This is a genomic window from Mesorhizobium sp. WSM4828, assembly GCF_055811175.1.
Genome location: NZ_JBVVQK010000002.1, coordinates 300919 through 384086, shown reverse-complemented (window position 1 = coordinate 384086; position 83168 = coordinate 300919). Strand labels below are relative to the sequence as shown.

99 protein-coding genes and 2 tRNA genes (1 of these 101 running past the window's edge) are annotated in these 83168 nt (G+C 63.0%); 49 read left to right on the top strand and 52 right to left on the bottom strand.

The window, feature by feature from the left end:
• Positions 1–1284: chaperonin GroEL (gene groL, locus AC0L2X_RS04680; RefSeq protein WP_352468344.1), on the top strand; the 1284-nt coding region annotated here is incomplete at its 5' end.
• A 212-nt stretch (positions 1285–1496) separates the two neighbouring features.
• On the opposite strand, the gene AC0L2X_RS04675 is transcribed toward groL, so the two are convergent.
• Positions 1497–2096, bottom strand: a complete 600-nt coding sequence (locus tag AC0L2X_RS04675) for a TetR/AcrR family transcriptional regulator (protein ID WP_473554796.1) — start codon at positions 2094–2096, stop codon at positions 1497–1499.
• 98 nt (positions 2097–2194) lie between these two features.
• On the opposite strand from AC0L2X_RS04675, the gene AC0L2X_RS04670 reads away from it, so the two are divergent.
• From AC0L2X_RS04670 to AC0L2X_RS04660, 3 genes are read left to right on the top strand one after another with little or no spacing between them, the layout of a single operon-like run.
• Positions 2195–3205 (top strand): zinc-dependent alcohol dehydrogenase family protein, encoded by a 1011-nt coding sequence (locus tag AC0L2X_RS04670; protein WP_473554793.1) that lies wholly within the window; start codon positions 2195–2197, stop codon positions 3203–3205.
• A 48-nt stretch (positions 3206–3253) separates the two neighbouring features.
• Positions 3254–3700 (top strand): OsmC family protein, encoded by a 447-nt coding sequence (locus AC0L2X_RS04665; RefSeq protein ID WP_473554792.1) that lies wholly within the window; start codon positions 3254–3256, stop codon positions 3698–3700.
• A 17-nt stretch (positions 3701–3717) separates the two neighbouring features.
• Entirely contained in the window at positions 3718–4104 is a 387-nt protein-coding gene (locus AC0L2X_RS04660; RefSeq protein WP_352492571.1) for a nuclear transport factor 2 family protein, read from the top strand.
• Positions 4105–4207: 103 nt separating this feature from the next.
• Here the strand turns inward: AC0L2X_RS04660 and AC0L2X_RS04655 are convergent, their stop codons facing one another.
• Entirely contained in the window at positions 4208–4723 is a 516-nt protein-coding gene (locus AC0L2X_RS04655) for an OsmC family protein (RefSeq protein WP_352492572.1), read from the bottom strand.
• Between the two features lie 54 nt (positions 4724–4777).
• The gene (locus AC0L2X_RS04650; protein WP_352492573.1) at positions 4778–5203 is read right to left on the bottom strand and encodes a GFA family protein; all 426 of its coding nucleotides are present in this window, start codon (positions 5201–5203) and stop codon (positions 4778–4780) included.
• A 193-nt stretch (positions 5204–5396) separates the two neighbouring features.
• Here AC0L2X_RS04650 and AC0L2X_RS04645 point away from each other — a divergent pair, with 193 nt between their 5' ends.
• Complete coding sequence (locus AC0L2X_RS04645) at positions 5397–6431, top strand: AraC family transcriptional regulator (RefSeq protein ID WP_473554789.1); 1035 nt, start codon at positions 5397–5399, stop codon at positions 6429–6431.
• A gap of 60 nt (positions 6432–6491) precedes the next feature.
• Here AC0L2X_RS04645 and AC0L2X_RS04640 read toward each other — a convergent pair whose 3' ends face one another.
• Both AC0L2X_RS04640 and AC0L2X_RS04635 read right to left on the bottom strand, forming a co-directional pair.
• Positions 6492–7103 (bottom strand): LysE family translocator, encoded by a 612-nt coding sequence (locus tag AC0L2X_RS04640; protein WP_473554787.1) that lies wholly within the window; start codon positions 7101–7103, stop codon positions 6492–6494.
• 84 nt (positions 7104–7187) lie between these two features.
• Positions 7188–7607 (bottom strand): nuclear transport factor 2 family protein, encoded by a 420-nt coding sequence (locus tag AC0L2X_RS04635; RefSeq protein WP_352492576.1) that lies wholly within the window; start codon positions 7605–7607, stop codon positions 7188–7190.
• A gap of 160 nt (positions 7608–7767) precedes the next feature.
• Here AC0L2X_RS04635 and AC0L2X_RS04630 point away from each other — a divergent pair, with 160 nt between their 5' ends.
• The gene (locus AC0L2X_RS04630; RefSeq protein ID WP_473599286.1) at positions 7768–8697 is read left to right on the top strand and encodes an AraC family transcriptional regulator; all 930 of its coding nucleotides are present in this window, start codon (positions 7768–7770) and stop codon (positions 8695–8697) included.
• A 37-nt stretch (positions 8698–8734) separates the two neighbouring features.
• On the opposite strand, the gene AC0L2X_RS04625 is transcribed toward AC0L2X_RS04630, so the two are convergent.
• The 7 genes from AC0L2X_RS04625 to AC0L2X_RS04595 form a co-directional block, all read right to left on the bottom strand.
• A complete protein-coding gene (locus tag AC0L2X_RS04625) occupies positions 8735–9073 on the bottom strand; it encodes a YkgJ family cysteine cluster protein (protein WP_352492636.1) in 339 nt (112 codons plus the stop codon).
• A 50-nt stretch (positions 9074–9123) separates the two neighbouring features.
• The gene (locus tag AC0L2X_RS04620; protein ID WP_352492578.1) at positions 9124–9288 is read right to left on the bottom strand and encodes a hypothetical protein; all 165 of its coding nucleotides are present in this window, start codon (positions 9286–9288) and stop codon (positions 9124–9126) included.
• 1 nt (position 9289) lies between these two features.
• Positions 9290–9697 carry a hypothetical protein gene (locus AC0L2X_RS04615; protein WP_352492579.1) on the bottom strand — a complete coding sequence of 136 codons (408 nt, stop codon included), beginning with the start codon at positions 9695–9697 and terminating at the stop codon, positions 9290–9292.
• The gene (locus AC0L2X_RS04610) at positions 9697–9924 is read right to left on the bottom strand and encodes a hypothetical protein (protein ID WP_352492637.1); all 228 of its coding nucleotides are present in this window, start codon (positions 9922–9924) and stop codon (positions 9697–9699) included. The genes AC0L2X_RS04615 and AC0L2X_RS04610 overlap by 1 nt, the downstream gene beginning before the upstream one ends.
• A 343-nt stretch (positions 9925–10267) precedes the next feature.
• Complete coding sequence (locus tag AC0L2X_RS04605) at positions 10268–10477, bottom strand: cold-shock protein (protein ID WP_010915421.1); 210 nt, start codon at positions 10475–10477, stop codon at positions 10268–10270.
• A 540-nt stretch (positions 10478–11017) separates the two neighbouring features.
• Positions 11018–11806, bottom strand: coding sequence for an SDR family oxidoreductase (locus AC0L2X_RS04600; RefSeq protein ID WP_352492580.1), 789 nt, complete (start codon positions 11804–11806; stop codon positions 11018–11020).
• A 47-nt stretch (positions 11807–11853) separates the two neighbouring features.
• Positions 11854–12315 (bottom strand): RidA family protein, encoded by a 462-nt coding sequence (locus AC0L2X_RS04595; RefSeq protein WP_473554784.1) that lies wholly within the window; start codon positions 12313–12315, stop codon positions 11854–11856.
• Between the two features lie 96 nt (positions 12316–12411).
• On the opposite strand from AC0L2X_RS04595, the gene AC0L2X_RS04590 reads away from it, so the two are divergent.
• Positions 12412–13263, top strand: a complete 852-nt coding sequence (locus tag AC0L2X_RS04590) for a LysR family transcriptional regulator (RefSeq protein WP_473554783.1) — start codon at positions 12412–12414, stop codon at positions 13261–13263.
• A gap of 18 nt (positions 13264–13281) precedes the next feature.
• Here the strand turns inward: AC0L2X_RS04590 and AC0L2X_RS04585 are convergent, their stop codons facing one another.
• Positions 13282–14037, bottom strand: coding sequence for an SDR family NAD(P)-dependent oxidoreductase (locus AC0L2X_RS04585; protein ID WP_473554781.1), 756 nt, complete (start codon positions 14035–14037; stop codon positions 13282–13284).
• 83 nt (positions 14038–14120) lie between these two features.
• A complete protein-coding gene (locus AC0L2X_RS04580) occupies positions 14121–14789 on the bottom strand; it encodes a glutathione S-transferase family protein (RefSeq protein WP_352492584.1) in 669 nt (222 codons plus the stop codon).
• A 146-nt stretch (positions 14790–14935) separates the two neighbouring features.
• On the opposite strand from AC0L2X_RS04580, the gene AC0L2X_RS04575 reads away from it, so the two are divergent.
• Positions 14936–15115, top strand: a complete 180-nt coding sequence (locus AC0L2X_RS04575; RefSeq protein WP_254820647.1) for a CsbD family protein — start codon at positions 14936–14938, stop codon at positions 15113–15115.
• A 65-nt stretch (positions 15116–15180) separates the two neighbouring features.
• Here AC0L2X_RS04575 and AC0L2X_RS04570 read toward each other — a convergent pair whose 3' ends face one another.
• On the bottom strand, positions 15181–16311 hold the full coding sequence (locus AC0L2X_RS04570) for a metallophosphoesterase (protein ID WP_473554779.1): 1131 nt from the start codon (positions 16309–16311) through the stop codon (positions 15181–15183).
• 119 nt (positions 16312–16430) lie between these two features.
• Here AC0L2X_RS04570 and AC0L2X_RS04565 point away from each other — a divergent pair, with 119 nt between their 5' ends.
• Positions 16431–17024, top strand: coding sequence for a hypothetical protein (locus tag AC0L2X_RS04565; RefSeq protein ID WP_473554778.1), 594 nt, complete (start codon positions 16431–16433; stop codon positions 17022–17024).
• Between the two features lie 49 nt (positions 17025–17073).
• On the opposite strand, the gene AC0L2X_RS04560 is transcribed toward AC0L2X_RS04565, so the two are convergent.
• Positions 17074–17685 (bottom strand): TetR/AcrR family transcriptional regulator, encoded by a 612-nt coding sequence (locus tag AC0L2X_RS04560; RefSeq protein ID WP_473599285.1) that lies wholly within the window; start codon positions 17683–17685, stop codon positions 17074–17076.
• A 150-nt stretch (positions 17686–17835) separates the two neighbouring features.
• Between AC0L2X_RS04560 and AC0L2X_RS04555 the strand changes: the two genes are divergently transcribed.
• Positions 17836–18633: an NIPSNAP family protein gene (locus AC0L2X_RS04555; protein WP_473554773.1), complete on the top strand. Its 798-nt coding sequence runs from the start codon at positions 17836–17838 to the stop codon at positions 18631–18633.
• A gap of 43 nt (positions 18634–18676) precedes the next feature.
• On the opposite strand, the gene AC0L2X_RS04550 is transcribed toward AC0L2X_RS04555, so the two are convergent.
• From AC0L2X_RS04550 to choX, 3 genes are read right to left on the bottom strand one after another with little or no spacing between them, the layout of a single operon-like run.
• Entirely contained in the window at positions 18677–20125 is a 1449-nt protein-coding gene (locus tag AC0L2X_RS04550; protein WP_473554771.1) for an amidase, read from the bottom strand.
• On the bottom strand, positions 20122–20973 hold the full coding sequence (locus AC0L2X_RS04545) for an alpha/beta fold hydrolase (RefSeq protein WP_473554769.1): 852 nt from the start codon (positions 20971–20973) through the stop codon (positions 20122–20124). Before AC0L2X_RS04545 ends, AC0L2X_RS04550 begins: the two co-directional genes overlap by 4 nt.
• A complete protein-coding gene (gene choX, locus AC0L2X_RS04540; RefSeq protein ID WP_473554767.1) occupies positions 20970–21905 on the bottom strand; it encodes a choline ABC transporter substrate-binding protein in 936 nt (311 codons plus the stop codon). The genes AC0L2X_RS04545 and choX overlap by 4 nt, the downstream gene beginning before the upstream one ends.
• A gap of 123 nt (positions 21906–22028) precedes the next feature.
• On the opposite strand from choX, the gene betI reads away from it, so the two are divergent.
• The 5 genes from betI (at position 22029) to AC0L2X_RS04515 (ending at position 26263) form a co-directional block, all read left to right on the top strand.
• Positions 22029–22631, top strand: coding sequence for a choline-binding transcriptional repressor BetI (gene betI, locus AC0L2X_RS04535; protein WP_473554766.1), 603 nt, complete (start codon positions 22029–22031; stop codon positions 22629–22631).
• A gap of 102 nt (positions 22632–22733) precedes the next feature.
• Entirely contained in the window at positions 22734–23492 is a 759-nt protein-coding gene (locus tag AC0L2X_RS04530) for an SDR family NAD(P)-dependent oxidoreductase (protein ID WP_473554764.1), read from the top strand.
• Positions 23493–23758: 266 nt separating this feature from the next.
• Positions 23759–25156 (top strand): class II fumarate hydratase, encoded by a 1398-nt coding sequence (fumC, locus tag AC0L2X_RS04525; protein WP_473554763.1) that lies wholly within the window; start codon positions 23759–23761, stop codon positions 25154–25156.
• A 127-nt stretch (positions 25157–25283) separates the two neighbouring features.
• Positions 25284–25718, top strand: a complete 435-nt coding sequence (locus AC0L2X_RS04520) for a DoxX family protein (RefSeq protein WP_473554762.1) — start codon at positions 25284–25286, stop codon at positions 25716–25718.
• A 119-nt stretch (positions 25719–25837) separates the two neighbouring features.
• Complete coding sequence (locus AC0L2X_RS04515; RefSeq protein WP_473554759.1) at positions 25838–26263, top strand: DoxX family protein; 426 nt, start codon at positions 25838–25840, stop codon at positions 26261–26263.
• Positions 26264–26525: 262 nt separating this feature from the next.
• Here the strand turns inward: AC0L2X_RS04515 and ppx are convergent, their stop codons facing one another.
• Together ppx and AC0L2X_RS04505 are read right to left on the bottom strand one after the other, a co-directional pair.
• The gene (ppx, locus tag AC0L2X_RS04510) at positions 26526–28058 is read right to left on the bottom strand and encodes an exopolyphosphatase (RefSeq protein ID WP_473554757.1); all 1533 of its coding nucleotides are present in this window, start codon (positions 28056–28058) and stop codon (positions 26526–26528) included.
• Positions 28058–30259, bottom strand: a complete 2202-nt coding sequence (locus AC0L2X_RS04505; RefSeq protein ID WP_473554755.1) for an RNA degradosome polyphosphate kinase — start codon at positions 30257–30259, stop codon at positions 28058–28060. The genes ppx and AC0L2X_RS04505 overlap by 1 nt, the downstream gene beginning before the upstream one ends.
• A gap of 149 nt (positions 30260–30408) precedes the next feature.
• Here AC0L2X_RS04505 and AC0L2X_RS04500 point away from each other — a divergent pair, with 149 nt between their 5' ends.
• Together AC0L2X_RS04500 and AC0L2X_RS04495 are read left to right on the top strand one after the other, a co-directional pair.
• Positions 30409–30654 carry a zinc-finger domain-containing protein gene (locus AC0L2X_RS04500; RefSeq protein ID WP_023677627.1) on the top strand — a complete coding sequence of 82 codons (246 nt, stop codon included), beginning with the start codon at positions 30409–30411 and terminating at the stop codon, positions 30652–30654.
• A 19-nt stretch (positions 30655–30673) separates the two neighbouring features.
• Positions 30674–31912: an FAD-dependent monooxygenase gene (locus AC0L2X_RS04495; protein ID WP_473554752.1), complete on the top strand. Its 1239-nt coding sequence runs from the start codon at positions 30674–30676 to the stop codon at positions 31910–31912.
• A gap of 67 nt (positions 31913–31979) precedes the next feature.
• On the opposite strand, the gene AC0L2X_RS04490 is transcribed toward AC0L2X_RS04495, so the two are convergent.
• On the bottom strand, positions 31980–32651 hold the full coding sequence (locus AC0L2X_RS04490) for a TIGR02117 family protein (protein ID WP_473554828.1): 672 nt from the start codon (positions 32649–32651) through the stop codon (positions 31980–31982).
• Positions 32652–32755: 104 nt separating this feature from the next.
• Here AC0L2X_RS04490 and AC0L2X_RS04485 point away from each other — a divergent pair, with 104 nt between their 5' ends.
• The 3 genes from AC0L2X_RS04485 to AC0L2X_RS04475 are packed head-to-tail and all read left to right on the top strand — an operon-like array spanning position 32756 to position 34782.
• Positions 32756–33019 (top strand): metal-sensing transcriptional repressor, encoded by a 264-nt coding sequence (locus AC0L2X_RS04485; protein WP_473599284.1) that lies wholly within the window; start codon positions 32756–32758, stop codon positions 33017–33019.
• Complete coding sequence (locus AC0L2X_RS04480; RefSeq protein ID WP_473554750.1) at positions 33016–34038, top strand: cation diffusion facilitator family transporter; 1023 nt, start codon at positions 33016–33018, stop codon at positions 34036–34038. Before AC0L2X_RS04485 ends, AC0L2X_RS04480 begins: the two co-directional genes overlap by 4 nt.
• Before the next feature lie 30 nt (positions 34039–34068).
• Positions 34069–34782 carry a HoxN/HupN/NixA family nickel/cobalt transporter gene (locus AC0L2X_RS04475; protein ID WP_473554748.1) on the top strand — a complete coding sequence of 238 codons (714 nt, stop codon included), beginning with the start codon at positions 34069–34071 and terminating at the stop codon, positions 34780–34782.
• 74 nt (positions 34783–34856) lie between these two features.
• Here AC0L2X_RS04475 and AC0L2X_RS04470 read toward each other — a convergent pair whose 3' ends face one another.
• Positions 34857–36773 (bottom strand): multicopper oxidase domain-containing protein, encoded by a 1917-nt coding sequence (locus AC0L2X_RS04470; protein ID WP_473554746.1) that lies wholly within the window; start codon positions 36771–36773, stop codon positions 34857–34859.
• Positions 36774–37318: 545 nt separating this feature from the next.
• Between AC0L2X_RS04470 and AC0L2X_RS04465 the strand changes: the two genes are divergently transcribed.
• Together AC0L2X_RS04465 and AC0L2X_RS04460 are read left to right on the top strand one after the other, a co-directional pair.
• Complete coding sequence (locus AC0L2X_RS04465; RefSeq protein ID WP_473599283.1) at positions 37319–38755, top strand: multicopper oxidase family protein; 1437 nt, start codon at positions 37319–37321, stop codon at positions 38753–38755.
• Between the two features lie 13 nt (positions 38756–38768).
• Positions 38769–39209 carry a YqaA family protein gene (locus AC0L2X_RS04460; protein ID WP_473554742.1) on the top strand — a complete coding sequence of 147 codons (441 nt, stop codon included), beginning with the start codon at positions 38769–38771 and terminating at the stop codon, positions 39207–39209.
• A gap of 117 nt (positions 39210–39326) precedes the next feature.
• On the opposite strand, the gene AC0L2X_RS04455 is transcribed toward AC0L2X_RS04460, so the two are convergent.
• From AC0L2X_RS04455 to AC0L2X_RS04440, 4 genes are all read right to left on the bottom strand, one after another.
• Entirely contained in the window at positions 39327–40076 is a 750-nt protein-coding gene (locus tag AC0L2X_RS04455; protein ID WP_473554827.1) for an amino acid ABC transporter ATP-binding protein, read from the bottom strand.
• A 69-nt stretch (positions 40077–40145) separates the two neighbouring features.
• Positions 40146–41303: an amino acid ABC transporter permease gene (locus tag AC0L2X_RS04450; RefSeq protein WP_473554740.1), complete on the bottom strand. Its 1158-nt coding sequence runs from the start codon at positions 41301–41303 to the stop codon at positions 40146–40148.
• A 4-nt stretch (positions 41304–41307) separates the two neighbouring features.
• Complete coding sequence (locus AC0L2X_RS04445; protein WP_473554737.1) at positions 41308–42495, bottom strand: amino acid ABC transporter permease; 1188 nt, start codon at positions 42493–42495, stop codon at positions 41308–41310.
• Between the two features lie 63 nt (positions 42496–42558).
• Positions 42559–43587 carry an amino acid ABC transporter substrate-binding protein gene (locus AC0L2X_RS04440; protein ID WP_352492611.1) on the bottom strand — a complete coding sequence of 343 codons (1029 nt, stop codon included), beginning with the start codon at positions 43585–43587 and terminating at the stop codon, positions 42559–42561.
• Between the two features lie 426 nt (positions 43588–44013).
• On the opposite strand from AC0L2X_RS04440, the gene AC0L2X_RS04435 reads away from it, so the two are divergent.
• From AC0L2X_RS04435 to AC0L2X_RS04420, 4 genes are all read left to right on the top strand, one after another.
• Positions 44014–45183, top strand: coding sequence for a cystathionine beta-lyase (locus tag AC0L2X_RS04435; RefSeq protein ID WP_473554735.1), 1170 nt, complete (start codon positions 44014–44016; stop codon positions 45181–45183).
• A 256-nt stretch (positions 45184–45439) separates the two neighbouring features.
• On the top strand, positions 45440–46111 hold the full coding sequence (locus AC0L2X_RS04430; protein WP_473554733.1) for an RNA polymerase sigma factor: 672 nt from the start codon (positions 45440–45442) through the stop codon (positions 46109–46111).
• A gap of 104 nt (positions 46112–46215) precedes the next feature.
• Positions 46216–46740 (top strand): DUF4142 domain-containing protein, encoded by a 525-nt coding sequence (locus tag AC0L2X_RS04425; protein ID WP_473599282.1) that lies wholly within the window; start codon positions 46216–46218, stop codon positions 46738–46740.
• Positions 46741–46754: 14 nt separating this feature from the next.
• Complete coding sequence (locus AC0L2X_RS04420; protein WP_473554825.1) at positions 46755–47066, top strand: cupredoxin domain-containing protein; 312 nt, start codon at positions 46755–46757, stop codon at positions 47064–47066.
• Between the two features lie 108 nt (positions 47067–47174).
• On the opposite strand, the gene AC0L2X_RS04415 is transcribed toward AC0L2X_RS04420, so the two are convergent.
• The 3 genes from AC0L2X_RS04415 to AC0L2X_RS04405 form a co-directional block, all read right to left on the bottom strand.
• Entirely contained in the window at positions 47175–48389 is a 1215-nt protein-coding gene (locus AC0L2X_RS04415; protein ID WP_473554727.1) for an anion transporter, read from the bottom strand.
• A gap of 59 nt (positions 48390–48448) precedes the next feature.
• Positions 48449–48525 (bottom strand) — tRNA-Arg (locus tag AC0L2X_RS04410).
• A gap of 50 nt (positions 48526–48575) precedes the next feature.
• Positions 48576–48881: an ETC complex I subunit gene (locus AC0L2X_RS04405; RefSeq protein WP_023677641.1), complete on the bottom strand. Its 306-nt coding sequence runs from the start codon at positions 48879–48881 to the stop codon at positions 48576–48578.
• A gap of 160 nt (positions 48882–49041) precedes the next feature.
• Between AC0L2X_RS04405 and AC0L2X_RS04400 the strand changes: the two genes are divergently transcribed.
• A tRNA-Pro gene (locus AC0L2X_RS04400) sits at positions 49042–49118 on the top strand.
• A 123-nt stretch (positions 49119–49241) separates the two neighbouring features.
• Here AC0L2X_RS04400 and AC0L2X_RS04395 read toward each other — a convergent pair.
• Complete coding sequence (locus AC0L2X_RS04395) at positions 49242–50069, bottom strand: alpha/beta fold hydrolase (protein ID WP_473554726.1); 828 nt, start codon at positions 50067–50069, stop codon at positions 49242–49244.
• 129 nt (positions 50070–50198) lie between these two features.
• On the opposite strand from AC0L2X_RS04395, the gene AC0L2X_RS04390 reads away from it, so the two are divergent.
• Positions 50199–51197 (top strand): GlxA family transcriptional regulator, encoded by a 999-nt coding sequence (locus tag AC0L2X_RS04390; protein WP_473554725.1) that lies wholly within the window; start codon positions 50199–50201, stop codon positions 51195–51197.
• A gap of 15 nt (positions 51198–51212) precedes the next feature.
• Here AC0L2X_RS04390 and AC0L2X_RS04385 read toward each other — a convergent pair whose 3' ends face one another.
• The 5 genes from AC0L2X_RS04385 to AC0L2X_RS04365 form a co-directional block, all read right to left on the bottom strand.
• On the bottom strand, positions 51213–51479 hold the full coding sequence (locus AC0L2X_RS04385) for a type II toxin-antitoxin system Phd/YefM family antitoxin (protein ID WP_473554723.1): 267 nt from the start codon (positions 51477–51479) through the stop codon (positions 51213–51215).
• A gap of 209 nt (positions 51480–51688) precedes the next feature.
• On the bottom strand, positions 51689–52024 hold the full coding sequence (locus tag AC0L2X_RS04380; RefSeq protein WP_473554721.1) for a hypothetical protein: 336 nt from the start codon (positions 52022–52024) through the stop codon (positions 51689–51691).
• A 10-nt stretch (positions 52025–52034) separates the two neighbouring features.
• Positions 52035–52736, bottom strand: coding sequence for a DnaA regulatory inactivator HdaA (hdaA, locus tag AC0L2X_RS04375; RefSeq protein ID WP_473599281.1), 702 nt, complete (start codon positions 52734–52736; stop codon positions 52035–52037).
• Between the two features lie 5 nt (positions 52737–52741).
• On the bottom strand, positions 52742–53983 hold the full coding sequence (locus tag AC0L2X_RS04370) for an AI-2E family transporter (RefSeq protein ID WP_473554717.1): 1242 nt from the start codon (positions 53981–53983) through the stop codon (positions 52742–52744).
• A complete protein-coding gene (locus AC0L2X_RS04365) occupies positions 53955–54512 on the bottom strand; it encodes a CDP-alcohol phosphatidyltransferase family protein (protein ID WP_473554823.1) in 558 nt (185 codons plus the stop codon). Before AC0L2X_RS04365 ends, AC0L2X_RS04370 begins: the two co-directional genes overlap by 29 nt.
• 217 nt (positions 54513–54729) lie before the next feature.
• On the opposite strand from AC0L2X_RS04365, the gene AC0L2X_RS04360 reads away from it, so the two are divergent.
• The 8 genes from AC0L2X_RS04360 to AC0L2X_RS04325 all read left to right on the top strand — a co-directional run bounded on the left by AC0L2X_RS04360 (position 54730) and on the right by AC0L2X_RS04325 (position 59679).
• Positions 54730–55374 (top strand): glutathione S-transferase family protein, encoded by a 645-nt coding sequence (locus AC0L2X_RS04360; protein ID WP_473554715.1) that lies wholly within the window; start codon positions 54730–54732, stop codon positions 55372–55374.
• 112 nt (positions 55375–55486) lie between these two features.
• Positions 55487–56152 (top strand): Imm52 family immunity protein, encoded by a 666-nt coding sequence (locus AC0L2X_RS04355; RefSeq protein WP_473554713.1) that lies wholly within the window; start codon positions 55487–55489, stop codon positions 56150–56152.
• An 88-nt stretch (positions 56153–56240) separates the two neighbouring features.
• On the top strand, positions 56241–56648 hold the full coding sequence (locus tag AC0L2X_RS04350; protein WP_473554710.1) for a hypothetical protein: 408 nt from the start codon (positions 56241–56243) through the stop codon (positions 56646–56648).
• A 109-nt stretch (positions 56649–56757) separates the two neighbouring features.
• Entirely contained in the window at positions 56758–57822 is a 1065-nt protein-coding gene (gene purM / locus AC0L2X_RS04345) for a phosphoribosylformylglycinamidine cyclo-ligase (RefSeq protein WP_473554709.1), read from the top strand.
• A complete protein-coding gene (gene purN / locus AC0L2X_RS04340) occupies positions 57819–58526 on the top strand; it encodes a phosphoribosylglycinamide formyltransferase (RefSeq protein ID WP_352492627.1) in 708 nt (235 codons plus the stop codon). Before purM ends, purN begins: the two co-directional genes overlap by 4 nt.
• 59 nt (positions 58527–58585) lie before the next feature.
• The gene (locus AC0L2X_RS04335) at positions 58586–58873 is read left to right on the top strand and encodes a type II toxin-antitoxin system ParD family antitoxin (RefSeq protein ID WP_352492628.1); all 288 of its coding nucleotides are present in this window, start codon (positions 58586–58588) and stop codon (positions 58871–58873) included.
• Positions 58866–59159, top strand: a complete 294-nt coding sequence (locus tag AC0L2X_RS04330) for a type II toxin-antitoxin system RelE/ParE family toxin (RefSeq protein ID WP_473554708.1) — start codon at positions 58866–58868, stop codon at positions 59157–59159. The genes AC0L2X_RS04335 and AC0L2X_RS04330 overlap by 8 nt, the downstream gene beginning before the upstream one ends.
• A 4-nt stretch (positions 59160–59163) precedes the next feature.
• Positions 59164–59679: a SixA phosphatase family protein gene (locus AC0L2X_RS04325; protein ID WP_473554705.1), complete on the top strand. Its 516-nt coding sequence runs from the start codon at positions 59164–59166 to the stop codon at positions 59677–59679.
• A 108-nt stretch (positions 59680–59787) separates the two neighbouring features.
• Here the strand turns inward: AC0L2X_RS04325 and AC0L2X_RS04320 are convergent, their stop codons facing one another.
• The 7 genes from AC0L2X_RS04320 to AC0L2X_RS04290 all read right to left on the bottom strand — a co-directional run bounded on the left by AC0L2X_RS04320 (position 59788) and on the right by AC0L2X_RS04290 (position 68969).
• Complete coding sequence (locus tag AC0L2X_RS04320; RefSeq protein ID WP_473554704.1) at positions 59788–60060, bottom strand: DUF680 domain-containing protein; 273 nt, start codon at positions 60058–60060, stop codon at positions 59788–59790.
• 275 nt (positions 60061–60335) lie between these two features.
• Entirely contained in the window at positions 60336–60569 is a 234-nt protein-coding gene (locus AC0L2X_RS04315) for a DUF680 domain-containing protein (RefSeq protein WP_473554702.1), read from the bottom strand.
• A 377-nt stretch (positions 60570–60946) separates the two neighbouring features.
• A complete protein-coding gene (locus AC0L2X_RS04310) occupies positions 60947–63169 on the bottom strand; it encodes a cation:proton antiporter domain-containing protein (protein WP_473554821.1) in 2223 nt (740 codons plus the stop codon).
• A 185-nt stretch (positions 63170–63354) separates the two neighbouring features.
• On the bottom strand, positions 63355–64053 hold the full coding sequence (locus tag AC0L2X_RS04305; RefSeq protein WP_473554699.1) for a DUF2270 domain-containing protein: 699 nt from the start codon (positions 64051–64053) through the stop codon (positions 63355–63357).
• Between the two features lie 56 nt (positions 64054–64109).
• Positions 64110–66218, bottom strand: coding sequence for a molybdopterin-containing oxidoreductase family protein (locus tag AC0L2X_RS04300; RefSeq protein WP_473554696.1), 2109 nt, complete (start codon positions 66216–66218; stop codon positions 64110–64112).
• 243 nt (positions 66219–66461) lie between these two features.
• Positions 66462–68339, bottom strand: coding sequence for an ABC-F family ATP-binding cassette domain-containing protein (locus AC0L2X_RS04295; protein ID WP_473554695.1), 1878 nt, complete (start codon positions 68337–68339; stop codon positions 66462–66464).
• A 450-nt stretch (positions 68340–68789) separates the two neighbouring features.
• On the bottom strand, positions 68790–68969 hold the full coding sequence (locus AC0L2X_RS04290) for a hypothetical protein (RefSeq protein WP_254820275.1): 180 nt from the start codon (positions 68967–68969) through the stop codon (positions 68790–68792).
• Positions 68970–69101: 132 nt separating this feature from the next.
• Between AC0L2X_RS04290 and AC0L2X_RS04285 the strand changes: the two genes are divergently transcribed.
• From AC0L2X_RS04285 to AC0L2X_RS04275, 3 genes are all read left to right on the top strand, one after another.
• On the top strand, positions 69102–69275 hold the full coding sequence (locus AC0L2X_RS04285; protein ID WP_473554694.1) for a hypothetical protein: 174 nt from the start codon (positions 69102–69104) through the stop codon (positions 69273–69275).
• Between the two features lie 94 nt (positions 69276–69369).
• Complete coding sequence (locus AC0L2X_RS04280; protein WP_473554691.1) at positions 69370–71451, top strand: ATP-dependent helicase; 2082 nt, start codon at positions 69370–69372, stop codon at positions 71449–71451.
• A 165-nt stretch (positions 71452–71616) separates the two neighbouring features.
• On the top strand, positions 71617–71919 hold the full coding sequence (locus tag AC0L2X_RS04275) for a DUF982 domain-containing protein (RefSeq protein WP_352452964.1): 303 nt from the start codon (positions 71617–71619) through the stop codon (positions 71917–71919).
• Positions 71920–71931: 12 nt separating this feature from the next.
• Here the strand turns inward: AC0L2X_RS04275 and AC0L2X_RS04270 are convergent, their stop codons facing one another.
• The 3 genes from AC0L2X_RS04270 to AC0L2X_RS04260 all read right to left on the bottom strand — a co-directional run bounded on the left by AC0L2X_RS04270 (position 71932) and on the right by AC0L2X_RS04260 (position 73676).
• Positions 71932–72720, bottom strand: coding sequence for a GGDEF domain-containing protein (locus AC0L2X_RS04270; protein ID WP_473554690.1), 789 nt, complete (start codon positions 72718–72720; stop codon positions 71932–71934).
• 129 nt (positions 72721–72849) lie between these two features.
• Positions 72850–73149 carry a hypothetical protein gene (locus tag AC0L2X_RS04265; RefSeq protein ID WP_473554688.1) on the bottom strand — a complete coding sequence of 100 codons (300 nt, stop codon included), beginning with the start codon at positions 73147–73149 and terminating at the stop codon, positions 72850–72852.
• 14 nt (positions 73150–73163) lie between these two features.
• Positions 73164–73676, bottom strand: a complete 513-nt coding sequence (locus tag AC0L2X_RS04260) for a DinB family protein (protein WP_352493221.1) — start codon at positions 73674–73676, stop codon at positions 73164–73166.
• Positions 73677–73753: 77 nt separating this feature from the next.
• On the opposite strand from AC0L2X_RS04260, the gene AC0L2X_RS04255 reads away from it, so the two are divergent.
• The 6 genes from AC0L2X_RS04255 to AC0L2X_RS04230 all read left to right on the top strand — a co-directional run bounded on the left by AC0L2X_RS04255 (position 73754) and on the right by AC0L2X_RS04230 (position 77410).
• The gene (locus AC0L2X_RS04255) at positions 73754–74464 is read left to right on the top strand and encodes a glutathione S-transferase family protein (protein ID WP_473554684.1); all 711 of its coding nucleotides are present in this window, start codon (positions 73754–73756) and stop codon (positions 74462–74464) included.
• A gap of 440 nt (positions 74465–74904) precedes the next feature.
• Entirely contained in the window at positions 74905–75540 is a 636-nt protein-coding gene (gene bluB, locus AC0L2X_RS04250; protein ID WP_473554683.1) for a 5,6-dimethylbenzimidazole synthase, read from the top strand.
• Between the two features lie 4 nt (positions 75541–75544).
• Positions 75545–75667, top strand: coding sequence for a hypothetical protein (locus AC0L2X_RS04245; protein ID WP_352493224.1), 123 nt, complete (start codon positions 75545–75547; stop codon positions 75665–75667).
• 27 nt (positions 75668–75694) lie between these two features.
• Complete coding sequence (locus AC0L2X_RS04240) at positions 75695–75991, top strand: DUF1905 domain-containing protein (RefSeq protein WP_352493225.1); 297 nt, start codon at positions 75695–75697, stop codon at positions 75989–75991.
• Positions 75992–76226: 235 nt separating this feature from the next.
• Complete coding sequence (gene ndk, locus AC0L2X_RS04235) at positions 76227–76649, top strand: nucleoside-diphosphate kinase (RefSeq protein ID WP_473554680.1); 423 nt, start codon at positions 76227–76229, stop codon at positions 76647–76649.
• A gap of 152 nt (positions 76650–76801) precedes the next feature.
• Complete coding sequence (locus tag AC0L2X_RS04230; protein WP_473554679.1) at positions 76802–77410, top strand: class I SAM-dependent methyltransferase; 609 nt, start codon at positions 76802–76804, stop codon at positions 77408–77410.
• 73 nt (positions 77411–77483) lie between these two features.
• Here AC0L2X_RS04230 and AC0L2X_RS04225 read toward each other — a convergent pair whose 3' ends face one another.
• Together AC0L2X_RS04225 and AC0L2X_RS04220 are read right to left on the bottom strand one after the other, a co-directional pair.
• On the bottom strand, positions 77484–77753 hold the full coding sequence (locus AC0L2X_RS04225; RefSeq protein ID WP_352667151.1) for a hypothetical protein: 270 nt from the start codon (positions 77751–77753) through the stop codon (positions 77484–77486).
• A 194-nt stretch (positions 77754–77947) separates the two neighbouring features.
• Positions 77948–78715 (bottom strand): YbaY family lipoprotein, encoded by a 768-nt coding sequence (locus AC0L2X_RS04220; protein WP_473554677.1) that lies wholly within the window; start codon positions 78713–78715, stop codon positions 77948–77950.
• A gap of 293 nt (positions 78716–79008) precedes the next feature.
• Here AC0L2X_RS04220 and AC0L2X_RS04215 point away from each other — a divergent pair, with 293 nt between their 5' ends.
• From AC0L2X_RS04215 to AC0L2X_RS04200, 4 genes are read left to right on the top strand one after another with little or no spacing between them, the layout of a single operon-like run.
• Positions 79009–79332: a BufA1 family periplasmic bufferin-type metallophore gene (locus tag AC0L2X_RS04215; RefSeq protein WP_352479258.1), complete on the top strand. Its 324-nt coding sequence runs from the start codon at positions 79009–79011 to the stop codon at positions 79330–79332.
• Positions 79333–79359: 27 nt separating this feature from the next.
• Positions 79360–80280, top strand: a complete 921-nt coding sequence (bufB, locus tag AC0L2X_RS04210; RefSeq protein ID WP_473554674.1) for an MNIO family bufferin maturase — start codon at positions 79360–79362, stop codon at positions 80278–80280.
• Entirely contained in the window at positions 80267–81067 is an 801-nt protein-coding gene (locus tag AC0L2X_RS04205) for an HvfC/BufC family peptide modification chaperone (RefSeq protein WP_473554672.1), read from the top strand. The genes bufB and AC0L2X_RS04205 overlap by 14 nt, the downstream gene beginning before the upstream one ends.
• A gap of 5 nt (positions 81068–81072) precedes the next feature.
• Complete coding sequence (locus AC0L2X_RS04200; protein WP_473554670.1) at positions 81073–81567, top strand: DoxX family protein; 495 nt, start codon at positions 81073–81075, stop codon at positions 81565–81567.
• A gap of 19 nt (positions 81568–81586) precedes the next feature.
• Here AC0L2X_RS04200 and AC0L2X_RS04195 read toward each other — a convergent pair whose 3' ends face one another.
• From AC0L2X_RS04195 to uvrC, 4 genes are all read right to left on the bottom strand, one after another.
• Positions 81587–82057, bottom strand: a complete 471-nt coding sequence (locus tag AC0L2X_RS04195; RefSeq protein WP_352667162.1) for a molybdenum cofactor biosynthesis protein MoaE — start codon at positions 82055–82057, stop codon at positions 81587–81589.
• Between the two features lie 3 nt (positions 82058–82060).
• The gene (gene moaD / locus AC0L2X_RS04190) at positions 82061–82318 is read right to left on the bottom strand and encodes a molybdopterin converting factor subunit 1 (RefSeq protein ID WP_023677674.1); all 258 of its coding nucleotides are present in this window, start codon (positions 82316–82318) and stop codon (positions 82061–82063) included.
• Between the two features lies 1 nt (position 82319).
• Positions 82320–82916 (bottom strand): CDP-diacylglycerol--glycerol-3-phosphate 3-phosphatidyltransferase, encoded by a 597-nt coding sequence (gene pgsA / locus AC0L2X_RS04185; protein ID WP_023719790.1) that lies wholly within the window; start codon positions 82914–82916, stop codon positions 82320–82322.
• 100 nt (positions 82917–83016) lie between these two features.
• Positions 83017–83168 carry the end of an excinuclease ABC subunit UvrC gene (gene uvrC / locus AC0L2X_RS04180; RefSeq protein WP_473554667.1) on the bottom strand. 1927 nt of this gene lie beyond the right edge of the window, so 152 of the gene's 2079 nt are visible here — the last part of the coding sequence; the start codon falls outside the window, past its right edge; the stop codon is at positions 83017–83019.

The following is an 83168-nucleotide window of genomic DNA, read 5'->3' as shown; positions in this document are numbered from 1 at the left end:
GCCGACGTCGTCGCGACGCTGATCAAGAACGCCAAGAAGATCAAGACCTCGGAAGAGGTTGCCCAGGTCGGCACCATTGCCGGCAATGGCGATGTTTCGGTCGGCTCGATGATCGCGGAAGCGATGCAGAAGGTCGGCAATGAAGGCGTCATCACCGTCGAGGAAGCCAAGACCGCCGAGACCGAGCTCGAGGTCGTCGAAGGCATGCAGTTCGACCGCGGCTATCTCTCGCCCTACTTCGTCACCAACGCCGAAAAGATGGTTGCGGATCTGGAAGACGCCTACATCCTTCTCCACGAGAAGAAGCTCTCCAACCTGCAGGCCATGCTGCCGATCCTCGAGGCTGTTGTGCAGACCTCGAAGCCGCTGGTCATCATCTCGGAAGACGTCGAAGGCGAGGCCCTGGCCACGCTGGTCGTCAACAAGCTGCGTGGCGGCCTGAAGATCGCTGCCGTCAAGGCGCCGGGCTTCGGTGATCGCCGCAAGGCCATGCTGGAAGACATCGCCATCCTCACCGGTGGCCAGGTCATTTCCGAAGACCTCGGCATCAAGCTCGAGAATGTCGGCCTGAACATGCTCGGCCGCGCCAAGAAGGTGTCGATCTCCAAGGAGAACACCACCATCGTCGACGGCGCCGGCAAGAAGGCCGAGATCCAGGGCCGCGTCGCCCAGATCAAGCAGCAGATCGAGGAGACCACCTCGGACTACGACAAGGAGAAGCTGCAGGAACGTCTCGCCAAGCTGGCGGGCGGCGTTGCCGTCATCCGCGTCGGCGGTGCGACCGAAGTGGAAGTCAAGGAAAAGAAGGATCGCGTCGATGACGCCCTCAACGCGACCCGTGCGGCCGTCGAAGAAGGCATCGTTCCCGGCGGCGGCGTCGCACTGCTGCGCGCTTCGCTGAGCATCAAGGCAACCGGCGCCAACTCCGACCAGACCGCGGGCATCAGCATCGTGCGTCGCGCGCTGCAGGCTCCGGCCCGTCAGATCGCCGCCAACGCCGGTGCGGAAGCATCGATCGTTGCCGGCAAGATCCTTGAGAACAAGGGCGCGACCTTCGGCTACAACGCCCAGACCGGCGAATATGGCGACATGATCGCCATGGGTATCGTCGATCCGGTCAAGGTTGTGCGCACGGCTCTGCAGGACGCGGCCTCGGTCGCCGGCCTGCTGGTCACCACCGAAGCCATGATCGCGGAGGCTCCGAAGAAGGAGTCGGCTGGCGGCGGCATGCCTGGCGGCATGGGCGGCGGCGGCATGGGCGGCATGGGCGGCATGGACTTCTAATCCAACCCATCAGCCTTCAGATACGGAAAGGGCGGCCGAGAGGTCGCCCTTTTTTGTTGATGGGACGGAGGATGAGAGGCTGTCCGATTCCAAGCGGAAGCATACAACTCACCCCCTCTTCGGCGTCGGCGCAGAACGTGAATTGCAGAGCTGGAGTGTCGGCACTTCAGCAGGGCTCCGCGCTGGCCTCGATGCCCTGGAAGCGCGAAACGTCAATGCGCCGTGACGGCGATCTCTTTCGCCGGCAATGCCCCCTCAATCAGCGCCGCGACCTCATCGGCTACCGCCAGCACCGGGGCGCGGTCGTGGGTGGCGCGCGCGATCACCATCAGCCCTTCCAGCGATGATTCGACCAGCAGCGCCAGCGCATGCGCGCGTCGCTCGGACACCCCTGCCCTGACGAAGGCGGCCCTGAGCAGGCCTATCCATTGCTCGAAAGCCGAGCGGCACAACTCGGCCAACTCCGGCATGTCCGTCGGCGAGTCCAACACTACGGGCGCGATCGGGCAACCGAGCGTGAACTGGTTGTCTTCCAGCATGCGCGCGACCGACTGGTAGATGTGGTGGACAGCCACCGCCGGGTCCTTTTCGGCAGCGAGCGCGGCGTCCAGCCTCTGCGTCACATCGGCGACGCTATCGCGCGTCACCTCGATGACCAGCTGATCCTTGCCGCCCGGAAAGTGGAAGTAGAGCGAGCCTCTCGGTGCGCCTGAGGCGCTCAAGATGTCGTTAAGCGACGTGCCGTGGTAGCCGCGCTGCCTCAGCAACAGCGCCGTCGTCTCGAGTATGCGGGTGCGGGTGTCGTTCGCCATGTCAACCTCTGTCAGGAGTGCGCACTATAGGCCTTGCCTCGAATATGACAACCGGTCTATATAATATGTAGATCAGTCTACATACTAGCGAGAGGCAAATGCGCAATTATCGTCTTGAAGAAACCGGCGGGACCAAGTGCCTAGTGATGCGCGAGGAGGCGCAGCCGACGCCGAAGCCGCACGAGATCGTCGTGCGTGTCCGCGCCACCTCGCTCAACCGCCGCGATACGATGATCCTCAACGGCACCTACCCGCTGACGCCGCGCCAAGGCGTTATCCCGCTGAGCGACGGCGCCGGCGAAGTCGTTGCCGTCGGCGATTCTGTCACCCGTTTCGCCGTCGGCGACCGCATCACCGGCAGTTATTTTGCGCGCTGGATCGACGGCCGCATCAATGCCGGACTGATCGACCAACTTGGCTGCACGCTGGATGGGATGCTGGCTGAATACGCCGTGCTCGACGAACAATGGGTTGTACGGCTTCCCGATCATCTCGACTGGCATCAAGCAGCGACACTAACCTGCGCCGGCCTGACCGCCTGGAATGCGGTGACGGCGGCCGAAATGCCGAAGTCCGGCCAATGGGTTCTGGTAATCGGTTCAGGTGGTGTCGCGCTGTTTGCGCTGCAATTTGCCAAGCTGCTCGGCTGCCGTGTCGTGGCAGTCACCTCGCGCAGCGAGAAGCTGGACCGGCTGCGGGCGCTGGGCGCCGACCTCGTCGTCTCGACCGCCGACATGCCGGAATGGGGTGCTGCGGTGCGCGAGCAGACCGGCGGCATCGACCTCGTCGTCGAGACCGGCGGCCCGCCGACCTTCGCGCAATCGATGATCGCCTGCGCGCTTTACGGGCGCATCGTGCTTCTCACCATACAGGATGCGAAAGGCGGGACGGTGCAGATCCCCGGCCCCGTCTACCAGCGCAGCCTCGCCACCATCAGCCGCCTGTTCGTCGGCAATCGCACCAACCTCGAAGCCATGCTGCGCGCCATCTCGGTGCATCGGCTCAAGCCTGTCATCGACAAGGTGTTCGCCTTCGACGAGTCCAACGACGCCTACCGCTATTTCCAGCAAGGCGACGTCTTCGGAAAGGTGGTCGTCGACGGCGCCTGACTGGTTCGCTCAAAAACTGATCAACCCTCAAATCAAAGGAGAGACACAATGACCATTCGTGAAGCAGAGGCCCAATGGCAGGGATCGTTGAAGGAAGGTTCGGGCCGGCTGAGGCTCGGCAGCGGCGTCTTTGAAGGTGCCTACTCCTTCCCGTCGCGTTTCGAGAACGGTCCCGGTACCAACCCCGAGGAATTGATTGCGGCGGCGCATGCCGGCTGCTTCTCGATGGCGCTGAGCGCCATCCTCGGCCGCGAAGGTCACACTCCCGCGCACATCCGCACGATCGCGAAAGCGCATCTCGGCGCCAGCGCGGCCGGACCGACGCTGACCCGTATCGAGCTGGAGACGGAGGCAAGCGTCGCCGGGCTGGCGGCGGCTGATTTCGAGCGGCTGGCGCAGACCGCCAAGGAGAGGTGCCTCGTGTCGCGGGCGCTGGCGGGCGTCGCCGTGATCACGCTCAGCGCCCGCCTCATCGAAACCGCTACTGATCACTGAAGGGAAAGGAATATCCAATGACACAGGAACTCATCATCGACATCGCCGCGGCCAAACGCTCCGCCGAAACCGCCGAGATCATGCGGCGCTACAACGACGTGTTCCAGCGCCACGACCCGTCGGCGCTCGACGATCTGGTGGCGGAAGATTGCGTGATCGAGAACACCACGCCGGCCCCGGACGGCGCCCGCCGCATCGGCAAGGGCGCTTGCGTCGAACTGTGGTCGGCGATCGCGACCGGACCCGGCACGCGCTTCGACATCGAAGAAACCTTCGTCGCCGGCGACCGGGCAACGATCCGCTGGCGCTACTGGATGGCCGACGGCAATTCGCTGCGCGGCGTCAACCTGATGCGCGTCAAGGACGGTCGGATCGTCGAGGCGATGGGCTACGTGAAGGGATAGCGCTTGGCGCGACAAAGCTGCATTCAGCCAAGCTGCGTTCAGTGAGGCCGCGCTCAGGCCCAGCCCGGAACCCCCAAAGTCTAGGATTCCGGGCAGGTCGTGGCTACCGCACGACCTTGTGAAGCTTCACGAAGGTCTTGGGACTGCGCTGGATCGTCTGGAAGATCACGCAATAGCGATCGGTGAGCTCGAGCAGGTCAGTCAGCCGGTCTTGCGCAACGTCGGTCTCGATGTCGAACCGCAGGCGGATCTCCTTGAAGCCGACCGGCACACCTTCGGTGACGCCGAGCGTGCCGCGAAGATCGACGTCGCCCTCGGCGGAGATTTCGGCCGACTTGATCGGTATTTCGAGAACGGCGGCCGCCGCCCTCATCGAGACGCCGGCGCATGCGATAAGGGCTTCCAGCAGCATGTCGCCGGAACAAAGCTCCCGTCCGCTGCCCCCGGCCTTCGGATGGATGCCCGCCAGCGCGAGCCCACGTCCTGTCTCGACCTTGCAGGTGACCTTGGAGTCGTCGGCACTGCCCCTGGCCTTCAGCGTAAGAAGTGCCGCGCGCGCATCCTTGCGATAAAGATCCTTGATCGGCTCCTGCGTGGCGCGAAATGTCGTGATGTCCATGCGTATTCTCCTGTCGTGAGATGTGGCTGTTCGAAATCGTGTGTCATTGCCGGGTTACTCCGGCACGCTCACGCCCGAGCCCCCGAGTTCGGCGGGGAAGTCTTTCAGCTTCGGCAATCCGTCCTTCATCGGCAGGACCGTCTCGGCGTAGTTGACGTGAACCCCCGGCGTGAACTTCACCGTCGGTATCGTGGCCGCATAGACGTCGACCAGTCCGAGCGGCGGATGATCGGTCATCAGATGGCCGCCGCACTTCGTGCAGAACTGACGGTTGCTCATGTTTGACTTCGCGAAGCCGGACAGGAACTCCTCGCCCTTGGTGACCTTGACGTTCTCCGGCTTCCACAGCGTGAAGGCGTTCACGGGAGACGCCGACCACGAACGACAGGAACTGCAATGGCAGTAGCCCATCGCCTCGGCCGCTCCGTGCACTTCGATTTCCACGGCGCCGCAAAAACACCCGCCCTTATGTACCGTCATGACTTAGATCCTCATCTTTCTTGAGTTCGACTGCACTCAGCACCTGATTTGAGACAGAGCTCAGCACCGACGGGATTTTAAGGCTTCCGGCAATGAACGGAATGACGGGGCGTCCGCCTCACTTGACAGCGCGTCCGGAACTCGAAAGGGATGTCGCGCCGGGTTGCCGCGCAACTTACGGGACATGGATGGAATGGCCGGGGACGCTCTGTCTGACCTCTTGAAAAAGGTGTGTCTCACCGGCGCGACGTTTTTCGACATCGCGGCCCAGGACCCCTGGGCGGTCTGCTCGCCCTCCCCCGCCTCGATACTGCCGAGGATACTGCCGGGCGCGGATCACCTGATTTCCTACCACGTGCTCACGGCTGGCCGCTGCTTCGCCCGCATCATCGGCAAGGAGGCGATAGCCGTGGAGGCAGGCGAAGTCGTGGTCTTCACCAGGAGCGATCCGCATATCATGTCGAGCAATCCGGCCCTGCGCGCGGATCCGCCGACCGCGGATGTGCTGGATATCGCCGCCGCCAGCCAGACACCGTTTCCCATCAATTACGTCAAGGACGGATCGCTGTCGGCCCGGCTGGTATGCGGCTATCTCGCTTGCGATGCACTGCCCTTCAATCCGCTGCTCGAAGCGCTGCCGCCGGTCATCAAGGCCGGAGACGTGAAAGGCGACGGCGGCTGGCTCGGCCAGTTCATCAAGCTGGCGGTATCGGAGGTCGCGGAAAAGCGTGCGGGCAGCGAGACGGTGCTCACCAAGCTCAGCGAATTGATGTTCGTCGACGTGCTGCGCCGTTATGTGGAGTCGCTGCCGCCACAACAAACCGGCTGGCTGGCGGGCCTGCGCGATCCGCATCTGAGCAAGGCGCTGGCGCTGATCCACGACCGGCCGGCGCACAATTGGACGGTGGAGGCGCTGGCGAAGGAGGCCGCGCTGTCGCGCACCGTGCTGGCCGAGCGCTTCACGAAACTCGTCGGCATGCCGCCGATGCACTATCTCGCCAAGTGGCGGATGCAGATTGCCTCGGAATTGCTCAGCGCCGGCAACAGCAACGTCGCAAACATAGCGGCGGAAATCGGCTACGAGTCCGAGGCGGCGTTCAGCCGTGCCTTCAAGAAGATGATCGGCGTCCCCCCGTCGGCCTGGCGGCTGGGCGTCCGCGCTGCGTCCGGTTTCGGAGGCAACGAGCCTTCCGAAACCGCAGGCGGGCCGGCCGATCCGCAGCGGTAAGCAATTCCAGGAAAGGTGTGAAACGGTTTTCCGCCCGGAATTGCGTCAAAACAGAGAGATCTAGCGATCCGCCAGCGCCAGTTTGGCGCCGAGCATGACAAAGGCTCCGGCGAAGGTGCGGCGCATCCAGGTCAGCACCTTTGGCCGCGACACGACATGGCTGCGGATCGACGCCGCGAAGATGCCGTAGCCGACAAAGACCACGAAGGTGAGCAGCATGAAGAGGCTGCTGAGCTCCAGCATCTTCGACAGCGCGTGCGGTTCGGTGGTGCTGACGAATTGCGGCAGGAACGCAAAGAAGAAGATCGACAGCTTCGGATTGAGGATGTTGATCAGAATGCCGGAGGCGATCACTTTGCCGGCCGAGCGCGGCGCGACATCTTCGTCGACACTCAGGCCGCCCTTCTCCTTCAACGTGTTCCAAGCCATGTAAAGCAGGTAGGCGACGCCGAGATATTTCAGCGTTTCGAAGGCGACGGCACTCGTATGCAGCAGAGCCGCGAGGCCGGTGATGGCGGCCGCCATGTGCGGGATAATGCCGAGCGTGCAGCCGAAAGCGGCAATGACGCTGGCGCGCGCACCACGCGAAAGCCCGGCGCTTAGCGTATAGAGAACGCCGGTACCGGGCGAAGCCACGACAATCAGCGACGTCAACAGGAATTCGATGCTCACGGATGGTCTCCCGGCGTTGGCCCTGCCGCCGGCAGCGTAATCAGCGAAACGTGCGGGCACAAGCCAGCCTGAGCCTATCCGCATTCAGATCATGCTGTTGGCGTGCAGCTTGCTATCGGCGATAGGCTGCCGAACTTCCCAGTGTTCGACGAGCTTGCTGTCCTTCAGCCTGAAAATGTCGACGATGGCCAAGCCTTCCTCCTCCAGTTCGCGTTTTGCGTGCATGTGCACGATGACGAAATCCCCTTCGGCAAAAATCCGCTTCACCTCTCCCCTCACGAGGGGAAATGACTGTTTGAGCTGCTGCAGATAGGCTTTGAAGCCGTCCGCGCCATCCGCAATGTTCGGATTGTGCTGGATATAGCGTTCGCCAAAATGCATCGAAGCGGCTTCGATGTTGCCTTGGTTTACCGCTTTGTCGATGAAGTCCAGGACGATCATCTTGTTGGTCTCGAGCGAACTATGAGCCTTGGCTGGAAGTGGATTTGATGGTTCGTCACGCATGTTTGCTCCGTCAGGTGCCTGCTTCTGCCCGGTGCGGACAGGAGCGTCCGCACGCCGACATTGCCAACATAATCTGTCGCGATTGTGAGATGGTCGATACGCTATTCCGCTAGATTCTTATCCAATCGTCTAATAGCGTCGTCCTATTCATCGTTGGAGGATGGTTCTCGTGGACGCCTTATCCGAAGTTCTTGCTTCGCTGAGATTTGGCAGCGCCATGATCGGCAGCGCGACCCTGCATCGGCCGTGGGGTATTTCGGTCGATCCGACAAGGAATGCCGCCATCCACGTCATACAGAGCGGCGAATGCTGGCTGCGGCTAGCCGGTGAAAAGGAGCCGATCCGCTTGGGCGAGGGAGACGTCATCCTTGTCGCGAGCGGTATCGGGCATGCTCTTTGTAATCCGTTGGATGCACCAACGGCATCTATATCCGCCGTCCTTTCCGCAAATCGGAGCGGACCAGAACCGAAAAGCGAGAGCGGCGCGACAACTCTTCTTTGTGCGAGATATTCACTCGACGGCGTCGGGCCATACCCGATGGTTTCGCTGCTTCCTCCGCTGATCCATTTGACCCGAAATCAGATAGGCACCAGCGAGCCGCTGCGGCTTGCCCTGGAACTTCTGCAGGTCGAAGCGAAAGGCAATCTCGGCGGCCACGATATTGTCGCCCCACGCCTTCTCGACAGCACGTTGATCTTCTTGTTGCGTGCCTGGATCGAACATCAGCCTCTCGGAACAGGAGGATGGTTTGGCGCCTTGCGCGACAAAGGCATTGCGCAGGCTTTGCGCATGATCCACGAGCAGCCGGGCAATCCCTGGACTATCGCTTCCCTTGCCAGCGGCGCGGCACAGTCTCGAGCCACCTTCGCGCGTCGCTTCGCTCAACTCGTGGGACAGCCGCCGCTATCCTACGTGACCCGGTGGCGGATGAACCTTGCCGCCAGGGCGCTGCGGGAAACGAACCAGAACATTGGCGAGATCGGGCGCGCCGTCGGATATGAATCGGTGCCGTCGTTCTCGCAGGCATTCAAACGGTTGACCGGAAGATCGCCCGGCCTCTACCGCAGCGACTTTCGATCATCTGACTGAGGAAATTCAAACTGGGACGCAAGCCCGGGGGCCGCGATTACGGCGTCGGCAGCCCGTGAGCCCGGCGCGCCATCAGGCAGTCGTCATCGCCCGGCATGCAGGCGCGGCAGACGTCGGGGCGGATCTCGTAGATGCCGCAGGCGGTGGACTTGCCGACCTCGCCGCACAGTGCCGAACAGCGCGCGCCGTCGCAGCGCATGCCGGCTTCGTCGGCAGCCACGTATTTTTGCGGGATAAGGTCGAGCTGAGCGTCATCCTCGGTGGAAAAGCGCGGCCATCTGGACGAGTAGGCGCAGCAGGCGCCACAGGTCTGGCAATCGAAGGCAACCGGGTCGGCGCCCTCTTGTGGCGATGAAAAATCCCCTGCGACCTCCAGGGCAAGCAGCCTTGGCGCAGATTTCCGGCCGGCATTTTGCTGCAAGGGCGCTATTTCTTCTTCGGCTTGCGCGGCGGTGCTTCGGCCGGCGACCTGAACAGATCGGTGCCCGCCTCGGCGGCTTCACCGGTTTTTGGGGCGGCGGCCGGCTTGGCCGGCTTCACGGCGGCAGCAGGCGCTGCCGGCTGGTTCTTCGCAGAAAACTTGATGGCCATATCAATCCTCGTCAGAGAAACGCGATGATGGCGCATTCGGATTGCGAAGGCGGCCGATGAGCGCCGAAACGGCCGTGATGTTCATTTCTTCGGGCGACCAGTTCCTGGCTTCCTCGATGTGCCGGGGGGCCAGTTCGCGATGCGTGCTGCCGCTGTAGGCGGCGTCCTGAAAGGTCACGCGCTCGTGGGTCTTGGCGTTTTCCCGGACGTATTCAATCAGATAATTGGGGCATTCGGCGCGGCCGCGCACGCCGAGCCGCACCTGGGCATCGCCGTGGACACGCCTGCAGCGCTCGAGCTTTTCGAGCACGCGCCGGACATATTCGACCGGCTTGTCGAGTTCGCTCACCACATCGGCGATGGTCGAATCTGCGGCGATCGCCTTTTGAGGCACGCGTTTGGTGGCCATCAGCGTTTGCCTGCGCGTTTCGGCGAGGCCGCGAGCGCAACCGCCGCCGCCATTTCGTCGGCTTCCTTTTCCAGGCGCAGTTCGCGCAGCCGTGCGGTCTTGGCTTCGCGGGCCTGGCTGACGGCATCCCGTTCGGAATTGATGCGGTCGAGCGACATCGACTGGGTCCGCGTCTTGCTAAAAATGGATTCGGCCTGGTCGCGGGGTTTTTTTGAAGTTTCGGTCAAGGTCTTTCTCCCGGTTCGGAGCGCGCCGCCGAAAAGGTGGCGAGACTGGTCTTTCGGCCAGGATCCCGCACAAAGCAATACGGCAGCCGGTTTCAAATTGCTGAAACGTCCTTAGCACGTCTAGGCCGTCGAGCAGCGCTTTTCGGCGGTAGAAGCGCAAAAATGAAAAAGGCCAGGCACCGCCTGACCTCCCATGAGAGCGCCCGCGCATCCCGAGAGACGCGCAAAGAAACGTTCTTCTCATGCGCATGAGCGGGACTTAACCTCCCCGCGACCATGCGCTGGAATTTGCCATTCACCGGTGCCAGTACATCCGTGGTCAGCGGTGAGGCTGAATTCCGTTTTAGGCCGCCTTCAACTGGTCGGCGGACATCTTGCCCGACTTGTTGTCGCGGACCATCTCGTAGCCAAGCTTCTGGCCCTCGACGATGTCGCGCATTCCGGCGCGCTCGACGGCTGAGATGTGGACAAAAACGTCGGCAGAACCGTCGTCAGGCTGAATAAAACCAAAACCCTTGGTGGCGTTGAACCATTTAACTGTGCCTGTGCTCATAACGAACCCTTTCCATGGCAAATATTCATTCGCCGTCATGCGGATGCACAACAACGTTTGTCTCGATTTTGATGGGGAAGTTCGTCAAAGGCGCGCCTCGGCGCGCGGATAACAAAAGTCGGTCAAACAAACATCGACAAAATTCTTGTAGACTTCTTTGCGCGCTGTGTCAATTTTTTGATTTGCGACACTCGCAGAGACGCGCGGTGGCGGCCCGTGCGCCGGCAATCTGACAACAAAAGCCGGGCTATTGCCCGCCGAAAAAACCACTTAGACCGGTTCATCGTTCCACGAAAACGCCGAACCGCTCTATCTCTTTGTTTTTGCGCAATTCCGGACGGAAAACCGTTCACACTTTTCCTGGAATTGCTCCAGCCGGGAACCATTTTGGCGCCGGGGCATTTTTTCGGTGTCGAACGCCGTTCCTCGAAAGAGCGATCTTGAGAAAAGGCGGACGACCACCAGGACGCCCCCCGCGCAGATAAAAGGCACGAGGGGCGTTCCTGTATGATGCGACCATTCGCGCCGCTGCCCCCTGCCTCACAGCATGGCGCGGCTGAGCCCGCCATCCACCGGCAACGCCACGCCGGTGACATAGGCGGCGGCGTCGCTGGCCAGGAATGCGGCAACCGCGCCGAATTCGGCGGGAGTGCCATAGCGCTTTGCCGGGATTTCAGCCTGACTCTCGGCGGCGATCACGGCAGCGTCGACACCCCTGTCGGCAGCGTCCATGGCGTCGAACTGTTTCGTCCGGTCCGTCGCAAAACGGCCCGGCAGCAACAGGTTGACTGTGACGTCGTCCGCCGCCACTTCGCCGGCCAGCGTCTTTGCCCAGCCGGCGAGCGACGCACGCAATGCGTTCGAAGCGGTAAGGCCGGGGATCGGTTCACGGACGGATGTGGAGGAAACGGCGATGATGCGTCCCCAGCGCCGCGCCCGCATGCCTGGCAGGAAAGAAATGGCGATGCGCATCTGGCTCAACACCATACTGGTGAACTGCTTTTCCCAGACGCTCGCATCGAAGACGCTGGCCGCGAAGGGCGGCGGGCCGCCGCCGTTGAGCAGGAGGATGTCGATCCGCTGATGCTCGTCCTCGACGGCACGGATCAGCCGGGAGACGCTGTCGTTGTCGGAGAGGTCGGCGCTGAAAGTCGAGCAGACGTGGCCGGCGGCCTCGATTGCGCGTCGCGCCGCATCCTGGGTCGCTTCCCCTCGTCCGACCAGGATGATCTCGGCGCCTTTCGCCGCGAGCGCTTCGGCAACGCCGAAACCGAGGCCCTTGCTTCCGCCGAGAACAAGCGCCCTCCGTCCCTCAAGATTTGCAGCCATCAAGCCAAGCGTCCTCCTGGTTTCACTGCCCATTTCGGGCGACCTCCCTAGCGGACATACACGATAGCGTCGGCTTCGACCGGAACATTGGCCGGCAAGCCGGCCATGCCGAGCGAGCAGCGGGCGTGCTCGCCACGCTCGCCGAAAACATGGAGCAGAAATTCGGATGCTCCGTTGCCGACCTCCGAATAAGCCGAAAAGCCGGCCGCCGCATTTACATAGACGGTCAGCTTGGCGAATTTCACGACGCGGTCGAGATTGCCGTCCAGTTCCTTGTCCAGCCAATAAACGATGTTGGCCGCGCAGAGCCGGGCGGCGTTCCGCGCGGCAGCCAGATCGATCTCTCTGCCGACCTGGCCGATCGCGGCGATCTCCTGCCCGATCTCGGGAATCTGACCGGAGACATAGACGATGTCGGCGACCCGAACCGTCGGCGAGAACGGCAAAGCGGGCCGCTCGAGCGACGGCCAGGCGATACCGAGCTCATCAAATCTTCTTCTGTAGGACAAGGTGGCTGCTCCTGCTCCGTTCGTGCGAGCGGACCTTGAATTCAGATCGGACTTTCGGATAGCCTGATAATGCTGACACAGCTATCAGGATTTCTTATGACTGGAGATATCGACGTCAGGCTGCTGCGCGCCTTCGTCACCGTGGCCGATACGGGAACGGTAAGCCGGGCGGCCGATCGGCTTGCCCGCACCCAGGCAGCGGTGAGTATGCAGCTTCAGCGCCTCGAGGGTGAAGTCGGCGCCGAGCTGCTGCGCCGTTCGCCGCGCGGCGTGACGCTGACCGAGGCCGGCGAAATCCTGCTCGCCTTCGCCCGCAAGGCCATCGCGATCGGTGACGATGCCAGGCGCGAGATAGAAGGCCGCAGGCTGGTCGGCCGTGTCCGGCTGGGCATCGTCGAGGATTTGGCGGTGACGCGGCTGCCGTTGATCATCGCCGACTTCCGCCGCCGGCATCCTTCCGTGGAGATCGAGCTGACATCGGCCAGCAGCAGCGATCTCAGCAAGTCGCTTGGCGAAGGAAGATGCGACATCGTCATGGCCGATCCGGCACGCTTCACAAGGGCGCCGCGAGGCCATCTGTCACGACAGCTGGTCTGGGCGGCAAGCCGCATGATCGAGATTGATGACGAGGTCGAGCTTCCGCTGATCATCTTCGAAGGCGCCTGCTCCTGGCAGGACAGGATGCTGGCTTCGCTCGCCGAGGCCGGGATCGGCTGGAAGATCGGCTGCCGCGTGTCGACCTTCGCGACACTGATCTCGGCGCTGAGGGCTGGGCTCGGCATCGGGCTTCTGCTGCAGGAAGGACTACCGCCCGACTGCCAAAGCCTCAACGGACGCTTCAACCTGCCGCCGGCGCCGATGGCGGATTTCGGCGTCTATCTCGCGAGGGAGCCGTCGCGGCTGGTCGAGGAGTGTGGCGATTTCCTACGAGCGGGATTCGAAGCGTAGCGAAATATCTGACGCCGTTCACCGTTCCTGGTCGGTCGGGCGGATGACGATCTCGTTGACGTTGACATGTGCCGGCTGGCTCACGGCGTAGAAAATGGCCGCGGCGATGTCCTCGGCGGTCAGCGCCTCCATGGCGGCGAGCCGCTTGTCCAGATCAGCCTTGAAAGCCGGATTGGTGATGTGGTCGCCGAGTTCGGTGCGCACCAGGCCGGGCTCGATAACCGTGACGCGAACCTTGTCGGCGTAGACTTCGCGGCGCAGCGATTCGGAAAAGCCGACGACACCGAACTTGGTTGCTGCATAGCCGCTGGCGCCCGGATTGGCGACACGGCCGGCGACCGACGAGACATTGACGATGTGACCCTTGGCGGCACTCAGATGCGGCAACGCCGCCTTGGTGACGCCCATCAGCGCCAGCAGGTTGAGCTCGACCATGCGGCGCCAGTCGTCGAGCACCGCCTCGGCGGCGGGCGACAGGAGCATCACTCCGGCATTGTTGACGAGGATGTCGAGGCGGCTCCATTCGGCGACGACCTTGTCAACCATGGCGCTGACATCGTCGTTGCTGGTGACGTCGGCCTCGATGCGGAGCGCCGTGCCGCCGGCTTTTTCGATACGTGCGGCCAGCGCTTCGAGCCGATCGGCGCGGCGTGCGGCAATGGCAACCTTGGCCCCGGCGGCCGCGAGCGCCACAGCCGTTGCCTCGCCGATGCCCGAGGAGGCGCCGGTGACGAGTGCGACCTTGCCGGCCAGTGCGGAAGGAACAGATGTCATTGTGAAGTCTCCAAAACCCCTGCCCGATCTTCAGATAGGCCGCGGGCCGCGAAGTGGAAGACCAGCTTGCCGGTTGCTCGGCTCTATTCGTCTGGGCCGGGCTCCGGCCAAGGCTCTTTCGCCGCCTCGGCATACCAGTGCTGCATCGCCGGCATCGAAAGCACGGCGTCGACATAGGCGCGGGTATCGGTTGCCAGCGTGCCACCATAGGTTTCGAAGCGGGTGACGACCGGCGCGTACATGGCGTCGGCCGCGGTGAAATGGCCAAACAGGAACGGCCCGCCTTTGCCGTGCTTTTCGCGGCATTGCCGCCACAGATCCTCGATGCGCGCCCGTTGCGTCTCACCTTCGGCGTCGAGCGGCTTATGGCCTTTTGGCCGGCGCAAATTCATCGGCCAGCCATAGCGGACCTCGCGAAAGCCCGAATGCATCTCTGTCGCCGCCGAGCGGGCCAGCGCGCGGGCGCCGATGTCGGCCGGCCAGAGCTTTTTCTCGGGAAACAGCTCGGCAAGATATTCAAGGATGGCAAGGGTTTCCCAGACGATCCGGACCTCGCCAGTCGCCAGCCGATGGTTCAGCACCGGCACCTGGCCGGTCGGCGAGATCCTGGCCAGATTGGCCGCGGTCTCGGGCGTGCGCAGGCGCACAAGACCTTCCTCGAACGGGATCTCCAGATGCTTCATCGCCAGCCATGGCCTCAGCGACCAGGACGAGAAGCATTTGTTGCCGATGAAGAGCGTGAATTCAGCCATTGTCCCTCCGGCCCTGTCTGTTCGGGCTTCTCGCGCACCCTATCCTGTCGGCTTCGCGGCCGGAAGCTATCCCAATCGACGGGCAGAACCCGGAACCTAAGCGATCCGCGACCGTTTCTCCAGGCGAACGGTTCAGGAGATGCGAGATGGTGAACAAGGATCAGGTTGCCGGCGTTGCCAAGCAAGCCAAGGGCTCGGTCAAGCAGACCGCCGGCAAGGCCACCGGCAACAGGCGCACCGAGGCCGAAGGCGACGTCGACAAGGCCACCGGCAAGATGCAGAAGGCTTACGGCGACGTGAAGGACAAGGTGAAGAAGGCGCTTTGACGCCGACCCTTTGCAAACCAGGAAAAAGGCGGCTCGGCCGCCTTTTTTGCGCCCTCTCCTGCCCGTCAGAAAGTCAGGCTTTTGCTGTACGCATTGGTGAAGATGACCTCGCCATGATCTCCGGCGGCTTCGCCCAGCACCACGTCCATGCTGTTGCCGGTCACCCTAGCCAAGGCAAAGCCGCCCATGAAGGCGGCCTTCGGCTTGAACAAATCGAGCCCGTCACGGTGGTAGATCATCGGCGTTGCGTGCTGGTGGCCATGGAAGATGCCGACGACGTTGTAACCCTTCAGCACAGCCAGCAGCGCCTGCCTGTCGGCTTCGCTCCACCAGTGCGGCGGACCCTTGCCGCCGTCGTCGAAGGTTTTCTCGGCGGCGTCCCATCTTTCGATCGAAAAAGTATCCCAGCCATAATGCTGGAACAGGATGACAGGGCGGCCGTCGCCGGCATAAGTCGCCAGGTCCTGCTTCAGCCATGGCAGGCTGCTGACGGCGCCATGGCCGGTATCGCCGGCAAAACGGTGCGTCTGGACAAGATGCAGACCGCCCCAATCCCATGAATAGCAATCGGTCCCGACATCGTAGTCGGTCGCCGGCGCGGGTGGCTTGAAGAACACGCCGGGGCGGTGGTTGACCTCGACATAGTCGCGCATTTCGCGGCGGTACCAGTCGACATGCGAGCGCGGGCCGTTCTGGTCGAGGTCGTGGTTGCCGAGGCCGACATAGACCGGCATGTGCACGCGGTCGGGGCCTACGCCTTGCTGGTAGCGCTGGCTGAACTGAAGCAGCTGCGTGCCCTCGCTGGGCTGGGTGATCTGGCCGCCGCCATCATCGGTGATGTCGCCGCCGACGACGAGGCCGAGCGGCGCGCCGATTTTGCCCGTCGAGCGCAGGCTGGTGGCAACGCCATCGATTTCAGCCGGCCATTGCCTGTCGCCGACGCCGTTGAGTGCGGCGACATTGCGCAGCAAGGCAGCGTCGGTCTTGCCCTCCTGCTCGCAGTGCGGGCTCAATCCGTTCGCCATGCGGCAGGCATGGACATCGGCGATAAACAGGAAGGTGGCGTCGATCGGCGGGATGCGCTGCCCGGTCTGGCCGAAGGCCGGGCGCGAAACGGCGCCGGCAGCGGCAACGGCCGCTGCCTTCATCAGGAAGCTGCGCCGGGAGACCGGGCGGGCGGGAATGCGATGCATCATGCGCTAAAATTCAGCACGACGCGGACCGGCAGTCCAGTTGCTCGCAAAGTATGTCGACACGTTCTCCCAGGTCTGGCATTGCTTTCGGCATTCAACTTGCGCGGGCAGAGGAGGACGCCATGAAAACTGCACCCATCGGCATGACAATGGCCATTCTGGCGGTGACGAGCGCAGCGCATGGCGCCGAGTGCATCGACGCCAAATCGGCCAAGGCCGGCTTCATTCTCGAAAGGCCTGGCATCCACAGCGAATTTCGTCCGGCGGCGGGCGGAATGGTTGCCGTGGCCAACAAATACCAGTCGCAATCGCCGCAGTCGCAGTACCTGTTCGGCGGGCTGATCGAAGTGTTTCGCGACAGCAGCACGGGGCAGCTGGCGATGATCCCGTTTTCCGATCTCAGGAAAGTGTTCCCGCTGAGGGCGGGTGCCAAGAGCAAGATCATGTTTGCCCGTCTCGCACCGAACAAGCCGCCGAAGGGTACCGAGACGCTCGAGATCAACGTCAAGGGCAAGGAGACGTTCAGCCTGGGCGAATGCAAATACCCCGTGCTCGCGGTCAAGCAGACGATCAGGAGCGAGGCCGGCGAAACGCGGGACGAATTTACCGCGCTTTACGCACCCGACCTGCAGGCAGTTGTGGCCAGGCGCTATGACGAGGGCACCAGTGCCGAAAGCGTGGTCGGCTACGAGCTGATCAAGCCGCTGCCGAATTAAGAGCTCGGCCTCCCCGCCTCGGTCATAGTGAGCGACTGCCCTACCGGCGTCAAAGGGCTCTGTGCAGTATCCTGTTACGTCGCCTCGTTCCTGTTTTGGACGACATAACTCCCTGCTCCAACGCCATCAGGCAGTCGCGCAGCACGCTTGCGTCCTGTGCGGTCTTGGCCATCGACATGGCGCCGGAATAGCTGGCGACAGCTAGCGCTGCGAAGCGCTGCGGATCGGTGCCCAGCTCCCGGCCCGCCTGCTGGTCGGCGCTGATCTTGTCGGCGATCGCCTGACGCCAGACCGAAAAAATGCCGGCAAGGGCAATGCGGAAATCCGGATCGGCAAGCGACAGTTCATGCGCCAGGTTGTTGAGCGGGCAACCGCGCACGAAACCCTGCCGCTCCAGCTCCGCCGCGACGGCCGCGAATACGGAGCGCACACCCTCGCGCGCTGAGGGAGCTATCCGCATCGGCTCGATCCATGTCTCTTCTACCGCTGCGGCGACCCGCTCCTCGATCACTGCAAGCGCCAGCGCCTTCTTGGTCGCGAAATGATGGTGCAGCGCGCCGCCGGTGACGCCAGCCGTCGCCATCAGGTCGCCCATGCTGGACGCATGATAGCCGCGTGCCTGAAACGCCGCTTCGGCGACGTCGAGCACCTTTTTGCGCATGCCTTCGGGGTCGTTGGTGCGTTTTTGAGCCCGCGACTTTGAGCGGGCGGTTAGCTCTGCTGACATTTTCACACGATAGCAGATTGACAAAACAGGACAACCGGTCTGTTTTGTAAAACAGGATGGCTGTCCTGTTTTGGAGATCGAGCGATGAACCTGCCTTTGAACGCCGCGCCTAAATCCGATCTGCTCGCCTCGCCCGTTGTCGAACTCAGGCAATACACACTGAAACCCGGCCGGCGCGAGACGCTGATCGGTGTCTTCGACAATCAGCTGATCGAGGGCCAGGAAACCGCGGGAATGACGATCATCGGCCAGTTCCGCGATCTCGACCGGCCGGACATGTTCGTCTGGCTGCGCGGCTTCGACGGCATGGAAGCGCGGAAAAACGCTCTGACCGCCTTCTATGACGGGCCGGTCTGGGCTGCCTGGCGCGACGCCGCCAACGCCACGATGATCGATTCTGACGACGTGCTGCTGCTGAAGCCGGCCTGGCCAGGCGCCGGCCTAGACCTCTCTGGATCGCAACGATTACCCCAGGCGGACCTCGAAAAACCGAGCGCAGGCAGCGATTTGCAGGCAATTGTTGTCATCAGGATTCATCATTTGCAACCGGGCCTGGAGGCTCGTTTCGCCAGGGATTTCCAGACCGGGGCTCTTCCGGTGCTTGCCGCACTTGGCGCAAGGCCGCTCGCCGCCTTTGTCACCGAGCATGCCGAAAACAGCTTTCCGCGACTGCCGGTGCGAACCGGCGAAAACGTCTTCATCAGCATCACGGGTTTCGACAGCACCGAAGCCCATGCCCGCCATGAGGCAGCCTTGGCTGCCTCCCCGGAGTGGCAGGCATTCGAGCAGACCGCACAGCGGCAATTGGCCAGGCCCGTGGAGGTTCTGCGCCTGGCGCCGACGTCGCAATCACTGCTCGGGCAGCACCCAATTTCGGTATGAACCAACATCGTCGACGCCTCCTACGTCGCGGGAGCCTCCTGGTTCACGCCTGAAAATGTCTGGCATGGATGGCTTGGTAACGCGCCGCCCATGCGGTTGCCTGCTCGAGGTCAAGCGAGACGCGAAGCAGCCGGTGATCCTCGTTCTTGCGGCCAATAAGCTGGATGCCAATCGGCAGGCCACCTTTCGACTGGAAAAGCGGCAGGCTGGCGGAGGGTTGCCCGGTGACGTTGAAGATTTCGGTGAAGGGCGCAAAGCCGTAGGCCCGGCTCGCCCAAGCCTCGTAGTCGAAGACAGCACCATCGCCATGGATGGCGCCAAGCCGGGGCGGCAGGTCGGCCGTCGTCGGCGTCATAATCAGGTCGAAGGCATCGAATGCCCTCGCCATCGCCAGCGAAGCGCTGTGCACATGGTCCTGCGCCCTCAGATAATCGGCGGCCGAGGACCGCCGGAAACAGTCGAGCGCGTGACGAGTCAGGCTTTCGATTTCGCCGGCCCCCGGCATCCGCCCGATCTCGTCGGCGCGCTCGTCAACCAGCCGCGCGACCTCCGACATCCAGAAGATGCTCCAGTCCGCTTCGGTGCTGGCTTCCCGCGGGAAACGCGCCTCTGTGACCTCGTGCCCCCTGTCCTCGAGGAGGATCATGGCTTCCTGGAATTTTGCCCCGATCTCGGACGCGACGGGCATGCCATCCGGCCGGTGCGCCAGACACGCGACGCGCAGACGCTCGCCGGGGGAAGACAGCCAATCCAGGTAGGACGGCACCGATTTGGACACGGAGTAAGGCGCTCCTTGTTCTGGACCGGCAGTCATGTCCAGCATGGCGGCGCTGTCCCGAACGGTGCGGGACAGGACGTTCTCGGCGTAGAGCCCGGCACCGACCTGACCTCGACACGGGCCGACAGGCGTCAGCCCGCGCGACGGCTTCATGCCGAACACGCCGCAACAGGCGGCCGGCACCCGGATAGAGCCGCCAATATCGGAACCGTGGGCGACCGGCACCATGCCGCTTGCCACCGCGGCAGCAGCTCCGCCGCTTGAGCCGCCCGCCGTCAGCGACGGATCCCAGGGGTTCAAGGTGGGGCCGCGAAAGCTGGCTTCGGTCACGAAGTCGTTGGCGAATTCCGGCGTGTTTGTCTTGCCCAGCAAGATCAGACCGGCGGCCCGCCAGCGCCGGACGATCTCGCTGTCGGGCTTCGGCGCGGCGTCCTTGAAGTAGAGCGACGAGTGCGTCGTCGGCCACTCCCGCACATTGACGCCGGTGTCCTTGACCAGGAAAGGAATGCCGGCGAGTGCCGCCTGCCGGTTGCAGCTTGCCGCGCCGGAAAGCGCCCGGTCCGCATCGATCAGCGTCACGGCATTGATAGCGGGATTGATGCTTCCGATCGCCTCGATAGCCGCCTCGACGACCTCGATAGGCGACAGTTCGCCCGAGCGAACATGCCCGGCCAGGGCGACGGCATCCAGCGCCATGTATTCGGAAAGGTTCATGACCGGTCCCAGCCCGGATTGCCGGTCGCTTCGAGGTCGGCTTCACTCCAGACCTTGAAATATCGGGCGATGGCCGCCGCAACCAATGCCGGATCCTCCCAGTGCGGATTGTGTCCGCATCGCGCCGCGCTCACGCTCGCGGCGCCAGGGATTTCTTCGAGGAGCCGCTGCTGGTGTGTTTCGTCGAAGAGCAGGTCGCACCCGCCGGCAATGACAAGCGCCGGCAGGCGCAGTATGCGCGCCTTGTCGGTCAGATCGATGCGCCGAACCTGCTCCAGGATTGCGCGCCAAAGAGCCGCCGGCATCGCTGACGCCTCCTTTGCAGCCATGGTCAAAAAGTCCGCTGGAACCTCCGCCTCGCAGGCATGCCAATAGTCATAGAACGGATCGGCCGGCGATATCGGATCTCGAAGCGCCCGCACACCAATGGTCATCGGGTGGTCCTCACCGATCTGCGGCCGCAGCGTTCCGGCCATCAGCACAAGGCCGCCGATCATCTCGGGGTAGCTCGCGGCTGCCTCGATCGCCACCATGCTGCCCAGGGAATGCCCGACCAGAACCGGCCGCTTGAGCCGCAATCGCTCGATCAAACCCGCCACATCTTCTGCGAAATCCGCCGGGGCGAAGCCGCGTGTCCCGGCCGGCGAGGCGCCATGCCCGCGCAGGTCTGGAATGACAAGCCGGCGCCCGGCGAGATGCGGCGCCAGCAAGGAGAAGCTGCGGCTCGTGTCGGAGAAGCCGTGCACCAGCACCAGCGCGGGCTCCTGCCCGGCGATTTCGACGCAGGCCGTTTCAGCACCGACGTTGCGCTTGCGGCCGTTCCAGCCCGCCTGATCGGCCGATATCACAGGCCGAGCTGCTGCTTGACTGCGTCGAATGCGGGCTTGCCATCGAATGTGGTGACACCGGCCAGCCAGGCGCCGAGCCTATCCGGATTCTCCTTGACCGCCTTCAGGCCGGCTTCCTCCGGCTTCATACCGTCATTGATGAGATAGCCCATGCCGAGGTTTTCGAAATCGATATCGAAGGCGAGGTTCTTCAGCAACTGCCCGACATTGGGGCATTGCTGCAGATAGCCCTTGCGCACCTGCGTCGTCACCGTCGCGGCGCCGAAGTTCGGGCCGTAGAACTTGTCGCCGCCGCTCAGATATTTGAAGTCGTACATCGTGTTCATCGGATGCGGCGCCCAGCCCTGGAAGACGATGAAGCGCTTTTCCTTGATCTCGTAGCCGACCTCGGAAAGCATGCCGGCTTCACTCGATTCGACGACCTGCCAGCCATCGAGGCCGAGCGACTTATCAGCGATGGCGTCCATCATCAGCTGGTTGGAGCCCGGCTCGATGCCGTACATCTTCCTGCCGAACTTGTCGGCGAACTTTTGCAGGTCGGCAAAATCCTTGACGCCGGCCTCCCAGACGTAAGTCGGCACGGCAAAGGTGTATTTGGCGCCGACGAGATTGACGCGCACATCGTCTACCGAGCCGTCCTTCTTATAGGGCTCGTAGTAGGTGATCATCGCCGGATCCCAATAGCCAAGGAACACGTCCAAATCATTATTCTTCAAGGATTCATAGATGACGTTGATGCCCAGAAGCGAGCTTGCCGGCTTGTAGCCGAGCGCATCGAGCAAGACGCTGGTGACGCCGGTGGTGAAGGCAAGGTCGTTCCATCCAGGCTCGGCCATGCGCACGATCTTGCATTGCTCGGGTTCACCTGCAAAGGCCGGCTGGCTAGCCAGCAGGACGCAGAGCGAGGCGCCCATTCCAAGGCTACGAAGCATTTCGGTTCTCCTCATTTCACCAACGATGTTGACCATCTGGTTTTTAAATTGTCCCACCGGTCAATTGTTGATCTCAGCGGACGAAAATGTCAACGTCGGTTCTCGATGCATGGATCCAGGCTCGTGAAACTCAAGCGTCTCAGCGACATACGCCGCAAAGAGCTGCGGCAGGCTGCCTTTGCCGTGCTTCAGCGCGAAGGCATAGCTGGGGCGACCATAGAAAAGGTGGCGGCACAGGCCGGCGCGTCGAAGGGCATCGTGCTGCATTACTTCAGCAGCAAGCGGGAACTATTCGAGCACGCCATGCGAGAATCGAACCTGGTGCTGCGGCATGCGGTGGTCGAGCGGCTGAGACAGGCGCGCACGCCAATGCAACGAATAGATGCCATCATCGAAGGCAATTTCGAGCCGCATCTTTTCCAGCCGTCCCTCTGCCATGCCTGGCTTTCGCTTTGCGCGGAGGTGCCGCGCGACGAAAAGCTTGCCCGCATCCAGAAGGTGATCCATGCGCGCATGCGGTCCAACCTGCTATCCGGCCTGCGCGGTCTGGCGCCGGCGCGCGATGCTGACGAGATCGCTTTCGGAGTAACCGCCCTGATCGACGGGCTGTGGTTGCGGCTTGGCTTGCAGCCCGGCAGCGTTACGCGTGAACAGGCCATTCATCAGGTCAAGGATTTCGTCGCTACGCGGCTGGCTGTTCGGCGCGGTGCAGCCGCTGCCGAATAGACACGCGCATCAGCCGAAAGTTCATATTGTAGGATAGGCCGGCGGCTTGACCACAATTGCCAACGGCGCTGTTCTCCGTATCAGACAAGACGGGAGTGTTGGATGAGACTGGGCGGCAAACGGGCACTGGTCACCGGCGGCTCGGACGGGATCGGGCTGGCAATCGCCGAGGCGTTTTTGCGCGAAGGCGCGGACGTGCTGATCGTCGGCCGCGACGGCAAAAAACTCGACGCCGCCCGCAAGCAGCTCGGGGACGGCGTCGAAACGCTGTCGGCCGATCTGTCGGCCAGCGCCGGCATCGATGCCGTGGTCGAGCATGTCAAACGCGGCCCACCTGTCGATATCCTCGTCAATAATGCCGGCGTGGCGTTCCTGGTGCCGTTCGAAACCGTCAGCGAGGACCAATTCCAGCAGTCCTTCGCACTCAACGTCACGGCCGTATTCTTCCTCACTCAGCGGCTGTTGCCGCATCTCGCGCCGGGCGCGGCTTCGGTGATCAACATCTCGTCCTATTTCGCGCACAAGATGATCCCGAAGCGGCCATCCAGCCTCTATTCGCTGTCGAAGGGCGCGCTCAATTCGCTGACCAGGTCGCTCGCTTTCGAGCTCGGGCCGCGCGGCATAAGGGTGAACGCCATCGCGCCCGGCACGGTCGACACGGCGATGCGGCGCAGGTCGATCGAAAACCTGCCGGAAGCCGCGCAAGCCGAGCTCAAGGCCTATGTCGAGCGCAGCTATCCGCTCGGCCGCATCGGCCGGACCAGCGACCTTGCCGGCATCGCGGTCTATCTCGCAAGCGACGAAGCGGCATGGACCAGCGGTGGTGTATTTGCTGTGGATGGAGGGTACACGGCGGGTTGAGGAGTTGCTTGTCTCCCCCCTCGAGGGGGAGATGGCCGGCAGGCCAGAGGGGGTCGCCGCGCGTCGAGTGCCAGCCTGTTCTGCCCGTTAGCAGAGTCGCGTCAAGACGTACCGACCCCCTCTGTCGCCTTCGGCGACATCTCCCCCTCAAGGGGGGAGATTGGGAGCGCTTCAACCGATTTGCATTCCCGTCACCCGCAATCTCCGCTTGAAGGCATTTGTGCAACGCGATACGCCGTTTGCAAATTGCAAACCGGAGAGACTTCGTGAGCGCGCCAGAGACCAGAACCGAAACCGATACGTTCGGTCCCATCGAGGTCGCCGCCGACCGCTATTGGGGCGCGCAGGCGCAGCGTTCGCTGGCTAATTTCAAGATCGGCTGGGAGAAACAGCCGGCCTCGATTGTGCGGGCGCTGGGCATCGTCAAGCGGGCGGCCGCCGAAGCCAATATGGAGCTGAAGCGGCTCGATCCGGCGATCGGCAAGGCCATTATCGAGGCCTCCCAGGAGGTCATCGACGGCAAGCTCAACGAGCATTTCCCGCTGGTCGTCTGGCAGACCGGCTCGGGCACCCAGTCCAACATGAACGCCAATGAGGTTATTTCCAACCGGGCGATCGAGCTGTTGGGCGGCGTCATGGGGTCGAAGAAGCCGGTGCATCCCAACGACCACGTCAATATGAGCCAGTCATCGAACGACACCTATCCGACCGCCATGCACATCGCCTGCGCCGAGCGCATCATCCACGACCTGCTGCCGGCGCTGAGACATTTGCATGCGGCACTCGAGGCCAAGACCAAGGCTTTCGCCCACATCGTCAAGATCGGCCGTACCCACACGCAGGACGCGACGCCGCTGACACTCGGCCAGGAATTCTCCGGTTATGCGGCGCAGGTCGCCTCGTCGGTCAAGCGCATCGAGATGACCCTGCCCGGCCTGCAGGAATTGGCACAGGGCGGCACCGCGGTCGGCACCGGCCTCAACGCGCCGGTTGGTTTTGCCGAAAAGGTGGCGGCGCGCATCGCCGCGATCACCGGCATCGATTTCGTCACCGCGCCGAACAAGTTCGAGGCGCTGGCCGCCCATGATTCCATGGTCTTCTCGCACGGCGCCATCAATGCCTGCGCGGCGGCGCTGTTCAAGATCGCCAACGACATCCGCCTGCTCGGCTCCGGCCCACGTTCGGGCCTCGGTGAATTGTCGCTGCCGGAAAACGAACCGGGCTCCTCGATCATGCCGGGCAAGGTCAATCCGACCCAATGCGAGGCCATGACGCAGGTTTGCGTGCAGGTGTTCGGCAACAACGCGGCGATCAGCTTCGCCGGCAGCCAGGGCCATTTCGAGCTCAACGTCTACAATCCGCTGATGGCCTATTGTTTCCTGCAATCGGTCCAGCTGCTGGCCGACGCTTCGGTGTCGTTTACCGACAATTGCGTCGTCGGCATCGAGGCCCGCGAAGACAACATCAAGGCAGCGCTCGACCGTTCGCTGATGCTGGTGACGGCGCTGGCGCCGACGATCGGCTACGACAACGCCGCCAAGATCGCCAAGGCGGCGCACAAGAACGGCACGACGCTGCGCGAGGAAGCGCTGGCCACCGGGCTGGTCAGCGAAGCCGATTATGAGCGGCTGGTGCGGCCGGAAGACATGACGCATCCAGGGTAAGTTGATCGCGAAAACGTTACCTCGGTGAACAATCCGTAACCAATCTGACGTCTTTGGTGAACAGTCGGCATGCGCTAACTGGACGGCTATCCCAAGTCTTTGGCCAAACCCTTCTGGAGAGTTACGCATGTCCACCAACACGTCCACCAACACTTCGTTTGCCGGTTCCGGCACCACCTCCAGCGCCTCGGGCACGATCCTGCTCGGCCGCATCCTGCTTTCTGTCATCTTCCTGCTTTCCGGCTTCGGCAAGCTGACGGCGATTGCCGGCACCGCCGGCTATTTCGGCAGCCTTGGCCTGCCGCTGCCGATGGTGACCGCCATCGTCGTCGGCCTGATCGAACTGCTTGGCGGGCTCGCCATCCTCGTCGGCTTCCAGACCCGGATCGTCGGCTGGGTGATGGCGATCTTCACCGTCGCCACCGCACTGGTCGCCCACACCGGCTGGGCCGATCAGATGCAGATGATCAATTTCATGAAGAACCTCGGCATTGCCGGCGGCTTCCTCGTGCTCGCCTCCTCGGGTCCAGGCGCGTATTCGATCGATGCCAAGCGCGGCTGAATCGGCCCAACTTTCCTGAAAAAAAGGGGCGCGGAATTTTCCGCGTCCCTTTTTCGTTGTCGGTTTATATCTGCTGGCTGGAACTCTGCTAGGATCGGCCGCCGATATCGGAGGAGACCATGCCTCGCAATGCGCTGCTCTTGCTGTCCCGGCTGCTGCTCGCCGCGCTGTTCGTGCCATCCGGCTTCCATGCGCTTGCCGATATCGCCGGCACATCGGGCTACTTCGCCGGCCTCGGCCTGCCGCTGCCGACGCTGGTGGCTTGGGCGACAGGCCTGTTCGAGCTGATCGCCGGGCTGCTCATCCTCGTCGGCTTCAAGACGCCGGTCGTGGCGCTGCTGCTTGCCGCCTTCTGCATCGCGACCGCCTTCATCGGTCATTACGGCCAGGGTGGCGACGACCCGACGCTGACCTTCATGCATTCACAGATGCTGATGAAGGACATCGCCATATCAGGCGGTTTTCTGGCGCTGGCAATGGCTGGCGCCGGAGCATGGTCGGCCGACGGGCGGGTGGCTGGAGCAATTGCTTCACGCAAAAGCTAGCGCTCGACTCGTCCGCCTGCGGAAGTCGGCGCCGCCCCTCATCTGCCTGCCGGCATCTTCTCCCCGTATAGTGACGGGGAGAAGGGGCTGGCCGCAACGTCGGCACCCTTTCTGCAACGCTGGAGATTAGCGAAATCCTTTGCGAAGGCGTCTTTCTCCCCGTCGCTATACGGGGAGAAATGCCCGGCAGGGCAATGAGGGGCGGCGCAAAACCTGAAACGATTGCTTGAGGCGGAGCAACGATTAAGTTGGCCGAGACAGCCTATTTGACAGAAACGCTCGGCCCGCCCTCGACCGCAAGCACCAGCCGGCGGTTGGTGACCCTTGCCAGCTGTGCCAGCCGACCGGCCGGCCGTTCGCCGTAAAGATCGGCCAGCGCTGCCGGCAGCACCAGCGCCAGCACGCCATTGCCGCGGTTTTCCCATTTCAGCCGCGGCATGACGCCGGGCATTGCCGCGCTCAGCAAATAGACGACGCGCAGCAGCGCGGCCAGCACGCGAGCCCGTTCGAGATAGCGCGGTGTCGCCAGCCCGCGGATTTCCGGAGCGGCTTCATTGAACACGCCCTCGTGGCGAAACAGGCTGACAAGCGCCAGGAAGGCGCGGCCGGGATGGTCGACGCCGATGAAGGAAGCGTGGGCGATGATGTTGAGCGATTGCTTGCCGCGATATTCGGGATGGGCGCGCCAGCCGATATCGGCGAGCAGGCAGGCGGCGTGGCGGTAGCGCGCCTCATCCCTGGTCTCGTCGATGCCGAAGGCGGCGAACGCCTTGCCGGTCCACTCGACAAGCTCATGCGCGTGGTCGACCGAGCGCGAGCGCAGGCGGGCAAGCTCTTCCGCCGCCGAGATCAGCGGATCGGCTTTCTGCTCGGCCTTGTCGAGCAGCGAATAGAGAAAGCCCTCGCGCACGCCCAGCGCCGACACGATGATCTTCGACGGCTGCATCGCCGCCATGATCTCCTGCAGCACGATGGCGCCATAGGGCAGCAGCGAGCGGCGGTTCTTGGAGATGCCCTCGATGCCTCTGATCTTGTCGATCTCGGCCCTGGCGACCTGCCGGAGGAAGTTCGCGGCGCTTTCGATGCCGATTTCGTAGTGATGCATGACGCCGAGCGGGTAGTTGGTCATTTCCATGTGCAGCCGGGCGAGATTTCGCCAGGTGCCGCCGACCGTGTAGAAGGCCCTGCCCTGCCCGCCCTTCAGCAATTTCGCCCGTGCCAGTTGCTCGCGCGTGATCCTTGCCGCCTGGGTCAGCGAGTTCTTCGCCATGTCCTGCAGGCGCAGCCCGCCCAACGGCAGCGTGATGCCGTCACCGATCGTCTCGCCGTCGATATCGATCAGTTCGAGGCTGCCGCCGCCAAGGTCGCCGGCGATGCCGTTGGCCGGGTGGAAACCGGAGATGACGCCGAGCGCCGAATAATGCGCTTCCTCGCGGCCGCTCAGCACCTGGATCTCGGTCTTGAGCACATCCTCGGCGCGGTGGATGAAGTCGGGGCCGTTGACGGCCTCGCGAGCGGCGGCGGTCGCCAGCACATATATGCGCTCGGCGCCGGCCTGGTCGGAAAGCGCGCGGAAGCGGCGGAACTCTTCCATCGAGCGCGTCACCGCCTCGGGATCGAGTTTTCCGGTCGAAACGATGCCACGGCCGAGGCCGGCCAGCATCTTTTCGTTGAACAGCAAGGTCGGCGAGCGCGCCAGCCCCTCATAGATGACAAGACGGATCGAATTCGACCCGATATCGATGATGGACAGCGGTCGGCGGTCCTGAAGCCGGCCCTGGGATGCTGAAATCATCAGCCCGTCGCTGCGTTCTGTTTCTTGCGGCGCTTGAACTGCGCGATGCGCTTGGGCGCATGCGACTTCAACGCATCGCCCCGTCCGGACAGGCTCGGATTGGTCATGAAATATTCCTGCGCGTTGAACGGTTCCTCGCCCTCCTCCAGCACGACGCGCCGGGAGGTTCCGTCAGCCAATACGTCGAAACTTTGCTGGTTGTCCATGATGTTGCCGAGCATGATCTGGCCGAGCACCTGCTCATGCACAGTTGGATTGGTGATCGGTACCATGGTCTCGACGCGGCGGTCGAGATTGCGTGGCATCAAATCGGCCGAGGAGATGTAGACGATCGCCCCGTCCGAGGGCAGGCCGTGGCCGTTGCCGAAGCAGTAGATGCGGCTGTGCTCTAGGAAACGCCCGACGATCGACTTCACCCTGATGTTCTCCGACAGGCCGGGCACCTGCGGTCTCAGGCAGCAGATGCCGCGCACCACGAGATCGATCTCGACGCCGGCGCGGCTGGCATCGTAGAGCGCATCGATGACGATCGGGTCGACCAAGGCATTCATCTTCATCCAGATGCGGGCCGGTCTGCCCTCCAGCGCGTGGCTGATCTCGTCCGAAATGTGCTGGAGGATGCGGTCGCGCAGCGTGAACGGCGAGATGGCCAGCCGCATCTGCTCGGCCGGCTCGGCATAGCCGGTGATGAAATTGAACAACTGGGCGACATCGCGCGCGATTGTCGGGTCGGTGGTGAAGAAGGACAGATCGGTGTAGATGCGGGCGGTGACCGGGTGGTAGTTGCCGGTGCCCAGATGCACGTAATTGCGCAGCCTGCCATCCTCGCGCCGCACCACCAGCGACATTTTCGCGTGGGTCTTCAGTTCGAGAAAGCCGAAGACGACCTGGACGCCGGCGCGCTCGAGGTCGCGGGCCCAGCGGATGTTGGCCTCCTCGTCGAAACGCGCCTTGAGCTCGACCAGTGCGGTCACCGACTTGCCGGCTTCCGCCGCATCGACCAAAGCCCGCACGATCGGGCTGTCGTTGGAGGTGCGATAGAGCGTCTGCTTGATCGCCACCACTTCCGGGTCGGCCATTGCCTGGCGCAAGAACTGCACCACGACGTCGAACGATTCGTAAGGGTGGTGGACGATGATGTCCTTCTCGCGGATAGCGGCAAAGCAATCGCCGCCATGCTCGCGGATGCGCTCCGGAAAGCGCGGATTGTAGGGGGTGAATTTCAGATCGTCGCGGGCGACGGCGACGATCTCCGAAATCTGGCTGAGCGCCAGCGGACCGGTGAGCACGCTGATGCGGCTTGCCGAGACGCCAAGCTCGCCGGCGACGAAGTCGCGCAATTCGGGCGGCATCAGCATGTCGAATTCGATACGGATGACGGAGCCGCGGCGTCGCCGCTTCAGCGCCGTCTCGAACAAGCGCACCAGATCCTCGGACTCTTCCTCGACCTCGATATCGCTGTCGCGGATGATACGGAACGTGCCGGAGCCCTTGACCTCATAGCCTGGGAACAGCTTGCCGATATAAAGGCCGACCGCCTCCTCGAGCGGGATGAAGCGGACATGGCGCTTGCGATCCGGCAAACGGATGAACCGCCTCAGCGCCATCGGCAGGCGCAAAAGCGCACTCATCTCCTCGCCGTTCTTGCGGTGGCGCAATTGCAGCGCCATCGAGAAACCGAGATTGGGAATGAACGGGAACGGATGCGCCGGATCGATCGACAACGGCGTCAGCACCGGAAATACCTGCTCCTGGAAATGGTCCTCCAGCCAGGCCTTCTCGTCCTTGCTCAGCGCCTCGCGAGTGATGCTCTCAATGCCTTCCTTGTCTAGCAGCAGCATCAGCGCCGAAAGGCTTTTTTGCTGGTCCTCCTGCAGGCGCTCGACCTCGCGCAGCAATTGTTCAAGCTGCTGCTCGGGCGTGCGTCCGTCCGGGCTCTTCAGCACGATGCCCTCGCGCACCTGGCCGGCGAGACCGGCGACGCGGACCATGAAGAACTCGTCGAGATTGGCGGCCGATATCGACAGGAAGCGAACACGCTCGAGCAGCGGATGATTGGCGTTCAGCGACTCTTCGAGCACGCGTCGGTTGAATTGCAGCCAGGAAAATTCGCGGTTGACGAAGCGGTCGGGGTTGCCGCCTTCGGGGCTCGCCGCCTCGACGGTGATGAATTCGTTCTGGACCGGCTTCAGTTCGTTCATGGTTTCCGCTCTTCCCACACCGTTCGACGACCACAGCCTTAACCGGCTTAACTTATCCTCTGACAGGCTTTTGCGACAGTTTCATTTCATCGATCTTGCAAAGAGACGGGTTATGATCCAGATGCAATCGACAAGATCAGGAGACGACGATGGCAGGCGGTTCCATTCCCCATTTCCAGAACGATGCGGGCTATCCGGCAATCGACATCGGCGTCAAGGAATTCATGTGCACCGGCGCCAATCCGCCTTTCGACCACCCGCATGTATTTCTCGACATGGGCGACGACAATGAAAAAGTCTGCCCCTACTGCTCGACGCTCTATCGCTATTCGCCGAAGCTGAAGGCATTGGAAACGCAGCCGCCGGGCTGCCTCTATCTCGACCAGGCCGCCTGATTCTTCCGCGACAAGCCTGATGCAGGAAACGCAGTCCCGGCAGGTGGTCATCGCCGGGGCGGGCGTCGCCGGGCTGACCGCAGCACTTGCCTTCGCCGAGCGCGGCTATCGGATAAAACTGTTCGAACAGGCGCAGCACCTCGAGGCTGCCGGCGCCGGTATCCAGCTTTCACCCAACGCGACGTGCATTCTTCGACAATTAGGCGTACTCGATCGGCTGCTGCCGACGGTGGTGCGCCCGGAGGCGGTCGTGCTCAAGGATGCCGCCACGCTGCGCGAGCTGGCGCGCGTACCGCTTGGCCAGGCGGCAGAAACGCGCTGGGGAGCGCCCTATCTCGTTGCCCACCGCGCCGATCTGCAGTCAGCGCTGATGCAGCGGATAGCCGAGCGGCCCGAGGTCGAGCTTGTCACCGGCGCCCGCGTCGGCAGCGTCGCCACCGGACCGAATGGCATCACCGCAATAGTCGAGGTTGCCGGCACGGCCATCGAAACGGAAGCATCGTTGCTGATCGGCGCGGATGGCGTCTGGTCGTCGGTGCGAGAAACGCTTGCCCGCAAGGCGGTCGAATTCGGTAGGAGCCGGTTTTCCGGCGAGCTTGCCTGGCGCGCCACGGTGGCCGCCGACAGCCCCGCCGGACAAACCTTTGCAGCGATCGGTGCGGCCGATTGCGTTAGCGCATTCCTCTATTCCGGATTCCATATGGTCGCCTATCCGGTCAGCCGTGGCACTGCCTTCAATTTCGCCGCCTTCACCAGGGGCAAGCGCATCGCCGAGGGCTGGTCGGGGCATGCCGACCCCGCCAGCCTCTCAAGCGCCATGCGCGGTACCGCGCCGGCGCTGGTCCGTCTGGCGAGCGAAGCGGCACCGTGGACGGCATGGCCGATCCACACTGTCGAGCAGCGGCGGTGGACGACGCCGCAAGGCATCGCGCTGATCGGCGATGCGGCGCACGCGATGACGCCGTTTGCCGCGCAGGGCGCGGCGATGGCGATCGAGGACGCGGCGACGCTTGCCGGCTTCGTTGCCGCTTCGCCGTCCGATCTTGAGGGGGCGCTTGCCGCCTGGGAACAGGCGCGGCGGCCGCGCGTCGCCCAGGTTGCCCGCCGCGGCGCCGTCAATCGCCTCGCCTGGCATGCGGCCGGGCCGGTGGCGATGGCCCGCAACCTGTTCCTGGCGATGCGCTCACCCGAAAAGCTCGCCGCCGATCTTGATTGGCTTTATGGCTGGCGGGCGCGCGAGTCTGGGGATCGGCGATGAAGCTCGATAGGCCGGCAGGACAGAGAGGGGCGCGAAGGATCGCGGCGTTGATCAGCCGGAACCCTCTTCAATTGTAAAGCCGCATCGACAGGCCGAGCGATGCCGGCAGCGGGTTCCACCAGCCGGTGCGCAGGCCGGCCGTGCGCAGCGCCGCCGCCGTCCAGGTGTTGCAGCCGATCAGCGCGTTGAAATCACCATTGGCTTCGAAGAAACGATCGAAACGGGAATAGGCCGCATTCTCGATCGGAATGGCTCCGTTCGGCCCCTGCTGGAAGCTTGCCGCAATGTAATCGAGCAGCGCCGTAAACCGCTCCTCGCCGATGTCGAAACCCGCGACTTCGGGATGCGGCTCGGCGATGTCGCCGGAAACGTCGACATGCATCACCGATGCATCGACCGTCAGCGCCTTCATCACCGGCACCGCCTTCAGCTCCGACCAGGTCGGCGTCTCCAGATAGAAAGCGCGGCCGCCCCAGCCGAAGGCGATGTAGCGGACCTCCGCCATGTCGACCGGAATGCCGGCATCGACCAGAAAGTGGAAGCGCCGGCGCACATCGTCGTCGACCGGGATGGCGATGTCGGTGTGGATCGGATTTTGCAGCACCAGGATACGGTGGCTTGCGCCGATCGGATCGGCAACGGCCGCCGGCCAGAGCGGGCGCGGCAGCAGCGTGCCCAGCGCTACCGCTAGCGCTATTGCAACGGCTAGCAGGCCAAGAAAACGGGCAAGCTTCTTCATGCGGAAGGCATAGAACAAGCAATGCTCAAGGTGAAGCCTCTCCGGAAGTTGCACAGCTGACTTAGAGCTTGACGCGTATCCTCCCCGGGAGGATATGCTGGGGCATGTCAAATCACCTCCACGCCTCGCATCCTTCCATCACAAAGCGCCTGAAGCGCGCGCAAGGCCACCTCGCGGCGGTGCTGGCCATGATCGAGGCGCATCGCCCTTGCGTTGATCTGGCGCAGCAGCTTCATGCCGTCGAAAAAGCGATCAGCAGCGCCAAGCGCGAGCTGATCAACGACCACATCGAGCATTGCCTGACGGACAGCGTGGAAACCGGCGGCAACTCGCTGGCGGAACTCAAGCAGCTGGCGAAGTATCTATGAATGCCATTGTAGCCCCCATTCTGGAATGGTTCGGGTTCGGCTCGCACGCCGCACATCATCATGGCGATCACGGTTCGCACGGCCACACCCATGGCGTCATCGATGCGACAATTGCCACCACCGACCGGGGTATCTGGGCAATCAAATGGTCGTTCGTGATCCTGGCCATCACCGCGGCGCTGCAGATGGTCGTCGTTGTGCTGTCGGGAAGTGTGGCGCTGCTGGCCGACACAATCCATAACATCGGCGATGCGACCACGGCGATCCCGCTATGGATTGCGTTCGTGCTGGCGCGGCGCAAGCCGTCGCGGACCTTCACCTATGGCTTGGGGCGGGTCGAGGATCTGGCCGGCATCACTATCGTGCTCATCATCCTGTTCAGCGCTGTTGTCGCCGCCTACCAGGCCATCGACAGGCTGATCAATCCGCAAGTGGTGACACACCTCGGCTGGCTGACGGCGGCGGGCATTGTCGGCTTCCTCGGCAACGAGGCGGTTGCCGTGTTCCGTATCCGCGTCGGCCGCGAAATCAACAGCGCGGCACTGATTGCCGACGGCTACCACGCCCGCACCGACGGACTTACCAGCCTTGCCGTGGTCATCGGAGCCATCGGCGTCTGGCTCGGCTTTTCCTTGGCCGACCCGATCGTCGGCCTGCTGATCACGATTGCGATCTTCGGTGTCGTCTGGCAATCGGCACGTTCGGTGCTGACCCGCATGCTGGATGGAATCGAACCCGGTGTGATGGACGAAATCCGACATGCCGCCGAGCATGTTCCGGGCGCACGCATTGTCGATGCCAAGGCGCGTTGGATCGGACACAGATTGCACGCCGACATCGCAATTGCCGCAGACGAAACCCTGTCGCTGTCGGATGCGAACAAGATCGCGGCAGCGCTGAAGGACGAACTGTCCCAGCATATGCCGGCCCTGGCTGAGGCGAATGTGCGGTTTTCAACGGAACGTGGAGAGAACGACCATCCTCACGAGCACACGCACGACCATGGCCACATGCACTGACGCTCGCCGATTTTCTGCTAGTCTCGTCCGATGTTCCAGACGCTCGTCGAATTTCAGCGCGCGATCTATCTGACGCTCGGCGAACAGATCAAGCTGCTTGCGGCCGGAGGCAATTGGCTGGCGTTCGTGGCTTTCCTGCCGATGGGCGTCGTGTTCGGGGCTGCTCATGCGCTGACGCCGGGTCATAGCAAGGCCGTTCTGGCGACTTATCTTGCCGGTTCGGATGCGAAGGTCTCGCGCGGCCTGCTCGTATCTATCACGCTGTCGTTCACGCATGTGACGATTGCCGTTCTGATTGCGGCTCTCTCGCTGCCACTGGTCTCCATAGCATTGGGCAGCGTCGGCCGCGCTCCGCTTCTGGAGCATATCAGTCGTGGGCTGCTCGGCCTCATTGGCGTCTGGATGCTCTGGCGCGCTTTGAGCCACAGCCATCACCACAGGCACGAGGGCGAGGCTGTCGGCGTCATGGCAGGTCTGATCCCCTGCCCGCTGACGCTGTTCGCGATGACTTTCGCGATCTCCAGGGGTGTTCCGGCAGCGGGCGTCCTGTTTGCCGTCACCATGATGGTCGGCGTGGCGCTGACGCTGTCCTGCGTCGCGGTGTTGTCGATCCTGTTTCGGGAACGGCTTGTACAGTTTTTCGCGCGCCAGCCACGGCTGTTCGAAACCATCTCCCGGACCATTGAGGGCGCCGCCGGTCTCGCCCTTGCCGGCGTCGCCGTCTGGCAGATCACATCAACCTGAGAGAAAATATGGTTTCAGCCACTGCATGGCTCCCGGGCGGGTGCAGCAGTTGGAACGAGCCCAGTCGACGCCGGTCATGTCACATCGATCACGACCATCAGCCCGCCGCCGCCCTTCTCCTCGACATTGTTGTTCGTGGTGTGATGCGGGATGTGGCAATGGATCAGCCATTTGCCCGGACGCTGCGCCTTCCAGATCACGTCGTAGCGCTGACCCGGCCCGACGTTGATCGTATCAGCAAGGAAACGACCCGACGCAGGAATCGTCTCGCCGTCGCGGGCAACGACCTCGAACGGTCCGCCATGGATATGCATCGGATGGATGAAGCCGTTGTTGGTGCCGATGAACCGCACCTTGAGCGTCTCGCCGACCTTCATCGGGATCGTCTCGGTCGAGGGATAGGCCTTGCCGTTGATGGTGAAGAAATTCGGCATGCCGCCGTCCATCGGCATCGACGGGTAGGTCAGCCCTTCCCGCACCAGCCATTCCTGAAGCTCGATGACGTAATCATGGTCGGCCGCGACCTCGTCGGCGGGATTGGCGGGATCGATGATCAGCGCACCGTAGAGGCCGAGCGCCTGGGTCCGGTCCGGCTTGGCATGGGGGTGGTAGAAATAGGTTCCGTGCTGGGTTGCGGTGAATTCGTATGAATAGGATTGGCCGGGCTCGATCGGCGCCTGCGTGATTTCGGCCGGTCCATCCATCTGGTTCGGCAAGATCAAGCCATGCCAATGCACTGTCGTTTCCTCAGGCAGGCCGTTGGTGACGTTGATCCTGACCCGATCGCCCTGGCGAATGTGAATTCGCGGGCCGGGAATCTGGCCATTATAGGCATAGGCGTCGACCGCAACGTCCGGCAGGATCTGCCAGCGGACCACTGAAGGCCTGAGCTCGAACACCTTGATGCCGTTCTCCATCCGGAACGGCAGTTCCTGGTCGCCCCTTGCCGTCAGGCCATAAGAGGCGGCCACGAGGCGTGGATCGGTAGCGGCCATGTCGCGCATCGTATCGGCCGGCGTGTCGCGATCCATGATCATGCCTTGCGGCATGATCACCCCGCCGACGTCGCGTGCCGACAGCGTCAGGTTCAGCCAGTTCGCAGGTGCGACCATGCCGATGGCGAGCGCCAGCAGGGAGACGGCACCCAGGGCAGCGACCTGCGGCGTCGTGGCATCCGTCTCCATGTGATGGCCGCCGCCTTTGCCTTTGTGGGAAGCCATATTGTGGCGCTGTCCGCGATGGCCACTGGCATCGGCCTGCTGCATTTGCATCTGCGCATGCTGCCTCGTTGCAGGCTGCTCCCGACCATCGATGCCGGCTGCCTGCGCGCGCTGCGTCATCAGCCCATGCTTCAAGCCGCGGGCGACCAGCCAGACATTGGCCGGATAGGCAAGCGCAAAACCGGCGATGACGCCAATCGACATCACGCCCCAGAACAAAAGCTCCGTCGGTTCCATCGCGCGCATGTCGCGGCCCATCATCAGGAAGCTCATGACCGGCGCCATGCCGGCCATCATGAAGTTCATCGAGATGAATTCGGGCAGGAAGCTCTTGCGCACGTTCTCCCAATAGGTGCCGCCCATCATCGATTTCATGAACAGCGACTGGAAGATGAACAGGCCGAAGGCAAAGCCGGCGAGATATTCGACGATCAGGTCGATCCACATCGGCAGGCCGAGCGCCGCCGTGACGGCGGCGGCAAGAATGATGCCGGTGGCATCGCCGGCGACGCAGTGGATGGTGGAGCCGACGCCCTGCTTCCAGAGCGGCCGAGTGAACACCTCATGCTCGCCCGGCCGTGGCTCCTTGTCGGCGAGCACGTAAAGCAGCAAGCCGAGCGGACCCATATAGAGGGTGACCAGGATGAAGCCCCATTTCATCACCACCGGCTCGGGATTGTTGCGATATTGGTCGAAGCCGACATAAAGCGTCGAAGCCAGCGCCAGCGCGAACCAGACGACGAGGAAATAATCGATCGGTTGGATAAGCATCAGGATGAGCCCTTGACCTGCCGCCGCACGTGCCCACGCGGCTTGTTATACAACTCCTAATGGCAACAAACGCGGCTGGCGCGCTTATGATCCGTGCTGGCCTTTCGCCGCACGGGCGGCCTATTTTTTCGTTGTAACCGACTGACCTGATGACGCCTGCCCGCAGCCCATTCCGGAACTTTCAGTCTTATCTTTGCAGCTTTCCTCCAGTGGGGTTGTTATGAGGCTTCCCATCACGGGAAGGTCAAGGGCTTTTGAGCCAGCTCAAATCATCGCTGCCGTGCCGAAGCAGCATTCGAAATTTGCCCCTTGACCTTCCCGTTATGGGAACCTTTATCGAGTGGCAGCCACCCAGTTGGAGCTGCAAACCCATGAATGCCGTCGCCCCCTTGAAAAGGCGCCAATCTGGCTACGGAGCGTGCCACCTGAGTTATACCGCGTGCCGACGCGCGTGACCTTAATCTCGGAGACAACACATGAATCGACGCAGTTTTCTGGCGGCAGGCGCTGCCACGGTTCTCGCTAGTCCGCGCGCCATCGCCCAGATGAAGATGGACGAGATGCCCGGCATGGATATGGGGCACGCGGGCCACGACATGGGCGCGGCGCCAAAAAGCGCAGCCATGCTGCCTGAGGGCCAGGCGTTGCGCGAGTTGCAGCTGCTAGGCAATGAAGCCGATACACCCCGCCTGTTCAGAGCGAACCTCACGGCTGAACCCGCCATGGTTCGCTTTGCAGAAGGACTCGACACGCCAATCCTTGGGTACAACGGCATGAGCCCGGGGCCATTGATCGAGGTGACTGAAGGCGACCGTGTCGAAATTGCGTTCACGAACCGAATTCCTGAAGAGACCAGCACCATCCATTGGCATGGCATGCCGGTTCCGGCTGACCAGGATGGCAATCCGATGGATCCCGTTGCGACGGGCACGGAGCGCACCTACAGCTTCGAACTGCCCGAAGGAAGCGCGGGGTCGTACTGGTATCATCCGCATCCGCACGGCAAGACGGCCGAGCAGGTCTATCGCGGACTTGCCGGCGCGTTCGTGGTCAAGCCGAAGGCGGACCCGATCCCGGCCGAGTATGGCGACACTGTGCTGGTGTTCACAGACCTTCGCCTTGCCGCCGACGGCACCATGCCGGACAACACCATGGTCGATTTGATGAACGGGCGCGTCGGCGATCACGTGCTGGTCAACGGACAGAAAAATCCCGCGCTATCGGTCCCGTTTGGAACAAAGCGGCGATTTCGGTTCTACAACGCGACCAACGCGCGCTTTTTGCGGCTCTCCTTCGACGGCGCACCCATGACGATCATCGGCACCGATGGCGGTCTGCTGGAGGCGCCGGTGGCAGCCAAGGATGTCCTGCTCAGCCCGGCGGAACGCCTTGAACTGATCGCCTCGTTTGAGAAGCCCGGCCCCGTCACCCTGAACACGCTCGACTACGATCGCGGCTGGATGGGCGCAGGCCGCCCCGCCGATGCAGGTCTGACATTGCTTACGGTCAATTTTTCGGACACGCCTGCAGAGGCGTTTCCTCCGCTGCCGGAAAGGCTTCGACCAATTGCGCAACTTGGCACTCCTGCTGTCAGCCGGCGTTTCGTGTTCACCGAAACGATGACGATGAGCGCGACGGATATGCAGATGGGCTTCCTGATCAACGGCGCGGCGTTCGACATGGGCCGCATCGACGTGGTGTCGAAAACAGGACAGGTCGAGCTCTGGGAAATCGTCAACAATGCCGACATGGACCATCCGTTCCATGTGCACGGGACGCAGTTCCAGGTGGTCGAGCACGAACGTGGTGGGCAGGTCTCGAAACCGGCCTATCTCGCCTGGAAGGACACGGTCAACGTGGCACGCGGCGAAACGGTGCGGCTTTTGCTGCGCCAGGATCGCCCCGGGCGGAGGATGTATCATTGCCACATCCTGGAGCACGAGCAGCTCGGCATGATGGGCGTCGTCGACGTGCAGGCCTAGTCGGTCGTTCGACGTGGCTGCACTGGCAATCTATGGCGTCCTGTTCACCAGCGCATTCCTCGCCGCAACGATCTTGCCGTTCTCGTCGGAAGTTGTGCTCGCCAGCTTGATCGCCAGCGGCCGTGGCGATCCGGTGCTGCTTTGTGCGATCGCCACGATCGGCAACACGCTCGGCTCGGTGGTGAACTGGATGCTGGGGCGTGGCATCGACACGCTCCAGTCCAGGCGATGGTTTCCCGTCACTCGTGAACGATACGAGCGGGCGAGCCGGACCTTTCGCCGCTTTGGCGCGTGCTTGCTCCTGTTCGCCTGGCTGCCGGTCGTCGGGGACGCCTTCACCGTCGTGGCAGGCGCGGCCCGCATCCATCTCGGCGTATTCGTGATGCTTGTCGCATTAGGCAAGGCTGCACGATATGCGGTGATCGTCGCAGGAGGATTGTGGGTGCTAAGATAGTTCCCGATGCTCGCCATCGAGCAGATCCCCCGAGCATCACCACTCGTCGAATACGCGCGGAGCCAAGCAAGACAGAGAGCCCGGTCCGCCGGTCTTGTCCCGAACCGGCGTACAGGATCAGTGCAGGATCTGCGACAGGAACAGCTTCGTGCGCTCATGGCGCGGGTGGTCGAAGAACTCGGCCGGCGTGTTCTGCTCGACGATCTGACCCTGATCCATGAAGATCACCCGGTTAGCGACTTTGCGCGCAAAGCCCATTTCGTGGGTGACGCAGAGCATGGTCATGCCTTCCTCGGCCAGCCCGACCATCGTCTCCAGCACTTCCTTGATCATTTCCGGATCGAGAGCCGAGGTCGGCTCGTCGAAAAGCATGATGCGCGGGTTCATGCACAGCGAGCGGGCGATCGCCACGCGCTGTTGCTGGCCGCCGGAAAGCTGGCCGGGATATTTGTTGGCCTGTTCCGGGATCTTGACGCGCTTGAGGAAATGCATGGCGATTTCCTCGGCCTGCTTCCGCGGCATCTTACGCACCCAGATCGGCGCCAGCGTGCAATTTTCCAGAATGGTCAGATGCGGGAACAGGTTGAAGTGCTGGAACACCATGCCGACCTCGCGGCGCACCTCGTCGATCTTCTTCAGATCGTTGGTCAGTTCCTTGCCGTCGACTATGATCTTGCCCTTCTGGTGTTCCTCCAGCCGGTTGATGCAGCGGATCATCGTCGATTTGCCGGAGCCCGACGGGCCGCAGATGACGATCCGCTCGCCGCGCATCACCCTTAGATTGATGTCCTTCAGCACATGGAATTCGCCGTACCATTTGTGCATGGCAATGATGTCGATGGCGACATCGGTGGTCGAAATGTGCATCTTGGCGGCATTGACCTTGATCTCTTCCGCGCTGACGGCGTTTTCTATAGCCATGACAAGGTCCCCTTTTTAGCGTTTGTGGCCGGTGTCGAGACGGCGTTCCGTGTACATTGAATAGCGCGACATGCCGAAACAGAACAGCCAGAAGATGAAGGCCGCGAACACTAGGCCGGATCTGGCCGTCTGCGGCGTCGCCCAATTGGCGTCGGAGAAGTTCTGCTTGACGATGCCGAGGAGGTCGAACATCGAGATGACGATGACCAGGCTGGTGTCCTTGAACATGCCGATGAAGGTGTTGACGATGCCGGGAATGACCAGCTTCAGCGCCTGCGGCATGACGACCAGACCCATCTTCTGCCAGTAGCTGAGGCCGAGCGAATCGGCGCCCTCATACTGGCCTTTGGGGATCGCCTGCAGGCCGCCGCGCACCACTTCGGCCATGTAGGCGGCGGCAAACAGCGACACGCCGATCAGCGCGCGCAGGAACTTGTCGAAGCTGACGCCGGCCGGCAGGAACAGCGGCAGCATCACGCTGGCAAAGAACAGCACCGTGATCAGCGGAATGCCGCGTACCGTCTCGATAAAGACCACGCACAGCAGCTTGACGATCGGCATGTTCGAGCGCCGGCCGAGCGCCAGCACGATGCCGATCGGCAACGACACGGCAATGCCGACGAAAGACAGGCTGAGCGTCACCAGCAGCCCGCCCCACCTGGAGGTCTCGACATGCGGCAGGCCGAATATGTCGCCGACCAGCAGAACGAAGGCGACGACCGGCAGCACCAGGAAAAGAAGAATGGCGTTCAGCCCTTTGCGCGGCACCTTCGGGACGAGCAGCGGCACCAGCAGTGCCACGAACAGGATGGCTACCAGGATCGGCCGCCAACGCTCCTCGATGGGATAGGTGCCGAACATGAACTGGCCGAACTTGGCGTTGACGAATGCCCAGCAGGCCCCGGTCCAGCCGTCCGGCTGGATGCCGCCCTGCGCCACGGTGGCGCAGACCGAGCGGTCCGGTCCGATCCACTGGGCGTTGATGAAGGCCCAATTGATGATTTGCGGCAGGATCATAGCGACCAGCGCGATGCCGACGATGGTGAGGATGGTGTCGCCCGTGGTGGCAATCAGGTTCTTGCGGATCCAGGCGGTGAGGCCACGCTCGCTCGACGGCGCCGGCTGCGCCAGCACCATCTCCGTCCGCACCCAGGACATGTCGTGTTCCTGCATGGCCCTACCTCTCCACCAGCGCCATCCTGGCATTGACGACATTCATGATCGCCGACGTGATCAGGCTGAGCGCGAGATAGACAGCCATCATGATCACCACGCCTTCGACCGCCTGCCCGGTCTGGTTCAAGACAGTGCCAGCGGTCGCCGTCAGGTCCGGATAGCCGATGGCGATGGCGAGCGAAGAGTTCTTGGTCAGGTTGAGATACTGGCTGGTCAGCGGCGGAATAACGATGCGCATCGCCTGCGGCACGACGACAAGCCTGAGGATCGATCCCGAGCGCAGCCCGAGTGCCGCGGCCGCCTCGGTCTGGCCCGTGCTGACGCCCCTGATGCCGGCGCGCACAATCTCGGCGATGAAGGCGGCCGTATAGCAGGACAACGCCAGATAAAGTGACAGGAACTCCGGCCTGACCTGAAAGCCGCCGACCAGGTTGAAGGTCGATTGTTTCGGGAATTCGAAGCTCAACGGAAAGCCGCTCAACGCGTAGGCCAGCAGCGGCAAGCCGACGATCAACGCTATGGATGTCCAGAGCACCGGGAATGGCTGACCCGTCGCCATCTGCCGCTGTCGCGCCTTGCGGGCAACGAACCAGGCCATAGCGATGCCGAGGAGCAGAGCGACCAGGATCAGCCAGGAGCCGTCGCCCCAAATAGCGCGCGGAAAATAGAAGCCGCGCTGGTTGAGAAAGGAGCCGAATGGCAAATTGATGCTCTCGCGCGGCGGCGGCAGCACCGCAAGCACGCCGGAATACCAGAAGAAGATGACCAGCAGCGGCGGGATGTTGCGAAACACCTCGACATAGACGGTGCAGATTTTCCTGATCAACCAGTTGCGCGAAAGCCGGCCGATGCCGACGATGAAACCTATGATGGTGGCGGTGATGATGCCGACGACGGCAACGATCACGGTGTTGATAAAGCCAACCAGGATGGCTCGGAAATAGGTCGAATCCGACGAATAGGCGATGGCGCTTTCGCTGATATCGAAACCGGCGCGGCCCTTGAGGAAGCCGAAGCCGGAAGCGATGTGCAAGCGCGTCAGATTGACGATGACATTGTGGGTAACCCACCAGACCCCGCCTACCAGCAGGACAAGGACCAGTGCCTGAAAGAATATACCGCGGACGCGAGGATCATTGATGAGGGAACCGCGGCTTGGCTCCTCGCGAAGAACTTCCTGCGATGCCATTCGACAGTCCCCTGGAAAGAGAGACCGGAAGGCAGACGATCTGCCTTCCGGATCCATTGTCGATCAGCGGATCGGCGGAGCGTATTGCAGGCCACCCTTGGTCCACAGCGCGTTGATGCCGCGGGCGATCTTCAGCGGGCTGCCCGAGCCGACATTGCGCTCGAACATCTCGCCGTAATTGCCGACGGCCTTGACGATGTTGACAACCCAGTCGTTAGAGACGCCGAGATCGGTGCCGATCTTGGTATCGGCTTCCTGGCCGAGCACGCGCTTGATCTCGGGACTGTCCGAGTTCTTCATCTCGTCGACATTGGCCTTGGTGATGCCGAGTTCCTCGGCGTCGAGCAACGCGAAATACGTCCACTTGACGATGTGGTACCACTGGTCGTCGCCTTGGCGCACGGCCGGCCCAAGCGGTTCCTTGGAGATGATCTCGGGCAGCACGACATGGTCGGCCGGCGCACCCAGCGTCAGGCGGATGCCATAGAGGCCCGACTGGTCGGTGGTGTAGACGTCGCAGCGGCCGGCGTCATAGGCGGCGTTGACCTCTTCCAGCTTTTCGAAGACGACGGGGTTGTACTCCATCTTGTTCGACTTGAAATAGTCGGCAAGGTTGAGCTCGGTCGTGGTGCCGCTCTGCACGCAGACCGCCGCGCCCGAAAGCTGCAGCGCCGAGTTCACGCCCGGAAGCTTCTTGGCGTTGATCATGAAGCCCTGGCCGTCATAATAAGTCGTGCCGATGAAGTTCAGGCCGAGTGCGGTGTCGCGATTGATGGTCCAGGTGGTGTTGCGCGACAGGATGTCGATCTCGCCCGACTGCAGAGCGGTAAACCGCTCCTTGGCGCTGAGCGGCGTAAACTTCACCTTGGTGCCATCGCCGAACACGGCGGCCGCCACAGCGCGACAGAAGTCCGCGTCGAGGCCTTGCCACTCACCCTTGTCGTCCGGCGCCGAGAAGCCGGCCAGACCGGTCGAGACGCCGCATTGGATGAAGCCCTTCGCCTTGACATCGTCGAGCGTGGCCGCCGAAGCCGCCGAAGCCGCGAATCCAAACGCGGCGGCGCCCAAAACGCCGATTGCAATGTGTTTCATGACCCACAGACCCTTTTCTGTTTTTTCCAGGCGAACCTGACTTTTCCCGTGTGAACGCAGCTATGTATCCCGGCCCATTACCGGAATCCCGCATCGTAACCGACGCGCTGCCTCCCATTCACGAACAACATCGAAGGCGATTATTCCTGTGAGGTCAAGGGAAATGACCGAATCCGAAAGACTTTGAAAACCAACCGCCTGAAATGCCTGAAATTGCAGACAAACGCGCTCGCAAATTGGTCAGCGCGCCAATAAAGCCGGCAAAGTCCGACCGTGACTTGCCAAGCACAGCTGGCAGCCGTCCAGAAGAACTACGGCGCATTGCTGAATTGGCATATTCAAGAGCTTGGCCTGGCGAGTGCGCTGCGGTTGCGCGGCCCATGCCGCCGCACTATGGCTAACGACCAACCCATGGGACGAAAAGCAATGGCAAAAGACGGCAGCGAGATGGGCATCAACACGCGGCTCGCTCATTCCGGCAACAACCCGCATGACTATTTCGGCTTCGTCAATCCGCCGGTGGTGCATGCCTCGACCGTGCTCTATCCCAATGCGGCGGCGATGGCTTCACGCAGCCAGAGGTACACCTACGGCACGCGCGGCACACCGACCACCGATGCGCTGAACAGCGCGATCGATGCGCTGGAAGGTTCGGCAGGCACGGTCGCGGTACCGTCCGGCCTGGCGGCGGTGATGCTGCCGCTGCTCGCCTTCCTGTCGGCCGGCGATCATCTGCTGATCGTCGATTCCATCTATCATCCGACCCGTAACCTCGCCGACACGATGCTGAAGCGGCTGGGCATCGAGGTCGAGTATTACGAGCCGCGCATCGGCGCCGGCATCGCGGCGCTGATCAAGCCCAACACCAAGGTGGTGTTCACCGAATCGCCGGCCTCCAACACCTTCGAGGTGCAGGACATACCGGCCATCACCAAGGCCGCGCATGCCGCCGGCGCCATCGTCATGATGGACAATACCTGGGCGACGCCGCTCTACTTTCGCCCCCTCGACCATGGCGTCGACATCTCGATCCACGCGGCGACGAAATACCCGGCCGGCCATTCCGACGTGCTGCTCGGCACGGTGTCGGCCAACGCAGGCTGCTGGAAGCAGCTTTTCGAGACGTTCAACACAATGGGCTGCTGCGCCGGGCCTGACGACGTCTACCAGGTGCTGCGCGGCCTGCGCACGATGGGTGTGCGGCTGGAGCGCCATCAAAAGAGCGCGCTTGCCCTCGCCGGCTGGCTGGAGGGTCAGCCGGGCGTAGCGCAGGTGCTGCATCCGGGGCTGCCCAGTCATCCCGACCACGCCATGTGGAAGCGCGATTTTTGCGGATCGAGCGGCATCTTCTCGATCGTTCTTGCGGGCGGCGGACAGAAGCAGCAGCACGCCTTCCTCGACGCGTTGAAGTTTTTCGGCCTCGGCTATTCCTGGGGCGGCTATGAGAGCCTTGCCGTGCCGGTATTCCTGGGCGACCGTACCGTCGCCAAAGGCCCGTATGACGGGCCGCTGGTGCGCCTGCAGATCGGGCTCGAGGATGTCGAGGATTTGAAGGCCGACCTGGCGCGCGGGCTGGCGGCGGCTGCAGACGCCTGAGCCAGCACCTTTCCAGACTGAGTCAGAAAATCGGCGTAACAGCCTGGAAAAAATTGCGATCCTGAGCGATGTCATGGCGACCGATCGGCCGATGAAAACGGTGTCTACAAAATAGAGGCGGCGGTGCGGTGAAGGCGGTAGAATAGCCTCTGCCAGTCCTTGACACGGATTGAGGCTGGCCGGCGGGATCGGTCGGGAACCTTTTGTCGGCCGATGCATCCAATGTCGCGATGAGAAGCCTATCAGGAGATCGGCCATGCCTGCTGCGTTGACGGCGACGCCCGCCGCTTCCGGCGACATGCAGCTTGTCGGCCGCGCGCTGGCACGTGATGGCGATGCATTCCGTACCATCATCAAGACGCACAACCAAAGGCTCTACCGCCTCGCCCGCGGGGTCGTGCGTAACGACAGCGAGGCCGAGGACATCGTCCAGGAGACCTATGTCAGCGCCTTTGCCCATCTCGAGTCCTTTCGCGGCGATGCCTCGCTCGCCACATGGCTGTCGCGTATCGTCATCAACGAAGCGCTCGGCCGCTTGCGCAAAAGGCGGCGAATGGTAGCAATGCCGGAAAACCCGCAAGCCGAAATCATCCGGTTTCCCCTCAACCCGAGCGACGATCCGGAGCGTACGATGGCGCAACGGCAGATCCTTGAGCTTGTCGAACGGGCAACCGACAGTCTCCCCGATGTCTACCGGATGGTGTTCGTGGCGCGCGTCATCGAGGGATTGAGCATCGAGGAGACCGCCGAACTGCTTGGCGTGCGACCAGAAACCATCAAGACCCGGCTGCACCGCGCCCGTGCGCTGGTGCGCAAGGCGCTGGACGACCAGATCGGCCCGGTGCTGCTCGACGCCTTTCCGTTCGCCGGCCGGCGCTGCGAACGGCTGACCAATGCCGTGATGCAGCGGCTTGGTCTTTCCGGATAGGCCGTGCCGATTTTCGCGGGAACGTTTGGCGGCGACCTGCATCCAATGAGCATCACTGAAAACGAAGCCCGATGCAGTTCCGCATCGGGGTGAAGGAGAGCATCATGTTTATTCGACCGACCGCGGCACTGGCCGCAGTTTTCCTGCTTAGCGCAGCGCCCTTGTCGCAAGCTGCCGAAAAGCCGACCGATCCGCAGATCGCACATATCGCCTACACGGCGGGCGTGCTTGACGTCGAAGCCGCCAAGCAGGCGCTGAAGAAATCGAAGAACAAAGAGGTCGTGGATTTCGCCAAGGACATGGTGCGAGATCACGAGGCGGTCAACAAACAGGCTCTCGACCTGGTCAAGAAGCTCAAGGTCACGCCTGAGGACAATCCGACCAGCAAAGCGCTGACCAATGCGGCGGCCGAGGAACGTGCCAAGCTTGCCAAGCTCAAGGGCGCGGCGTTCGACAAGGCCTATGTCGCCAGCGAAGTAGCCTACCACAAACAGGTCAATGGCGCGCTCGAAACGCTGCTGATCCCATCCGCCAGCAATGCCGAGCTGAAGAGCCTGCTGGAAACCGGCCTGAAAATATTCCAGGGCCACGAACAGCACGCCGAACACCTCGCCGGCATGTTGAAGTGAGGATTGCGCCGATGATGTCGAGGCGGCATCTGTGGATTGCGCTGGCACTGGCAGTGGGTGCCGCGCCGGCCAAGGCCGAAACCATCGAGGTGACGATCGAAAAGCTTGTGTTTTCGCCGGCAAAGATCGAGGCTAAGGTCGGCGACACGATCAAGTGGGTGAACAAGGACGTGTTCGCCCACACTGCAACCGTCAACGGCGGCTGGGAAGTGATGATCCCGCCGAAGAAGGCGGCGAGCCTGACGATGAAGAAGGCGGAATCGGTCGATTATTTCTGCCGCTTCCATCCCAATATGAAAGGCCACCTCACGGTGACGTCGCCCTGACTGGCTACTGCATGTCGCGCAAAAGTGTGCAGCGGTTTTGCGATAACGACATGCATACAACAAGAGCCTACAGCGCGTCGCATGCGGCCGGTCGAATGCGACGCGCTTTTAGGCCGCCAGCCATGCAGTCCCTACAAGAAGCGTGACCAGCGTCAACGGCAGGCCGACCTTGAAGAAGGCGATGAAGCCCAGCGGTTTGCCGGAGACCCGCGCGTGCTCGGCAACGATCAGATTGGCGACCGAGCCGAGCAGCGTGAAATTGCCGGCCAGCGTCGAGCTCATGGCGACGACCAGCCAGGCCCGCTCGGGATCTTCCAGTCCGGGCACGAACGGCTTCAGCGCCAGCACGGCCGGGACATTGCTCATGATGTTGGACAGCACCGCGGTGAAACCGGACAGCCGCCAGACATCATTCAGCCCGAGGTTCTTTGCCGAAGCGATGATGTCGGGCGTCAGCAATGTCTTCTCGGCACCGGCGACGACGATGAAAAGCCCGGCGAACATGAACAGCAGCGGTCCATCGATCTCGCGATAGATGCGCTCAGGCTTGATGGCGCGGGTCAGCAGCAGAATCGCGCCGCCGATCAGCGCTGCCTTGGCGACTGGAACGCCGGCAAAGAAGGCGATCGCCAAACCGATACAGACGACCACCGCCTTCAGCACCTGCCCAGGCAGCATGCGGCCGCGATAGACTTCGGGGCTGAGCTCGGCCTTGCGTGAAAATTCGGCGCGGTAGACGATGCGGATGATGACGATGACGGCGACGAGGCCGAACGCCGCGACCGGCGCAAGCGCCGCCGAGAAGGCCGGATAGGAAATCCCCGACAGGGCGCCGATGACCATGTTCTGCGGATTGCCGGTGATGGTGGCGACACTGCCGCAATTGGATGCGGTCGCCGTGGCGATCAGGTAGGGAACCGGGTTGCGGTTGATGACGCGGGTGACATGGACGACGATCGGCGCCATGACCAGGCAGATGGCGTCGTTGACGAGGAATGCCGACAGGACGCCGGTCAACAGCGTCACCATCACCAGCAGCATGAACGGCGCATGCGCATGCTCGATGGCGAACCCGCCGAGCGCGCGAAAGGCGCCGGACACTTTCAGGTGCGCCACGACGATCATCATGCCGAGCAGAAGCGTGATGGTGTCGAAGCTGATGGCGCGGTAGGCGTCTTCCATGTCGAGGGCGCCGATGGCGATCATCGCCGCACCGCCGAGCAGCGCGATGCCTGCCCGGTCGAGGCGCAGCCCCGGTATCCTGCCGATGGCGACGCCGGCATAGGTCAGGACCAGGATCGCCGCCGCGCCCATCGCTGTCATGTGTCGGAAATCCTGTGCGACTGGCGAGTGAACCTGTCCGGAACGGACCCTGAAAATATTGGCGATCCCGACAGGATTCGAACCTGTGACCATCGGCTTAGAAGGCCGGTGCTCTATCCAGCTGAGCTACGGGACCGCTGGCCGGCCGCATGACCGGCGGATTGTGCCGGCGGGGCCGGTATGGGATTAGTGCGTCCAGGGCGTCCTGCGGTCATAGCGGAAATTCTCCGCATAGGAAATCTGGCGGCGCTTGATTTCCTTCGGCTCCTCGACGCGGAAAGCCAGCCCTTCCTTCTCGGCATAGGCGACCGCCTCTTCTCTTGTGTCGAAGGTCAGCCTGATCTGGCTTCGCATGTCGCCGGACGTGGTGTAGCCCATCAGCGGATCGATCTTCTTGCGCTGCTCCGGATCGAATTCCAGCACCCAATAGCCGGTCTTGGCCTTGCCGGACTGCATCGCGGTTTTGGCTGGGCTGAAAATGCGGGCTGACATGACCACCTCATTGCTGGTTGCAAGCACACGACCCCGAGACCAGATTACTGTTCTCTGGCCATGCACTAGCCCGTCATTACTGCGCAATGCCGCCGGCAGCAAGGCCGATGGCTTTTTACGCTTGCTTTGGTGGGCTGAAATCACTAGGCAACAGACCGTTCGGAGTGTAGCGCAGCCTGGTAGCGCATCTGGTTTGGGACCAGAGGGTCGGGAGTTCGAATCTCTCCACTCCGACCATTCATCAAGCAAATCTTGTCGGCAGCGCAAGCGGATCACGCTCGAGCGTGTCTCCGTCGCCGGTCATGCTTAAGCGACGGACGGACAGCACGAGCTCGCGCTGCCCGTCCGATATGCAAGCCGTCAGCCCTGGATGAAGGCCAGCAGATCCGGATTGATGATCTCCGGATGGGTAGTGCACATGCCATGCGGCAGGCCCTTGTAGACCTTGAGCGTGCCGTGCTTCACCAGCTTGGCCGCAAGCAGCGCGGAATCGGCGATCGGCACGATCTGGTCGTCGTCGCCATGCATGATCAGGACGGGTACCTCGATCTTTTTGAGGTCGTCGGTGAAATCGGTCTCCGAGAATGCCTTGATGCAGTCGTAATGGGCCTTGGCTCCGCCCATCATGCCCTGGCGCCACCAATTGTCGACCGCGCCTTGCGAGACCTTGGCGCCCTCGCGGTTGAAGCCGTAGAACGGGCCGGCCGGCACATCCCTGTAGAACTCGGCGCGGTTAGCGGCCAGAGCCGCGCGAAAGCCGTCGAAGACTTCGATCGGCAAGCCGCCGGGGTTGCTTTCGGTCTTGACCATAATCGGCGGCACGGCGCCGATCAGCACCGCCTTGGCAACACGACCGCCGCCGCCATATAGCGCGACGTAACGCGCCACCTCGCCGCCACCGGTCGAGTGGCCGATGTGGATCGCGTCCCTGAGATCGAGATGCGCCGCCAGCGCCGCGACATCGGCGGCGTAGGTGTCCATCTCGTTGCCGGTCGCGGTCTGCGACGAGCGGCCGTGGCCGCGGCGGTCGTGTGCGATGACGCGATAGCCCTTTTCGAGGAAGAACAGCATCTGGTTGTCCCAATCGTCTGAGCTTAGCGGCCAGCCGTGATGGAACACGATCGGCTGGCCCTTGCCCCAATCCTTGTAGAAAATCTCGGTGCCGTCATGGGTGGTGAATGTGCTCATCGTTCTACTCCATGGTGGAAGAATCGGGGGTAACAGGGAAGCTTTTAGCCCCTTCAGCTGGACAAATTATAACAGTGCGGTCCGGGTGAGTATTGGCAAAACGGACATTCAAGGTGGCAAAACTGACAAATGACGGCTGCGCGTAATCTGATCGAAATCGGCCTTGTCTTGTATCCCGGCGTGCAGGAAGCAGCCGTGCTCGGCCTGACCGATCTTTTCATGCTGGCAAACCGGCTGGCTGTCGAGCCGCCGCCGGAAGCGGCGAGGCTTCGCGTCAGCCATTGGCAATTGGACGCGGGCCATACCGTAATCCGCACCTTCGACAGCGACCCCGGCCCTGACAATGAACCAGCCATGGTTGTCCTCCCGCCGACCTTGGGAGATCCGATCGCTCGGGAAGCGGCCGCGCCCTATGCCGGCTGGCTCAGGGACCGCCACACGGCAGGCGCGACGCTCGGTTCGGTCTGCGCCGGCGCGTTCGTGCTTGCCGAGACCGGCCTGTTGTCCGGCCGTGCGGCGACAACGCACTGGGCCTATCGCGACGCGCTGGCGCTACGCTTTCCCGACATCCTGCTCGACCCCGACAGGCTGGTCATCGACGATGGCGACATCATCACCGCCGGCGGCTACATGGCCTGGACCGACCTCGGCCTGAAGCTGGTGAACAGGGTGCTCGGGTCAACCGTCATGATGGACACGGCGCGTTTCATGCTGGTCGACCCGCCCGGCCGCGAGCAACGTTTTTACAGCCCGTTCGCGCCACGGCTGACCCATGGCGACGAAGCGATCCTCAAGGTGCAGCACTGGCTGCAGGCGAACGGCGCGCGTGACGTGACGCTCGGCGCCATGGCCGAGCATGCCGGGCTGGAGGAGCGGACTTTCCTACGCAGGTTCCGCAACGCCACCGGCCTCAAGCCGACCGAATACAGCCAGCACCTGCGGGTCGGCAAGGCGCGGGGAATGCTGGAAACGACGATGCGATCGATCGACCAGATCGCCTGGGAGGTCGGTTATGACGATCCCGGCTCTTTCCGCAAAGTATTCGCCAGGATAACCGGGCTGGTGCCCGGCGATTACCGCAAGCGCTTCGGCACGGAACGAGCGGCGCTTGCGGGCGGAGAGAGCTGAGGTGATTAGCCGTTTTTAGCGCGATTGCTGCGATAGGCCGTCGTCGGCGTAGAGAAAGTCCTGGCTTCGCGCCGCAGATGGCCCAGCCTTCGCCTTTGCGGCGCCGGCTGCGCGCATCGCCTGAAGCAATGCCCGGCGGCGTGTTCTGTCCGGCACCACCTTGACCGGAACGAGACGCACGGCCGCATGACCATGCCGGGTCAGGATGATTTCGTCACCTGTCTCGGCACGGCGCACTAACTCGTGAAGCTGTGCTCGGGCCTTTGTAACCGACACCTGCATCGGTCTCTCCTCCAGCCCCCTGGGTCCATGTCGTAATGCGCAAAGCATCTGACGGCAAGCTCGCCGGGCGAGAACCCCAACCACCCATCTCCCGGCGAGCCTACTACCTGATTTGATACGCAATCAGGACCGGGATTAGCCGGCAAGCTCCTTGCTGCAAGACGGATGCCAGGTTGTTTCCCGAAATGAGACACCGGCCGAGGTAAGAACTAGGTATATGCACCTTCCCCGGCCCAGCCAAAAACCATTGGCCGTAGTTCTTCAAGGGCGGCTTGCAGCATTTCGGGAGATGCGTGGCGTTCCTCTCTGGCACCCCATAGTGTAGCGCTTTTAGGATCCAGCACCGACGCCACAATGGTTACATTGCCGTTGGCGTCAGGCAAATCGAGCCACAACTGAGCACGACGATTGCCATTCTTGTCGTAAACCCAGATAGAACGGACATCGTCGTCGCGATATTTAGTGGCGACCCGTATTCCGTGCCGATTTGCCCACGACATTAGAAACGGATCAATGATGTCGTATGCACTGAATTCAGACATCATTTTGTATCCTCTAAATCTCGAACTCGCCCTGCCCTTCGTCCATGGCGCTGACGGTCTCGGCGGCGAGCGCCCGCGTGATCGGCGTCTTGCGCTCGAGCGCGGTACGGTCGAGCCGTTCGACCACCCGCATGGCAGTGGCCAGCGAGCGCTCGATGCGGCGCACCAGATATTGCACGACATGCGGCTCGACCTCGACCTGGCGGTCGGCGAACAGCTTTGTGATGACCCCGGCCAGCAGAAGATCGTCGGGTGCGTGGATCTCGATGGTAGCGGCGGCCTTGAGCCGCGACGCCAGGTCGGGCAGCCTGACGCCCCAGGCGGACGGGAAGCGCCGCGCCGTCAACAGCAAGCTCGAGCCGGCGCCGCGCACCGCGTTGATCAGGTGGAACAGGCCATGCTCGTCGAGCGGGCCGGCATCGACGTCGTCGATCAGGGCCGGGCGCGCGCCGAGGGTTTCGATGCAGTCGCCGATGCGGCCGGCCTCCACTTTCACCGCGCCAGCGCGGGTCCGCCAGATCGAGGCCAGGTGGGTTTTCCCCGAGCCGGCCGGCCCGGCCAGCACGACGACCGGCGAGGGCCAGTCCGGCCAGCGGTCGACAAGCGCCGCCGCCTGGCTGTTGGTGCTGGAGACCACGAGTTCGTCGCGCGAATAGCCGGTGCCGTGGCCTAGATCGAGCGGCAATTGACGCGGCGGATCGATCTTGTCCGGCATATGGCTCAACCGCGCGCGCCCCCGCGGCGCCGCACCTGCAGCGGCGGCACCGGCTCGTCCGAATGGCCCTTGTAGAGCGGCGATTCGAGGTAGCGCGCGATGGCGAAACGCACCAGAACGGCAACGGCGGCGGAAGCCGGCACGGCAATCAGCAGGCCGACGAAGCCGAACAGCGCGCCGAAGGCAAACAGCGCAAACATCAGCCACACCGGATGCAGGCCGACGCTTTTGCCGACCAGCCTGGGCTGCAGGATGTTGCCCTCGATGAACTGGCCGACGAAGAACACGCCGGCCACCGCCGCGATCATGGTCCAGTCCGGCCAGAACTGGACGAAGGCGACGCCGACGGCCAGCACCAGGCCGGTCAGCGAGCCGACATAGGGGATGAAGGAGATCAACCCGGCGAACAGGCCGATGAGGATGCCGAAATTCAGTCCGGTCAGCGTCAGGCCGGTGGCATACATGGCGCCGAGCACCAGGCACAGCGTGCCCTGGCCGCGCACGAAGCCGGCGGTCGCAGTGTTGATGTCCCTGGCGATCGTCCTGACGGTCTTGACGTAGTCGCGCGGCACCCAGCTGTCGACGATTGTCACCATGCGGTCCCAGTCGAGCAGCATGTAGAAGGCGACGACCGGCGTCACCACGAACAGGCTGACGACCGAGACCAGCGCCACGCCGGAGCTCCAGATCGAGGTGAAGACGGTGGTCAGGAGGCCGAAGCCGGAGGTCAGCAGCGAGTTCAGGCCCTCGCGCAGCCCATTGGCGTCGACGCCGAATTTTTCTTCCAGCCATTTCGGGTCGAAGCTGGTGATCAGGCCCTGCAGCCGGGTCAGATAGTCCGGCAGCTTGCTGGCGAAATCAGCCATCTGCGAGGCGAGCACCGGAACCAGGATGACGACGGCCAGCACCAGGACGACGATGAAGGCGATGAGGATGACCACCGTCGCCATCAGCCTGGACAGGCCGAGCCGCTCCAGCCGGTCGGCGACAGGATCGAGGAAATAGGCGAGCACCATGCCGGCGACGAAGGGCAGAAGGATGCCGCTGAAGACATAGAGGAAGACGGCAAGGATGATGGCGCTGACCAGCCAGAAGCGGATCTGCCGGCGAAACGACGCCGATGCCGAAGCCTCCGCCGCCGCGGCTTCGGCCTCGGCGTCGATGGACCGTTCGTCAGGTGCCCGGTGTTCAGGTGCCCCGTGTTCAGGTGCCCCGCGTTCAGGCACCGGGTGTGGAGCCTTCGCCATAGCCGCTCATATGCCTCAGCCAAGCCACGAGATAGGCCGCGGCCGAAGCCACGGTCAAGACCCCGGACAGCAATATGAGGGCTGGCCTCAGCGGATCGAGACGGATGTCGAAGGCGAGTTCGCCCAACACCACTGCCGCCAGCACGATCTGGATCGCGGTGTTGGCCTTCGACACCAGGAGCGGCTTCATCTCAACGGGATGCGCCATGACGGTGGATAGAAGCACGGCGCAGACGATCAGCGCATCGCGCGACACCATGGTAACGACCAGCCACAGCGGCAGTTCGCCGCTGAAGCCCAGGACGACGAAAACCGAGACCAGCAGCAGCTTGTCGGCCATCGGATCGAGATAGGCGCCGAGCCTGGAAAACTGATTGAAATGGCGGGCGATGAAGCCGTCGACCCCGTCGGAAATGCCGGCAATGAGGAAGCCGGCAAACGCCCAGTCCCAGCGTTCCTGCAGCATGGCCAGCACCACGGCCGGCACCAGCACGAAGCGCATGATCGTGATCATGTTGGGGATGGTCAAACGCATATCCCGTCGCTCTTGTTTGTCGATACATGATGGAGATGGAGGGTTACGGCAAGTGAGAAGCGATACAGCAAGCTGCCAATCTCCCCACTAACCTTTGATCGGAAGCGGCCCAGGCAATGGAATAGCTCAAGACCGATGTCGATTTCCGGGAAGCTCATTCGTCTCATGATAGGAAGCCGAAGACATTCGCCCAGGCAAGGAAATGGACGCGATGACAATCACTATCACAGCATTTGAACGATCGCCCGATGGCGGCAAGGGACTGGCGCGCGATACGCGCGTTCGCTGGGCGCTCGAAGAAGTGGGGCAACCTTATGAGGTTCGTCTTGTCTCTTTCGCGGACATGAAGGCGCCTGACCATCTCGCCATCCATCCCTTCGGCCAGATCCCTACCTATGAGGAAGGTTCTCTCTCGCTGTTCGAGACCGGCTCGATCGTCTTCCATCTTGCTGAGCAGCATGCGGGCCTGCTGCCGAAGGATCGCAATGCCCGCGCGCGTGCGATCACGTGGATGTTTGCCGCACTTAACACCGTCGAGCCGCCGATCCTCGAATTAACGACGGCAAGAATATTCGAACGTGACAAGCCTTGGAGCGAGGAGCGCTTGCCGTTGGTAAAGGACCGTGTTCGCGCTCGGCTGGACAAACTCTCGGCCCACTTAGGCGTCGCCGACTGGCTCGATGATACGTTCAGCGCGGGCGATTTATTGATGGTATCTGTGCTGCTGCGACTAAGAATGTCAGGCATTTTGGACGAATATCAAAACTTGGCTGCCTATGTAGCGCGCGGGGAAGCTCGGCCGGCTTATATCCGGGCTTTCGCTGCGCAATTTGCGATCAACGCAGAGGGGGCGTGAAGGATAGCCGGCGTTGAACTAACCAAATGGAAGGGAGCCCCGAAGCGCGCGCTCTCCTTTGGCGACGCCAGTCAAGAAAGCTGGTACGTCTCCCGTGTGTTCGAGGGACGCCATGTCGATCAACATCTATGTCTACTGGGGGGCGAGGAGAAAGGACGCCGAAGAGCTGGTCCCGCAGCTCCAGGCGCATTTCCGGGCCTTGGACGAAGCCGACGACAGGTTCGCGAGGTGGGCCCCGCTCGGCAGATCGCTCAAAAAAGCAATCGCCTCCGAGCCGGTCAACACCTCGTCGCGCGAGGTTCTCCATCGCTGGCTGCTGAAGGGCAAGAACAAGACGGACATGCCTCCGAGACAGCCCGTTCCTGAACTGGGATACAATGTGTCGCTGTGGAACCAGCGCCAGGCAAACACGGAGGCGTCCACATCAGTCCGTTGTGGTTCCTGTTCCGAATATCTGTCGGAAGACAGCCAGAACAACGCGTCGCTGGAGTTTAGCTACCTAGCTGGAGCCGAACCGGTGGATACAAAGATTTTGCTCGGCCTATTTCTCAAGTTTATTGACATCTGGGAACCCAGTTGGGGTTCGATCTGGCGGCACGTTAATGAGGGACATCCAGCCGGGGCGTGTTGGAACCCAAGACACGTTCAATATGCCTTCTTCCAGTCGCCGGGAGGACGCGGGCACGATGATCGGTTTACAGGACAGCAGCAGACCCTCCCCAAGGGCGGTCGCCTCTGGACGGACGAAACGGCCGTGCCTTTCCTGGAAGAGACGTAGAGCCCGGTATTCCGCTGCCGTCCTTGCGAGACGCTGCCGCCCATGCGAAGAACCACTGAAGCAATAGCTTATTTTTCCCCGAACGATGATGGCGCAGAGAATCACAATCGCTTGGCGAGTCACGCTTTGCTATCTGGCCGGACTGACGGAAAGTCTGCTGGCTTTCGCATCTTTCGGAACCCCGCACCGCAACATAGCGACGCAAGATCTCCTGTGGGCCTTCGCCCTTGATCTGGCCGTGGGCGTGGTCGTCTCTTGGCCCCTCTGGCTGACCGCCGCTGTCGTCGCGTTCGTTTTCTCAAGGTCGGTCGCTGCAAATCCAGGTCTGTGGACTGCCGCAGCGGCTTTGATCGCCGCCGGCTTCTCGTACGGGACCCTGCCCTTCGACGGGGAGATCAGGTCTCTTGCCACCGTCGGTGGCCTCGCCGCAATGCTGGCAGGGATTTCTTTTTACTGTTGGAGTGTATCGCGCCCGGTTCTGCCGTTATCCAACTGAAACACCATCATCACGCGCTTGCCTTGCGGGGCAAAACCGTTCATGCGAAGAGCCCGCAAGCGAATGAAACCAGCGACAGGCAAGCGCAACAGATGAGCAGGCGCCGGAAATGAGCAAGCGCAAGAACGGGCTCACCTATGCCGAAGCGGGCGTCGACATCGACGCCGGCAATCTCATGGTCGAGAAGATCAAGCCGCTGGTGCGCGCGACGCGCCGGCCGGGCGCCGATGGCGAGATCGGCGGCTTCGGCGGCCTGTTCGATCTCAAGGCGGCCGGCTTCACCGATCCGGTACTGGTCGCCGCCAATGACGGCGTCGGCACCAAGCTGAAGATCGCCATAGACGCCGGCAAGCACGATACGATCGGCATCGACCTCGTCGCCATGTGCGTCAACGACATCGTCGTCCAAGGCGCCGAGCCGCTGTTCTTCCTCGACTATTTCGCCACCGGCAAGCTCGATCCCGACCAGGGCGCTTCGATCATCGGCGGCATCGCCGAAGGCTGCCGGCAGGCCGGTTGCGCGCTGATCGGCGGCGAGACCGCTGAAATGCCCGGCATGTACCACGACAAGGATTACGACCTTGCCGGCTTTGCCGTCGGTGCCGCCGAACGCGGCCAGCTGTTGCCGACCGACGACATCGTCGAAGGCGATGTGCTGCTCGGCCTCGCCTCGTCGGGCCTGCATTCGAACGGCTTTTCGCTGGTCCGCCGCATCGTCGCGGTAAGCGGCCTTGGCTGGGGCGATCCAGCGCCGTTCAATGACGAGGCGACGCTGGCCGAAGCGCTGCTCGAGCCGACCCGCATCTACGTCAAATCGATCCTCAAGGCGATCCGCAACACGCATGGCATCAAGGCGCTGGCCCATATCACCGGCGGCGGCTTTCCCGAAAACATCCCGCGTGTTCTGCCCAAGGATTTTTCGGCCGAGCTCGATCTCGGCGCCATCGAGGTGCCGCCGGTGTTTTCGTGGCTGGCCAAGACCGGCGGCGTCGCGCCGGAAGAGATGATGCGCACCTTCAATTGCGGCATCGGCATGATCCTGGTCGTCGCCTCCGGCCAGGCGGCGCAGGTCGCCGCCGTGCTGCAGGAGGCCGGCGAGACGGTCACGCCGATCGGCCAGATCGTACCGCGCCGCGATGCCGGCGTCATCTATCGGGGCTCGATCGGCCTATGAGCAGGAAACGGACGGTCGTACTGATCTCTGGGCGCGGCTCCAACATGACGGCGCTGATTGCGGCGGCGAGCAACCCGGCCTATCCGGCCGAGATCGTCGGCGTCATCTCCGACCGCCCCAATGCCGCCGGCCTCGGCATCGCCGCGGCGCGCGGCATCGCCACCAGGGTGATTTCGCGCTCCGACCATGCCAGCAAGCAAGCGCATGACGAGGCGATCGATGCGGCCCTCTTGTCGTTCGGCGCCGAGATCGTCGCGCTGGCAGGCTATATGCGCATCCTCGGCGCGCGCTTCGTCGAGAAGTGGCTGGGCCGCATGATCAATATCCACCCTGCCCTGCTGCCTGCCTTCAAGGGGCTGGATACGCATGCGCGGGCCATCCGCGCAGGCATGCGCATCCATGGCTGCACGGTGCATTTCGTCACGCTCGATATGGATGATGGGCCGATCATCGCCCAGGCCGCGGTACCGGTGATGGTCGGCGACAATGAGGACACGCTGGCCGCACGCGTGCTCAAGGCCGAGCACCAGCTCTATCCGCTGGCGCTGGGCCTGGTCGCCGAAGGCAAGGCGCGAATGGAAGGCGGCCGCACGGTGTTTTCGCGCTTCGCCGACGATGCCGACAACGCCACGTCGGTAGTGATCGCGCCCGACCCGCTGCGCGAAGAGACCGATCTCGAGCACCTGGCGCGGATCACGCCGTAAGAGTAAGTTCTTGAATTTGGTAGCAAATTTTGCTACCGTCTTCGTGAGGAGACGGCTTGATGGCGACAGTCGAAAAAGTCAGCGTAGCGCTTTCCCCGGAACTGCTGGACATGGTCAAAGGCGCGGTGGCCAGCGGGCAGTACGGTTCGGCAAGTGAAGTGATCCGCGAGGCACTGCGCGAATGGCGGCTTCGCCAGCCCTTGCGCGAGGCCGAAGCGGAGCGGTTGCGGAAAGCCTGGACGGAAGGGCTGGAGAGCGGTCCGTTTGCGCCGTTCGACATCGAGGACATAAAACAGAAAGCCCGCAGCCGGTTGGGCAACGCCAGCAAAAACCGGCGGAATGGCTGACATCCGCATTGTCCGCAGCCCGGCGGCAGAAGACGACCTGATCGATATTTGGTTTGGCATTGCAAGGGACAACCCGCTTGCCGCGGACCGCTTTTTGGATGCTATTGCCGAGCGCGTCGTGCAATTGGGGACATTCTCGGAATCCGGTCCCAAGAGGCCCAACATCGCTGCCGATGTGCGTACGTTGACGATCGGCAATTATCTCGTGCTTTATCGGCCGGCCGAACAGCGGGTCGAGATCGTCCGCGTCGTGCATGGCGCACGCGACGTTTCGGCCTTATTTTGAATCCATGAAGCAACTGCTGCTCCTGCGTCACGCCAAGTCGAGTTGGGACGATCCCGATCTCATCGACTTCGACCGGCCGCTGTCCGCGCGCGGGCTGAAGGCAGCGCCGCTGGTCGGACGCGAACTGGCCCGGCGCGGCTGGCTGCCGGAGCTGGCGCTGGTATCGCCGGCGCTGCGCACCCGCGACACGTGGCGGCTGGTCTCGGCGGAATTGCCGGCAAAGGTGCAGGCCAAATTTGCCCAGGCGCTCTACGAGGCAGCGGCGGCGGACATCCTCGCCAAGGTTCGGCAAGTAAAGGCGGGGACCGGAACGCTGCTGGTGCTTGGCCACAATCCCGGGTTGGAGGAGTTCGCGCGCGGGCTTGCCGGGGCTGGATCGGACGAAGCGGCGCTGAAGAAGCTGGCGGAAAAATTTCCGACCGCGGCCCTGACCCGTTTCGACGTCGATAGCGATTGGGCCGGTCTCGGCTTCGGCAGCGCTCGGCTGACGCACTGCATTTGGCCGAAGGATCTTCGCTAGGGATTACCTGGCAGGCCGGGGGATCGCCGACCTTTCGGCCAAATCCGGCTTCACAAACAAGAGCGGCGGGCCAGGCCCGCCGCTCTTTGTGCTCCCGGGTTTGAGGAACTAGCGGCCCCAGTTGCCCCGGCCAGATTGCGGCACTACGGGTTGATCCGTGCCGAACCGGGTCGTCGCCTCGGTGTCGACGGCGTTGTGCTCAGCCGTCAGCGGCTTGTGGATGGAACCGGTAAACCCGCTGTCGATAGTGCCGACAGGCGCATTGCCAACAGGCGCGGCCGGCTGGTTGACGCCGTCCGAACCATAATGGTCGCTGCCTGCAAAGGCGCTGCCCGTTGCGACGAGGATGATGGCGGCGACGGTAAGAGCAATCTTGGTCATTTCAGGTACTCCAGTGTACTGGTCATTCGTGAGTTGTCGTTGCTTTCGACGCATTCGAGATGAGAGCGCTGTCCGCGTCGGCGAATACGCACCCGGCTTTTTCCGACGTGCACGTTGCTGGACGATTTCAGCAACCGAGATTGCGGCTACAGATGAAACCTGCAATTCGAAGTATTCGATTGGCGCTGGATGCCGTCCGGCGCGCACCCCGTTGACAGGCGAAAGCAAGAGTAGCGGGCCAGGCCCGCCGCTCTTGTATTCCGGGGCCGTGATAATCAGCGGCCCCAGATGCCTTGGCCGGATTCAGGCGCCACCGACTCGGAAGTCGCCTTGGCACCGGTATGCTCGGAAGTAACCGGCTTGCGGATCGAGCCGGTAAACGTGTTGTCGACGTTGGCAGCAGGAGCGGCCGGCTGGTTGACGTTGTCCGAGCCATAGTGGTCGCTGCCGGCAAAAGCAGTGCCGGTGGCAACAAGGATGGCGGCGGCGGTAAGAGCGATCTTGGTCATTTCGGCTACTCCGGTAGTTCTTTGGTCTGTCCGTCAAGTGGCGTGCCTTGGGAGGAATTCGCGTCGCTCGGACCACCCCGAAATGGGTCGGCAAGCCTGTCGTTGCCAATCACGAAAATTTAGTGCGGTGCGCCAAATTGGCCGCTTGAAATTCGACATGCGGCTCCTGTCGCCACAATGTTCTTCCTCCTTTTCAATTAGTTATGCGGTCATTGATGATTTTCGGCGCGAACATTCCGTGAGCCGGCGTTCACCCATTCCTGTACGCTCTGTCAACAGAAACCGAACCGTTCGGTTCGAGTTCTTCTACGTTTGGCTGATCAGCGCTTTTAGAGCCTCGATCGACATTCCTGCCGACGGATCAGTGCGCCATGAAATCACGCTGCCAGCTCAGTGCCAGCGGCGTCATGCTTGGGCCGCGCGCTGGCCAGAAGCACGACTGGGCAGTTGCAGGCGGCCAAAACAGCGCCGGCGGTTTCACCGAAGAACAGGTCCTCACCCGGACGTTGGGTGACGCCCATCACGACGATCGCCGCGCCTTTGGCCGCCTCCCGGGTGATCGCCTTGTCGGGTGTGACGCGGGTATGGAACGCTGTGTCGATATGCAGGCCGTAGCGGCCCGCCAAATCGGCGATGTCTTTCAGCACGGCCTCTTCACGGCTATGCGACATGGATGTCGACCTGCGGCCCTTGGCTGCCCTTTGCGAGACGTAGAGAACCTTGATCCGCGCCCGGTTTGGACGGGCCAGGGCCAGCGCCAAGTCGGCGGCGCGACGCGCCACCTGGGTACCGTTGACGGGGACGAGAATGCTGGTGCCGGCCTTCAGCGTCGGCATCTTTTCGGCAGCATTGCCGCCGTTCAGGACCAGGCAAAGCGGGCCGTCAAATCCTGCGGCAATGTCGTTGAGGGCCGGCGCGAAGGCGCCATCGGCGGTCAGCACATTGTCAAGGCCGACCAGCAACAGGCCGTATCCCTTGCGGGCCTCCTCGGCGATCGTCTCACCCGTGGCTTCCAATTCGGTGCGGGCCGTCAGATGGACTTTGTCGACAAGCGTGTCTTCGATCCGTTTCACCGCCTGGGCGCTTTTTCTTGCACCCTTCTTGATTTCCTGCAGGGCGCGCTCCTGTCCCTTGCTGTCGGTTGGCCTGTCACCTCGGCCGTCTTTCGGCGGAAGCAAGGTGGTGGGCAGGCGAAGCAAGGTGGTGGGCATGCCGCTGCCTCCGCCGACCAGTCCGGCGAGATAGGCAGTGAACTTGCCGATCCTGCTGTCGTCGACCAGCACCAGCAGCCGCTCCAGCCTGGAAATGAAGCCGTATTCGTCCAACGCCTCGCGCTCGACACGCTGCTGCTCGTCATGCCCAACCGGCAGCCGGCCGAGCGCCCAGCGCAGCATCGGCGGCATGGCCAAGGTGGTGATCACGGCCATGGTGACGATCATGGTGAAGAGATTGTGCGACAGGATGTTCATCGACAGGCCGATGCTGGCGACGATCACCTCGGTCGAGCCGCGCGCGTTCATTGCACTGCCGACGGCGATTGCTTCCTTGAACGACATGGCGGCGAGCTTGGCGCCGATGAACGCGCCGCCAAACTTGCCGATGCTGGCGATCAGCACGAGAGCGCCCGTCAGCATGGCAAGCGTCGGATCGGCGAGCACGGTGAGATCGGCGGAAAGCCCCGCCATGCCGAAGAAGATCGGCATGAACAGCGCGGTGATGACGCCTCGCAGCTGGCCTTCGATATGGCTGGAGAGAATGGGCGATTCACCGACAAGGATGCCGGCGACGAACGCCCCCAGCACGGTATGGACGCCTATCATGTTGGTGATCAGCGCCATCGCTCCCATGATGATGAGGATCATGGTGATCACCGCAAACTCGCTGCGGAATTGATCGTTGGTCCAGCGGATCAAGGTGAAGACAAGACGGCGGCCAATGGTGAAGGAAAACACCATGAACAGTGCCACGGCGGCGATGGTGGTCACCAGAGGTACGAGCTGCAGCCTGCCATTGGTGGCGATGCCGAAGGTTACGGCGATGATCAACCAGCCGATCGTGTCCTCGATGATTGCCGAGGAAATAATCACCTGTCCGAGGTTGCGGCGCATGAAATTCATCTCGCGCACGACCATGGCGACGATCTTGACTGACGAGATCGACAGTGCGGTGCCCAGGAACAGCCCGGCGACCGTGCGTTGCGTGGGGTCGGGCAGCAATGCGTCCGGCAGGAACTGCGCCAGCGCGAAACCGAAGATGAAGGGCACCACGACGCCGGTAGCCGAAATGGAAAAACAGGCCGCGCCAACCCGGCGCACCAGCCGCAGGTCCGTCTCCATGCCGGTCAGCAAAAGCAGCATCAGGATGCCCAGCTGCGAGACGGCGTCGATCATGCCCTTTTGCGCGGGATCGGTGGGAAAGACCAGGTGCTGGGCCGACGGCCACAGCCAGCCGAACAGCGAAGGACCGAGCAGGATGCCGCCGATCAGTTGGCCCATTATTGCCGGCTGGCCATAACGCTGCAGCACTTCGCCCAGGCCGCGCCCGACAAGCAGCAGAAGCACGATCTCGGCGACGAAAGCGCCCTCGCCCGAACCGCCCATGCCGGAGGCCCGGGTACCGGCAACGAGCGTCTCCGCCGCCCAGGCCGCGCCTGCGGGGACGAAGGTGCAAACCAGCAGCGTCAGGCTGGAACGTGTCGGAGCCTGCCAAGCCATGAAACCCCCATCGCCCAATGCACGTGTCCAACAACGCGCGACAGCGCGTTGCGTTGCCAGACAAGGCGTTGCTAGACGTGGACGTCCCCGAAGGAGAGTTCGCCGTCGTCGCTCTCCGTCAGAAAGGCTGTCACCAGCAGGCCGGCATAGAGGACGGCAACCAGCACGACGATGATGGCGCCCGGAATTGGACCCAGCGCAGCACCGGTGACGGCCTCACGCATCGAGCCAACGAAGCCGATGCGGACGCCTTCGGTCAGAAGACTAGGGGTCGACAGTTTGAGGATCCAGGCCAGCAGCAGGATCAGCAGCATGTAAATGTAATTGCGACGCAGGCGGCGCGCCAAAGCCACGCGTTGCGAAATCAGGAATTTTGGCGCGCGCAGGCTCTCGCCGACGATCAACAGCCAATCGGACGCGAAGTCCGGCTGCGGCGAGAATATCTGCGCGAAATAGTGCCGTTCGAACTGGCGTACGCGAGCCCGGTAAAAGTCGAAGAAACGGTATCGGCGGGCCTCGATCCACAGCAGCAGCAGGACAAGCAGCATGGCAAACAGCATCACGCCATGGTGAGCGCTGGCTGTCGAAAGCGAGACTGAGAGCATCGCCGCGACAACCGTTATCGCCCAGTTGCTCGTCCGGTCCAGGCGGTCGCGCCAGCCAGCCATGCGCGCAATCTCGGCGCGATGAAAGTGGGACATCGTGGTTACGAGTTCGCCGGACGACAGTGTCCGTCCGATGGGATCCGGCGCCGGCAACACTTCTGCCATGACAATGCCTCCACCCGCCACGCGAAAACGGCCTGATGGAGATATCGTTCCGACGCTCAATCAGCCGGGCGCAGCCAGACCTTGTTGTCGTGGAAGGCGGCGCCGCCATAGGGCGCCGGCGCATCGGCGCCGGTCAGCACGTTGATGCCCTCGCCGCGCTCATGGGCGCTGTTCGGCCAGATGCCTTCGGCGACGACGACGCCGCGCTTGATGCCGTCGAACAGTTTTGCATGCAGCACCACTTCGCCACGCTGGTTGCCGACTTCGACACGGCCGCCGTCGGCGACGCCGAGTGCCGCCGCATCATCGGGATGCAAGAGCAGCTCCGGCCGGCGCTCTTTTGCCTTGGACACCGGCGTTTCGGCAAAGGTCGAATTGAGGAAATTGCGCGCCGGCGAGGTGGTCAGCCGGAACGGGTGCGCCTCGTCCGCCACCTCGATCAGGTCGACATGATCGGGGAAGTCCGGCAGGCTTGCCACCGGCCCGAACAGGCCCATGCTTTTCGGCGGCCGGTTGGGCGAGGCCTGGCCCGTCCAGTCGGCGCGAAAATGGAATTTCTTGTCGGCATGGCCGAAGCCGTCCAGGAAATGCGCGGCCTCGAAATCCGGCTGCAAATCGACCCATTTCTGCTCTTTCAGGCTCGAAAAGCTGCCAAGCCCGCGTTTGCCCAGAATGATGTCGATATGCTGCTGCTCTTTCATGCCGAAGCCAGGACGGTCGGCGACACCGAGCCTTTTGCCGAGCTCCTCGATGACGAAATGATTGGTGCGCGGTCCTTCCGGCGGCTCGATCAGCTTCGGCCCGAGTGTGATGTGCTGGTTGCCGCCGCCCTTGTAGACGTCGTCATGCTCGAGAAACATCGTTGCCGGCAGCACGACATCGGCGAGCTTGGCGGTGTCGGTCATGAACTGCTCGTGCACGCAGGAAAACAGATCGTCGCGCAGAAAACCCTGCTTCACCAGCCGCTGCTCCGGCGCGACATTGACCGGATTGGTGTTCTGGATCAGCATCGCCGTCACCGGCGGGCCGCCATAGAGCGCATCCTCAGCCCCGGTCAGCACCGGGCCGATGCGCGAATGATCGAGATGACGGATCGCGGGGTCGCGCATCCGCGTGCCTTCGAGCAGTTCCTGGTTGAGCTTGAAGATGCCCGAATTGGTATGGAAGGCGCCGCCGCCCTCATATTGCCAGCAGCCGGTGACCGCCGCGATCGAGGCTGCGGCGTGCATGTTGACCGAACCGTTGCGCTGCCGCGAAAAACCGTAGCCGAGACGGAAATAGGTCTTCTTCGTCGTGCCGACGAGACGGGCGAAGGCCTCGATTTCGTCGACGGAAAGCCCGGTGATATCAGCGGCCCATTGCGGCGTCCGCGTCTTGAGATGCGCTTCCAGACCGTGCGGATCGTCGGTGTATTTCTGGAGATAGGCGCGGTCGGCCATGTCGTCACGGAACAGCACGTGCATGGCTGCGCAGGCCAGCGCGCCGTCGGTGCCGGGCTTCAGCACCAGGCCCAGATCGGCCTGCTTCATCGTCGCATTCTCGTAGACGTCGATGACGACGATCTTGGCGCCGCGTTCCTTGCGCGCCTTGATTGCGTGGGTCATCACGTTGACCTGGGTGACCACGGCGTTGGTGCCCCAGATCACCACACAGTCGGACTTTGCCATCTCGCGCGGGTCGGGGCCGCGCAGCGCGCCGGCGCCCATCATCCAGCCGGTCCAGGCCAGATTGGTGCAGATCGAACCGAAGAAGCCAGAGTATTTTTTGGCGTGCCTGAGCCGCTCGATACCGTCACGCTGCACCAGCCCCATCGTGCCGGCATAGTAATAGGGCCAGACCGTCTCCGAGCCGTATTTTGCCTCCGCCGCAATGAATTTTTCGGCGACAAGGTCGAGTGCGGCCTCCCAGCTCGCTTCCTTCCATACGCCCTCGCCCTTGGCGCCGGCACGGACCAGCGGCTTCAGCAGGCGGTCGGGATGATGAATGCGATCGGCGTAACGGGCGACCTTGGCGCAGATGACGCCGGCCGTATAGCTGTTGGCCTTGGCGCCATGGACCCGGCCGATGCGCCTGGCGTCAAGCAACTCGACCTCGAGCGCGCAGGTCGACGGGCAATCATGCGGACAGGCCGAATGGCCGATTTTGAGCTTGGCGTGCTGATTCATGGGCGCAAACTAGCCGGTTGTGATAGTGGCGTGTAGGGCCAGATGACGAGCCAATCTCCCCCCAAGTGGGGGAGATGTCCGGGAGGACAGAGGGGGGCGTGAAGGATCGCTACGTCGTCGGTGTGGCTCGCTCTTGATCAAACTCCAACGACCGGCGGCTCCAAATGGCTGTCAGGCTGGCGGGACAGCGCCCCCCTCTGCCCTGCCGGGCATCTCCCCCACGAGGGGGGAGATTACGCTCACCTACTCCGCCGTGCCTTCCTCATACTCCGCCGACATCGACAGCCATTTTTCCTCGTGGCCGGCCAGTTGTTGCGCGAGTTGTGAGCGCTCCTTGGCTAGCCTTGTCGCGGTCGAGGGGTCCTTTTCGTAGACGGCCGGATTGGCGAGTTCGTCCTCGATCAGGTCGATGCGCTTGCGGAGGCGGTCCATCAGCGCTTCGGTGGCGCGGATTTCCTTGGCCAGCGGCTCGAAGGCAGCGCGGCGCGCGGCTGCATCGCGGCGGCGGTCGGCCTTCGAGGCCTTGTCCGCCTCGCGCTTGCCGCGGCGGTCGCCGGAGACGCCGGTGACCAGCGTCTTGTAATCCTCGAGGTCGCCGTCATACGGATTGACCGCGCCGTCCTTGACCAGCCACAGCCGGTCGGCCGTTGCCTCGAGCAGATGGCGGTCGTGCGAGATCAGGATGACGGCGCCGGGAAAATCGTTAAGCGCATGGATCAGCGATTCACGGCTGTCGATGTCGAGATGGTTGGTCGGCTCGTCGAGGATGAACAGGTTCGGCCCCTCGAAGGCCGACAGGCCCATCAAGAGCCGCGCCTTCTCGCCGCCGGACAGATCCTTGGCGGCGGTGTTCATCTTTTCGGTGGTCAGGCCGAACTGGGCGACGCGGCCGCGCACCTTGGGTTCCGGCGCTTCCGGCATCAGCCGGCGGACGTGCTCGTAGGCGTTTTCGTCGGGCCTGAGGTCGTCGAGCTGGTGCTGCGCGAAGATTGCCACCTTCAGCCCGGGCGCCACCGTCATGCTGCCGGTCTCCGGCTTCAGCCGGCCGGCCAAAAGCTTGGCGAAGGTCGACTTGCCGTTGCCGTTGGCGCCGAGCAGCGCGATGCGATCGTCGGCATCGATGCGCAGCGTCATCTTCTTCAGGATCGGCTCGCCCTCGGTGTAGCCGACGTTGACGTTGTTGAGCGCAATGATCGGCGAGGCCACCGTCTTCACCGGCTTCGGAAAGGAGAACGGCCGCACCGTGTCGTTGACGATCGCGGCGATCGGCTTCATCTTCTCCAGCGCCTTGATGCGCGACTGCGCCTGCCTCGCCTTCGACGCCTTGGCGCGGAAGCGCTCGACGAAGGATTCCATATGCTTGCGCGCGGCTTCCTGCTTGACGCGGCCCTTCTCCTGCAATTCCCGCTGCTCGGTGTATTGGCGCTCGAACTGGTCGTAGCCGCCACGCCAGAAGGTCAGCTTCTTCTGGTCGAGATGGACGATCGAGTTGACGGCGCGGTTGAGCAGGTCGCGGTCGTGCGAAATCAGCAGCACGGTGTGCGGGTATTTCGACACGTAGTTTTCCAGCCACAGCGTGCCTTCGAGGTCGAGATAATTGGTCGGCTCGTCGAGCAGCAGCAGATCGGGCTCGGCAAACAGCACGGCGGCCAGAGCGACGCGCATGCGCCAGCCGCCGGAGAAGGACGAGGCCGGGCGCCGCTGCGCGGCATCGTCGAAGCCAAGGCCGGCGAGAATGGTGGCGGCGCGTGACTCGGCCGAGTGCGCGTCGATATCGGCCAGCCGCATGTGGATGTCGGCGATGCGGTGCGGGTCGGTCGCCGTCTTTTCCTCTTCGAGCAGTGCACTCCGTTCGAGGTCGGCCTTGAGCACGATCTCGATCAGCGGCTCCTCGGTGCCCGGCGCTTCCTGCGCGACCTGGCCGATGCGCGTGTTTTTGGGCAGGCTGATCGAGCCGGTCTCGGAGGCGAGATCGCCGGTGATCGCCTTGAACAAGGTCGTCTTGCCAGTGCCGTTGCGGCCGACGAGGCCAGCCTTGCTGCCGGCTGGCAAGGTCAGTGAGGCATGGTCGAGAAGCAGCCGTCCGGCCATGCGGAGCGAAAGGTCGTTGATGATCAGCATGGCCGGGCTTTTGCACGGGACAACCATGCTTCGCAAGGGCTTGAGCCCCGGTTCGCCGCATAAGGCGCGAAAACCGGCAGCAAGCAAGTCAGCCTGTCGCGCCGCAACTTCCCGCAAACGCAAAAAGAACCCGCGATCCTGAGGGGGGATAAGGATCGCGGGTTCTTTCGTGAACGGCGGCCTTGGGAGCGTCCGATCGACATCCAAACACGCAGCAGCCTGGTTTGTTCCATGGGAAGAACGAACTATGTGATGAACAAACGCTGCCGTGGCCGACACGTTTGTCCACAGGGGCGTGCCGTCTGTACGCTATCGACCATGACGCTGCGGAAAGACTCAGCTATCCTTGGATGTGCGGCGGGCCTGATCTCCGCCTGGCCGGCGCCATCAGCTTCCTCCCAAGCGGCGCCGGCCACCCTCCTTGACCGGCGCCGACGGCATTTGAGGCGGTCATTGTTTCGGCGGCGTGCCGGGCTGATCGCCGCCGGTCGTAGACTTCGGCACCGGATTCTTGTCGACCTGCGGGTTCTGCTCGACGGTGTCGCCGGGGGCTTTGGTCGGCTGGATGTTGTTGTCGCAACCCGCAACCGTCAGAGCTGCCATAAGCAGCAGGATTGAGCGCTTTTTCATCGCAGTCTCCTCTCGCCCGACAACGAGGCGTCGGCGATTTGGTTGCGCGGCCGGTGTCGTTCCCGCATTCGCCAAGGAGCCGGGGAACAAAATGCCGCGTCTCCGGTTGCTCCACAATCAATGGAGGAAGGCATGATCCGTCTGCTCATCGCCGGGGCAATCGTCTATGTCGCCTATCGCGTCGCCAAGAACGTGATCGACGAGGTGCCCGACGATTTCGATCCGCTGCTGTTGCCGCCGCCACAGGACGATCGCGAGGCGCTGCGGCGGCAATCGGCAAGGATGGGCGTCGAGCCCGAGCGTTAGTCGACAGGCCTGCCCGCTAGGCTTCTTCGTTCACGAGCCCTGTTCCGGCTCCGCAAACCGTTGCGAACAAAGCAGAAACGATGCTTGATGGGCGATGAACCTCGCCGCCCGTGATTCGTCCTTCCAGCCGGCCTATCTGGCGAAGCTCAATGCCGAGCAGCGGCTTGCCGTCGAACATGGCGACGGCAAGATCGCCGGGCCGTTGCTGGTGATTGCTGGCGCCGGCTCCGGCAAGACCAACACGCTGGCGCACCGGGTCGCGCATCTGATCGTCAGGGGTGCCGACCCCCGCCGCATCCTTTTGATGACATTTTCGCGCCGTGCCGCAGCGGAAATGGCCAAGCGGGTCGAGCGCATCGCCGGCGAGGTGCTGGGGCGCGATGCTTCCGTCATCACCGATGCGCTGAGCTGGGCCGGCACATTCCACGGCATCGGCGCCAGGCTGCTGCGCGATTATGCGCTGGAGATCGGTCTCGATCCGGCCTTCACCATCCACGACCGCGAGGATTCTGCCGACCTGATGAATCTCGCCCGCCACGAGCTTGGGTTTTCGAAGACCGAAGCCCGCTTCCCGACCAAGGGCACCTGCCTTGCGATCTATTCGCGCGCCGTCAACGCACAGGCGCCGCTCGGCGAGGTGCTGGGCTCGGTGTTCCCGTGGTGCGCCGGCTGGGCCGAACAGCTGAAGCAGTTGTTCGCCACATATGTCGAGGCCAAGCAGGCGCAGAACGTGCTCGATTACGACGACCTGCTGCTCTACTGGGCGCAGATGGCCGGCGAGCCGGAAATCGCCGCGCATCTGGGTGCGCGTTTCGACCATGTGCTGGTCGATGAATACCAGGACACCAACCGGCTGCAGGCATCGATCCTGACGGCGCTCAAGCCCGACGGATCGGGGCTGACGGTGGTCGGCGACGACGCGCAGTCGATCTATTCGTTCCGCGCCGCGGAAGTGCGCAATATCCTGGATTTTCCCAAGCAGTTCGCGCAGCCGGCGGAAGTCGTCATGCTGGAGCGCAACTACCGCTCGACCGAGACGATCCTGGCGGCCGCCAATGCTGTAATCGGCGAAGCGTCGGAACGTTTCACCAAAAATCTCTGGACCGAGCGCAAATCGGCGGAAAAGCCGAAGCTGGTGAGCGTGCGCGACGAGACCGAGCAGGCGAGCTATGTCTGCCAGGCGATACTCACCGAACGCGAAGCCGGCACGGTTCTCAAAGCACAGGCGGTGCTGTTTCGCGCCTCGCACCATAGCGGCCCGCTGGAGATCGAGCTGACGCGCCGCAACATCCCCTTCGTCAAGTTCGGCGGACTGAAATTCCTCGATGCCGCCCACGTCAAGGATATGCTCGCCGTGCTGCGCTTCGCCGAAAACCCGCGCGACCGCGTCGCCGGCTTTCGCGTGCTGCAACTTCTGCCGGGCATCGGCCCTTCGGCCGCCAATGCGATCGTCGAGACGATGGCGACGTCGCTCGACGAGACGATGGGGCTTGCCCGCTATCGGCCGCCGCAGCGTGCCGCCGACGACTGGCCGGGCTTTGTCGCGCTCTATTGCGGCTTGCGCGCCGACGCGCAAAAATGGCCGGCCGACATCGAGCAGGTCAGGCTCTGGTACGAGCCGCATCTGGAACGCATCCACGAGGATGCGACGGCGCGCCGGGCCGATCTCCTGCAGCTCGAGCAGATCGCTTCCGGCTATGCGTCGCGCGAGCGCTTCCTCACCGAGCTGACGCTCGATCCGCCGGACGCGACCAGCGACGAGGCCGGGCCGCCGCACCGCGACGAGGATTATCTGATCCTGTCGACGATCCATTCGGCCAAGGGCCAGGAGTGGAAGAACGTCTTCGTGCTCAACACCGTCGACGGCTGCATCCCGATCGATCTCGGCGTCGGCAGCAAGGAGGACGTCGACGAGGAGCGGCGGTTGCTCTACGTGGCGATGACGCGGGCCAAGGATAGCCTGCACCTGGTCATGCCGCATCGCTTTTTCGTCCACGGCCAGGCGGCGCGCGGCGACCGCCATGTCTATGCCTCGCGCACGCGCTTCATCCCGCGCTCGATTCTCGGCGCCTTCGAGCAGGTGGCATGGGCCAGCGTCCAGGCCAGAGACGATCCGCGCCGCCAGCCGCAGGTGCGCGTCGACCTCGGCGCCCGCATGCGCGGCATGTGGAAATAGGCACCCCGCCTCGCCGCTGGCGCTGCTCGCCCGGCGACCGCTCCCGGAGCCGGCGAAAAAACAATCCCGGCAACATGGAACCTCGCGCCGTGATCCGCGTTTCTGCCCGACCCCCAGACCGGAGAACGGCGTCCGCCGTGACCTCCGCCCATTCGAGAGGCCAGAATGCACGACAGGACGTTTTCCACCCCGGTCGCCCTAACCGTTGGCGCCGGCTACAAGCGTACGATCGCTTCGTTCTCCGAGATGCACGAATTCCTGACCGAGTTCCCGCCTTCGCGCCGGCGGCTGAGCTATGGCGCCGCGGTAAAGGCCTGCGAGGCGGCACGTGCCGGCGAGATATCGGCCGAAGCGGCACGCGACGCCCTGATCACCTTCGCGGTGACGGCAGGCATCCTCTGGCCGGCCGCCCAGCCGGCAGTCTCGGTCAAGCCGGTCGCCCGGGGCCTCGGCGGCTACGCCGCCTGACAGAAACGACCATCAATGGACCGTCATCGGGCCGCCGCCCGGCGGGTCGCCCGCTGCCGCGGTTTCGAAACTGACCTGATCGCGGCCGTTCGATTTGGCCTTGTAAAGGTGTTTGTCCGCCATCACGAACATCTCGGCGTAGGTGGTCGGCCCGCTGAAGGCGACGCCGCCGATGCTGACCGAGAGAGGACAGGGCCGGCCGCCAGGCGAGAACTCCGCCTCACGGACGCGTCGGCGAATGGTCTCCGCCACCAGCCAGGACTGCGAAGGATCTGCGCCGGGAAGGAAAACCGCAAATTCCTCGCCGCCGATCCGGCCGACGATATCGGCGCCGCGTAGCTGGCCCTGGATTGTCCTGGCGATCAGCTTGAGCGCTTGGTCTCCGCAGTCGTGGCCGAGGCGGTCGTTGACGGATTTGAAATGGTCGGCATCGACGATCAGCAAGGCGCCGGCATCAACGACGGAATGGCTGCGGGCCTGTTCGAGATAGGCCTCGACGAGCATGGAAAACGCACCCCGGTTGAATACCGCCGTCAGGCTGTCGGTCGCCGCGACGACGGCCAGTGTCTTCTGCGCGATCGCCGGCTGGCGCATTTTCCACATCAGGAAAGAGAAGAACGAGCTGGCCAGGACAAGCGGCAGCAGCAGGTCAGTGAGCTGCGCCCGCCACAGCGCTTCCGGCGATAAATACGGGAAGTTGAAGGAATCGACGAAGAACGCGGCTGCAATGCAGACCGCCGTGCCCCCGACGGTAACCGCCACGACCCTGCCCCAGCTCGTCGGGGACAAATCGATCTGCATGCTTGTGCTCCTGCTTCAGCCGGCTACCTTGAAGCAACAGCGCAAACGAAGTCCTAAGACTTTGCTTTCAATTCGATCGCAGTCGAGCGAACCAGCCGTCGAGATGGCGGCCAGCTAAGGAGATCGGTCCTAAATCAGCTGCCTTCTGATGCTCATCCGGGTGACCGCGGTCACAAGAATGGCGCCGATCATGAAATAGATGGTCGCGATAATGTCGCCCTGGTGGAAATAATAACCTGAGTTGAGAAGCGCCAGGACCACGGCGAAGAACGCCACAAGGCGCAAGGGTTCATTGGGCATGCGTGCCAATTCTCGCTGTTGCTGCTGAATGCTGCTGAAGCGGCCGCCCTCACGACCGTGTGCTCCATAAAATGTTTTGGCGCGTTTTGCAATCTCGGCGGATCGTCCTCTACCGACCGTCCGCTTCACCAGCCATCCCAAGTTCAAGCGAAAGCCCTGCCCTCCTCGCTGCGCTGGAACATCGTCAGGTCCAGTCCGAGGCTTGGCTTGCCCAGAATGGTCAGAATCGCATGCGCCTGGCCGCGGTGGTGGGTCTGGTGGTTGAAGAAGTGGTCGAGCGCCGGCGCCAGCCGCTGCGAGACGGTGCGCATATCGGAGACGGTCATGTAGGAGAAGCGGCCCGACAGCGCCTTGTCGCTCAGGCCGTCGACCCAGTCGATGATCCGTTTGTCCTCGGCCTCGCGCGCCAGCCGCAAGCCGGGCAAGGCGCGGTGCAGGATCGCGTCGAGCTTTGCCGGCGCGTCGCCCTCGCCGGTGAAGCGTTTCATCCAGATACGGTCGGCTGCCAGGAGGTGGTTGAGCGTTCCCATCATCGAACCGAAGAAGACGCCGATATTGCGGTCGAACTCTTCCTCGTCGAGATCGGCGGCGGCATCGTAGATGCGGCCATTAGCCCATTGATTGTAGGCCGCAAACATCCTGAAATGCTGTTTCATTCTTCTCTCGACCTGCGAGACCCTGTTTCGCGCGGGTCTGTTTCGGGCATAGTTAGACTGCAAGGACGCTGCCGCCAATGACCATTCTGCTCTACGACCTTGTCGGACGCGACGCCGCCCGCCCATTCAGCCCACATTGCTGGAAGGCGGCGATGGCGCTGGCCCACAAAGGGCTCGACATCACCAGCGTGCCGACCCGTTTTCTCGAAGTGCCGAAGGTGGAAGGCGGCGTCTCGAAGCTCGTTCCGGTGATCCGCGACGGCGAGACGGTGGTCGCCGATTCCTTCGCTATCGCGCTCTATCTCGAGGAGGCCTATCCCGAGCGGCCGACATTGTTTTCCGGCGACGGCGGCAAGGCGACGGCGCGCTTCATCGAACGCTGGTCGCAGCTGACCATCCATCCCTACGTCACCACCGCGGCGATACTGGACCTGCATGCCATGCAGGACGAGGCGAACGCCGCCTATTTCCGCCAGAACCGCGAGCAGCGCTTCGGCAAGCGCCTGGAGGCGGTATACGCCACCCGCGACGCCGGGCTCGCCAGCTTCCGCGCCTCGCTGGAGCCGCTCCGCTCGATGCTTGGCTATCAGCCCTTCATCGGCGGCCCGTCGCCGCTGTTTGCCGACTACATCGTTTTCGGCGCGCTGCAATGGGCGCGCATCGCCACGCCCTACCGGCTACTCGACGACAGCGATTTGGTGGCGCAATGGTTCGAACGATGCCTCGATCTGCATGGCGGCCTCGGCCGCACGGTCGCGGCCGCAGCGATCGCCCCACTCGAGAGTTGAAATCGACAGTTTCATCAGCGGCGCCACATTTTGTTCTTGCTTTGTGCCGGCAGCTATGCTACTAAATTTGGTTATGGTGCTAATTGGCTCCAACGACCCGCCCGGCTTGCCGAGGCGGGTTTTGTTTGCCGATCAAGGTCCAACGGCGTAGATCGCGGCGATGTCGTCCGGCCTCGGCTAAAGCGCCTCGCGTTCGACCGGCCTCATGTGGCGCGCTTTAGGTTCGTTTTTTGATGCATGTCGTTACCGCAAAACCGCTGCACACCCTCGGGTCAAGCCCGAGGGCATGCTTTGGCGCGACATGCATTAGAATTCGCGCCCGGCGAAACGCGACAATGCGGGTAGACGAAGTGTCGCTTGAGGCGCCTCATCACTGCCCGGATCGAAGCAAACAAGACGAAGTCCGGCGAACCGGGCAACCACAACAAAGGCAGCGCGCCATGACCACAAACCCAGAGTTCCCGGCCGACTTTCGCGCCGGGCTCGCCAATCTTTTCCTGTGGCGGCGCGATGTCAGGCGGTTCGAGCCGACGCCGCTCCCCGAAGGGGCGCTGGAGCGCCTGCTCGAGCTTGCCGGCGCCGCGCCGTCCGTCGGGCTGAGCCAGCCCTGGCGCTTCGTCATCGTCGAGAGCGAAGCACGCCGCGCCGCCGTCAGGGCATGCTTCGAGCGCTGCAACGCGGAGGCACTCGCAAATTTTTGCGGCGAACGCGCCGCGCTCTATGGACGCCTGAAGCTTGCCGGGCTGAACGAGGCGCCCTGCCAGCTTGCGGTTTTCGCCGACCGCGCAACCGAGCAAGGGCATGGGCTCGGACGCCTGACCATGCCAGCCACCATAGACTACTCCGCTGTCATGGCGGTGCACACGATGTGGCTGGCGGCACGCGCCGAAGGAATAGGCATGGGCTGGGTCTCGATCCTCGATCCGGCCGAGATGGCGACGATCCTGGACGTGCCGCCGGAGTGGACGCTGATCGGTTACTTCTGCATCGGCTACGCCAGCGAGAACCACAGCGTGCCGGAACTGGAACGGGAAGGCTGGGAAACGCGGCGGCCGTCTATCGTAACAAGGCGATAGTGCAATGGCGGCGCTGCCATCCTCTTTGCAGGGAAGAATGGCTTTCCCCCGCAGGGCTGTGGAAATCATCGATGGTTCGCCGATCGTCAGCATCGCCAACAAGGCAGCATGGCAAAGCCAGTCATGACGGCCTTACCTGAGGAAGGGCATAGAAATGTTCCGCTATGACATGCAGGCCGAGATCTGGGTCTATCCGGGCAAGGGCGGCTGGCATTTCGTGACGCTGCCGCCGGAGCTTGGAACCCGGATCAAGACGGCGATGATGGGGATGGCACGACCCTGGGGTTCGCTTGGCGTGGAAGCCGTCATCGGCCAGACCAGATGGCGGACATCGCTGTTTCCCGACAAGAAATCCGGCAGGCTGCTCTTGCCGATCAAGACCGCGGTGCGGGTCCGCGAAGGCCTCGGGGCTGGCGACACGGCCAACCTGACGATCGAGATGCAGTTATGACGACGTAGTCTCAGGCTGACGACGACGCGCTATAGGGCGGCCAGTTGATCGACCCACCGGTTTTCGGGAAATCCGATGCTCAGCAAAAAGGTGGAGCGGCGGCATGGTTCGACTTGAAAGTCCGCCGCCCCGGCGCAGAAATGCGCGCCGGGCCGGCGTCCCCTTGGCAAGGCGGCGGGCGGCTTGTATAGAGCCCGCCACCCTCAATTCCATTCTCCATCACAAGGACGATCCCATGGCGCTCGAACGCACCTTTTCCATGATCAAGCCGGACGCGACCCGTCGCAATCTCACCGGCGCCATCATCAAGATACTGGAAGATGCCGGCCTGCGCGTCGTCGCTTCGCGCCGGGTGTGGATGAGCCGCCGCGAAGCGGAAGGTTTCTATGCCGTCCACAAGGAGCGTCCGTTCTTCGGCGAGCTGGTCGAGTCCATGTCGTCGGGCCCGACGGTCGTGCAGGTACTGGAAGGCGAGAACGCCATCGCCAAGAACCGCGAAGTGATGGGCGCCACCAATCCGGCAAGCGCCGCCGAAGGCACCATCCGCAAGCTGCACGCGCTGTCGATCGGCGAGAATTCCGTGCACGGTTCCGATGCGCCGGAAACCGCCGCGCAGGAGATCAAATACTGGTTCTCGGACACCGAGATCGTCGGCTGAGCCGGCATCCAGAACCCCATCAAAAGGCCGGCACAACGCCGGCCTTTTTTGTTAGCGAACATTTTCAGCTTCAGGCTCCTCGACGGGTCACGGGTGCGTTAAGCTCGGAGTGGCGGATCAAAGGCGGTCCCGACAATGGAGCCGACCAGGCCATGACCAGCACCATTCCCGGCTTCTTCCAGGGCACCGAAATGCCAACCAGCGGCTGGTGGGAAGCGCTGTGGCCCGAGCCTGCCAGCGTCCTGGCGGCAGTAGGCATGAAGCCCGGCACGGACGTGGTCGATCTCTGCTGCGGCGACGGCTGGTTCACGATACCAATCGCCAGGGTCGCGCGTCATGTAATCGCCATCGACATCGATGCAGATATGCTCGAGGTCGCCAGGCGGCGGCTGACCGAAGTAGGCGCGAGCAATTGCGAGTTTGTGGCGGGCGACGCCTATGAGCTTGCCGGGCTGGTGCCTCAAACCGTCGACTTCGTTTTCATGGCCAACGCTTTCCATGGCGTCCCGAACCGGCCGCGCCTTGCCCGCGCCGTGCGGACGACACTTGGTCCTGCCGGTCGTTTTGCCATCGTCAACTGGCACCAGTATCCGCGCGAGCAAACCACGGTCCTGGGCGAGCCGCGCGGGCCAAAGACCGAGCTGAGGCTGTCACCCGAACAGACCACCGCGGCGGTGGAAGCCAGCGGGTTCAAGCTCGCCGAGCTGGTTGATGTGCCGCCCTATCACTATGGCGCGGTATTCAAACTCGCGCCGAATTGAGAATGCATCGTGGATGCGGCCTCGCCGGTAGGATGTATGTCGCCCGCCGCCCCCTAGCGGCGGGTTCTGCAGTCTATTTCGCCTGGCGTTCCTTCACGTTCGCATGTTCATTCGCCGCCGGCGTGTCGGTGGACGGGGTCTTGGTCTCTTCACCTGAAAACGGGCTGCCCTGCCCCGGCGCGAGATCGCCGCTATGGCCGGCCTTGTTGGTCTGGAACGGTTGGCTGTCCGCTTTGAGACCGTGGTCAAGAGCATTGACGAGATGGTCGTCCGCCTTGGCAAGGCCGGTAAAGGCAAGGAGCGATGCACCGGTGGCGGCAAGGATAAGTGTGTGCGTTTTCATGTCTGGACTCCTTTGAGTGGCCAGAACGAGCCGCAGCCATTCTGGCGGCTTCAACGAAGGGACAAACGTCCCTTTTGCCTTACCCGCCATCTTATGAAGAACTAACGGACCCCCTGCTCGGCCTATTCCCGCTGAAACACAACGTGATCGGCATGCGGCTGCCGCGCGGGCGGCCAGTCGGCACGGACCAAGCGCTAGCTCGCGGCGTTGAAGCGCAGGATGTCGCGGCCGTCTCTGTCGGCAATGACAAGCTTGCCGGCGTCGACGTGGTAGGACGCTGCCTTGGCCAGCGCCTCGAACAGCGCCTTTTCCTCTGCCATGACCTGAGGCGCGCAGGCCTTGAAGGTCGAGCCGATGTCGCTGACGGCGATCGTCGAGCCGTCCACCTTGGCGGTGGCGAAATAGACGTTGCAAGGGCCGCTGCCGCCGGCCTTGCCGGCTTCGCTGATGCGGAATGTCGCCCGCGGCTCGGCAATCACGCCGATGCCGTCGATATATTCGACAAGCCAGCTTTGGCCGAACACGGAAGCTGCCGCCGGCTCGTCGTCCGGCGCCGCCATTTTCAGCATGATGGTTTGTGGCGCGTCGCTGAGCGGGTCGACCTGATGGCGCGTATCGGTGACGAACAGCAGCCGGTCATCGACAGTGATGCGCGCCTGCAGCGCATAGGTCATATCAGGCCGGATCACCCGCGGATCGAAGCTGATCTCGAACTTGATCGGCACCTGCCCGGCCGGCACCACCTTGCGCTCGCCGATGATTGCGGCCGGCGCGTCGGCCAGCGACACGTCGGCAAGCTGCACGGAAAGCACGGCATTGGGCGGCAGCGCGATGCGCTCGCGATACATCACCTCGCCCTTGAGGGTCTTTTCGGCAGCCACGGAACGATCCGGAGCGGCAAGTATGCCGACGGCCAGCGGCACCAGTCCGAAGATGAAGAATTCGGCGATCCTGTCCAGCATGATCCTTCTCCCCTTCCAGCCAAAGTCTCGCAGGATTGCGGTCAATGAATGGCTGGCGGGGTATGGGCATGGCTGTCGCTGGGATTTATTTGGCCGGCGGCTGCTTCCAGCGGCCCGCCGCCTTGTCGTCCGCCTCCTCGGCCGCTCTGCAAACTCTGTTCGGGCCACGCTCGGCCAAGCCTCCGGCGATCACGAATTCGTGTTCCAACAGACGTAACACGGCGGGCATCCGGACCGAACTGACCAATGCGCGCTGAGGAGAATGCGCCTGAAACCCAACCGGAGGTGAAATCATGTCAACGAGATCAACCGTGAGTGCGGCCTTACTGGCCAGCGCAGTTGCCACGGCTCTTGCTTCTTTTGCGACGGCCGCGCCGCTGACCGAGGCACAGGTCAAGGCAGCGATGGACGCCGGCAAGGAGAAGTGCTTTGGCGTCGCCTTGAAGGGACAGAACGACTGCAAGGCAGGCCCGGGGACCACCTGCCAAGGCACCTCGACCGTCGACTATCAAGGCAACGCCTGGAAGTTCGTCGACGGCGGCACCTGCACGACGATGGACCTACCCGGCGGCCGCAAGGGCTCACCCACCGAGCTGACCCGCGACGTCCCATCGTAAGCGATGTGCCCTGCCCGGAAAGCGGCGATGACGATGAACGGACCGAGCCGTCCAGCATCCCGCATGTCGAAGGCCTCGCGCTTTCCGGCGCACCCTGTCGCCGGGCTTGCCGGCACCAGTTTCAAGCATGAGCATCTATCCGCAATCCTCGGCGACGGCCCCCAAAGCGGCTTCTTCGAGGTTCATGCGGAAAACTACATGGGCGCCGGCGGCCCGCCGCACGACGCGCTCGCCCGCATCCGCCGCGACTATCCCGTCTCGTTGCATGGCGTCTGCATGTCGATCGGCGGCCCGCAGCCGCTCGACAAGGCGCATCTCGGTCGTTTCAAGGCGCTGGTCGATCGCTACGAGCCGGCGCTCGTTTCAGAGCATCTCGCCTGGTCGACGCACGACACCACCTATTACAACGACCTGCTTCCCCTGCCCTACACGCCGGCAACGGTTTCGCGCGTGGCGGATCACATCGACGAGGTGCAGGGCACGGTCGGCCGCCCGATCCTGCTCGAGAATCCTTCGACCTATGTGCTTTTTCCGGAATCGACGATGAGCGAGACGGATTTCATCCGCGAGCTGGTTCGGCGTAGCGGTTGCGGCCTGCTGCTCGACGTCAACAACGTCTTCGTCTCGGCCACCAATCACGGCTATTCGGGCCTTTCCTACCTCGCGGATTTCCCGCTCGAGCATGTCGGCGAAATCCATCTGGCCGGGCACGCCAGGCAGAAGGACGACGAGGGCGACCTGCTGCTCATCGACAGCCATGACGGCCCGGTTGCCGACGCGGTGTGGACGCTTTTCGATATCGTCATCGGCCGATGCGGACCACTGCCGACGCTGATCGAATGGGACAGCGACATCCCCGAGTGGCCGGTGCTCAAGGCGGAGGCAGCCGCCGCCCAAGCCATCCTCGACCGTCATGCCGATTTCGGAAAAGCCCATGCCGCAGGATGAGCTCCAGTCGGGCGATCTCGGCCGCCGGCTTGATTATGCTGCGGCATTCACCGCCGGTTTGCTCGATCCTGACCGTGCCCCGCCTGACTCTGTCTCGGGGCCGAACGGGAAGGCTGCGGTCAAGCGATATGCCGTCTACCGCAACAACGTCACGGTCAGCCTGATCGATGCGCTGGCCGCCAGCTTTCCAGCGACGCTGCGCATCACCGGCCCGGATTTCTTTCGCGCGATGGCGCGATTTCACATCCGCGAAACGCCACCTACCTCGCCGCTTCTATTCGAATATGGCCGCGACTTTCCCGATTTCATCGAGCGCTACGAATACGCGCAGTCGATGCCGTGGCTGGCCGACGTGGCGCGCATCGAGCGGGCTTGGCTCGACGCCTATCATGCCGCCGACGCGGAGGCGCTGTCGGCTGAGGCACTGGCGTCGATCGCTCGCGAGAGGCTTGCCGATACCGTGCTGCGGCCGCATCCGGCGACGCGGGTCGCGCGCTCCCGGTTCCCGGCAGTCACGGTCTTCGCGGCAAACCGGAACGAGGCTCCTGTTGGGCCGATCCGGGCAACGGGCGCCGAAGATGCGCTGGTCACGCGGCCCGGCCTCGAGGTCTTCGTCCGCCACCTGCCGCCCGGCGGCGCAGTGTTTGTCTCGCATCTGATCGCGGGCGAGGCGCTCGGCGCGGCGGCCGCGGCGGCATTTGCGGAGAGTGCCGAATTCGAGCTTTCCGCCAACATTGCCGGCGTGCTGGAAGCGGGAGCCTTCACGACGGCACATCACGAAAGGTGAGCACGATGAGCGATGGACAGAACGCGAGCACCGAACCGCGAGGGGTCGCCGCTCTCGTCGAAAGGCTGAATGTCGCCCTGCGCACGATCGCGACGCCATCGCTGACGCAGCTTGTTCTGCGCTGCGGCCTCGCCGTCCCGTTCTGGCGGTCCGGCGTCAACAAATGGGACGGTTTTCTACAGTTGAACGATGTCGCCGTGCTGCTTTTCAGCTCGGAACTCAAATTGCATCTGCCGGGCGGCCCTTACGATTTTCCGGCACCTGGGCTGGTGGCGTTCGCCTCAGGGTCAGCAGAGATCGTGTTGCCAGTTCTCCTTGTTTTCGGCCTGGCGACGCGACTGGCGGCATTCGGGTTGCTGGTGATGACGCTGGTCATCGAGCTCACCGTGCCGGACGGCTGGCCGCTGCACATTACCTGGGCGGCGATGGCGCTTGGCATCATGGCCTGGGGACCCGGCCGGATTTCGCTCGACCATCTGATCGGCACTGACAAAGGTTGAGGGCTCGCGGAACGCCTGGTCAGTCTCGTTTCCAGCGGCTCGCCGCCTTGTCGTCGGCCTCCTTGGCATCGACCCAGCCGCCCTCGGAACCGTCGCTATGGTGTTCCTTTTTCCAGAAAGGCGCCCGTGATTTCAAATAGTCCATCAGGAAATTCGCGGCCTCGAACGCCGCCTGCCGGTGGGCGGAAGCGGCCACCACCAGGACGATGTTTTCGCCCGGCGCGATCTTGCCGTGGCGATGGATCGCGGTGAGCCCCTGCAGCGGCCAGCGCTCGATTGCCTCGCCGGCGATGCGGGATATCTCGGCTTCGGCCATGCCGGGATAATGTTCGAGCTCGAGCGCGGATAGCCTGCCTTGCTCGTCGCGGCAAAGGCCGGAGAAGGTCACCACAGCGCCGATGTCGTTGCGACCCCTGGTCAGCCTGGCGATCTCGGCGGCGACGTCGAAATCCTCCGCCTGGATGCGCACGACAGGCACCACCGCGGACATGGTTCAGCCACCGGTCATCGGCGGGAACAGCGCGATCTCGCGCGCGCCGGCAATCTTCTCGCGGTGCTCGACATGTTCCTGGTTGATGGCGACGCGGATCACGTCAGGATATTGCAGCGCGTTCTCGTACTCCTCGCCGCGTGATTTCAGCCAGCGCAACAGGTCGGCGACCGTTTCGATGCCGGCCGGCAGTTCGACCTCTTCCTCCGGTCTGCCGATCCGCTCGCGCACCCAGGCGAAATAGATGAGCTTCGTCGACATTTTATTCATCCATGATGTGCTTGAGGCCGGCGCGGAAATAGTCGTAGCCGGTGTAGAGCGTCACCAGGGCGGCGATCCACAGCAGCACCAGCCCGGTCTGGGTGGTCAGCGGGAAGATCTTGTCGCCGGCGGGTCCCGCCAGCAGGAAGGCGATGGCGATCATCTGGATGGTGGTCTTCCATTTGGCGAGCTGCGTCACCGGCACCGAGACCTTCAAAGCCGCCAGATATTCGCGCAGGCCCGAAACCAGGATCTCGCGGCACAGGATGATGATCGCCGCCCATAGCGACCAGCCGGCGATGCCGGCATGACGATCGGTATCGGCGGCAAGCAGCAGCAGGCAAGTGGCGACCAGCAGCTTGTCGGCGATCGGGTCGAGCATCTTGCCGATGTTGGAGGTCTGCTGCCAGGCGCGGGCCAGATAGCCGTCGAAGTAATCGGTGATCGAGGCGAGCAGGAAAATGATGAGCGCCGACCAGCGGGCGAAGTCGCTCGATTTCAGATGCCCCTCCAGGAAAAAGCACAGCACGACCAGCGGCACCGCCAGGATGCGGGCGTAAGTGAGCATGTTGGGCAGGTTGAACGCGCGCTGGGACATGTTTTGGGAACTCTTTCTGCCTGCTTAGTCAAATCAGAAGCGAATGTGGGGGGTCAACAGGCCAGAATCGATTAGCCAGCCGAAATATCGGCAATAGGTCTTAGCTCTCGTGAAAATGATTATAGACTAATTTCGCCACCTGCTCGGAAATGCCGTCGACCTTGATCAGGTCCTCGACGGCGGCGCGGCTGACCGCCTTGGCCGTACCGAAATGCATCAGCAGCGCGCGCTTGCGGCCGGGGCCGATGCCGC

What these genes read in the sequence shown, in the direction of transcription:
- AC0L2X_RS04435 (WP_473554735.1), top strand. Translation starts at nt 44,014, where the DNA reads ATGGCAAAAGACGGCAGCGAGATGGGCATCAACACGCGGCTCGCTCAT.
- AC0L2X_RS04415 (WP_473554727.1), bottom strand. Translation starts at nt 48,389, where the DNA reads ATGACAGCGATGGGCGCGGCGGCGATCCTGGTCCTGACCTATGCCGGC.
- AC0L2X_RS04225 (WP_352667151.1), bottom strand. Translation starts at nt 77,753, where the DNA reads ATGAAAACGCACACACTTATCCTTGCCGCCACCGGTGCATCGCTCCTT.
- AC0L2X_RS04240 (WP_352493225.1), top strand. Translation starts at nt 75,695, where the DNA reads ATGTTCCGCTATGACATGCAGGCCGAGATCTGGGTCTATCCGGGCAAG.
- bluB (WP_473554683.1), top strand. Translation starts at nt 74,905, where the DNA reads ATGACCACAAACCCAGAGTTCCCGGCCGACTTTCGCGCCGGGCTCGCC.
- AC0L2X_RS04620 (WP_352492578.1), bottom strand. Translation starts at nt 9,288, where the DNA reads ATGGCCATCAAGTTTTCTGCGAAGAACCAGCCGGCAGCGCCTGCTGCC.
- AC0L2X_RS04425 (WP_473599282.1), top strand. Translation starts at nt 46,216, where the DNA reads ATGTTTATTCGACCGACCGCGGCACTGGCCGCAGTTTTCCTGCTTAGC.
- AC0L2X_RS04635 (WP_352492576.1), bottom strand. Translation starts at nt 7,607, where the DNA reads ATGCGTGACGAACCATCAAATCCACTTCCAGCCAAGGCTCATAGTTCG.
- AC0L2X_RS04520 (WP_473554762.1), top strand. Translation starts at nt 25,284, where the DNA reads ATGTCCACCAACACGTCCACCAACACTTCGTTTGCCGGTTCCGGCACC.
- AC0L2X_RS04320 (WP_473554704.1), bottom strand. Translation starts at nt 60,060, where the DNA reads ATGACCAAGATTGCTCTTACCGTCGCCGCCATCATCCTCGTCGCAACG.
- AC0L2X_RS04230 (WP_473554679.1), top strand. Translation starts at nt 76,802, where the DNA reads ATGACCAGCACCATTCCCGGCTTCTTCCAGGGCACCGAAATGCCAACC.
- AC0L2X_RS04370 (WP_473554717.1), bottom strand. Translation starts at nt 53,983, where the DNA reads ATGGCGAAGGCTCCACACCCGGTGCCTGAACGCGGGGCACCTGAACAC.
- AC0L2X_RS04355 (WP_473554713.1), top strand. Translation starts at nt 55,487, where the DNA reads ATGTCGATCAACATCTATGTCTACTGGGGGGCGAGGAGAAAGGACGCC.
- AC0L2X_RS04420 (WP_473554825.1), top strand. Translation starts at nt 46,755, where the DNA reads ATGTCGAGGCGGCATCTGTGGATTGCGCTGGCACTGGCAGTGGGTGCC.
- AC0L2X_RS04630 (WP_473599286.1), top strand. Translation starts at nt 7,768, where the DNA reads ATGGTTCTCGTGGACGCCTTATCCGAAGTTCTTGCTTCGCTGAGATTT.
- AC0L2X_RS04605 (WP_010915421.1), bottom strand. Translation starts at nt 10,477, where the DNA reads ATGAGCACAGGCACAGTTAAATGGTTCAACGCCACCAAGGGTTTTGGT.
- AC0L2X_RS04385 (WP_473554723.1), bottom strand. Translation starts at nt 51,479, where the DNA reads ATGCAGGTGTCGGTTACAAAGGCCCGAGCACAGCTTCACGAGTTAGTG.
- AC0L2X_RS04315 (WP_473554702.1), bottom strand. Translation starts at nt 60,569, where the DNA reads ATGACCAAGATCGCTCTTACCGCCGCCGCCATCCTTGTTGCCACCGGC.
- AC0L2X_RS04575 (WP_254820647.1), top strand. Translation starts at nt 14,936, where the DNA reads ATGGTGAACAAGGATCAGGTTGCCGGCGTTGCCAAGCAAGCCAAGGGC.
- AC0L2X_RS04335 (WP_352492628.1), top strand. Translation starts at nt 58,586, where the DNA reads ATGGCGACAGTCGAAAAAGTCAGCGTAGCGCTTTCCCCGGAACTGCTG.
- AC0L2X_RS04515 (WP_473554759.1), top strand. Translation starts at nt 25,838, where the DNA reads ATGCCTCGCAATGCGCTGCTCTTGCTGTCCCGGCTGCTGCTCGCCGCG.
- AC0L2X_RS04430 (WP_473554733.1), top strand. Translation starts at nt 45,440, where the DNA reads ATGCCTGCTGCGTTGACGGCGACGCCCGCCGCTTCCGGCGACATGCAG.
- AC0L2X_RS04580 (WP_352492584.1), bottom strand. Translation starts at nt 14,789, where the DNA reads ATGGCTGAATTCACGCTCTTCATCGGCAACAAATGCTTCTCGTCCTGG.
- AC0L2X_RS04485 (WP_473599284.1), top strand. Translation starts at nt 32,756, where the DNA reads ATGTCAAATCACCTCCACGCCTCGCATCCTTCCATCACAAAGCGCCTG.
- AC0L2X_RS04565 (WP_473554778.1), top strand. Translation starts at nt 16,431, where the DNA reads ATGAAAACTGCACCCATCGGCATGACAATGGCCATTCTGGCGGTGACG.
- AC0L2X_RS04275 (WP_352452964.1), top strand. Translation starts at nt 71,617, where the DNA reads ATGCACGACAGGACGTTTTCCACCCCGGTCGCCCTAACCGTTGGCGCC.
- AC0L2X_RS04675 (WP_473554796.1), bottom strand. Translation starts at nt 2,096, where the DNA reads ATGGCGAACGACACCCGCACCCGCATACTCGAGACGACGGCGCTGTTG.
- AC0L2X_RS04405 (WP_023677641.1), bottom strand. Translation starts at nt 48,881, where the DNA reads ATGTCAGCCCGCATTTTCAGCCCAGCCAAAACCGCGATGCAGTCCGGC.
- ppx (WP_473554757.1), bottom strand. Translation starts at nt 28,058, where the DNA reads ATGATTTCAGCATCCCAGGGCCGGCTTCAGGACCGCCGACCGCTGTCC.
- AC0L2X_RS04215 (WP_352479258.1), top strand. Translation starts at nt 79,009, where the DNA reads ATGTCAACGAGATCAACCGTGAGTGCGGCCTTACTGGCCAGCGCAGTT.
- AC0L2X_RS04270 (WP_473554690.1), bottom strand. Translation starts at nt 72,720, where the DNA reads ATGCAGATCGATTTGTCCCCGACGAGCTGGGGCAGGGTCGTGGCGGTT.
- purN (WP_352492627.1), top strand. Translation starts at nt 57,819, where the DNA reads ATGAGCAGGAAACGGACGGTCGTACTGATCTCTGGGCGCGGCTCCAAC.
- AC0L2X_RS04280 (WP_473554691.1), top strand. Translation starts at nt 69,370, where the DNA reads ATGAACCTCGCCGCCCGTGATTCGTCCTTCCAGCCGGCCTATCTGGCG.
- moaD (WP_023677674.1), bottom strand. Translation starts at nt 82,318, where the DNA reads ATGTCGACGAAGCTCATCTATTTCGCCTGGGTGCGCGAGCGGATCGGC.
- AC0L2X_RS04300 (WP_473554696.1), bottom strand. Translation starts at nt 66,218, where the DNA reads ATGAATCAGCACGCCAAGCTCAAAATCGGCCATTCGGCCTGTCCGCAT.
- purM (WP_473554709.1), top strand. Translation starts at nt 56,758, where the DNA reads ATGAGCAAGCGCAAGAACGGGCTCACCTATGCCGAAGCGGGCGTCGAC.
- AC0L2X_RS04395 (WP_473554726.1), bottom strand. Translation starts at nt 50,069, where the DNA reads ATGAGCACATTCACCACCCATGACGGCACCGAGATTTTCTACAAGGAT.
- bufB (WP_473554674.1), top strand. Translation starts at nt 79,360, where the DNA reads ATGACGATGAACGGACCGAGCCGTCCAGCATCCCGCATGTCGAAGGCC.
- AC0L2X_RS04600 (WP_352492580.1), bottom strand. Translation starts at nt 11,806, where the DNA reads ATGGCTGCAAATCTTGAGGGACGGAGGGCGCTTGTTCTCGGCGGAAGC.
- AC0L2X_RS04555 (WP_473554773.1), top strand. Translation starts at nt 17,836, where the DNA reads ATGAACCTGCCTTTGAACGCCGCGCCTAAATCCGATCTGCTCGCCTCG.
- AC0L2X_RS04360 (WP_473554715.1), top strand. Translation starts at nt 54,730, where the DNA reads ATGACAATCACTATCACAGCATTTGAACGATCGCCCGATGGCGGCAAG.
- AC0L2X_RS04660 (WP_352492571.1), top strand. Translation starts at nt 3,718, where the DNA reads ATGACACAGGAACTCATCATCGACATCGCCGCGGCCAAACGCTCCGCC.
- AC0L2X_RS04440 (WP_352492611.1), bottom strand. Translation starts at nt 43,587, where the DNA reads ATGAAACACATTGCAATCGGCGTTTTGGGCGCCGCCGCGTTTGGATTC.
- AC0L2X_RS04305 (WP_473554699.1), bottom strand. Translation starts at nt 64,053, where the DNA reads ATGGCAGAAGTGTTGCCGGCGCCGGATCCCATCGGACGGACACTGTCG.
- AC0L2X_RS04490 (WP_473554828.1), bottom strand. Translation starts at nt 32,651, where the DNA reads ATGAAGAAGCTTGCCCGTTTTCTTGGCCTGCTAGCCGTTGCAATAGCG.
- AC0L2X_RS04350 (WP_473554710.1), top strand. Translation starts at nt 56,241, where the DNA reads ATGGCGCAGAGAATCACAATCGCTTGGCGAGTCACGCTTTGCTATCTG.
- choX (WP_473554767.1), bottom strand. Translation starts at nt 21,905, where the DNA reads ATGCTTCGTAGCCTTGGAATGGGCGCCTCGCTCTGCGTCCTGCTGGCT.
- AC0L2X_RS04475 (WP_473554748.1), top strand. Translation starts at nt 34,069, where the DNA reads ATGTTCCAGACGCTCGTCGAATTTCAGCGCGCGATCTATCTGACGCTC.
- AC0L2X_RS04650 (WP_352492573.1), bottom strand. Translation starts at nt 5,203, where the DNA reads ATGACGGTACATAAGGGCGGGTGTTTTTGCGGCGCCGTGGAAATCGAA.
- AC0L2X_RS04465 (WP_473599283.1), top strand. Translation starts at nt 37,319, where the DNA reads ATGAAGATGGACGAGATGCCCGGCATGGATATGGGGCACGCGGGCCAC.
- AC0L2X_RS04585 (WP_473554781.1), bottom strand. Translation starts at nt 14,037, where the DNA reads ATGACATCTGTTCCTTCCGCACTGGCCGGCAAGGTCGCACTCGTCACC.
- AC0L2X_RS04285 (WP_473554694.1), top strand. Translation starts at nt 69,102, where the DNA reads ATGATCCGTCTGCTCATCGCCGGGGCAATCGTCTATGTCGCCTATCGC.
- AC0L2X_RS04530 (WP_473554764.1), top strand. Translation starts at nt 22,734, where the DNA reads ATGAGACTGGGCGGCAAACGGGCACTGGTCACCGGCGGCTCGGACGGG.
- AC0L2X_RS04220 (WP_473554677.1), bottom strand. Translation starts at nt 78,715, where the DNA reads ATGCTGGACAGGATCGCCGAATTCTTCATCTTCGGACTGGTGCCGCTG.
- AC0L2X_RS04200 (WP_473554670.1), top strand. Translation starts at nt 81,073, where the DNA reads ATGAGCGATGGACAGAACGCGAGCACCGAACCGCGAGGGGTCGCCGCT.
- AC0L2X_RS04665 (WP_473554792.1), top strand. Translation starts at nt 3,254, where the DNA reads ATGACCATTCGTGAAGCAGAGGCCCAATGGCAGGGATCGTTGAAGGAA.
- AC0L2X_RS04500 (WP_023677627.1), top strand. Translation starts at nt 30,409, where the DNA reads ATGGCAGGCGGTTCCATTCCCCATTTCCAGAACGATGCGGGCTATCCG.
- AC0L2X_RS04325 (WP_473554705.1), top strand. Translation starts at nt 59,164, where the DNA reads ATGAAGCAACTGCTGCTCCTGCGTCACGCCAAGTCGAGTTGGGACGAT.
- pgsA (WP_023719790.1), bottom strand. Translation starts at nt 82,916, where the DNA reads ATGTCCCAGCGCGCGTTCAACCTGCCCAACATGCTCACTTACGCCCGC.
- AC0L2X_RS04245 (WP_352493224.1), top strand. Translation starts at nt 75,545, where the DNA reads ATGGCGGCGCTGCCATCCTCTTTGCAGGGAAGAATGGCTTTCCCCCGC.
- AC0L2X_RS04455 (WP_473554827.1), bottom strand. Translation starts at nt 40,076, where the DNA reads ATGCACATTTCGACCACCGATGTCGCCATCGACATCATTGCCATGCAC.
- AC0L2X_RS04590 (WP_473554783.1), top strand. Translation starts at nt 12,412, where the DNA reads ATGACTGGAGATATCGACGTCAGGCTGCTGCGCGCCTTCGTCACCGTG.
- AC0L2X_RS04655 (WP_352492572.1), bottom strand. Translation starts at nt 4,723, where the DNA reads ATGGACATCACGACATTTCGCGCCACGCAGGAGCCGATCAAGGATCTT.
- AC0L2X_RS04505 (WP_473554755.1), bottom strand. Translation starts at nt 30,259, where the DNA reads ATGAACGAACTGAAGCCGGTCCAGAACGAATTCATCACCGTCGAGGCG.
- AC0L2X_RS04615 (WP_352492579.1), bottom strand. Translation starts at nt 9,697, where the DNA reads ATGGCCACCAAACGCGTGCCTCAAAAGGCGATCGCCGCAGATTCGACC.
- AC0L2X_RS04310 (WP_473554821.1), bottom strand. Translation starts at nt 63,169, where the DNA reads ATGGGCGGTTCGGGCGAGGGCGCTTTCGTCGCCGAGATCGTGCTTCTG.
- AC0L2X_RS04645 (WP_473554789.1), top strand. Translation starts at nt 5,397, where the DNA reads ATGGCCGGGGACGCTCTGTCTGACCTCTTGAAAAAGGTGTGTCTCACC.
- AC0L2X_RS04560 (WP_473599285.1), bottom strand. Translation starts at nt 17,685, where the DNA reads ATGCGCAAAAAGGTGCTCGACGTCGCCGAAGCGGCGTTTCAGGCACGC.
- AC0L2X_RS04255 (WP_473554684.1), top strand. Translation starts at nt 73,754, where the DNA reads ATGACCATTCTGCTCTACGACCTTGTCGGACGCGACGCCGCCCGCCCA.
- AC0L2X_RS04470 (WP_473554746.1), bottom strand. Translation starts at nt 36,773, where the DNA reads ATGCTTATCCAACCGATCGATTATTTCCTCGTCGTCTGGTTCGCGCTG.
- AC0L2X_RS04260 (WP_352493221.1), bottom strand. Translation starts at nt 73,676, where the DNA reads ATGAAACAGCATTTCAGGATGTTTGCGGCCTACAATCAATGGGCTAAT.
- AC0L2X_RS04480 (WP_473554750.1), top strand. Translation starts at nt 33,016, where the DNA reads ATGAATGCCATTGTAGCCCCCATTCTGGAATGGTTCGGGTTCGGCTCG.
- AC0L2X_RS04570 (WP_473554779.1), bottom strand. Translation starts at nt 16,311, where the DNA reads ATGATGCATCGCATTCCCGCCCGCCCGGTCTCCCGGCGCAGCTTCCTG.
- AC0L2X_RS04205 (WP_473554672.1), top strand. Translation starts at nt 80,267, where the DNA reads ATGCCGCAGGATGAGCTCCAGTCGGGCGATCTCGGCCGCCGGCTTGAT.
- AC0L2X_RS04450 (WP_473554740.1), bottom strand. Translation starts at nt 41,303, where the DNA reads ATGCAGGAACACGACATGTCCTGGGTGCGGACGGAGATGGTGCTGGCG.
- AC0L2X_RS04195 (WP_352667162.1), bottom strand. Translation starts at nt 82,057, where the DNA reads ATGTCCGCGGTGGTGCCTGTCGTGCGCATCCAGGCGGAGGATTTCGAC.
- AC0L2X_RS04670 (WP_473554793.1), top strand. Translation starts at nt 2,195, where the DNA reads ATGCGCAATTATCGTCTTGAAGAAACCGGCGGGACCAAGTGCCTAGTG.
- hdaA (WP_473599281.1), bottom strand. Translation starts at nt 52,736, where the DNA reads ATGCCGGACAAGATCGATCCGCCGCGTCAATTGCCGCTCGATCTAGGC.
- AC0L2X_RS04330 (WP_473554708.1), top strand. Translation starts at nt 58,866, where the DNA reads ATGGCTGACATCCGCATTGTCCGCAGCCCGGCGGCAGAAGACGACCTG.
- AC0L2X_RS04445 (WP_473554737.1), bottom strand. Translation starts at nt 42,495, where the DNA reads ATGGCATCGCAGGAAGTTCTTCGCGAGGAGCCAAGCCGCGGTTCCCTC.
- AC0L2X_RS04380 (WP_473554721.1), bottom strand. Translation starts at nt 52,024, where the DNA reads ATGATGTCTGAATTCAGTGCATACGACATCATTGATCCGTTTCTAATG.
- AC0L2X_RS04295 (WP_473554695.1), bottom strand. Translation starts at nt 68,339, where the DNA reads ATGCTGATCATCAACGACCTTTCGCTCCGCATGGCCGGACGGCTGCTT.
- AC0L2X_RS04550 (WP_473554771.1), bottom strand. Translation starts at nt 20,125, where the DNA reads ATGAACCTTTCCGAATACATGGCGCTGGATGCCGTCGCCCTGGCCGGG.
- AC0L2X_RS04390 (WP_473554725.1), top strand. Translation starts at nt 50,199, where the DNA reads ATGACGGCTGCGCGTAATCTGATCGAAATCGGCCTTGTCTTGTATCCC.
- AC0L2X_RS04290 (WP_254820275.1), bottom strand. Translation starts at nt 68,969, where the DNA reads ATGAAAAAGCGCTCAATCCTGCTGCTTATGGCAGCTCTGACGGTTGCG.
- AC0L2X_RS04495 (WP_473554752.1), top strand. Translation starts at nt 30,674, where the DNA reads ATGCAGGAAACGCAGTCCCGGCAGGTGGTCATCGCCGGGGCGGGCGTC.
- ndk (WP_473554680.1), top strand. Translation starts at nt 76,227, where the DNA reads ATGGCGCTCGAACGCACCTTTTCCATGATCAAGCCGGACGCGACCCGT.